We start from the raw sequence: 115,343 nt of genomic DNA, 5'->3' as shown, positions 1-115,343 counted from the left end.
AACTGCACTTGCTGCGGCGCCGGTCTGGATGTGCTGGGCGGGGGCAGGGTGATCGTGCAGATCTGTTCCTATTGCGGGGCCGAACTGGATGCACAGAACAACTACCGGACTCTACGCCAGTTCAAGGATCAGAAACGCCCGGAAACCCCGCTTTCGATTGGGATGAGCGGGTCGTTGTATGGTGCCGAGTTCACCATAATTGGTCTGATCGAACATGCCGAGCGCTGGGGCGGACGGGTCTACCAATGGATAGACCATCAGCTCTATTCGCCAACTCACGGCTATGCCTGGCTGACGCTTGAGGCGGGGCATCTGGTGTTTTCCAGACGCTATCGCGGATCGGCCTGGATGTCGGAGCGGTGGGTTGAGACAGCGGAATCCCCTCCCTCTGTGACGACCGAGGATGGGCGCTTTGTGTATTACGAGACCACCACAAGCGCGGTCACCTATGTTGAGGGTGAATTCACCTGGCCGCCGTCACTGGGGGAAAAGACAACCACGATTTCGGCGATGTCTGATACGGCGATGCTGGGGTTTTCGACCACCGGGTCCGAGCGTGAGACCTATCGCTCGTTCTATGTTTCGAAACAGCAGGCCGAAGCAGCTTTTGGGGTTTCATTGAACCTGAACCCACATCGGGTGCATCCGCTGCAACCTTTCATCGAGGGCCCAAACTATAGATTTTTGCTGGTCGTATCATTCGTGTTTATGATCCTTTGTCTTATGATGGCGGTTTCCTTCTCTCAACGATCAGGAGAGAGGGCGATAGAGCGTCAGGTGCTAAAACGTGGCGACTTCCCGGCCGAGATTGCGATACCGCTTGAAGCCGACAGCCAACTGACGCGCGTTTCCTTCTCGGGCAATGTCAAAAACAGTTGGATCTATCTGGACATCGAGCTGCTTGATCCCGAAGGAGAGCCAGTATTCGAGGCGGGCCGAACGATCGAATATTACACCGGGCGCGACTCGGAAGGATCGTGGAGCGAAGGCAGCAAATTTGCGAGCCTGACGTTTCGACCAGATCGTACAGGCGATTACACACTTGTATTAGACGTGCCTGAGCAGGGGCTTTGGACCGGGTCGGGCGTAGGCCATGTACCGGGGCAGCCGTTCAGCCAGCTGCAAGTCAGTGTCAAAACCGGACTGTCCAGTGGTCTTTGGGCATTTGCGCTGGCCGGGGTTTTCGGAGCGCTGTTCCTGTTCCAGTTCGGGCGCAAATGGATTCATCAACGCGCCCGGTGGTCGGGAACTGATTGGGTAGATGAGGATTAAAGTGACAGCTTTCAGGATCATTTTCATCGTCATTTCGACCCTGGCCGTGGCTGCCACGGGTTATGTCTCGTGGCATGGGTATTGGGCCGAAAGCCGTGACTTGGACACTTCGGTTCGGGTCGGCAGCGGTGGCGGCGGGTACTATCGGTCAAATCGGATAAAATAGTGAGGTATCAATGGATTATATAGCAGCAATTCAGATTGCAGAAATCATCAGCACAATCTTCTACACCCTTCTGGGCGTGACGCTGATGTGGGTCGTGTGGAAGGTGATCGACTGGATGACGCCGTTCTCGGTTGTGCACGAGATCGAAAAGGATCAGAACATCGCGTTGGCGATCCTGATCGGGCTGCTATTTGTGGCGGTGTCCATCATCATCGCGGCCGTCATCCTGTCATGACCCAGCCCCGCGCGGTTGAGGCGCGCGCCGCGTGGTTGTTGCTGGCCACCTTTCTGGTGGCCGTCGCCGGGCTGATCTACGAGCTGATTGCCGCCACCTTGTCCAGTTATTTGCTGGGGGATTCCGTCCGCCAGTTTTCACTGGTAATTGGCATCTTTCTGTCGGCGATGGGAGTAGGTGCTTGGCTGTCGCGTTTTGTCTCGGATGCGTTTTCCGGTTTTGTCTGGGCGCAGATCCTTCTGGGCATCGTTGGCGGTTTTTTGGCGCCGGTGCTGTTTCTGAATTATGCGTGGTTGGGGCAGGTGGCCTTGCCGCTTTACGGCGCTTTGATTGCCATTGGCATCCTGTCCGGGATGGAGATCCCATTAATTGCCCGTGTGCTTGAACAGATCGGGGCGCTGAAGTTCCGATTTGAGAACGTGCTGAGCGTCGACTACATCGGAGCGCTGGTCGCCTCATTGGCTTTTCCACTATTGGTGATCCCGTATCTGGGGCTGATGTCCGCGAGTCTGGCTTTTGGCGGTCTAAACCTTGCCGTGGCTGGCCTGTCTCTGCTGGTGTTTCGGGAATGGGCTACGCGGGTCCAGGTGGCAGTCTGGGCGGTGGCCTTTGTGGCAACGCTGGGCGCACTGTGGCAGTCCGAACGGCTGGTCTCGGTCGCCGAGGCCGAACTGTTCGAAGATGATGTCATCCTGTCCGAGGCCACGTCCTATCAGCAGATCACCGTCACCCGGTACCGCGACCGGGTGCGCCTGTTTCTGGATCATTCGATCCAGTTCGATTCCCTTGACGAACACCGCTATCACGAGCCACTGGTGCATCCGGCCATGGCCCTTGCGCCGCGCGCGCGTGACATTCTGATCCTGGGGGGTGGAGACGGCATGGCCGCGCGCGAGGTGCTGCGCTATCCCGAGGTGCAGTCCGTGACGCTGGTGGATCTTGATCCGCGTGTGACGCAGTTGTTTCGCGACCATCCAGATCTGTCCAAGCTGAACGACAATGCTCTCAGCGACCCGCGCGTGACGGTTGTCAACGAAGATGCCTGGAGATTTCTGGAGCGGGAAACCCAGATTTACGACGTGGTGATCATTGATCTGCCAGACCCCAAATCCATCGCCTTGTCCCGGTTATACACCAAGCAATTCTACGGCTTGCTGGCCGAACGGCTAAGCGGACAGGGGGTCTTTGTCACTCAGGCTGGATCACCGTTCTTTGCCCGACAGGCCTTTTGGTCGGTGGCCGAAACGATCGAGGGCAGCCGCAATCCGCAAAGGCCCGGACGGGGACTGCAGGCGGTTCCCTATCACAGCTACGTGCCGAGCTTCGGCGAATGGGGGTTTGTTCTGGCTGCATTTGAACCATTGACCGACCGTAGAATCGAACTGCCGGATGGGTTGAGCTATCTCGACGATGATGTTTGGCGCGCGGCACAGATTTTTGGCGGTGATACCGACCGGATCGATGCCGAACCTAATACACTGCAATCGCACGCACTGATGGGATATTACTTAGACGGTTGGGACTACTGGTTCCGGTAAACCGCGGTTGACGCGCGTAATTTCAACTCGGGCAGGGCGCAGGTGCTTCTCAAGATATGCGACCGCTTTGTCCGGTTGCGTTGTGCCACACATGAAGATGTCGATGGCGGCATAATCATTTTCCGGCCAAGTGTGGATCGAGATATGGGATTCTGCCAGCAACAACACTCCGGTCACACCGCCATGCCCGCCAAATTTGTGGAACTTGCCCGACAGTATCGTTGCGCCAGCCTCCCGCGCCGCGCGGGTCAGTGCCTCTTCGATGCGCATTACGTCGGTTAGGTATAGGCTGCCGTAATGATCGACCAGAATATGCATTCCCGAGCCAGCCAGCGTGCCTGTGTCAGCGTTTTTGATTGCCGGTATGGTCATGATCCTGGTCCTTTCTACGATTTGATTTTTCGCAGATTCTTAGGGGTTTGTGCGCGGCAAGTACCTAGTTGGCTTCGCCCTTCAGGGCAATGGAAATGAAATTGAGGGACGCAAAGAGGACTCTTCGAATTTAATAGTTAAGAAAGAAGAACGTACTCAGGTTGAATTTTCTCTTGATCAAATGGGACGCAGCTTTCCACGATTATGCTCGACCTAAGGTCCAGACTTGCGTGTCATGGTTTTGGGGTGAAGGGCCGAGACGATAGGGTTTCACTGGACAGTAATTTGGAATTTTATCATTGTAAATCTTCCACCAAATGGAATAAATACAAGGTATGATCAAGCGCGGTGATAGAAAGTCAGTTGAAGACTCTCTCGAGAACCAGGCGGGCGTAGTCCTGCTTGGGCCGCGGCAAGTTGGGAAGACAACCCTCGCGCAGGATATCGCTGAAAGCCGTGACGCTGTCTATCTTGATATGGAGAGATCTGCTGATCGCCAGGTGCTCGAAGAGCCAGACCTCTATCTCGACGAGCAGGTTGGGCGCCTGGTGGTGATCGATGAAGTTCAGCTTATGCCGGGCCTGTTTAAGGCATTACGCGGTCAGATTGACCGACGACGAAGACAAGGGTATCGGACTGGGCAATTCCTGCTGCTGGGGTCGGCCTCGAACACGCTTCTGCACCAAAGCGCAGAATCCTTGGCTGGCCGGGTCAGCTATCACGAGCTGACGCCTTTCATTTTGTCGGAAACCGGAGTGGACTCGATCTCTGCGCTGTGGTTGCGGGGTGGGTTTCCAGATAGCTTCCTTGCCAAGAACGACAAAACCAGCCTGGCATGGCGCGAGGATTTCGTCCGCACCTATCTGGAACGCGATGTTCCGGCTTTTGGGTTGCGCATCCCGGCGGAAACATTGCGCCGGTTCTGGACGATGCTTGCCCATGAACAGGGCGGGCTACTCAACGCGGCAAAACTCGCGGGAAACCTTGGCGTATCGGGCCAGAGCGTTGCGCGCTATCTTGATTTGCTGGTCGACCTGATGCTGGTGCGCCGTTTGCAGCCATGGCATTCCAATGCCGGAAAACGTTTGGTCAAATCTCCCAAGGTTTATATTCGCGATTCCGGGCTGGCCCATGCACTTCTTGGGATCGAAACACCGGAAGACCTGCTTGGGCATCCGGTTGTCGGCGGCAGTTGGGAAGGGTTCTGCATCGAAAACCTGATCGCCGCGGCACCGCGCGGAACAGAAGCAAGCTTCTATCGCTCTTCAGCAGGGGCTGAGGTGGATTTGATGTTGAAACTTCCCCGCGGCGGCCTCTGGGCCATAGAGATCAAGCGGACGACATCAGCGAAGGTCACGCGTGGGTTTCACATCGCGACAGAAGAATTGGACGTCTCAGAGCGCATCCTTGTCTATGCCAACGACAAGGAAGTGCCGGGGCAGGGAGGTGTGCGAGCTATGCCTCTCATGAGCGCAATGAAACGGCTGGCGTCTGCATAGACGCAAGAGGGACCGCGCCATTGGCTCAACGTCATGCCCTAAATTCGAAGAAAACGCGGTCGTAGAAGCTATCGAATCCGACTGCTTGTAGTAGATTTCCCGAAGGAGTAGTCACGTTGACCGCCAGCCCGACAGGGACAGCTGGTTTACAGACGGTTGAAAGCTCTACAGAAAAACGCCTGTTTTGATTATTCCAAGCCTGCGCTTCTGCCGCGTCTCAACAAATTGAACCGAAAGCGGCGAGGGTCTCAAGCCGCTACTGAAAGGGAGCAGTATGGGCAGGATACGGGATTTTCAGCGCATCTGCCCCGGTTCGTGGCTATACAATAGTCAAGACACTCGTTAAGGGGCTGTCTTTACCCATGGATGATGCATTGATTGCAATACCGCACAATCCCATCTCCTGACCGATGAAAAGAACCACCGCTGTGAAACAAACCATTGCAAATGCGCTGGCTCGCAAGGGCTATGACACCTTAACCCAAGTTCAGCAGGCTGTAACCCGGCCCGAACTGGAGGGGAAGGATATGCTGGTTTCGGCCCAAACCGGATCGGGTAAAACCATCGGATTCGGTCTGGCGATTGCGCCGCGACTTCTGGGTGACGCTGAGACTTTCGAAACCTCGGGCGCACCGCTGGCACTTGTTGTAGCACCAACAAGGGAACTGGCGCTGCAGGTCAAGCGTGAACTGAGCTGGTTGTTCGCCGATGCGGGCGCGTTTCTGGCGTCCTGCGTGGGAGGCATGGATATTCGGGATGAACGTCGCGCGTTGGCGCGTGGCGCGCATATTGTTGTAGCTACTCCGGGACGGCTGCGGGATCATATCATGCGGGGCTCGATCGACCTGACGGCCATTCGCGCCGTGGTTCTTGATGAGGCCGACGAGATGTTGGATCTCGGGTTCCGAGAGGATCTGGAATTCATTCTGGATGAAACACCATCAGACCGTCAGACTTTGCTGTTTTCTGCCACTGTCCCACGTGCGATTGCCAATCTGGCGACACGGTATCAGCGCGATGCAGAACGTGTGAGCACCGTCAGCGAAAAGACGCAGCACGCCGATATTGATTATCGTGCTATGATGGTCGGCCCGCGCGACGGCGAGAATGCAATTATCAATGTGTTGCGCTATTATGAGGCGCCGAACGCCATCGTGTTCTGCAATACCCGCGCGATGGTGTCACGTCTGACCGCGCGCCTGTCAAACCGGGGCTTTTCGGTCGTCGCCCTATCCGGAGAATTGACCCAGAGCGAACGCTCGAACGCCTTGCAGGCCATGCGCGATGGGCGCGCCAGGGTCTGTGTGGCAACGGATGTTGCCGCCCGCGGTATTGATTTGCCTAACCTTGATTTGGTGGTCCATGCGGAACTGCCAAACAGCCATGAAACACTGCTGCACCGCTCGGGTCGAACAGGCCGGGCCGGACGCAAGGGCGTTAGCGCACTAGTGGTTGCACCCGCGTCGCGGAAAAAGGCGGAACGTATTCTGAAATTCGCCAAGCTGACCGCCGATTGGGGGACAGCCCCGTCAGCCGAAGAGGTGACCGAACGCGATCAGGTGAGGATGTTCGCATCAGATGACTGGCAAGCAGAGATCACGGAAAGTGAACGCGCAGCAGTTCAGAAAATGGTAGAAAGCTTTACCCCTGAGCAGATTGCAGCAGCTTACCTGCGGCAGTACAAGCTGCGTCATTCCGCGCCAGAAGAGTTGTCGACGGTCGATCAGCAAAGCCAGAAACCGCGCGCGGCCTTTGGCCCCAGCGTCTGGTTTTCGCTGTCCGAGGGGCGCAATCAAAATGCGTCGCCGCGTTATATGCTGCCGATGATCTGCAAGTCAGGCAATCTGACGAAGGATGACATTGGGGCCATCCGGATTGCCGATGATGTGACCTATTTCGAGATACGTGAGCCCAGCGTCGAAGGGTTTCTGACAGCCGTTGGGCCCGAGATGAAGATCGAAAAGGTCAAGAATCTCGTGCGTCTGGACACGGCACCGGACTTTGCTGAAACTGGCCGGACCAAGCCCATCGGAAAGCAAAGAGGCAAACCGATTACGAGCAAACGAGATACGACTCCGACCGAACGGAGCAGCACTGCAACTTATGGACGTCGCAAGCCTGAATCCGAGGGCCGGGCACCTTCCAGCCCTGCAGAACGTCCCACAAGGGCCGTCAAATCAGCCAAAGTAGAACGCCAGCGTGCTTCGAAAGACGAGGCAGATGCCTTGTTCAAACCGGTTGGTGCAAAGCCAAAGGCACGTAAGGGCGGTAAATCTGAAGCCAAAGGCGGCGATATCAAATCTGCCCGAACAGCATCAAAGGGTCCACCTCCACCCAAAGGTAAGTCAAGCAGCAAGAAGAACCGAGCGCGAGTCGCAGCGGCCAAATCTACAAAAGGTGGCGATTCTGTCCCGAAACGGCGGAAGACTTAGCCTGCATTCCATTCCGAACCTGGTTTTTTGGCTTTGGGCATTACCTTTAAGGGACAATGGAAGGCATGGGCGAAAGAAACCGCTCCATCACGACCAGGATCGGACTATCCCCCACAATGTACCTTTGGTTCACGGGTCGAGATTGTGTGAGAGGCTCACCATGGAGAGCCGACAAGCCTATCCAGTAGCTGTACCACGCGGGTAGCAGAGATGCTGGTGGAAACCATTAGGCAGAGGTTCTTTCGTATTCGTTTGATACTAGAAAGTTTAGCAAACTTCACATCAGAACGAGGAAAGCTTCGCGGACAGGTCGAAACCCATGTCTGTAATTGTCGAGAGGCAGATGTAACTGCCTCTCGACAAATTGAACCACAATGGCTGCCTATCTGTTGAGGAACTCCATTTCGTACTTATCCTCAACATCGGGCACTGGATGCTCAGCGTGAAGCGACGAGACAATACCATAGATCATGAATAACAAGATCACAGCGATTGGTAGCCCTGCGACGATGGACGCTGTCTGTAGCGCGCTCAACCCACCGGCCAGCATTAGGACACCGGCAACAACGCCTGCGGTAATACCCCAAAACACACGGAACTTGATTGGCGGATGCTCGTCACCCATCGACAGCATTGTGCACATCACCAGTGTCCCCGAGTCAGAAGACGTGACAAACCACGAAATCAGCAGAACCGTAATCAACACTGTGATCGGGTACACCAACCATGTGTAGCCAAATCCTTTGACCGTTTGGAATACGCCAGCGGCGTAGTCATTGTTGACCGCCTCGACGACACCTGCGTCGTAGAACAGATCAACCCCGGCTGCTGCGCCACCAAAGACACCCATCCAGAGCATCACGACTGAGGTTGGAATAAGAAGAACGCAATAGCAGAATTGCTTGATCGTCCGCCCCTTTGATACCCGCGCAATGAACAGTCCAACAAACGGGCACCATGCGATCCACCAGCCCCAGTAAAAGATCGTCCACCAGCTCTGCCATTGGTTTTCGGGCTCACCGTTGATCCAGAAACCCATGGGTATCACCGTCCAGAGGTAATCTCCAAATCCGGATATGGTTATGCCCAACAGGAATGCCGTGGGTCCCAGAATGATGAACAGGAGCAGCAGGCCAATACTTGCCATAACGTTGGCTTCAGACAAGATACGCACGCCTTTGCCAACACCCGATGCAGCAGAAGCCGTGCCAAGACAGGTGATGATTGCGACGAGGATCAACTGATTTGTCTGGGTGTTTGCCATCCAGCCAAGATCCTCAAGACCGGCGGCGATTGGTGTGACGCCCAACCCCAATGAGGTTGCGAGGCCAAAGATTGTACCAAATACGCCAATCAGATCGACGAGATGACCCCAGGGACCATAGATCCGTTCCTTCAGCACAGGATAAAGAGCGGTGCGCAAAGTCAGAGGAAGCCCATGGCGGTACGAGAAATATGCAAGGCAGAGGCCAACCAGCACATAAAGAGCCCAACCGTGGAAACCCCAGTGGAAATTCGTGATCGTTACTGCAGAAACCGCGGCGTCAACCGAACCTGGTTCAATTCCCGCCCGTTCAAGGAATGGGCTGCCCTGGATATGGAACATCGGCTCTGCAACGCCCCAATAGATCAGACCAGATCCCAAGCCCGCACTAAACAGCATGCAAATCCATGAAAACGTTGAAAAATCAGGCTCGTCATCATCCTTGCCCAGCTTCACGTGTCCGAACCGGCTGATCATAAGCCATATTACAAAAAACAGTGCCGCGTTAACGACCAGTACATAGAACCAGTCCAGGCTACCGATGATGAAGTTTTTACCTGTCGCAAAGATCGCACTTGAAGCTTCAACATCACGGATCGTGAAGAACACAAACCCCAATATCATCACCATCGAAGCGATACCCATCGTCGGATTCATACCTTTGAACAAGCCGCTCTTTGCTACAAGATTGTCAGGTTTCTGTGTTGATTGATCACTCATTTTGCACCTCTTAGACCTGTTGTTCCGGCTTACCGTGTTGAACCCGCAGCGCCCTGACGGGCGGAGGTTGCGAGCCAGGACTGGAACGCTTCTTCCAGGCGCCCGTGGTTGGTGGCCCACCACTCGGCGTCCGACAGAATGTAAAGATTGTCTTCATACGCCGGACCGTTCGGGATGCGCTCCAAAACGTCATCTGACAGGAGTGTCATCGAAGATTTTCGGGTTGGACCATTTGGCAGGTGCCCGACCATATCGGCCAGCGAATTTGAGCTGCTTGCAAAGCGAATAAAATCAATGGCCTCTTCTTTATTCTGGCTTCCTTTTGGAATGCCGAACAGATCCAGCTCAATCACACGGCCGTCCATGTTGACCGTAAAATCGGAACCATCTTCCTGGGCGGCCGTTGCACCGGTAGTGGCCCAAATCGATGACATAGCAATGTCGCCAGAGTTCAACAGGCGTACGGGTTCGCGCCCGGTTTCCCAGATTTGCAGGCCGGTTTTTATGTCGTCCATCTTTTTCAGCGCGCGCTCAACACCTTCTTCGGTTTCGAGCGTTGGATACACATCATCGCGGGCTACGCCGTCGGCCATAAGGGCCCATTCCATGATCACTGTCGGATCATTTCGGATGGCACGTGGCCCAGGATAGGTTTCTGTGTCGAAGAAATCCGAAATGGTTGATGGAGGCGTTTCTGCGAATTGAGAATTGTTATACGCATATGCGGTGCCCCATACGATGACTCCTACGCCACAATCATTCAGGGCACCTTCGACAAAATCCTCGCGAAATGGTGTACCATCGACGCCATCAGGCAGTTCTATGTCAGATATGTTTTCCAGCAAGCCCTCTTCGCAGGCGCGCAGTGAATCTGCTTGCGTAAGGTCGACCACATCCCAAATCACATTTGCGCTTTCGACCTGATCGCGGATTTCCGAGATGCCACCATTGTAATGTGCAACATGCACATCGGCGTTTTTGGCTTGCTCATAAGGGCGCACAAACCCAAGCATCTGACTTCGCATGTAAGGGCCGGTCCAGGATGTGAAGGTGATGGACGGCCCGGGCTCTGGGATTGTGGTTTCGCTCTCAGAGTTACTTTGCGCCATCGCATTACTCAAAGAGAGAGTAGAAAACAGCGCAGCTATCATTATCCGACAGCCCCTGACCGCCTTTAGCCTATAGTATATCATCAAATTCCTCCCTAGTCGCTTCTAATTTTGTATAAGCGCTTTGTTTGGGTCGTCCTCCTGGTCAATTCCCAGCACATTCAGCAAGAATACATCAAATTCACCCTGATGATCAGCAATAATCAAAAATTGCGAAAGCTAAATACGACTATTCCGCCAGACAGAGCGACAGATTTGGCAGAGCGACCAAGAAACAAGGCTTGCGGTTACAGGCTGTTTTCCAGAAGCCAGCGATACAGAGAAACCGGTTCCTGTTCATCGACCACAGTTAATTACGGACCTGATCTTGGGGCTATCTCACCTTCGACGAAAGAGCCTCAGGGGCGTGCGCGGGCGCTGGAATGACGACGCCCACGGGCGTAAAGTTGATGTTTTTTCTCAAAATCTTGATGTGTCATCGCAATAAATCTGACCGACAGATCGCCAAATTGAATGCACACACAGCGTTTCAAACACGCTCAACCGAAAGGGACCAAGAAATGAAAAAGGCACTGATTTCCTCCGTCACCGCGTTCGCCATTGTTCTGAGTGCTGGAATGTCCATGGCGCACCCGTTGGATGGCTACGACCACCAAACTTCCAAAGCGGCTGGCCCTGGCTTCCATTTGAACTCAGAACTATCGAGTTCCGACCCTTGTGATTCATGCACTGATGCATGGGGATGAACTTTAACAGCGGATGCTTTGGACTGCGTTTGAGACGATGAGCTTCCGCTTTCTTGCCCCAGCCTGCAATGTTAACCGATTTGCACATCCTGAGGTCGACCTAAGCGGTTCGAGCACTGCCCGGAGATTGGCCCGTCCAAGTCTTGTAGGCATTGCTAAACGCCGCTTGATCAGAATAACCAAGTGCAAAAGCAATCTCAGACAGACTTAGCTTGGGGTCATCAAGATACTGCTCTGCCAGCCTTGCACGGATGTCCTTTAGCAGTTGTTTGTAAGTTGTGCCTTCCTTGGCAAGTTTGCGCCCAAGTGTGCTGATGCTCATCCCCAGTGTCTTCGCGATATCATCTTGTGTTGGAGCGCTAAAAGACAGTCGCGACGTTATCTCGCTCTGCACCAAAGAACTTGTTTCACCTATTACTGGCGGTAAATCGTTCATCAACGTTTGCACATGTTTTTCAAGGTGCAGAAGCAATGCGGGATCCGTATCTTTGATCGGGATATCCATCACTGCTTTATCGAACAAGATACCGGGAACTCTTTGTTTCTGCTTGATATTGACTGACAATGCACTGGAGATTTGGGTCCGCTTTTCTTCGGTCAATTCATGCGGAAAGCGTAGTTCAAGGACTGGCAAGGGCGTCTCAGCCGCAATTTGAAGGCTGGTCAAAAAAGCAGACATTCGAAACTCATTGTGAGCTCCATCAGAACGCATCAGTTCAGCGATGGAATCTATCTCCAGAAACATGCCACGTTCTTCTTCATAGAAGGACAGTTTGGCAAAGCCCCGAGCCAAGCGAGCATAGTTCACTGCCTTCTCGATTGCCTCGCCAACGGTCGGAGAGTTCAAAACGACATAGCTGAGGAGTGTAGTCTTTCTGGGGTTGAAGGTTTTTCCCGCAGTGATCGCAAACAGGGGGTCTCGGGTCTCTTGCACTGCAAACTCCAAGAGGCGGAGCTCATTGCGAACATCAACAAAATCCGGCGGAGTTTTGTGACAATCAACGGGTAAGTTGGTCGATCTCAGAAGCGCAACAATATCTGAACCACGGTTTTCCAGAAGCCTGGCTAAGTGATGCACACCAAAACCTGGAACATTCCAAGATTGGCCGTCAGAACTCACCTTGTCCTCTTTCATGCTCATATGCCGCCCGAGACTGAAGTACCCTGCTAATCAGGGCGTTTTGTGTTTTAGGTAACAATACGCAGGGTCCAAAAGCCATGCCAAGAAATCGTTTAAGTGCTGCCACAAGGCAGGCAGTAGCGACCCAACACAGGGCAACCAAAGCCCACTCTTCCTTAGCTTAATCTCCTGCCGGCTGGTCCGACGAATAGGCGTAGCTCTATGCAGCTACGTTGGTCGACCTATCCGCGGCTTGGCAACTTGAAAGAAAATGCCAAAAAACTGAGCTCTTCTCACAATATCCAAAGCTGTCGCGTTCCTAGGTTTGAAATGTATCGGCAACTTAAGGAGATAAAGAATGGAACGTATTAACATCATCAAAAAGCTCATTGTTGCACCAACCCTGGTGATTGCCCTGTCCACCGGAATGGCCATGGCAGAGCCGGGCCACCACTCGGGTACTGGCGCCCATATCACTCAGACTGGGATGTCTCGGAACGCCACGCCTGAAACAACGGAATTCCCAACCGTTACCGGAAAAATTGTTAACCGAATAACAAACCTTTCCCCGTTGGAGGCGGCGCAAAATGTGGGAACATCCCAGGATTCTACGACTGTTACCGGGAAGATTGTTAACCTCATAGCAAACCTCTCGCCGCTTGAAACGACGCAGAATGTTGGAACATCCCACTGGATCGGAAGCAGCGACGGCGTTGCCGCCAACAATACAATAAACATCAATTCGGATGCCCAATTTATCGACCATGTGCCCACAGAAAACCAAGGCGGCATGGATTCCCCAGCTCCATAGTGTCACCGCGGGGCGTTTAGACAAGTTGAGGACCAACCTTCGCCCCGCATTACAGCCATTTGTTAGCCAGCAAAACCTAGGCATACTTTTTTGCTGTTTGGGGCTCACCGCACGAGGGACGACACATAGACCGGCGAAACTTCTGTAAAGGTTCGAAAAGAACTTCATCGATCAGCTTGGGCCTTGCGTATGTCCGCTCAAAAGTCCCAACTGCAAAAGGGCTCCGACCGGCCTTGCAATTTGATACAATTTATCTTGCCCCGACGCGCCTCCGGCGATGATCGTTGTCTCAACTTTACCTGATGGCGCGACAGAGGTTTCTAGAGGCTCGCAGAGCCTCATTCCTTGCGCCGAGCCGTTTCAACGCTTCATTGTAGGCCAACCAGTTCGTCATTTTGACTTCGTGGGGGTAAAGCTGCTCATACCACACAGCTATCACCTTGGATTCATGCAGTGAATTCCCAGACCAATTTGTGCGAAAAAGTAGGTAAATTGGTCAAACAGCAAAAAATCTCTGCAGTTGAAACCTTGCTTTATTGGTCGGAGTGAGAGGATTCGAACCTCCGGCCCCTGCCTCCCGAAGGAACGGGCCTGACTTTAACCCATTGTAATTATTGTAATGTACTATCATTTCACTGTTCCTTTGTTCACGTTTGTACCGATCTATATCCGGAAATGATCTGGATATCAGATTGCATCCGCCGCTCCTCTCTGGTGATCAGGGTGATGATGCCCATAGTTCTTCTCAAGCGTTTCGTGGGTCATACCCAGGAAGCCGCAGGCGTCCCACTTGGGCGCCCCCTTTTGCATTAGCCAGGTCGCACAGGTGTGCCGCAGAGTGTGTGGAACGACTTTTCGGTCCCCCTCGGTCTCCAAGTCTGCCGCCACAACGGCAGTCCTAAATGCGCGTTTGACGTTCTGCAGTGACTTGCCGCGATGGGTGACTACGAATTCGTCTACCGGAAACCGCCTTCGTCGGCATAGCAGGTGCTTCTTCAGACGCGCAGGCAGCCTAGAACTCGGGCGTTCCTTTTTCGTGCGGCGCCGTCCAACGGGGTTCCAGTAGATGATGTTGCTATGAAAATCGATATCAGACCAGCGCAAGGATAGGATCGCCTCCTTTCGCTGGCCGGTCAGCAATCCGATCCTAAGAAACAGAGTCAGGTGCTCAGTCTTTGACTCGGTCGGCACGCCATCCTCCAGAGGCGTATCGAAGCTCCGCGATACCCGGATTAGCCTTAGCGCTTCATCACATGTCAGGAATCGGATACGACCCTCGGGTTTCGGAGGTAGTCGGACCGTTATTTTGCGCGTGATTAGCTGATCTTCCTCGGCACGCCGGATAGCAGTGGAGAGCAAACTGAGCTCCCTTCGCAAGGTGCCGTCCTTCAGCCCCTTGTCTCGACGGCTCTTCCGGCGTTTCTGGCAGTATTCTTTAATGAGCACATCGTTGATATCGCCCACGGCATAGCCATCAAAAAACCTGATGATTGGCTTTGCTGCATTGGCTAAACGCTCCGGGTCAGTAACGTCGTCAAATCGCTTCGCCAGATAGTGCGAAACTGCGTCAGTCACATAGAATTCGTGTGGCTCGACCGCGCGATCCGGCCTGAAGCGCCTTAGCTTCCATTCTGCGAAGTAGAGTTCAGCCTGGTCGCGATCCCCAGTGCCAGTCGAGTGCTCACGGCTGCGTCCCCCTTCGGTCCAGTAGATGTACCAATTGCCATCGGCGAGGCGTTTTCGGTCGCGTGCAAGGCGGGGCGGGGTCGGTTTGCGGGGCATGCTTTCACCGTAAATTGATCGAGGTATCGTTCCCACGCACCATTGGGAATCTTGGGGTTTCGTCGGCCTGGGGCTGTATAAATATGATCCAGCATGTCTTCGCGGATTAGATAGCGAACGTTTGAAACGGGGATGCCCACTCGTTCAGCTAATTCCCTTGGTGTCTCGAGAATTTTTTGCAATTTCAACTCCTCAATGACTGCACACATATCGAGGCAAAATTTTCGTTTTGCGTTCAGATCGAAACAAAACTACGATAATGCTACCTAAAACGAACTAAATGCCTCTATGAGCGGTTACATTGAATAGAGATAACCATAATCGTGGTCAATGCAACCACAAAAAGGTACATCATGACTGTTCCTGACCTAGGGGTGCGCCTTGCGGCTGTCCGAACCGAGGCGCGTCTGTCACAAGAAGAAATGGCGCAACGACTTAGCATCAGTCGAAGTGCATATCAGTACTATGAACGTGGCCAACGCGACCTAACCGCCACCCTACTTCTGAAGGTTTATGAAGAATTCGATGTCGATCCGCTCTGGATGCTCGAAGGGGACACTGCTGAAGGCAAAAGCCGCCGACATTCGGAAATGGCGCATGCCTATCGTAAACTTGGAATCGCAGTTGAGCACAGAATAATTAATCGCGGCCTTGTTGTAGCACCCGAAAAGAAATGGGACGCTATAGATTTTCTTTTCAAAGAAGCTCTGAGCCCCGAAACGATTGAGGGCCTTAACCAAGTGCCCGATATAGCCAGAATTGACACCATCTTAAGGTTAGTCGCTTGATGTTAGAGAACGAAGTTTTGCGAAAAGCCGAGCAATTGAGGCCGCGCAAAGTGGGCGTGTTGGGCAAGGTAGATAGCATCCTAGAAGAGACCCAACTTGATGCACCGTACCAACCTGGAAGCTCCAACGGAGTTAGGCCGACTAGAGGTTGCCCGAATGCCACGGAATGTGAGGCCTGCGGAGGGATTGAGTATCTTTCTAGAGAGTTTTGTCGTTGCGGCCATTATTTACGTGGCCAACTAGAAGACGAGTACTTGTCATGGGTGCGTAGGCTGGAGCATGAGGTTGAAGAAATATCTACGGATTATTTGCAGAAGCAGAAGAAGTTGAAAAAAGGTTTGATGCTTACAATTCTTCTTCTCACCCCTCCGATAGCCGTTCAAGTTACCAGCCCAGATCTACTAGGGCTTTTCGCGTACCTTTGGATACTAGCCGGGCTTGTTGTTGTGTGTATTCTTGCGTTTATAGAAGCAAGACTTGCGCGCCCAACCAATGATGCTACTGAATTTCTGCAAAACTCCTCTCTCCAAGTCTATCTGGAACACAGAAATCTAATCTTGAACTCAAGTCCGGATGCTTCTGGATAGACTGGTTCCCTCAAAAGTATGATGGAAGCATGAGTTTTAGTTCTATCGATTTATTTGCAGACTGCTGCGGCCTTTCGCTCGGGCTTAGGATTTGCATTCCCTGGAACTTGTACTTCAACATTTGGTTGCAGCGCGTGTTTGTCCTGTTAGGATCATTGAAAATAAGAGATTTTTTCAGGCTAATATTCAGCGCCTCGACAGGCTCGTTGAGCCCGTTCCTGCCGTTTAGCGAGAGTCGGTCTTTCGCATATGCGGTAGGTCAAAAACCGCACATTCCGGACGTTCAAATTCCAGTGTCGGATGGCAAGGCTGCGGGACTTTGCTGCCCTACATGATGACCGATCAAACGTCTGCTTTTGCAGTGCTTTAGAAACATCGTGACACAATCGTTCAGTAATCAAGGGCACTGTGACCGCGGGGATTCACTCTTTAGACTCTTGATCTGACGCCTCGTCCGGCCAACCAGAAAGGAAAAACTGCCAGGTCGCGATGGTCCCAATCGCGCCAAACAGAATGGCCCAGAACAAGTTCCCGGTTACAAGCTCCAAGATCGCCCATCCAACGCTCAAGAGTGTGACGGCAACCCGCCGCCAGAGCGGAAGAAAGAAGGGTACGCGAAGTTCGAACATGTTCATCCGGGGATCACTCCAACGATGTGGAACACGCGATGTTAGACCTCTGGCATGATAGTTGCGCCGGTAAATGCAATCAACTAACGTCCTTCCCCACGGTTACATGTCTCAAGTTCTGTGCACACCATTGACCGTTGCGATTGTCGACGGTGCACGCAGCCAATATTTGATTCCTCGGCATCGTAGCGCACAGCTCCGGCAGCCACACCACGATGTCATTCGCTGTCACTTCACAACGTCTACCTTGCTTCTGTTTAGCGAAATAGCGATTGCAGCAATCAGCAAAACACCCAAGGCGACCTGGCTCCACGAAGGGGGTACGCCCGCGATTGTCAGCCCATTGCGGACGATTGTCAGGGTCAATGCCCCGATGATTGTTTTGACCACACTGCCATAGCCACCTGTCAGCGGCGTACCACCAAGCGCAACCGCAGCAATTGCGTCGAGCTCAATCATCAGACCCGCCTGGGGCGTCGCCGCTCCTGCCCTTGCCAGGTTGACGCAAGCCGCCAATCCCACCATCAGCCCTGCAGCGGCAAAGACCTTGATCTTGAACGTCGTGACATTGATGCCGACCAGGCGGAGAACCTTCTCGTTGCCTCCAACGGCTCGCAACTGTTGACCAAAAACAGTCCTCTCATAAAAGGCCCACATAAACAGCGCGACAATCGCCGCGAGGATGAAGATCGCGGGGAATTTGCCCATCGACAGAAGCCAAGGTGCTGCGACAGACGAGATGTTGGTGCCGCCTGACACGCTATCGTCCGTTATATAAATCGCCGTGCCGTCTGATGCGATAATCACAACGGCGCGCACGATGATCAGCATTGCCAATGTTGTCACAAATGATGGGATCTTGAGCAGTGAAATAATCAGGCCGTTGACCATGCCAACAAGGCCACCTGCGACAATTCCCAGGATCAAGCCCACATCCCCGAACCAGAGCATTCCAAGTGCACCCAGAAACGCCGAAAATGCCAGGCTTGACCCGATGGAGATATCAATTGAACCAGTTGTCACGATCATCAACTGCGCGAATGCCAGTAACATCAAGACAGGCGTTTGCTGCGCAATGAACGTCCAGTTGCGCATCGACATGAAGCGGTCGCCCGAGATCGCCCAGAACAACAAGATTACCAGAACAATGGCAATGAAAGGCACATAGTCTCGCAACATTTCGGCGCGTTTGGGCGTCAGGAATGGGCGGGAGGCGGTTGTTTCGGTCATGTCGTTCTCCTCATTCGCCGAGAGTTATGGCCTTCACGAGCCGGTCCGAGGTAATCTCGTCGCGTTTGAATTCGCGCGATGTGACCCCGTGATGGGTCACTACGATACGGTCAGCCAGGCGGCGCACCTGATCGAGATTGTGGCTTACCAAAAGGAATGACGTGCCCTGCTTGTCGCGCACATCCTCAACCAATCGCTCAACTTCCGCCGTTTCATTCGGTCCAAGTGCGGCGGTCGGTTCGTCAAGGATTACGATGTCGCTCCCCCAGGCAATTGCGCGCCCGATCGCGATACTTTGTTGTTGTCCTCCGGACATGGAGGAGATTGGTTGCGACAGATCCTGAACGGTGGTGACATTGAGCTGCGCGAGGGCTTCACGGGTTTTTTCGCGCATCTTTCGTTCATCCACAAAAATCCCCCATTTGCGGGGGATGCGCCCCAGAAACAGGTTGTAGGGCGCCGTCATATTGGGAACCAGTGCCAGATCCTGATAAACGACTTCGATCCCGCATTCCTGCATATGCGAAACACTGTGCTCAGCCCGGGATACTTCCTTGCCATTGATGATGATCTGTCCGCCGTCCGGAACATGGGCCCCAGCCACAACCTTCATCAACGTTGATTTTCCGGCACCATTTCCGCCCACGATCGCGACAACTTCACCGCGATGAAGATCAAAGGAGCCGTCACGCAATGCCTGGACACCACCAAATGACTTCGAAACGTGTTTCACCGAAAGAAGAGGTTGAGCCGTCTGGTCATTCATAGTGGGTTCTCCTTCATTCCTATCCGCTTGCTTCAGCAACAAGGGCTTCTGGCTCGGCTCTGGGAGAACCGAGATAGGTTTGTGCAAGTACGTCCAGAAAGGCCCCGCGCAGCACAGTATCTTCACTTTGCTGGCTCAGCTCGATGTCGACGGCATCGTAGATGCTTGGCAAAACCGTCGCTTTTACATGGGTCTTGATGTGTTCCAGAAACCTTTGACCGAACCCGGCATATTCATCTCCGATCACAACCAAATCCGGATTGACGAAGTTGATGCAGTTGGTGATGCCTTGCGCCAGATAGCGTGCAACCCTGTGCACCTCTTCGCTGGCAAGCCCGTCTTCCGCTGCGTATGCGTCAAGGACCTGAGAAAAATCAGCGTCTGAAGTCAATGTTGTACTGCTGACGTTCTCTGCGCGCTCCCGTATGGCACGCAGTAGCGCAATGCGCGACGTGAAGAGTTCCAGACAGCCTCTATTTCCACATTTGCACTGCTCGCCATCAACGCTGATGGACGTATGCCCCAATTCACCTGCAAGACCTTGCGCACCCCGGTGCACATGGCCATCCACGACAAGCGCCGAGCCGATCCCCTGACCGGCAGACACGTACAACATGACCTTGGCCCCCAGCGCCCGGCCATGATGGCGCCATTCAGTCAAGGCTGCTGCCTTGGCGTCGTGTGTGGAGTGAACAGGAATGTCAGGATAGCGGGAGCGCAGCTCGGGGATCAGATCGAAGCCCTGCCATTGAGGGCTTTCAGTCATGAGGATGACACGTTCATCGCGCTCCAGGAACGGGCCAGGAACAGCCACGCCAATGCCATCGACCTGTTTCAAATTGCCAATCTGGCGATCCAGTGTCTCGGAGATCTCCTTGAAAGTCTGCTTGGCGGACCCGTCCCGTGCGATGGGGAATTCACTGGTCTCCAGCAGGTCACCGCGCAGATTAAATGCAGCAATGGAAAAGCTACGGCGTTGCAATCTAAGACAGAGGATGTATCGCCCGGAACCAACAAAGCTGAGGTTGATCGATCGCCGACCACGCCCCCCACGAACAAGTCCCACTTCCTCAACGATGCCATTGTCAATAAGTGGTGCTATCGCACGTGTGACAGTCGCCTGATCCAATCCGGTGGCTACGCTGATTTCCTTGCGCGAGCATTCTCCCATGTCGTGCAAAGCTGCAAGGATGGCGCGCCTGTTGTGGCCTTGAATACCTTCGATCGACAAGCCTTTTTGAGCAAGTTTCATGTCCGAACCCCAATTTTTTCAATTTGGCTCAAACATAGCGAGTTTTGCTTGCAACCTGCAATCAACTCTCGGGTGCTACGCATCGACGCCCTCCTGAAACAGGATGTCGGCGAATGTAGCACTTTGTCGGATCCTCTCCGCGTTGGGCATGTCGGTCTTGGTGATCTTTTCCCGCGTCTCGACTTCACCTCTGCCGCCACGCTCGTGGCGTCGCTTCAAGCGCTGCTTCAGGAGTTCATCCGGCGTGTCTACAAAGATACGCAGGTCGAAATGCGATGCCGCTCGAATCCAAGGCGCTTCATTCATCAGAATGTAGTTGCCCTCGACTATGCAAAGGGCCTCGTTTCCTTCGATCCTGGCGCCTTCTGGGACCGGGTCATGTATGTGCCGGGAATATCGCGGCCACCAAAACGCATCTCCCCTGGACAAACGTTCCACCGCGTGGGCAAACGCGTTGCCATCAAACGTATCGATACGGCCTTTCACGCTTCTAAGCCCTTCGGCCTCAAGCTGGGCGTTTGTTTTGTGAAACCCGTCCATCGGGCAGTAGGCAGCGATGTGCCCGGCAGCGCGTAGATCCTCGGACAGCCGCTCGGACAGCGTAGACTTACCCGTCGCCGGAGGCCCTGCAATTGCTACAATGAGCGGCGGTTGACCTGCACTTATCCGCTTTTCAATTGCGCCCAGAAGGCTGGCATAGTCGGCGAGGTGCTCAGGCATCCATCCAACTCCGCGTACCCGCATGGGTGCATGACTTACCCGCGATCTGGTTGGCGATATTCAACGCATCTACAAATGACCCGGTCTCGAGATACGCGTGGCAGAAAGCGCCGTGATAAATGTCTCCTGCGCCCAAGCTATCGACAACGTCCACCTCCAAAGCGGGTATCTCGCCCCGTCGTCCCTGATCATGCCAGACGACCCCAGCGTGACCCCGTGTCATTGCCCAGCGTTGGATGTCCAGTTCCTCACACATATTGGCAAAGGCGCGCAGTCCCTCGGGACAAAACACGTCGCTGACAATTGGAATATCGGCCAGCTTTAGAAAATCCGGTGACCAGTCTTTCCAGCCGCCGCCATCCAAAATGATTGGCCCTTCAAACGCACGTAAGGCGTCAGCGTGCGCCGCAACAAAATGCCGTTCGTACTGGTCGATCTGAATCAACCCGTATCCTTCCGTCAGGATCAGACCTTCTTGAGAACGCACCTTTTCGCACTCATCCCCTGCGCCATTGACAATCATCCTGGCCCCAAGGCTCCGGGTTGAAACAACTGTCGAAAGAGGGATGCGATAGTCCGGGTCATTACTGATGTCGTGCACCGTAACGTTCCTGTCCTTCAGATCGGACGTCAGCATTGTCTTCATTGGGCCCGGCGCGCCCAGCGATGTGGCCAGCGCCGCCGTTCCACCAAGATGGGCGAACGTAACGGCAGCGTTCAAAGCAGACCCGCCCGGGATCACATCATTGCTCAAAGCCTTGGTCTTCCCGTCCGGACCCGGAAAATCCTCAACAAGCGCGGTGACATCCATCACCGAGCGGCCTATGAACAGCGCCCGGCTCACGCGGCCTTCCGGGATGGATCGAGCCCGCCATCAGCATACCGCTTTGCCATTTCTGCAACTGGGATCGGCTTGATTTTACGCCCGTGGCCCGCCACCCCGAACCTCTCGAACCTGTCACGGACCAGCGTTTCAAGCTCCGCCATCCCGGCCAAGATAAACGCCCGAGGATCGAAATTCGATGGGTTGTCCCGGGAGAAGCGCCGCATTGCGCCGGACATGGCCATGCGGCAATCGGTGTCGATGTTGATTTTTCGAACACCATGCCGGATCCCGCGTTCGATCTCTTCGACGGGGACGCCCCAGGTTTGTGGCATTTCACCGCCAGAGGCGTTTATCAAGTCCTGCAAACCCTGTGGCACAGAGCTCGACCCATGCATGACAAGATGGGTATTCGGCACGCGACGATGGATCGCCTCAATCTGGCTGATGGCCAGGATGTCGCCATCCGGTTCCCTTGTGAATTTATAAGCGCCATGAGACGTCCCACAGGCTATCGCTAGCGCATCGACCTTGGTTGTAGCAACAAACTCCGCTGCCTGATCGGGATCGGTCAATAGCTGATCGTGATCCAGTTTGCCCTCTGCCCCGGACCCGTCTTCTTCACCCGCCTCGCCGGTTTCAAGCGATCCAAGAACACCCAGCTCTCCTTCGATTGAGGCACCCGTCCAATGTGCGATCTGTGCAACGCGAGCCGTGATATCGACGTTGTGGGCATAGCTGGCGGGTGTCTTGCCGTCGCCCATCAGGGAGCCATCCATCATGGCCGAGGTGAACCCCGCAGCGATGGCGCTGACGCAGGCCTGCTCATCATGGCCGTGGTCCTGATGCAGACAGATTGGGTTGTCGGGATACATGGACGCCAGTGCGTTCACTATAGCGACGATCATCCGATCTCCGGCATAGGCCCTGCGAACATTCAAGCTGGCTTGCAGGATCACCGGTGCATCGCAGGCGCGCGCAGCGTTCATGATCGCAAGGCCCTGCTCCATATTGGAGATGTTGAACGCCGGCACACCAAATCCTTGATCCGCCGCATAATCAAGCAATTGTCTGAGGGTTATGAGGGGCATGGCGAGGCCTTTACTTGCGGAAGTTGAGATTGTGGAATTTCGCCGAGCCTTCCTGAACAAAGAGACCCCAGGCATCGGTATTGGAGATGTCATAGACCCTGAAGGATGCAACAACCTGCCCGGCCACAAAGCACTCGATGGCCGACCCGTTGCGCAGGATCTGGACCCGGTAACACCCATCCTCCGGTGTGAAGGCGAGCGGACGCTCGACCAATGGGCTGTCGATCTCCTGACGGACCTCAATGCCATGCCGCTCATTGAGCACCAGGCTGTCCCAAAGTGGATCCATCGCGGCAGGCCAGCGATCAAACAGGACGCGCTCCTTCATGGGCTCGATTGAAAGGCTGTAACCGCTGTCCAGATGATCGCCGCCTCGGGGTTCGATGAGAATACCCACAGCTTCGGTGGCGGGATCAGGTTCAATCACTACATCGAGCAACACGTCATCCCGGTTCGGACCGTCGATGAACGCGTATCCGTATGATCCTGTCGCATCACACCGAGGGTCTGCATCGCCGGTCCAGTCTCCCAACATGGGGCGCAGCTTGTGGGGCACGGTCTCTGCGTAACTCTGGTCCACGTTATCGGGCAATTTGCAGGTCAGCGTGCCGTCTGGCAGCGAGACAAGTTCGCGCGGGCTGCCCAGTTCTCCGCCCCAAACCCAGCTGCGCTTGGGGCCATGATGCTTGCGGAACGGTATCCATGCGAAACTCATGCGACGGTCGCCATCGCTGGCCGATTTGGCAGCGTAAAATCGACGCCCGTCAAGACTGTCGAGCTTGCGGCTTTCCCAAGGACCATCCGGGGATTTTGACACCCGATACACTGTTTGCATTCGTTCCGAGTAGCGGCTTTCAACCAGATACCACCAGTCGCCCAACTTGAAGATTTCCGGGCATTCCGGGCAATGCGTCAACATCGAGGACGCCAGCGGCGGGCCAACCTCCCAGCATTCCAGATCATCGGACGTGGCAACGGCAACACAGCCCCGGCGAAACTGCGGACCTTCCTTGAGGCGCGCTGAGATCAGCATCTTGAAGCACCCTGCCTCTTCGTCGCGGTAGACAAAGGGGTCGCGCCAATCGACGGTTTCGTACCAGCGGTGATCGGGGAAGATCATCGGGTTGGATCCGGATTTCTCCCAGGACTTGAGATCAGTCGATGTTGCCTTGCAAATTGACTGCGGTGAAGCAGATTGACGATTGTAACCTGTGTAGAAGAAGTGAAACACGCCCTTGTGCTCAATGACAGAGCCGGTCCAGATCCCATCGCCGTCGCACTCACCGTGCGCGCCGGGGCCAAAAGCGTCGGGCATCACCTCCCAGTTTACGAGGTCATCTGACCGAAGATAAGCGGTCGAGACGCGCGCCCGCTCAACATATTCCCACGCGCCCACAGGGGGTTGGGAAAAAAACAGATGCCACGTGCCATCGTGGTAGAATGGCATTGTATCACCAGCGGCAGCACCGCGCTCCGGAGCGTATCCGAAAAGTCTCATCTGCGGACCTCGAAAAGAGTTTGGTTTTTTAGTCCCCCGACCCATTGAACCGGGGGAGGGCTCGCTGCGTGCAAGGGGAGTTATTGCACGTAGTCTTGCCAGTTTGCCTGCCACGCGTCGATGAAACCGGGCAAATCAGCGTCGGGATTATGGACCTTGCTGAGGCTGCGAACGGTTTCCGGTGAAAGAATACATCCGTTCAGAAGACTGTTGGCATAGGTATCCACATTGTCGGCTGTTACCGGAATGAGGCCGACCCGCGGCTGGGTGTCTTCAATCGGGTGACCGTGCAAGTAGTCATAGAGTTGGATAAGGCCGAACCCGCCAACCATCCAATGGCCACCGATCGAGAAACTCAGTTTGCCATCCTTGATGAATTGAGCGACCTGCTCGTCAATGTCGGTGGTTATGATGGCGATGTCGTCACGCCCTGCCTGTTCCACCGCAAATTGACTGCCGAGACCGGCGACCGCGCCAAGCACGATGATCGCGTCAATCTCGCCGGGTCCGAAGCGGGCAATGAACTGCTCGGCATATTTCTGGCCATTCTCCCGGTTCAGACGATCCCAACTTTCAGCGATCACTTCGACCCCTGCCGCGTCCAATTCCGATTGAACTCCCGCCCAGATTTCTTCCGCAGAAGTCACACCTTTCTGGTTCCAGACCATCGCGACTTTCTTGTGTCCGAGATCTGCGGTGGCTTTGCCGATTGCCTGACCCCAAGTGTCATTGTTCTGGGTCACCTGCGCGATGAAATCCTCACCTTCATAGTCATCGTCATAGCTGGACACCACCAGTCGACCGACGGCAATACCAGGAATATCATTCTCTTCGAGAAGACGCGCGACCTGGATACCGGCCGGCGACGTCAGCGGGTTGAAGATCAGCCCGTCCGGGCCGCTTGCGATGATGGATTCAGCTTGCGCCGCGTGCTGTTCTTCCGAGTTCTGATCGTCAAACTCCTTCAGCTCGACACCCAGCGCTTCAGCGACGCAGCGTTCAAAACGATGGCGGTTGATAACCCAAGGGTTTGTTTCCGGCTGGCCAAGGTCAGCGATTACCAGATCGGTACGAGCTTCGCTTTGAGCCGTTGCCACGCTCGCAAGCGGCAACATGGCTGCTGTCACAAGCAAAGGCTTGAGCATCTTGTAGGTCATGATCTCCTCCCTGGAGAGTTTTTCGCGTTGATTGCGGAGAGGTAAACTCCTATTTAATGCGTACTGCAATTAAATGCAGTTTGCAAGTATATATCCAATCCGCTGAACCAACCCGGGAACTTTGAGGTTGCGAAGTGGCAAAAATCCAGGCTTTACGGCTCAAGCAGTCAAGGCATCAAGTTCCGCGCGAACCACGCGGTACGGCAGGACCCGGTGTCCTGACTCAGGTTCCGAGCGGTGTGGATGCCCTGGGCGTGGTCCTCGTAATAATCGGCGTAGTCGTTCACAAATCCGCGCAGATGTCGTCTGCACCTGTCAACGGCGACTGAAATCGGCCATTCGCTGCAACCTGAAGAACGAGCAGGTTGGGCTCGAAGCAGTCATTCGCTGCAACTTGCTTGAACGACTGCTACGCGGACTCTCCAGACATTGGCCTTTGGGCATGTTGCTGACGCAGCATCCGTTTGCATCTGCGGCACGTTCGATGTGGCAGCGCAGCGCAAATCACCGAAGCAGCCGCTCGACAGCGCGGATTTGGCTGAGACCGAAACTGTAGTTTCGCCGCAGCCTGGTCTGACAACTCAGACGCGGATGGGGTGGATGGCGCCTGCAGCCAACCGTCGCGCTTTGCGGCATACTGTAGAAGTCATCTTCTGACAGGAAAGGAACCCCACCATGGAAGTTACAACAGTTGGACTGGATCTTGGTAAGGACGTCTTCCAAGCTCACGGCATCACCGCAGACGGGGCGATTGTTTTCAATCGAACAATTCGACGCAAGCAGTTGCTTAAGTTCTTCGAGAAATTGCCGAGTTGCCTTGTCGGGAAAGAAGCCTGCGGGTCGGCCCATCACTGGGCGCGCGAGCTGACCGAAATTGGTCATGATGTGCGGCTCATGCCTGCGGCCTATGTCAAACCGTATGTCACGCGCCAGCCCGTGCCTGCGGCGAAGCCAAGCTAGCCCGTGCAGAACTTGGGGTCGAGTTTATAGTGGACGCGGCCTACGATTGATCTGTTGCGGGTTTCGGCTTCGCTCAATCGCACCGGCAACAACGTCAACCAGATTGCGCGGCGCTTGAACGAGGCGAGCGGTGTGCTGTAAGCGAAGTGCTGCGATTTTGTAGATTGGCGCACCTGTCATCAGATTGGGACCTTCTCAATCTGATGACAGGAGGTTCCGATGGTGGAACATTATGTACCCGCGCTGCGCAAGTGCTTTCTCGAAGACATGCGGACCGCGGGGCTCAATACCTGTCGATCAAGTATTCCGAGCGCCTTGACGAGGCGAAGGTCGGTGCCTCGGTCGGCAGTAGCGGGGACAGTTACGATAACGCCCTCTACAAGGCTGAGGTCATCGAACACGAAGGCCCGTGGAGTGGCAAGAAAGACGTGGAAATGGCAACCCTCAATTGGGTCAATTGGTGCAACGAAAAGCGCCTCTTCGGCCCGCTCGGGTATATCTCACCCGCACCAGCAGAAAGGAACTTCTACAACGCAGATTGCGCGGCTAAGATCGCCGTAGAATGACAAACTCAAACGTCTCCGGTAAACTCGGTCTGGTTCAGTAACCATAGAAGCCGGTAGTCGTTTAGAACTCTTTGGAGAGAGCCATGATCGTCTCGGTACGCTTGACACCATCGATTTTATAGATCTGCTCCAGCACGAGATTCAGACGCGGCTTTTCGATGGGATTGATGAGCAGCGCGAAGTCGTGGTCTCCTACGATTCTTAGACAACTTGCAACCTCTGGCATGGTCGCAAATTCGCGTGCTGCTGCTTCCCCCTTGCTGCGGATTTCCATGTTTATCAGTACAATTGCCCCTATGCCGCCTGTTTCAACGGTCGAAGGTTCCTTGATTGTGTAGCCAAGAATCTGCTGAGTTTGCTCCAGTCTTGAAAGCCTTGCCTGCACCGCAGTGCGCGAACGGCCAACCTTCCTCGAAAGATCGGTGACGGGCACACGCGAGTCCCTGCGCAGCGCTTCAAGTATTTGCTCGTCGATCTTATCACGCATTGATATCCAAGCCCGTCCCAAATTGCAGATTGCCTAGTGTATAGGCATATTGCCTATGATTTCAATCGATTTAACAATCGACAGGACGGGCCGTTTTGACTGACATCTTCGTTATGGACAACGCAACACTATTGAACTCGATTTCGTCCCGTGCGCGGGCTTTGGAAGCCTCCAAGATCCGCGAGGTTGCAGAGCTTGGCATGAAGCAAGACGGCGTGTTGCCGCTCTGGTTCGGTGAAGGCGCCTGGCCGACCAATTCACTGATTGTGGACGCTGCAATTGCCGCGCTCAAGGCTGGCAATCATATGTACCAGCCGAACAATGGCGCGATGGCGCTGCGGCAAGCGATTTGTGCTTATAGCAACGAACTTCTGGGCAGCCGTCTGAAACCGGCTCAGGTCACAGTCACCCCTTCCGGAATGCAAGGCCTCATGCTGACGGCTGAATTTCTTGTGACTCCCGGCGACCGGGTTATCGCAGTGGAGCCGGGCTGGCCCAATATCATCGGTGCTTTCAAGGCGACCGGTGCAGAGATTGCGAGCGTGGCAATCGTGCCGAAGGGCGGTCATTGGGCGCTCGACGTGGAAGAGCTGATCGCGGCGCTGACACCGGGCACCAAAGCGGTGGTGATTAACTCGCCCAACAACCCCACCGGCTGGACCATGTCGGCCGAGGAGCAGCGTCTGGTGTTGGAGCATTGCCGCCGGCACGGCATCTGGATCGTTGCCGATGACGTTTATTCCCGGCTCTACCGCCATGGGCGTCACGCGCCCTCATTCCTGTCGATTGCAGAGCCTGAGGATCAGCTGATCTCTGTGAACTCGTTTTCAAAATGCTGGTCGATGACCGGATGGCGGCTTGGCTGGATCGTGGCTCCCGCCGCGTTCGAGGGGAAGCTGGGTCAGTTGACCGAGTTCAACACGTCCTGCACAGCCGGCTTTGTCCAGGAGGCGGGTATTGCAGCCCTGCGCGGCGGCGAAGAGGAAATTGCCAGCCTGTTGAGCAAAATCCAGGCAGGGTATGAAATCACGGCAGAACGCCTCAACGCTTTTTCGCGGGTGGAGTTCATTGAGCCTGATGGTGCTTTCTACTGCTTCTTCCGAGTTGACGGGCTGACTGACAGCTTCGCTGCGGCTGGTGAAATCCTTGAGCAGACCAAGGTCGGGCTAGCGCCGGGCGTGGCGTTCGGTCCGCAGGGAGAAGGTTATTTGCGGCTCTGCTACGCGCAGCCGGCAGAAGTGCTGGAAGAGGCCTTCAAGCGGCTCGAGCCGTTCCTCTCGAAGTGATGCCTCAATATCGGGGAGGAAAGACATGACGTATCAACTCAGCCTTGAGGGTAAAACCGCGCTGATTACTGCCGCTGGGCAGGGTATCGGGCGTGCCAGCGCCGAGGCCTTTGCCCAGGCTGGCGCCTCGGTCATTGCCACAGACATCAATGAGACTTCGCTAGCTGAGCTCAATGCGATTGACGGCATTACCGCATGGAAACTGGATGCAACCGATCCCGAAGACATCAAGCGGGTACTGCCTGAAGCTGGTAGGCTGGATGTGCTGTTCAATTGCGCTGGATTTGTCCATACCGGCAGCATCCTGGATAGCACCGAGGAAGATTGGGACTTTGCCTTCGATCTGAATGCCAAGGCCATGTACCGCCTGTGTAAGGCAGTCCTTCCGGGCATGCTTGAACAGGGCAAGGGGTCGATCATCAACATGTCCTCGGTGGCATCCTCCTTGAAGGGCGTTCCAAACCGCTTTGTTTATTGCGCGTCCAAGGCAGCGGTCATCGGCATGACCAAGGCGATCGCTGCTGACTACGTAACCCAAGGCATCCGTTGCAATGCGATCTGCCCTGGCACCGTAGATAGCCCATCGCTGCACGACCGGTTGCGGGCCACGGGCGATTGCGAGGCGGCGCGGGAGCAATTCATCGCGCGCCAGCCTATGGGGCGCGTTGGCGATGCAGACGAAATTGCAGCGCTTGCAGTTTACCTTGCCTCGGATGCCAGCGGATTCACCACGGGCCAGGCCCATATCATCGACGGCGGCTGGGCCCTCTGAACGGAGACTATCATGAAACTTTTGCGTTATGGCCCGAAAGGGCACGAAAAACCCGGTATCGTCGACGCTGACGGTGTTGTCCGCGATCTGTCCGGCTTGGTGGATGACATTGCCGGTGAGGTTCTGACGGATCAAGGCCTGGCCGGCATTGCCGAAGCTGACCTGTCGTCGCTGCCTGCCGTTGAGGTCGACCGTTATGGGCCCTGCGTCGGCGGTGTTGGCAAGTTCATCTGTATTGGGCTCAATTACTCCGACCATGCCGAGGAAAGTGGGCTGGAGGTGCCGCCGGAGCCGGTGATCTTTGCCAAGGCGACTTCGGCAATTTGCGGTCCCAACGACACGGTAGAAATCCCCCGCGGCTCGAAGGCCACCGACTGGGAAGTTGAACTGGGCGTCGTAATTGGCAAAGAGGCAAAATATGTCGATGAGGCAGAAGCTCTCGAACATGTTGCGGGCTACTGCGTGATCAACGACATTTCCGAACGTGATTTCCAGAACAAGCGCGCAGGGCAGTGGACCAAGGGCAAATCTGCCGACACGTTCGGTCCTATTGGACCTTGGCTGGTGACCCGCGACGAGGTTTCTGACCCGCAGAATCTGCCGATGTATCTGGAAGTGAACGGAGAGCGCCGCCAGGACGGAAGCACGAACACAATGGTGTTCGGGGTGGCTCACATCGTCTCTTACCTGTCACAGTTCATGAGCCTGCAGCCAGGCGACATCATCTCCACCGGCACACCTCCGGGTGTGGGCATGGGGATCAAGCCTGAGCCCGTATACCTTAAGGCGGGCGACAAGATGGAACTCGGCATCGAAGGCCTGGGCGTGCAGCGCCAGGACGTTGTGCAGTGCTGACCTTCTCCCCGGCGCCAGGCCGTTCACCCCATTGGCGCTGTTCCTGGGCCAGCTATATTGGTTGCCCGGTCCATCTTTTCCCGAGGCCTACATCCATATCGGTCTCAAAAGGCAAGCCCAGTGAATGAAGGCTGCCTGTAGCCGTGATTTTCATCAGGAGGACAAAGTGATGGAAAACCAAGTTGCAATCGTAACCGGCGGTGCGCAGGGAATAGGCCTGGCTGCGGCTCGGCTTCTGATCGAAAAAGGTGCGAAGGTCGTCAGCTGGGACATTGATGCAAGCAACGGGGACGCAATGGCTGCTCTGGGCGGCAATGCTTTCGCGGTGGACTGCGATATCACCGATCTGTCTTCGGTGGAAGCGGCCTACAAGCGTACTTGCGAGGCAGCGGGAATTCCTTCGATTTTGATCAACAGTGCTGGGATCGCAGGTCCCAACGAACCGCTGGACACCTACGATCCCGAAGCTTGGCGCAAGATCATCGACATTAACCTGAACGGCACATTCTATGTGAACCGCGTCTGCGTTCCTGGAATGCGAGAGCAAGGCTATGGACGCATCCTGAATGTCGCGTCCATCGCAGGCAAAGACGGCAATCCTAATGCTTCCGCCTATTCGGCTTCCAAGGCCGCGGTGATCGGCTTGACTAAGTCCTTGGGCAAGGAACTGGCTGGCTACGATATTGCAGTAAACTGCGTGACGCCGGCTGCGGCCCGGACCCGGATTTTCGACCAGATGAGCCAGGAGCACATTGACTATATGCTTTCCAAAATCCCTCGTGGCCGGTTCCTGGAAGTCGAAGAGGCCGCGAAGATGATCGTTTGGGCGGTTTCACCTGAAAACTCCTTCACCACTGGAGCTGTATTCGATCTGTCTGGCGGCCGGGCCACCTACTAACTCTTGTAAATTAAGTCACTTGGAGGAAAACCCATGACAGATAATGACAAAAAAGCCGCTCTCACCGAACGCCTTGCAAAATGCTACAGCGGTGCAGTTTATGACGCCCTGCGCGAGAGAGGGATAGACAATACTGTTCTGCCCAAAGACATCCGGCCGATTGACGATACTCATGTTCTTGCTGGTCCCGTTTTCACAATTTCAGGAACACCAAAACCTGGGATTAGTGCTGATGATGCTCTGCTGGCTTGGACGGGTTTCCTTTCAACAGCGCCGTCTGGCCATGTCGTAGTTTGCAATGGCCACACTGACGACATCGCGATGATGGGGGAACTGTCTGCCGAGACGCTCCAGATGCGCGGTGTGCGCGGATATGTGACCAATGGCGGGTGTCGGGACAGCAATTTCATTCGTAACATCGGTTTCCCCGTTTTCCATCGCTTCTACACCGCCCGCGATGTGGTGGGCGCATGGTCGGTCGACAAAATGGAAGTCCCTGTGCAGATCGGTGACGTTGTCGTTAAGCCCGGGGATTTTCTGATTGCCGACATTGATGGGGCCATCCTTATCCCAGGTGAAATCGCAGAAGAGATCGTGGTTGAGGTCGAGGAAGTGATGAACACCGAGAACAAGGTCCGCTCGGCTATCCGTAGCGGGACGGATCCGAAAGAAGCCTACCTGACCTACGGGCGCTTCTGAGCGGTCAAACTGGCGTAACAGCACTTGGAGATACGAATATGCATATCGGTTTGCCTGACCAGGGCTGTTTTGTTTTGCGGGTCTGGAATCCAGCGGTTTCAGGGCCTTCGGTTTGCCACTTGCGCGACGGATGCATTGTCGATGTGACCTCGCGTGAAGTGGCAACAGTACGCGACCTGCTTGAGCAGGACGATCCGGCGGGCTGGATCAAGTCTGCCTCAGGCGAAGCAGTTTGCACGCTGGGCGAGCTCGAGGAGAGTTCCGTCGAACGGCCTGATCCTAAATTACCCTATTTTCTGGCGCCCTGCGATCTGCAGCCAGTTAAAGCATGTGGCGTGACCTTTGTATCCTCAATGTTGGAGCGGGTGATTGAAGAGCAGGCACTCGGTGATCCTACCAAGGCCAAGGTGATCCGCGGGCGCTGCGAGACTATTTTAGGCGATAGCCTGACCGGGATTGTTCCCGGGTCAGACCAAGCAATTCAATTGAAGAACGCGCTTCTCGCCGAGGAAGCCTGGTCGCAATACCTTGAAGTCGGAATTGGCCCGGATGCAGAAGTTTTCTCCAAGGCTCAAGCGCTGTCTTCGGTTGGCTGGGGTGCAAGCGTCGGCCTGCATCCAATGTCGCGCTGGAATAACCCGGAACCGGAGGTGGTTCTGGCGATAAACAGCCGGGGTGAGGTCAAGGGTGCCACGCTCGGCAACGACGTGAACCTTCGCGATGTCGAAGGCCGCTCGGCGCTGCTGCTTGGAAAGGCAAAAGACAACAATGCTGCCAGCTCGGTAGGACCTGCCATTCGCCTCTTTGATGGAACCTATTCGATCGCGGATGTGCGTAAAGCGGAACTTGATTTGCGGGTTACCGGGGAGGATGGCTTTGTGATGGACGGTCACAGCACAATGGCCGAGATCAGCCGCGACCCGCTTGACCTGGTTGGGCAGGCTTATGGTGCGCACCACCAGTATCCCGATGGTTTCATGCTGATGATGGGAACCCTTTTCGCTCCAACCCAGGACCGTGATCACCCCGGGGGTGGTTTCACGCACAAAATGGGCGACGTCGTGACCATTTCAAACTCTGATCTGGGTGCTTTGGTCAATACCGTGCGCCTTTCTACCGAATGCCCGCCCTGGGACTTCGCAGCCTCGCATCTGATGCGCAATTTGGCCCGCCGTGGCCTGCTCTGAACGGAGACACTCATGCTAAACGGAAAACATCTGATTGCCGGCGAATGGCTAGGCAGCGCCAGCACTTTTTCATCACAGCCTGCTCACGGCTCCGCCCATAACTTTGCTGTCGGAACGGTGGATCTTGTCGGACGTGCCTGTGAGGCGGCTGAAGAGGCTTTCTGGTCCTATGGCTACTCTGGCGTGGAAAAACGTGCGGCGTTCCTGCACCGGATTGCGGATGAAATTGACGCCCTTGGAGATGAAATCACTGAGATCGGAAGCCAGGAGACAGGTTTGCCCGAGGCTCGCTTGACCGGTGAGCGCGGTCGGACTGTCGGCCAGCTGCGCTTGTTCGCAGAGCATATCCTGAAAGGCGATTATCTGGACCGTCGCCATGACAGCGCCTTGCCTGACCGGCAGCCGCTGCCGCGGCCTGAGCTGTATATGGTTCAGCGGCCCATTGGCCCGGTTGCGGTCTTTGGTGCTTCGAATTTTCCACTGGCCTTCTCGACCGCAGGGGGTGACACCGCAGCAGCATTGGCCGCAGGCTGCCCTGTAGTGGTCAAAGGCCACTCAGCGCACCCGGGAACGGGGGAGCTGGTGGCTCAAGCCATCGACAAGGCCGTGAAGGCGATGGATCTGCACCCTGGCGTGTTCAACCTGATCCAAGGAGGCAAGCGGAACGTAGGAGCTGCGCTGGTTCAGCATCCATTGGTTAGGGCGGTTGGCTTTACCGGTTCGCTGGGTGGCGGGCGGGCCCTGTTCGATCTGTGCGCATCCCGCGAAGAGCCTATCCCGTTCTTTGGCGAACTTGGCTCAGTCAATCCGATGTTCCTGCTGCCACGATCTCTCTCCTCCCGTGCTGAGGCAATGGGCGAGGGCTGGTCCGGCTCCTTGACTATGGGAGCCGGCCAGTTCTGCACCAATCCAGGGATTGCCGTCGTGCAGTCGGGCGCAGATGCCGAACGTTTTGTTGCGGCAGCTACCAAGGCATTGGAGCAGGTTGGCGCGCAGACAATGCTGACTGACGGGATCGCCGCAGCCTATCGCGATGGGCGCGACCGGATCCGCGCCAATTCCAGCGTGCAGGGAATCCTCACCACCACCTGCGTCCTGCGCAATGCAACGCCGTACCTTTTCCGCGTCACTGCGCGTGAGTGGTTGGCAAATGATGCGTTGGCCGAGGAAGTCTTCGGTCCGCTGGGCCTGGTTGTCGAAGCAGAAGATGCGGCCGAAATGACTGCTGTTGCGAAGGGACTTAAAGGGCAGCTGACCTGCACCGTCCATATGAGTGAAGACGACACTGCCCAGGCGCAGGCCTTGATGCCAATCCTTGAGCGCAAGGCGGGGCGAGTTTTGGTCAACGGCTTTCCGACCGGCGTCGAAGTATCTGACACGATGGTCCATGGCGGCCCCTATCCGGCCTCGACAAATTTTGGTGCGACCTCGGTGGGTACTCTGTCGATCCGACGTTTCCTTCGGCCTGTATGCTTCCAAAACATGCCAGAGGCACTGCTGCCTCAAGATCTGAAATGAACGTCCAAGGATAATATTATGGCTAAAATGTACAAAGGCATCTGGCCGGTTGCCCCGACCCCTTTTCATGACGATGGAACACTCGACCTTGAGGGTATGAAGCGCGTGCTCGACTTCATGATCGATGCGGGCGTCGATGGCATCTGCATCCTTGCGAATTACTCCGAGCAGTTTGTGCTGTCTGATGAAGAGCGCGAAGTGCTGACTCGATTGTCGCTGGAACATGTGGCGCACCGGGTGCCGGTGATCGTGACTGTCAGCCACTTCGCAACCCAGATTGCGGTGGAGCGCGCGCGTCTCGCGAAATCGCTTGGCGCCAGCATGGTGATGCTGATGCCCCCCTATCACGGGACAACGCTGCGGGGGACGCCGGAGCAAATTTTTCAGCAGTTTGAAGCGGTCGGCGAGGTGGGCATCCCGATCATGGTGCAGGATGCGCCGATGGCCGGCAATGATCTGACTGTGCCGCTTCTGGTCAGGATGGCCCGCGAAATCGAGATGGTGAAGCTCTTTAAGATCGAGTGCATTCCGGCAACCGGTAAGCTGCGCGAGCTTATTGCTGCAGGCGGTGACGCGATTCAAGGCCCCTTCGACGGTGAAGAAGGTATCACATTGATGGCCGACTTGGATGCCGGAGCTACTGGCACCATGACCTCTGCCACAATTCCCGACAAGATCAAGCCCATTCTGGCTTTGCACGCCGAAGGCAACCGCGAAGGTGCATCCGAAGTCTACCGTCAGGTGCTGCCGGTGATCAACTTCGAAAACCGCCAGTGCCTTTGGCGCGCCTCAAAGGCCGCGATGATGGAGGGGGGGTGATCAATTCCGACTGCTGCCGCCACCCGATTGCACCGTTGCATCCTGAGACCCTTGCGGGGCTCTTGGATATTCTTCGGCCGATTGATCCGCTCGTCCTGTCCTGGGGCAAGTGAAGTAAGACTGGGCGGTTGCATCGTTGAACCAAAAACATAGGCCGCAACTGCCCCGCTCGGCCAACTATGGCATGATGAGAACAGTTCTTGGATTGGTGCCTTGCGGGAGGAGCCGGTGATTTTCACGTTCGCGACATAGGCCGCTCCCACATTCTTCTCAACCCAACGAGACCGTATACTGCACTTGGTCGAAATCAATACGATAGAACGCGACATACTTTAACGATGTGAGCTAACGCTATCAGTCAGGATCAATTCTGTCGGGACGAGAGTGAGTTTAGTTGGCGCTGTCGGATCCGAGATACGGCTTAGCAGATGTTGAATGACAACTCTCCCCATCTCTTGCAGATCAATGCTTGTCGTACTCAGCGGCGGATTGGTGTGTTGCAACTCATCGATCCCCTCGTTCGCGATCAACGAGAAATCTTCTCCGATTTTTTTTCCCAACCTCTGCAAACCGGCTTTCAGTCCAAGGGTGACGATAGCATTATATCCGATGGCAGCAGTCGGCGGATCTTCGACATCCAGAATTCTCGCCGCTGCTTCGTATCCCTGAGCACGAACAGGGCGGCATTCGAAAACAAGCGCACGATCGAACTCTTGACCCGCTTCGTCAAATGCTTGCCTGATGCCTTTCATGCGACGGTTAAATGGGGAAATATTGACTGTGCCGCCAACAGCGGCAATGCGTCTGTGACCAAGGTTAAGCAGATGTTTTGCCGCCGTGTAACCCGCAAGTGTCTCATCAGCCACGACTGAATCGATGGGATAGCCACTGATCTCTCGCGAGACACACACTATTGGGGGGCTGAATTTCTTCATCTCTTCCAGGTCGGTCGCCTGAGTTCCAATCGCAGGAACCAGGACGATGCCATCTGCATTGTACTCAGACATTTTCCTGATGAATTCGGATTGTCTCTCCACTTTTTCATCCGTATTGCACAGGAAGACCGTTTTTCCTACTTTGGCAAGTTCACCTTCAATCGCTCCCAGAATCTCGCTGAAGGACGGGTCGGACACGTTGTTAAGCACGATACCCACCGTGTCGGTCTTTGACTTCCTCAATCCTGCCGCGGAACGCTGATAGACATAGCCAGATTCGCGCAGCGCTTCTTTGACCCTGGCGCGCGTCTGGTCCGAGATTCGGCTGTTTTCCTTCATCGCCAAAGAAACAGTTGCAGTGGAAAGTCCTAACTGTTTTGCGATTTGACTAAGGGTCGGCTTCTGCATTCTTATTATTTTTCCTATGGTTATGGTTGCCTAGGGTAGTAATTTCCAACGTTCTTTCGGGCAAGTTGCCCATGAGAAGTCAGAGTTAATCGATTTAATTTGATTTGTAAAAGTTAATCGATTAACTTGAAGCGGCACCGACGGAAAGCAGTTTACGCATTCCGGAGCGCAAGCGCAGTTTCAACGGGAGGAAAACTATGAAACTCGGAAAATATGCATTCGGCATAATCTCGGGTCTGGCGTTGTCAGGCCTACTTGCAACAACAGCCCTCGCCGACACGGTCAGGCTGAAATTGGCCGGGACCTATCCAGTCAACCACTTCGGCCATGAGATTGTCGAAAACATGATCAAAGAGATTGAAGACGCAGACGTAGGCGTGAAAATCTCCTATTTCCCGGCCTCACAGTTGGGATCCGGCGAAGAACTGATCGAGGATGCCATTCGCGGCAATATCGACCTTGTACAAGCGTTCATCTACGCTCAGGCCGATCCTCGGCTGGAAGTCATGAACCTGCCAGGGTTGGTGACGACTTTTGACGAATTGAAAGCGGTCTACGGCAACCCGGACTCCAAGTTTAACCAGATCCTGGCCGGGATCATGGACGACCTGGGGCTGGTCTATCTTGCCAATACCGGCGAAGGGTTGGTCGGTATTGTCGCGAACGAAAAACCTACCGATTATGCCGGTTTCGGTGATAAGGGCGTGAACATCCGCGTCTGGAGTTCAGAGGTCGCCAAAAAGACCACCGAAAGCCTCGGGTATCGGACGACAACGATGAACTGGGCGGAGGTTCTGCCAGCGCTTCAATCTGGCGTCATCGACGGAGCGATCTGCTGTACGCCGGAATGGGCCTATTCGACCTTCGCGGCCGCCGGCGTGGGGAAATACTTTATTCCCGTGAACACGGCTATCGAAGCGTCATCATTCTATGCCAGTGGCAAGTCCTGGGAGAAGTTGAACCAGGAACAGCGCGACGTTATCCGGGCTGCCGCCGAGAGAGCCGCCAACGTTGCGATCAACACATCCTGGGACCGCAATCAAGGCTTCGTCGAAAAGCTGAAGGAAGCTGGCTGGGAAATTCTTGAGTACAGCCCTGAAGAGCGCGCTGCGATGGTTGCCCACATCCAGGAAAACGTCTGGCCGGAACTGGCGGACGTGGTTGGGCAGGACCTTATCGACGAGCTGACCGCCAAGTAACCAAGATTTTCTTTGGTTGCTCATTAATTGGGGATGCCGTGATTGTCTGGCATCCCCCTCTTAACGGGGAGTGAACTTTCGATGGTACTATTTGAAGATGCATTGCCACCCGGTCTGAGCCGGTTCGTTCGGCTGATGGTTTGGATCAAGTCGGTCCTGGTGAGCGTCGCTCTACCGATACTGCCGATCACATTCTTTTTCGTTGTGCTGTTTCGCTATGTTCTGGAACGCGATCTTTTTGCCTACGAAGAATGGCTCATGCCGATCTGCTTCTGGATCTTCTTCTTGGGCAGTGCGCTTGGCACTTACTACGACAAGCAGATCAATGCTGATCTTCTTGATACAGTCACCGAAAATTCAACACTGCTGTGGCTTCGCAAGCTCGTGATCCAGATCATCGAGTTGTCGATAACGCTGGTACTTGTTTACTGGGCCTGGCTGATGATTGCGGATGAGATCGCGGCATATCCTGGATGGAAAACCACCATCGCCCTGAAGATTCCGTTTATTGTTCCACGCTTTGGAATTTTCGTGGGGTTCGTGTTCATGGCGTTCTACAGCGCCTTGTCGATCTTCCTGATGCTGCGCGTGGGCCCCGATCGATATGCCGAGGCCATGGAGAATGCGCGACGGGCAGAGCCCGATGAGGAGGAGGTTGTGACATGGTAATCCTCATCGCCATAATCCTTATCTGCGTTCTGCTGGCAATCGGCGTCTCGGTTCCATTGGCCTTTGGCGGTGTGCTGATCCTTCTGGCCTATACCGGAGGGTACGATGTCTCTGGGTTCTTCGCGACGGGCCACTGGAAGATGAATTCAGTTATCCTGCTGGCCATTCCTCTTTTCATCATGGCTGGCGATATTATGCAGCGGGGCAAAATTGCAAAACCGATCGTTGAGATTGCCGAGCTCATGTTCGGCCATCTCCGCGGCGGGCTAAGTGCTGCCTCGGTCGTGGCCAGTGCGATGTTCGGCGCAATCTCGGGCAGTGGTGCGGCCACATTGACTTGCATCGGTTCGATCATCATGCCGCATCTGCGCAAGGCACGGTATCCCGCAGGCATTTCCGGCGCATTGGTGATCTGTGCAAGCCCCTTAGGCCTATTGATCCCGCCAAGCGGCGCGCAGTTGCTCTATGCCTGGGTCGGTCAGTTGAACGTTCTTGAATGTTTCCTCGCAACGGTCGTACCAGGGCTGATCCTTACGACCCTGTTGATCATCGTGAATTTCGTGATCCTTCGGAAGGATACCGAAATTCAGGTTACCGAAGTTCCGGACCGTTTCTTCCGTGCACTTGCTGGTAAAACAGCCATCGCAACACCGGCGATCCTGATGCCACTGATCATTCTGGGCGGCATTTATGGTGGCATCATGACGCCCACCGAAGCCGCTGGCGTCGCCGTAATTTATGCCATTCCGGTGGGCTTCTTCGTCTACCGCGGCCTGACACTCAAAACCTTCTATGAAAGTATGAAACACTCGGCGATCACGATCGGCGTGGTCATGGTCATGATCTTCACAGTCTTAATCGCCAGCCGCTTCCTGATTTTCGAAGATATTCCCGGTCTCGCCGAGGATCTGATCTATTCCATTTCAGATAACCCAATAATGATTTTCCTGATGCTCAATCTGGTCATGCTTCTGATTGGTATGCTGATGGACGATATCAGCGGAATCATCCTGAGCGCATCGCTTCTGCTACCCATCGCTGTTGGAGCTGGAATGGATCCAATCCACTTTGCCGCAGTTCTTGGTGTTAATCTTGGCATGGGCAACATCACGCCGCCAACGGCACCGCTTCTGTATCTCGGATCGCAAGTGACAGACGTGCCGGTCCGACAACTGATCTGGCCGACACTGATTTTCATCGTGTTTGCTTGGCTGCCAACTTTGCTGATCACCACATTTATCCCTGGGATCGCTCTTTGGTTGCCGAACATGTTCTTCGGCTCCTAGCAACACGAAAACACCAGCCAGAATAGAAAGAAGTTGGTATGCAAAACTCTGTTCCTTCAAACCGGGCGACGGTTGTCGTGGCTGAAATTCTGGCTCCGAAAGCCAATTTTGATTTCGCTGCCCACGCTCATATCACGGACAAGTCGTGATGGCGGACGCGCTCATAATCGGCGGTGGGCTGATTGGCATCACAACGGCCCACCGATTGGCCAAACGCGGCTGCTCGGTCGTGCTGGTGGAGGCCAACGAGGATGTCGGTCTTGGTGCCAACTTTGCAAACGGTGCGATGCTGGTGCCTTCACAAACTATGCCATGGAATTCGCCAGGGATATTGTCCACGCTTTTGAGGTCAATCGTGACACAAAATTCCGCAGTGCGGATCAAGCCGAAAGCTATCCCGTCCCTGTTCAAATGGGGCCTGCAATTTCTCAAGAACTCAAAGCCGCATCTGCACGAACTCCATACGCGCCGATTGCTCGAACTGGCGCTCTTTTCCATGGATGTCTTTGAGGAATACTACAAAGGATACGCAGACCAATTCGAACCCAAAAAATGTGGCACCATCAAAATCTACCGCGACCAACCAGGTCTGGAAGCCCAGATCAGATCCAATCGTCACCTCAGTGAGGTTGGGCTAGATTGGGAGGCACTAACGCCTGATCAAACTGTTGAGGCTGAGCCGCACCTTCAAGCGCTGGCCCCGCAGCTGGCAGGCGGAATTCGTTTTTCCGCTGATGTGGTGGCGGAATCGCGAAAATTCTGTCAAATCCTCCGCGATGACCTCGTCGCTTCCGGTCAGATAATACATGTTAGTTGCCAAGCCAATGAACTGCTGATGTCAGGCGAAAAGGTCATCGGCGCGCGTACAACAATCGGAGATATTCGGGCGAAGAATACCATTCTGGCCCTTGGGGCCAATACAAGAAAATTGGCTGCAAACGACGCAAGATCAATCTTGGTGCGCCCCGTGAAAGGGTACTCGGTCACATACGATACAACCGGCGTCAACGACCTGCCTTCGTATCCCGTTATCGACGAAGGGATGCATGTCGGGATTGTTCCAATAAATGGCAAATTGCGCGCTGTTGGAATTGCCGAGTTCGCCGGGCATGACGACACTCTAAGCCCCAAAATAATCCGGCAACTCGATCGCCTGACCAAATCCGTTTACCCCAACCTTGCGCAGACGCTTGACGGCTGCAAGCGCGAGCCGTGGACTGGATTCCGCCCGATGAGTGCTGACGGTTTGCCCTATATCGGCGAAGCATCCAGCAAGGGGCTTTGGGTCAATACCGGGCACGGCCATCTGGGTTGGACCCTCGCCACCGGGTCGGCAGAGTTGCTTGCTGACCTCATCATGGGCAAGCCAACAGCCTTGGACGCATCCAGCTATGCAGTAACTCGATCACACTAGACAGAAGATAAACCTAATGGAAGACAAGGTCATGAAAATAAAAGATATTCGCCTCACACGGCTCTTTTCCAAGTTCAAGACGCCCTATGTCTGGGCCATGGGCAAGAATCTTGGTCAAACAACAATCCTGATTGAGGTCGAAACGGATGCGGGCGTCGTCGGCTACGGCGAAACCGCCCCGACGATGACGTCCCCAGAGGCGATCCATGCGCTCTTACTAACCGCTAAAACGGTCCTGATAGGGCAGCCCATCACTCAGATCACCGATTTGATGAAACAGCTCTTTACGCAAAATTTTGGACATCACTATGCCAGCCAATCTCATCCAAGAATAGGCAATTTTGCGTTTGCAGGTGTTGAATTGGCCCTTTGGGATGCACTTGGCAAATCGTTGGATCTGCCGGTTCATGCCCTGTTGGGTGGGAAGATCCATGACACGGTGAGTTTCATGGGGTTTGTCCAGGGAGACAGTACGGAAGAGGTTGCAGCACATGCCGGTCAGTTGGCGTCGGACGGCTTTGAAGTGATTTACCTCAAGGCCGGATACACCAACGATAAAGATATGGCCAATGTCGAAGCTGTCAGAAAGGCAATTGGCAACAAGCGACTTCGGATCGACCCGAATGAGGCCTGGGACTTGATGGAGGCCCAGGTGATGATCAATAAGCTCGCCAAGTATGATCTCGAGATGGTTGAACAGCCGGTGTCGGCGATTGCCGGCGTTCCGGCATTGAAGGCATTGAAACAATCCTGCTCAGTCCCAATTGCCGCCGACCAGTCCGTGTACACACTAGAGGAGGCTCACTCGATGTGCTCCAGCGGTGCGGCAAGCCTGCTGACTGTGGGTCTGCACGAAACTGGAGGTATTCTTGGGTTCCGCCGCGTCGCTGCGATAGCTCAGGTATTCGACATCAACGTGTGTATTCACGGTGTTTGGGAGACCGGAATTACCACCTGCGCCTCGATACAAGCTGCGTCGGGTGTTCCGAATTTGGATGATGGCAATCAGATCATGTGGCAGCTCCTGCAAGAGGACATCGTCGAAAGCCCGGATCTGACGCCAAATGCCGGGAAAATTCCGGTCATGTCCGCCCCTGGCCTTGGATTTACCCTGAACGAGGACGCCGTTGGTCGGGCCGCAGAAGCCTACGACAAGAAGAATGGTTTGGAGGTAACATGATAGCATTGCAAGACAATTCACCTGCGGTCGTATCGCCCGGCATTTATCCAATGCTCTATGCGTTCTTTGACGATCGCGGTGTATTGCGCCAGGATCCGTTTCGGCGTCAGGTGGATGCGGCTTTGGGCACCCAGGCTGCCGGAGTTGCGATTCTGGGGTTGGGTACGGAGGTCTCGAAGCTCTCATTCGATGAGCGCGTCGAGGTCCTTGAAGTCGTCGCGAAGCGCATTGATGGACGCAAGCCGCTCTTAGCGACCGTCTATGGCGATACGATCACCGAGCAGATTGAGTTTTCGAAGCGAGCAATTCAAAGCGGTGCGTCGGCGCTGATGCTCCAGCCTCCCTCGCAGAAAATGGACGATGCAAAGCTGGCGGGCTTCTTCTCCGAGATTATCTCGGCGGTCGATTGCCCGATTGGGGTCCAGAATGCGCCGGAGTTCCTTGGCTTCGGACTAAGCAACCAGAGCTTGATCGCGCTTGCGAATGACCACAAAAATTTCACCATCGCGAAACTGGAATGCAACGCCGTCGATCTTGAGTCTGTTGCGTCAGAGCTCGGGGATAGCGTGATGCTTTTCAATGGCCGCTGCGGACTGGAATTACCTGACAACCTGCGCGCGGGTGCCAGTGGGCTGATCCCGGCGATTGATACGGTAGATAAGACCAGCGAAATTTTCGCTGAATTCACTGCTGGGACCGAAGAGCGGGCCGATAAGCTATATGCCGATCTATTGCCGGTTCTCTGCTTTATCATGCAGGGAATTCCACATTTCCTGACCTATGGAAAGATGCTGGCCGCAGCGCGTTTGGGAATTGAGCTTGGCGGCAGTCGAGAACCCTCATTGCCAGCGACTGATTTCGGCGCAGCATGCATCCACCGGTTCTCGAAACACTTGGGACCGTTGAATTGAGATATTCCGCAACATCACCAGCCATGAACAATGGCCCAAACACCAAAAGAAGAAAGTCATGAAAAATACTGCGCTACACATTTCGATTTCGTTCCGTGCCCGGCTGAGGAGGCTTTTCTAATGACCGTCGTAAACCTATCGCTAAGTGAGATACATGATCTCGCACTAGAAGCATTCACCCAAAATGGATGCGACCCTCAAAACGCCGGGGCCCTGACCCGGACGGTTGTTGCTGCTGAGCGAGACGGGTCTCATTCCCACGGCTTGTTCAGGGTGCCCGGATATGTGGCATCCCTACGTAGTGGGAAGGTCAACGGCGCCGCCGATCCGCAGATTTCCAACAAATCACCTGTAATTGTTAACGCGAATGGCGACGATGGGTATGCCCCCTTGGCAATCGAGCGAGGTATTCCAGCGCTGGCGAAAGCAGCGAGTGAGTTCGGTATCGCAGCAATGACTCTTACCCACACGCATCATTTTGCCGCCCTTTGGCCAGAAGTTGAGGCATTGGCCGAACAAAATTTGGCAGGGATGGCTTGTGTAAGTTATATGCCAAATGTCGCACCACATGGTTCAAACAAGCCTTTATTTGGTACCAATCCGCTCGCTTTTGCCTGGCCACGGAAAAACAAACCACCATTTGTATTCGACATGGCAACTTCCGCAATGGCCGGCGGCGATGTAGCAATTGCCGCAAGAGATGGCCATTCGGTCCCCCTTGGAACCGGATTGGATGAAAATGGCAATGAAACCACCGATCCGGCAGCAATCTTGAAAGGCGTTTTGCTTCCCTTCGGAGGGCACAAGGGTTCTGCTATTGCAACGATGGTTGAACTCTTGGCGGCTGGTGCGACCGGTGAACGGTTTAGCTATGAAGCGCAAGATGCCGACAACGGTGATGGTGGCCCTCCCCGTGGGGGAGAGTTTTTCCTGGCATTTTCGCCATCACTACTGGCCGGTGAAGGTTGGGAGGGCCATTGCGAAGAGTTTTTCGAAAAATACGAGGCAATTCCGGGATCTCGTCTGCCGGGCGCAAGGCGCCACAACAACCGCAATGATACAACCAACCGTGCCATAGATGCGAAACTTGTCGCCACCATTCAAGAGCTTTGTAGTCGTCCCGATTCGTGAATCAGGCACAAGATCGCCATTTGGTTGCCTGAGTTGTCTTTTGGAGGGTGTCGCATTTGATCGCGTTTACCCGCCCGATACGCAAGTATCGGGCACGCGTCCGCCCACCCGGGCGAACGCCCAGCACTGTAAGCGATACTTGAACTGCGACTCCTATTGGCGTTGAAGGTGATTGACGAATTGGAAGTTAATCGATTAACTTATGAGCATTAAGCGTTCCAGAACATGGGATTCGGCATTGCCCACATCAGCGTTGAAACTGGCCGGTTCCACGAACTGGGTGCCAAATGGGCACCCATGCCATAAAGGAAAAGAATGCCATGAGGTACTCAGGGCTAAGAGTCATTAGAGAGGCCTTGAATGGCCAAAAAGGTTGGAAGCCTGCTTGGCGCAATCCGGAACCCAAACCCAATTACGACATCATTGTCATTGGCGGCGGAGGCCACGGGTTGGCGACTGCACATTACCTAGCGACGAAATATGGTGAGAAAAGCATCGCAGTGGTCGAAAAAGGCTGGATTGGGTCCGGCAATGCCGGGCGTAACACGACAATTGTGCGTGGTGACTACACTTTGCCTCCAAATACCCGCTTCTACGATCACAGTGTTGGCCTGTGGGAAAAGATGGAGCGGGAGTTGAACTTCAATGTCATGCACTCACAGCGTGGCTTGTTGTTCGTGCACCACAACGACTCAGAGAGGGACGACCACTATCGCAAAACCAACATCATGCGGATGCAAGGCACAGATGGCGAGATTTTGGGGCCTGAGCAGGTGCGCAAGATGTACCCCTCGATGAATTTCGACGGACGTTTCCCTATCACGGGTGCCTATCTTCACCGGCGCGGTGGCACCGCCCGCCATGACGCTGTGGTCTGGGGATATGCGCGGTCGGCCGACAGGCGCGGAGTAGATATCCTTCAGAATTGCGAAGTTATGGGGTTCCGGATTGAGCAAGGTAAGGTCCTGGGGATTGAGACAACCCGCGGGTTCATCGGCGCAAGGAAGGTTGGTGTCTCGGTAGCTGGAAATACCAGCCGAGTGATGGACATGGCGGGCATTCGTACCCCAATCGAAAGCCATGTTCTTCAGGCTTTCGTGTCTGAAGGGCTCAAGCCCATCATTCCCGGCCAAGTCAATTATGGCGCAGGTCACTTCTATATTTCGCAGTCGGACAAAGGCGGCCTGGTTATGGGAGGCGACCTGGATCAGTACAATTCCTGCGCCCAGCGGGGCAACCTGCCGGTCTTTGAATCGGTGATTGAAGCCGCTGTGACCTTGTTCCCAATGCTGTCGCGCGCTCGTCTTTTGCGGGCATGGGGCGGTTTGCAGGATATGTCCATGGATGGCCATGCGGTGATCGACGAAACGCCGATCAAGGGTCTCTATTTGAACGGCGGCTGGTGCTACGGCGGATTCAAAGCAACACCCGCAGCCGGCGAATGCTTTGCTCATCTTCTAAGCACAGAACAGCCGCATGAACTTGCCAAGCCCTATCGTCTTGACCGGTTCCGGACCGGCTACCTGCTTGATGAAAAGGGCCAAGGCCCGAACCCGAACCGGCAGTAAGGAGCGGTCAAATGATTATCAATCACCCTCTTTTGGGGCCGCGTGACCGGCAGGAATTCACCTATCTCGGCGATGCTTGCCTGATTGACCGTCCCGACTGGCAGGCCGGGAACGCGATGGATCAGTTTTACGAATACGTCTACCTGCGTGATGATCCAGCCGGGGAGCACCGCGAGCTTTGGTATCACGAGCATGGCGACCGCTCGTGGCTAGTCGTAACACGCAACACGGTGACGCATGAAATCACTAATGTCGAACTGGCCAGCGATGTGGCCCGCAAGCAGGGGCGCAGCAAATGACCCAATCCAACCGTTTGAATGGCGGCCTGATCAACCGCGGAAAGCCACTGAACTTCAATTTCGATGGGCGTGCCTATCTGGGGTATGAGGGCGACACGCTGGCGTCTGCCCTGATGGCCAATGGCGTGCGTTTCCTGGGTCGATCGTTCAAGTATCACCGTCCGCGTGGTATTTTCACCGCTGGCTCCGAGGAGCCAAACGCGCTGGTCGAATTGCGCAGTGGAGCCCGGCAGGAACCAAACACACGCGCTACAGTAGCGGAGCTGTACGAAGGGCTGGTTGCTTGCTCACAGAATTACAAGGGCAGCTTACGTTACGACCTGCTTGCCCTGAACGATTTGTTCTCGGATATTCTGAGCGCCGGTTTCTATTACAAGACGTTCATGTGGCCGGCGGCTTTCTGGGAGAAAGTCTATGAACCCATCATCCGCTCAGCTGCAGGCCTTGGTCGCCTGTCTGGGGAAGATGACCCGGATGAATATGAAAAGGGCTTCCTCCATTGCGATCTGCTGGTGATTGGGGGTGGGCCCGCTGGCCTGATGGCGGCACTGACCGCGGGCCGTGCAAGCGCAAACGTCATCCTCGCGGATGAAGATAGCCGTTTTGGCGGGCGCCTGAACGTCGAACAGGAAGATGTCGACGGAAAGCCTGCGGTCGAATGGGTTGAGCAGACTGTGGCCGAGCTAACCGCGATGGACAATGTGCGCCTGATGCCGCGAAGCACGGCGATGGGGGCCTTTGACCACGGGGTTTACGGTGTGGTTGAGAGGGTGCAGGACCATCTGCAAACCCCTGTGGCAGGGAAGCCGCGGCAGACATTGTGGCGGGTTTATTCAAAGCGCGCGATCCTTTGTGCCGGGGCAACCGAGCGTCCAATTGCTTTCCCGGACAACGACCGTCCGGGGGTGATGCTGGCAGGATCGATGCGGGCCTATGCCAACCGCTGGGCTGCAACCCCCGCGCGGAAGGTGGCGGTCTTCACCAACAATGATGATGGCCATCGCACTGCGGTAGACCTGATGGCAAAAGGTGTTGATGTCACAGCCATCGTCGATGCCCGGCTGGATGCGCCGACACTGACGGATGTGCGGCTGATCAGTGGCGCGCATGTTATCGGCACCAAGGGGCGGCATGGCCTGAGCAGCATCCGGGTCCGTCAAGCGGATGGCCACGAGGAAACGCTAGCCTGTGGCGCCTTGGGCGTGTCTGGCGGCTGGAATCCCAACGTCCACCTGACCTGCCACCAGGGCGGCCGTCCTGTCTGGATTGAGAGTATTGCAGCTTTCGTTCCCGGCCGGAACATCCCAGTTGGCATGTCGGTGGCGGGTGCGGCCAAAGGCCTGTTTTCGACTGAAGACGCATTGCGCAGCGGGGCGGAAGAAGCTGTGGCTGCCCTGGAAAGCCTGGGTATCGCCGCCAGCGCATTGAAGCTGCCGCGCGCCGATAACGGCGCCTATAACCTCCAGCCACTTTACCATGTGCCCCATGGCAAGGGCCGGGCTTGGCTGGACCAGCAGAACGACGTGACCGTCAAGGACGTTAAGCTGGCACATCAGGAGAACTACCGATCGGTCGAGCATCTCAAACGCTACACTACTCTCGGCATGGCCACTGACCAGGGCAAAACTGCTAACGTCAATGCTTTGGCAATAATGGCCGAGCTGACCGGCAAATCGATCCCCGAAACGGGAACGACGATTTTCCGGCCGCCCTATACACCGGTTGCACTGGGCACAATCGGCGGGCGCACGGTGGGCAAACACTTCCACCCGACGCGCGAAACCCCGACTGACAAATGGGCCAGGGAACACAATGCGCCCTTTGACACTGCTGGCGACTGGATGCGGGCGCGTTGGTTTCCGCAGCCGGGCGAGACCCATTGGCGCCAGTCCGCTGACCGAGAGGCCTGTAACGTGCGCAAGAATGTGGGCATCTGCGATGTGACCACACTGGGAAAAATCGACGTTCAGGGCGCGGATGCCGCGTCATTCCTGAACAGGGTCTATGCCAATGGTTTTGCCAAGCTGGCAGTGGGTAAGGTGCGCTATGGCATCATGCTGCGCGAAGATGGCGCCTGTTACGATGACGGCACCGCTGCACGGTTGGCGGAAGAACACTTCGTCATCACGACCACTACAGCCAATGCCGGGGCGGTTCTGAGAAACATGGAATTCGCCCGTCAATGCCTGTGGCCGGACATGGACGTGCAGCTGATCTCAACCACCGAGGCCTGGGCGCAGTTTGCTGTTGCCGGACCGAAATCGCGCGAGCTGCTGCAGCGGATTGTGGACTCTGAGTTCGATATCTCAAACGAGGCATTCCCGTTCATGGCCTGCGGTTCCGTGACGCTGTGCGGCGGCCTGAGGGCACGTCTGTTTCGGATCTCATTCTCGGGTGAACTGGCCTATGAATTGGCTGTTCCCACCCGTTATGGAGATGCGCTGTGGCGCCGAATGCTAGAGTTGGGGCAAGATCTTGGAGTAGCTCCCTATGGTCTTGAAGCGCTCGACATCATGCGCATTGAAAAAGGCCACCCGACGGGTCGCGAACTCGACGGCAGGGCCACCGCACTGATGCTGGGTATGGGGCGCATGGTGTCCCGCAAAAAAGACAGCATCGGCAGCACAATGGACCAGCGGGAGGGGGTGACTGATCCCAATGGATTGCGCCTTGTCGGTCTGAAGCCCGTGAACCAAAGCGAAGTGATAACCGCCGGTTCCCAGTTGGTGAATGAAACTGCGCCTGTTCATATCGACAGCGAACAGGGGCATGTGACATCAGCCTGTATCTCGCCACATCTGGGGCACTCCATCGGAATGGCCTTTCTCAAAGGCGGTGATCAGCGCATGGGCGAGATTATCCGCGTAGTCGATCCCGTGCGGGGAACCGATGTAAAGGCTCAGGTCATTCCCACACATTTCTTTGACCCGGAAGGAGGGCGCCTGCGTGCTTGATCTTCAATCCATCACCCCGCTTTGGGGAGAAACGCCGCGTGTCGACCGATTCAATGGGCTGACAATCACTGAGGTTCCGAACCGGGCGCTTGCCTCGCTTGCATTGCGTAGGGGGCGCGAAGACGAAGGCCGGAAAGCGGCCGAGGCCATGCTGGGATTAGCTTTGCCTGCGGTCGGGAAGCACGCCGCAGCGGGCTCATACGCGGCTAGCTGGTTTGCGCAGGATCAGTGGCTGATCTCCGCAGAAATCCCGGAGCATGAACTTATGTCCTACCAACTCGCGGATGCCGTGGAGGGCCTAGCCTCGGTAACAGAGCAAACAGACGGCTGGTGCCGTTTTGATCTGGAGGGTGCGTGCCGGGGTGTGTTTGAACGTTTGAGCGGCGTCAATCTGGCTGCGATGGAGCCCGGGAGCGCCACACGCGCGCTGCTGGAGCACCTTAGCTGTGTGATCATCTGCTTTGAAACTGCCAGCCACTACGCGGTTCTTGGCCCGCGCTCTTACGCGCGCTCTCTGCACCATGCTTTGGAGACTGCCGCCCGTTCGGCCCTTTGAAATATCGGCTTACTTTCTGAACTAACCCGCCGCTACTGCGACCGCGGCGGAACCACGTACAGGAGACTTCCCATGACAACTGCTTGATCTTTTGGCCCTAGGTACCAAAGCTTAGGGTTAACCACGCAGTTGTCCAGTTTCGGCTTCGTCCGCGACTTGTGAATTCCACGTGTGATTCTCGCTGCAGCCTGTATGAATGACCGTTGCTTCCGCTGCATAGCGGCACCGAACTTGTTGCTCACTTGGCATTCCTGACGCTGCGAGTGCAAGCAGCGAGAAAATCCAAGGAACAGGTTGGGCTCGCACCGGACTTTCTCTGCGACGGGCCCGAATTGGTCGAATGAGCCCATTCCCGACTTTACCGGTCCAACAGAGCGCTGCATACGCATTCAGCTGGTCGTAGTCCGAAAGCGGACTTGAAAGTTCTGCACCAAGTGCGGAAAGCGAAAAATTCGCTGCAGGTGCGAGATCAAATCGCGTTGTGAAACAAAGCAGACGTCATGTCTAGCGACTTCCGCTGGAAATCTTAGATTACTCAAGTACATTCCAGTCAAATGCACGCTGAGATTGAATTTACGCATAGAGAACGAGGTAATTGAATGGGGGACAGCCAAATCCAAGACGAGAGTATTCGGATCGCGCATCTAACCATGTTGCAAGGCGTCATTACGAGAATGGGGGCAAACTCGTTTACCCTCAAAGCTCTTGCTGCGACGTTTGGGAGCGCGGCGGTTGCAGTCATGGCCACCGTGGAGACGCCTTCGCCATATTATGCGGTTGCAGCCATAGTGCCGATGATCATTTTTTGGCTGATGGATGCGCAGTATTTACGCCTCGAGCGAGCTTATCGAAAGCTATACGACCACGTGCGAAGAGGGGAAGAAATCGAAGCCTATAGCCTCGAAGCAACACCGTTCATGCAGGATACATCTTCAGTTCTTCGGCTGGCGCTTTCGTGGTCCGTGAGCTGGTTTTATTTGGCGATTTTTCTGTCGCTGGGCGCGGTCGCATCATTGATTTTTTGTGGGGTATAAATGGCTAGTATTTTCGGGGCTATACCCGCTCAAACCGCCAAGCGGCGGGTTTTCTTTTCCTTCCATTATCAGAACGACATCTGGCGAGTGAACCAGGTGCGAAACTCATGGCGCTACAACCATGAGAACACGCGCGAGTCAGAGGGGTTCTACGATGGAAGCATTTGGGAGAACTCTCGTCGAACAGGGCCAGATTCTCTTAAGAGCTTGATCCGAGAGGGAATCAAAAACACATCAGTGACTTGCGTTCTTGTTGGGGCGGCAACTTATGAGAGAAGGTGGGTTCGTTACGAAATCGCCAGATCAGTAATCAAAGGGAACGGGTTGTTGGCCGTTAGGATTCATCTCATGGGCAACCAGCAAGGATACGCTTCTCAAGCGGGGCCTAATCCGCTTGATTACATGGGGGTGTACAATACGGGCAACGCAATACGCTTGGCCGAGAGGATGAACGGGAAATGGGTGAAGTATGAGGACTATACTCAGGCGGTAGATCTTCCCGCAACTTGGATCAAGCCACACGACAACACTGTAATCAAGCTTTCTCGTTATGCCGGATTGTATTGCTATAGGACGAATGGTGGTGGCGCGAATTTTGCATCTTGGGTGAGGCAGGCAGCCGCTGACGTGGGTAGATAGATATGATCAGTCAATCTACTATTCGCACTTATGCCAGTCGTGCTGGTTCTCAAAGGTCAGATTTTGTTGTGAATCGAGCCGTGCGAGAAGGAAAGCAAACTGCTTTTCTCTCACATAGTCATCGGGATGCAGAGCTGGCGAAAGGGTTGCAAGGCTTTTTACAGTCGCAGGGGTGGCTCGTTTACATCGATTGGGAAGACAGATCGATGCCATCGCGCCCTAACCGCGAGACCGCGCAAAAGATCAAGGAACGCATCAAGCGGCTTGATTGGTTTTTGTATCTGGCGACGGCCAATTCATCTTCAAGTCGATGGTGCCCGTGGGAGATCGGATACGCAGATGGGGTTAAGCATATAGACAAGATTGTGATTGTGCCGACGCGAGATAGCTCGGGGCGCAATCACGGCAACGAATATCTCGAATTATATCGTCACGTAGAATCTGCGAGGGAAGGCGGATACGGGCTTTTCAGGCCAGACAATCGTGGCGTGTTGCTAAACAAGGTTACTAGTTAAGCACACCTGACAGTCCGCTCTAATACATTGAACAGCTTGCAATCTCGGAGACTAGGTCCAGACGCGTCGCCTCCACACTCGGTGCCACCGATCTCCATTCGGAATATCTGCACAGTGCATGAACGGCAGGAATACCGTGTGTACACAGCATCCTGTTTTCTGGTCGAAGGTCAGTTATGGGCCGTTGACCGCGTTAGACGTCCCCTGCATCATTTGAAAAACAACAGGCGCAGAGATGACCAAGAGTATAACTCAAGATGACAGGGAACTTCTTTTGGTGGAGTACCAACCTCTTAGGGAGGAAGTTAATCGAACCGTTGACCGAATGACGGCTAATGAACTTGCCTGCTCTGCGTTTGTATTTTCGATCATACTGTTTCAATTTTCTACGGACAATGTAACGTCTATACCAAACTGGATCGTGGTTCCGTTTGGAGCATCCTTGGCGATTGTCGTAGCGTTCGTGGGGTACGAACGTTCCAAGGTGTTTAGGCGCCATATGGACCAAGTTGAAAATTACCTGGCGGACATAGAACGAGCGCTCAGCGGTCAGTTCGGCTGGACCAATCATTATCGAGACGTCATACAGCCGTCTGATGCAAGACAGACCGGTTCTCGCCGAGTGCTATGGCACATTCTACGGTTCGTAGCACTGGCAAATTTTGTTTTCCAGAGTGCCGCACTTCTTAATCCGGTGGCCTAGCCTCCAAAACTTTCAGGATAGTTTTCTACAACAATGAATGACTGCTGTGCAGAATGCAATCGCAGCATTCGACCGCGCCGCTCTACGTCGGTTACGGGCCGCACGGAGCTATGCAAAGTCTACTTTTGCACCGTTGCTGCCATTGGTGATGATCAGTGCCGCCACCGCAGCGAAGGTCTGCTTGGTGGCCTTCCTGCCAAGTAGCCTGTGGCACGGCGATCGAGGGTCATCGGTCTGGATGCACGTTCTTAACGGGATTGGGCGGCAGTTTTATTGGGATTCAGGCGTCAATTCACTGAGAATACGCAGTTGAGCGCTAGGCTAGAACAACTTGGCCTATTTTGATCATTTTCGCATCGACCCCAAGTTCTGGTATCAAGTAGCCGTTTTTGGTCCTGAACACATTCCGCAAATACTGATTTCCGTCAGTGTCCATAAACAGACACCGTAAGTTGTAGCAATCGCCCCAAACCCCTGCAATTGCAACTAGTGGAATGCCTATCGGTAGCGAGTCGACTCTTTCAAATTCTCTGTAGTCAATCCCGCAGGCGCAGGATTGGCGGAAGCTCATGGTGAAGCGTTCGTGATGAGTGGGCATCGTCATTCCTTCAGATCAAAGATGGAAGCCGTAGTCTTGGTCTCGTTCAAGCAGCCCATGATTCAGCTCTCTTGCAGCAGAGTTTCGGCGGCTCTCGCTAGCTTCAAACTCGTCTGCAAGTTCTCTTCCAGCGTGGTGTAGTTCTGTTCTTCGGTCAGCAAGTCGGCCAATGTAGCTACGGACTTGAGATGTGATTTCATCAGCAGCTCGATGCACTGCGTTAAGCCATTTAGCCTGGCCTCGATCCCGGTCGTCGAGCGTTCTTCCAAATTGCGCAATTCCGAGGCGGAGGTCTCGCAAGCCGTCACCAACTGCTCGACGCACGCGAGCAAATCTCGCTCCAAGGCTGTCAGGGATTGGTCCATCTAGTTTGGCTCCACTCTGATGCAAGAAACCAATCGGCTCGCCACCGAACAGGTGCGCATGCTTGATGTTTCTGGCGGCAGGATCAAATAAGTCGCTCCCTCGTGAAGTACCGCCTGGATGCCCAACCTCTCTAGCTGCGTCGAGGCGGCTATCGTTGAGAGTTTCCAGCTCCACAGAAAAGTCAGTCCTAAGGTTGCTGCGATCAACACCATACAGGCCGTTATCACCGCCCAAGGTGAGATCTGAATCAGGAATTTGATCTTGTCGATGTGACTCTGCCAGGTCGTCCCGCTCCAATCCAAAAACGTGCGGGTATCGGCTTCGATTGTATTCCGCGCGAGTGTTACACATGCTTGAATATCGCTCCTGAAGCTCTGCAATTGAGAATCCATCAAGGCGGCGTGCTCTTTTCGGATCTTGTCCAAGTCCGCGTTCAATTTCTCGCTCAGCCGGGTCGGCTTGCCAGTCGTCATGGAAAATCTCTCCTTTCAATCGCCAGCGTTCGCCTGTGTCGGGGTCTTTGGCCGTGATGTAATTTTTGCTTACGCGGGGGATATCGAAACCTGCGTCGGTCAGGGCATCGACCATGCTTGCGCGGTCGGTGATGGTGCCGATGCTGATCTGGTCTAAGATCCATTCGTGGAGTTCTTCGCGGCCCTGTGCCCTAGTTGGGGCCTCAACGGTGGCTTGAACCTCCTGTGTGCGTTCCAGATCCATCGGATCGGCCCAGTCGTGCGTCTTGTTCATTAAGTCGCGCAGACTGTCATAGGCTGTCCGATAGCCAGGTGGTGCGATGTTGAGGCTTTTACCGGTTGTCAGCTCCAAACGCGGTGTACAGAAATGCAGCTCAACTCGGTCTTCGTGGCTGTGCCGGACCCAGAGCAAGTCGAATTGCTCACTGTCCATACCAGCGAATGCCAGTGCCTCGAAGGCGTTCATGACTTCGACCTGCTGGGCTACGGTGGGTGCGTCCTCGCTGGCAAAGCTGATGACGCCCGCGCGGTAGGTCCACTGATTGCGACTGGCGTCGATCAGGGCCTCGGTGCGGGTGGAATCGCCGCGCAGCACTTCAGGCAAAGGATCGCGTATGACCGTCATGGGCTGGCCATCAGCATCGCGGATTAGATCGCGATTGGAGTCATAGGCCAAGACCTCACGCGTGACGAGATAGCCAACTGGACCAGCACCCGCGCCTTTGCCATTGGGAAAGAACTTGATCAGCATTGTCGTGCCTCATCAAGGATCTTGGTAAGCTGGCGTTCAATCACAACCAGTTGTCGGGCGACGGCCAGCGTATCCATGTCAACCCGACCAATCAGAAGCGCCCGATTCACAACCCGCGCAACCTGGTTGAGGTTACCGCCAATGCGCCCTAGTGCCAGGACCAGAGCGGGGTCGACGCGAGGCGCAGGCTTGCGACGACGTGCTTCCGTCAGACCCAAGGCTTCGCGCAAGAGGGTCGCGGCAGACACTCCGGCAGCTTCGGCTTTGGCGCGAAGCTCAGCCTTCTCAGCAACGCTACATCGAAAGACGAAGGTCTCGGTGAGCGGCGCTTTGGCGGGCGGCGTGCCTCCGCCGGTGGGGTTCGAAGGGGAGGCTTGCCACCCCTCGCAAGGTCCCGTGTCAGCAGCGCCAGCGTATGACATGGGTCGCCTTGCTCTTTGCTCAGACCGCATGGCACAGTTCCTGCTTCGATGGTGCAAACAGGGTCCAGCCTTCGGTGATGAGCCAGCTGCGCAACACGGGCCACTCGTTCTTGTTCGTTGGAGGGAACCTGCCGGGGAGCCAGTAGCCGCGCTCGTTGTTTTCGATGGCTTCAGGAAGTACCCGGTCGATCCAAGCACCAAACATTCGTTCGGTGAACTGCTCCCATTGGCGGCAGCCGAAAGATTGGCGCGAGACGAATTCGGGTTGCGCACTGCCCACGCGCGCCGAGTCGGATGGCCCACCATTCGGCAGATCCGGCTCAAGCGCGAGGTTTTGTTCTATGGATTGTTCTTTCTTTATATAGGAAAGATCACCCATGCGCCCTTTGTCTCTCACGGGCGAACCCTTTCGCCCTTCTGAAAGGCTCATCGGTGCATCCTTTTTCCTCCGGCGAAACGGGATGATTTTTGTTGGGGAGCGAAGGTCGTATTCTGTGTGATTGCCTGCGCCACGCCCTTCAGTTCGAAACAGCCAACCGAACTCGACAAGCTGTTTGAGGCAGCGTTTGATGGTTGCTAGCGACATTCCGACCAGGAACTCATCAAGCGTTTTTAGTGAGGGATTGAGTTGGCCGGTCCTGTCGTTGGCGAACTGTACCGAAAGCGCTGAGGCAACTACCTTAGTTGACGAGTTGAGGTCAGCGCATTGCAGAACGGCCTTGAGCCATTCAAAGCGATTGAGCCTAGACATATGCGCCTCCCGCGATTGCGGACCGGCTGCGAATTTGGTATTCTGTTCGTGCGGATAAATTTGCATTACCGTTGAGGTGGGTGGCCGCCCCCTCAGCGGTTTTTCTTTCACTTTTCTTCGGAAACCAGACCCTGAAAACAGAATAATCCGGACAAAATCCGGGTATGCTGCGGTGGCGGCGCAGTTCATTCGTATTTAACTGATTGATTTTATTGGTCGGAGTGAGAGGATTCGAACCTCCGACCCCTGCCTCCCGAAGACAGTGCTCTACCAGGCTGAGCTACACTCCGACCGTGGCGGGTGATTTATACCTGAGGGTTTGGATGTGCAAGAGGATTTCTGGGTCTGGTTTGTGATTAGTAACAGGCTTTGGACAGGCTCTAAATCCCTGTGATTAGCCCCATGTCAGATCAGGCGGTCAGTGCGATAAAGTCGGATTTTTGTGCCGCCGTGATCCACTACCGGCCCTGCCGGAAGCAAAGGAAGGCGTGTGGCATGGGCCAGGGATGGGGTGCTTGTTACGATGCCAACGCGCCAGCCTTTGAAGCGTGACATCAGAACCTTGCCGAAACTCCCATACAAGGATCGCAGACGTTTTTCATCGCCTATCCGGGCGCCATAAGGGGGGTTTACGATCACTAACCCCTCAGCACCTTGCGGGGGCTTCAGATCGCTGACGGAGTGGCAATGAAATGTTGTATTGGTCGAAACACCGGCTTGTTCCGCATTGGCTTTTGCGGCCTCGATCGCGCCTGCATTCCTGTCGGAGCCGAAGAACTGAACCTCGGGGGCAGGGGAGGGTGACCCGGCGCGCATGTCGGACCAGATGTCGGGATCAAAACTCCTTAGGCTTTCGAATGCAAAATTACGCGTGCGACCGGGAAGCAGGCCCAATGAGATCTCGGCAGCCTCGATGACGAAAGTGCCCGACCCGCACATGGGATCCAGCACCGGTTCGGTCCCGTGATAGCCACATTCGCGCAGGAACATGGCCGCCATTGTCTCGCGCATGGGGGCCTTGGCGACGGAAGTCTTGTGACCTCGCTTGTGCAGGGGATCTCCGGAGGTGTCGATCGAGAATGTGCAGATGTCTTTCTCAATCCGCAAAAGCACGCGCAGGGCTGCATCTGTCGAGATTGGAGTCCCCAGTGTCTCGGCCAGCGCTCGTTCGATCCTTTGGCGCGCGGCACCCGCATGATAGATGCGCGATTTGCGGCTTGTCGCCTCGACTTTTACCGGCACTTCCGGGCGCAGGAAATCTGACCACGGAAATTTTCTGGCGCGTTTGTCCAGTTGTGCAAGATGGACAGCGGGAAAGCTGCCAATCCGAACCAGAACTTTATTTGCGCCCCGAAGGCAAAGGTTGGCACGCCAGACTTCGGGCCACCCGCCCCGACAAACCACGCCACCAGCAATGACCTTGGCATCGGCGAATCCCTGTTCGGTGGCCTCGGCATGCAGCGGCGCCTCTAGTCCGGGCGTTGCTACCAGAAAAATTTCCAGATCGTTCGTTTGTTCCATCAAGGGTGCTTACACCGGACATGATCGGGGCGCGACAGGCAATTTCAGCGAAAGTGATACAAGAAAGTGAATACCGTGAGGGAATTTTGACGGTTACAGGTTTGCTTTTGGTATCATCCCCGCGTAAAGGGGCCACAATCAGAGGGACGGCCGCGGATTTCAGTCGCAATTCGACGCTTTTGCGACGACTGCTTGGAATTCTCGCGTTATTGTCTGACACTAGATAGGTGTTGGCTCAGCCGGCACAGGTAAAGAGGCTTGGAAGACCGTAGCGACATGCAAACTTTCAAACTGAAAAAAGGGTTGGAGTTGCCGGTGCAAGGCGCACCGGAGCAAACCATCCATCCGGGTCCAGAATTCAAGACTGTTGGGGTTTTGGGGGGCGATTACCTTGGCTTGAAACCGCGAATGCTGGTTCAGGAGGGGGATGACGTTCAACGTGGCACTCCGTTATTCTGTCACAAGGACGCACCCGAGGCGATGATGGTCGCCCCGCTAAGTGGTAAGATCGTTGCCATCAACCGTGGTGCGCGCCGGGTTTTGCAGAGCGTTGTGATTGAGGTTGCGGATGCCAACGACACGGGTATCGATTTCTCGGGTGTTGGTGATGCGGACAGCACCGAGGGTGTCACCGCCAAGCTATGCGCCGCGGGGTTGTGGACCGCTTTCCGTACGCGTCCCTATTCCAAGATGCCAGTTCCGGGCACCAAGCCAGCAGCGATTTTCGTCACCGCCATGGATAGCGAGCCACTGGCCGGAGATGCAGAACTCATCATCAATGACGCGGGCAAAGCATTTGCGGATGGTCTGGTAGCCGTATCCAAGCTGTCCGAGGGCAAAACCTATTTGTGCCAGCAGGACGGTGCTTCGGTTCCGGGTAGCGATCTGCCAGACGTTGAGGCGGCGGCATTCTCTGGTCCGCATCCTGCGGGTTTGGCCGGAACCCACATCCATTTCCTCGAACCGCTTGCGGGCGAAAAGCAGGTCTGGACCATCGGGTATCAGGATGTCATCGCGATTGGCCGCCTGATGCAGACGGGCCATCTGGACCCTAATCTGGTGATCGCCCTGACTGGCCCGGGTGCCCGTCAGCCGCGCCTGATCCGTACGGTGATGGGAGCGTCGACCGAAGACCTCACCCGGGATGAGATTGATGTGGACGGCACGGTACGGATCATTTCGGGCTCGATCCTATCTGGTCAGCATGCGGATGGCCCAACGGCTTTTCTGGGGCGTTTTGCAAGGCAGATGACCATCATCCGTGAGGACCACGACCAGATTCCGATGGGTTGGATCCGCCCGATGCCTTCGAAATTTGCGGTTCAGCCGGTGCTGGGTTCTGCTTTCGCCAAAAAGCTGTACGCGCTCAGTTCGAATCTGAATGGGGGGCGCCGCGCCATGGTGCCCACGGGTACGTTCGAAGAGCTGATGCCGCAGGACTATCTGCCGACGCAACTGCTGCGGGCACTACTGGTGATGGACACCGATACTGCGCAAGCTCTGGGCGCGCTAGAGCTGGACGAAGAGGATCTGGGCCTTGTCGGCTTTGCCTGTCCGGCAAAATATGAATACGGGCTGGCGCTGCGCGACTGCCTGAACAAGATTGAAAAGGAGGGCTGATCCAAATGGGTTTGCGCAGCTTCTTCGATCGGATCGAGCCGAACTTTACCAAGGGCGGCAAGTACGAAAAGTATTTCCCCATCTACGAGATGGTCGAAAGCTTTATCTACACTCCGAAAACCGTGACCTCAGTGGCCCCGCATGCGCGGTCTTACGTGGATATGAAGCGGATCATGACCTATGTCGTGATCGCGACCATTCCCTGTATCCTTTGGGGGATGTGGAACACCGGCTATCAGGCCAACTCGGCCATCGCCAGCCTCGGGCCGGACTCTGCCACCGGTTGGCGCATCGCTCTGCTCCAGATGTTTGGTCTCTCGCTGGACCCCAGCAGTGTCTTTGCAAATGTGATGCACGGGTTGATGTATTTTCTGCCTATCTACATCGTCACACTGGTCGCAGGCGGTATATTCGAGGTCATCTTTGCCACCGTGCGCCGCCATGAGGTGAACGAAGGTTTCCTTGTAACATCAATGCTTTATACACTGATTATGCCGGCCACTACACCCTTGTGGCAGGTGGCTTTGGGCATCATCTTCGGTGTGGTGATCGGCAAAGAGGTATTTGGCGGCACTGGCAAGAACTTCCTTAACCCCGCGCTGGTTGGTCGTGCGTTCCTGTACTTCGCTTATCCTGCGCAGATGTCGGGTGACTCGGTCTGGACCCCGGTTGACGGGTTCTCGGGTGCAACCGCGCTGGCGGTGTCAGCGGCCGAGGGCGTACAGGCTCTTGCTGCCGAAGGGATCACATGGTCCAGCGCTTTTTACGGCACCATTCAGGGCAGCTTTGGCGAGACCTCGACCTTGGCCTGCTTGATCGGTATGGCCTTCCTGCTGATGACCAAGATTGCCAATTACCGCCTGATCGTTGGCTGTCTGGCCGGGACCATCGGATTTACTCTGCTGCTGAACCTGATCGGGTCGGATACCAACCCGATGTTCGCGATGCCGTGGTATTGGCATGTGGTTCTGGGTGGGTATGCATTTGGCCTGGCCTTCATGGTGACCGAACCGGTTTCCGCCAGCCACACCAACCTGGGCCGCTATATCTATGGCGCTTTGATCGGTGTGATGGTTGTGATGATACGCGTGATCAATCCGGCCTTCCCCGAAGGCATGATGCTGGCCATCCTGTTCGGCAATGTCTTTGCACCGCTGATCGACTATTTCGTCGTGCAGGCCAATATCAAACGGAGGGCGCGTCGCCATGTCTGATCCGCAACCTCAAGAACCCAAGGGCGCATTGGCTCGCTTTCTGGCCGCCTCGCCGGATTCGGTTGGCAAGACGATCTTCGTCGCCGTTGCCGTCTGTCTTGTTGCCTCGATGGTGGTCTCCGCTGCTGCGGTCAGCCTGCGCCCGGTGCAAGAAGCCAACGCGCTGAAGGACAAACAGGTTAACGTTTTGCAGGTGGCTGGTGTCTTCGAGCCGGGCATAGACGTGACCGAAGCCTTCGCTGCGTTCGAGCCGCATGTGCTCGAGCTTGCCACCGGCGAATTTGTCGACGATCAGTTCGATCCGGCAACCTTTGATGACCAGGCCGCAGCAAGTGATCCTGAACTCAGCGTAGCATTGGACACTGACCCGGCGGGTATTGGTCGTCAGGCCAAGTACCGAGTGATCTATCTGTTGCGCGATGATGCGGGCGATTTAGACAAAGTGATCCTGCCGCTGCATGGTTATGGCCTGTGGTCGACGCTCTATGGTTTTATCGCTCTAGAAAATAACGGCAACGACATCTATGGCCTGCAGTTCTATCAGCATGGTGAGACCCCCGGCCTTGGCGCCGAGGTGGACAACCCGCGATGGAAAGGTCTGTGGAATGGCAAGAAATTGCGCGACGATGCAGGCGAGCTGCAGATTACCGTCGCCAAGTCGCAACCCGCCGCCGGTCCCGATTTCTATGTCGACGCGCTTGCTGGGGCCACTCTGACCTCGGTTGGTGTCGATAACCTGGTGAAATTCTGGATGGGTGACGCGGGCTACGCCCGGTTCCTGGCCAAACTGCAAGCAGGAGAGTTTTGATGTCTCAGACCAAGAAAGAGATGCTGGTCGACCCGCTTGTCGACAATAACCCGATCACGCTGCAGGTCCTGGGCATCTGTTCCGCGCTGGCCGTGACTTCTTCGTTGCAGGTGGCCTTTGTAATGGCGCTGGCTGTGACCTTCGTGACCGCCTTCTCGTCGATGTTCATTTCGATGCTGCGCAACCAGATACCCGGCTCAATCCGGATCATCGTTCAGATGGTGATCATCGCGTCGCTGGTGATCCTGGTGGATCAGGTTCTCAAGGCCTATGCCTTCCAGATTTCGAAAACCCTGTCGGTTTTCGTCGGGCTGATCATCACAAACTGTATCGTGATGGGCCGTGCCGAGGCATTTGCGATGAAGAACCCCCCGATCGCATCTTTTATCGACGGTGTTGGCAACGGCATGGGCTATGGGCTGATCCTGTTGCTAGTCGGCTTTATCCGCGAGCTGTTGGGGGCCGGGTCGCTGTTCGGTGTCACCATCTTGCAGACCGTAAACAATGGCGGCTGGTACGTACCTAACGGTATGCTGCTGTTGCCGCCTTCGGCGTTCTTCATCATCGGCCTGATCATCTGGGCCTTCCGTACATGGAAGCCGAACCAGGTCGAAGAACGTGAATACAAAATCCAGCAGGTAGAGGCACACTGATGGAAGGGCTTATCTCACTGGCCGTAAAGGCCATCTTTGTCGAAAACCTTGCGCTCAGCTTTTTTCTTGGCATGTGTACCTTCATCGCCGTGTCCAAGAAAATCTCGACCGCGCTGGGTCTGGGGATCTCGGTCATGGTCGTGCAGGCGATCACCGTTCCCGCCAACAACCTGCTGCTGACCTATCTGTTGAAGCCCGGCGCATTGGCCTGGGCTGGGTTCCCAGATGTGGACCTGACCTTCCTTGGCCTGATCTCGTATATCGGTGTGATCGCGGCCATGGTTCAGATCCTTGAGATGGTCTTGGACAAGTATTTCCCACCGCTCTACAACGCGCTGGGGATTTTCCTGCCTTTGATCACGGTGAACTGTGCCATCCTGGGTGGATCGCTGTTCATGGTCGAGCGGGATTATAACTTTGCAGAGGCGACGACCTATGGTCTGTCTTCGGGCTTTGGCTGGGCGCTGGCGATAACTGCAATGGCGGGCGTGCGCGAAAAGCTGAAATACTCGGACATTCCCGACGGCCTTCAAGGTCTGGGGATCACCTTTATCACCGCGGGACTGATGGCGATGGCCTTCATGTCCTTCTCGGGCGTGAAACTGTAAGGAGGCGGCAATGGAAACCTTTAGCCTTGGCGTCATTCTTTTCACGCTGATCGTATTGGCGCTTGTCGCCCTTATCATGGCTGCACGGTCCCGGCTGGTGTCGACAGGCAATGTCAACATCACCATCAATGGTGAGAAAACTGTGTCCGTGCCCGCTGGCGGCAAATTGCTGCAAACGTTGGCGGCCGAGAAACTATTCGTGCCATCGGCCTGTGGCGGCGGCGGGACCTGCGCACAATGCCGCGTACGCGTCCATTCCGGCGGTGGCTCGATCCTGCCGACCGAAGAAAGCCATATCACCAAACGCGAGGCCGCTTGTGGCGATCGTCTGTCTTGTCAGGTTGCTGTTAAACAAGACATGGATATCGAGGTCCCCGAAGAAGTCTTTGGCGTCAAGAAATGGGAATGCACGGTTCGGTCGAACGAAAACGTTGCCACATTTATCAAAGCGCTGACGCTGGACCTGCCCGAAGGCGAGGATGTGAATTTCCGCGCTGGTGGCTATATCCAGATCGAAGCCCCCGCCCATGCGCTGAAATACACTGATTTCGATGTCGAGGAAGAATATCGCGAAGATTGGGATCGCTTCAATCTGTGGCAGTACGACTCGGTCGTTGCCGAACCCATCGAACGCGCCTATTCCATGGCCAACTATCCGGATGAAAAGGGCATGATCATGCTGAACGTCCGGGTTGCCTCACCGCCTCCGGGTTCCGAAGGGATACCGGCGGGCCAGATGTCGTCGTATATCTTCAACCTGAAACCGGGTGACAAGGTAACGATCTCGGGTCCATTCGGTGAATTCTTCGCCCGCGAGACCGGAAGAGAGATGGTGTTCATCGGTGGCGGTGCTGGTATGGCGCCCATGCGCAGCCATATTTTCGACCAGCTCAAACGGCTTGAGAATCGCGACCGCAAGATCACCTTCTGGTACGGTGCCCGGTCCAAGAAAGAGATGTTCTTTGTCGAGGATTTCGACAGCCTCGCGGAAGAGTTCGACAATTTCGAATGGCATGTCGCCCTGTCGGATGCCCAGCCCGAGGATGACTGGAAAGGCTATACCGGCTTTATCCATAACGTGCTGTTCGACGAATACCTCAAGAACCACCCGGCACCCGAGGATTGCGAGTTCTACATGTGCGGACCGCCGATCATGAACCAGTCGGTCATCAACATGCTGCTGGATCTGGGTGTGGACCGCGAAGATATCATGCTCGACGATTTCGGCGGGTAATCAGTTATCCGGCGCCCTGTGGCGCCGGTTTCATTTTAGGTCCTTTGGTTCGATTACAGGCGCAGGTCGCTTGCCTCGCGTGGCAGGCAGGATTTGATGTCGAAGACTACGCTGTTTTCTTTGCCATAGGCTCGAAACTGCAAAGGATCGAGTGCACGATATTCCGCATGCGCGACGGCCAGGACGACCCCGTCATAGAGCCCTGGCTCAGGTTGGTCGATCAGGTCCAGGTCGTATTCTTCTTGCGCAGCTTTGGGGTCGGCATGAGGGTCGTGGACATCGACGCTGATGCCATAGCTTTGCAATTCTTCGATAATGTCGACGACACGGGTGTTGCGCAGGTCGGGGCAGTTTTCCTTGAACGTCAGGCCCATCACCAGAACACGGGCGGCGCCAACATTGATACCGCAACGGGTCATACGTTTGACCAGTTGCGACACTACATAGCTGCCCATCCTGTCATTCAGGCGCCGCCCTGCAAGGATGATCTGCGGGTGATGGCCCACGGCCTCGGCCTTGTGCGTCAGGTAGTAAGGATCCACGCCGATGCAATGCCCGCCGACCAGACCGGGGCGGAAGGGCAGGAAGTTCCACTTGGTTCCGGCTGCGCGCAGCACAGCCTCGGTATCGATGCCCATGCGACCGAAGATCATCGCCAACTCGTTCACCAGAGCGATATTCAGGTCGCGCTGGGTGTTTTCGATCACCTTCGCGGCCTCAGCCACGCGGATGCTTTCGGTCTTGTAGGTTCCAGCGGTGATGATCCGGGCATAGAGCGCGTCAACTAGATCAGCGACCTGCGGGGTTGAACCAGCGGTGACTTTGCAGATGTCCGCGATACGGTGGGTCTTGTCACCGGGGTTGATCCGCTCGGGGCTGTAGCCTGCAAAGAAATCCGTGTTGAAAGTCAGGCCCGAGGCGCGTTCCAGCACCGGAACGCAATCTTCTTCGGTTGCGCCGGGATAGACGGTGGATTCGTAGATCACCAAATCACCGGGTTTCAATATGTGGCCAACTGTTTCTGACGCGGCCAGAAGGGGAGCTAAATCAGGCTGCTTACCTGCGGTGATCGGCGTGGGGACGGTTACGACATAGGTATCGCAATCGGCAATCTCCGAGGGGTTGGTTGTGAATTTCAGGCCGCCCGCCGCGCTCAGGTCATGTGGCTCAACCTCATGCGTTGCATCTACACCAGCGCGTAGTGCCTCAACCCGCGCCGCATTGATGTCAAATCCGATCACCTTGCCAATTTTGCCGAAGGCCACGGCCAGGGGCAGGCCGACATAACCCAGCCCGATCACAGCAATCTTTCGGGAATTGGGGTCGGTTTCAAGCATATGCGTCACTTACCATGATAGTCGCGGAACCATTCGACAAACTGGGCGATTCCATCTTTGAAATTTGTCTGCGGACGATAGCCGGTCAGCTTTTGCAGCAGATCACTATTCGCCCAAGTGGCAGGAACATCACCCATCTGCATAGGCATGTAATTGCGGATGGCTTTCTTGCCGATAGCTTCCTCAATGGCTTCGATAAAATCCATCAGCCGCACTTTGTCGCCATTGCCGATATTCACCACGCGCCAGGGCGCCGCCGGCGACAGGCTGTCACCTTCTTCAATCTCATCTGCGCTGTCAGGCCGCACCGGAGGGACGTCGATCAGCAGTCGGATACCGCGGACAAGGTCTTCGACATTGGTGAAATCCCGATACATGTCGCCGTGGTTATAGATATCGATCGGGCGGTCATCCAGGATGGCGTCCACAAATTTGTAGAGCGCAAGATCGGGTCGCCCCCAGGTTCCATACACGGTGAAGAACCGAAACATGGTCGTGGGCAGGTTCCACAAATGAGCATAGGAATGGCCCATCGCCTCGTTTGCCTTTTTGGTTGCGGCGTAAATCGTCAGCGGTGTGTCGGCCTTTTCGACCTCAGTAAAGGGCATGACCTCGTTGGCGCCATAAACCGAGGATGTCGAAGCCATCAGAAGGTGGTCTACCTTATGCTCGCGCGCGATTTCCATGACGTTGAACGTGCCGACCACGTTGGAATTGATATAGCTGCGCGGGTCCTCAAGGCTATAGCGGACACCAGCCTGCGCCGCGAGATGCACGATCACTTCGGGCTGGAACTCCTCAGCGACCTTTGCAAGCTGGTCGTAGTTTTCCAAAAGATCCTCGGTTGCGGAAAACCCAGGGGATTGCAAGAGCATCTGATGGCGGCGCTGCTTGAGCGAGACGTCGTAATAATCCGTCATCCCATCGTAGCCGTGAACCTGAAACCCCTCGGCCAGTAGTAGTTTTGCCAGGTGAAAACCGATGAACCCTGCTGTGCCTGTGACTAATACGCGCTTCATTTAACCCTCGACGCAAACCAAAACCGTTTGAAACATCAGGGATACTTTCAGCCCCTCAAGGTCAAGGGGATTTTCCCACAAACCGCGCCATTGGGGCAATCCGGAACCCTAATTCACTTGCGGATTGTTGTTGCCCGCCAGTCAGGGTAGGAAATTGCGATGGTGTGGGATTGGATCAAAACCAGATGGAAAAAACCTCAGGCGGCACAGAATTCAGTTTCTGACATCGCGCCTGACCAGAGGTTTTATGCCGTTGGGGATATCCACGGGCGATTGGATCTGTTGCAGACTTTGCTGGCAAGGCTGGATCCAGATTGCCCCACAATCTTTGTCGGGGACTACATTGATCGTGGCAATTACAGCGCCCAGGTGCTGCACCAGTTACGGCACCTTAGCCGGGTCCGAGGCAATGATTTCATTTGCCTGCTGGGTAATCACGAGGAGATGCTGTTGCGGTTCACCGATGACCCAAAACGGGTCGGCAGGCTTTGGCTGCAAAACGGTGGCCTACAAACGCTCGCCTCATTTGGAATTACCGGTGTGGATGAAGACACGGTTGGTGCGGATGCTGTCTCGGTGGCTGACAGATTGCGACGCGCAATGGGCGATGATTTGCTGTCTTGGCTGCACGACCGTCCCCTGACCTGGACCAGCGGAAACGTTACCGTGGTGCACGCAGGTCTGGACCCGGGCAAGGCTTTGGACGACCAAACACGCCAGGTTTGCCTGTGGGGCCACCCAAATTTTTCACGGCAAATGCGCGAAGATGGTCAGTGGGTTGTCCATGGTCATACGATCACGTCAGAGCCCCGCGCTGAGAATGGTGTTGTTTCGATCGACACCGGCGCCTTCTTCAGTGGCAGGCTGACCGCCACTAATGTTCGCGCCGGCGAGGTCCGGTTCATCGCAACCGACGAGCAGCCGGAATAGCTGTCAACCGACGATCATCTGCTTCATGCGAAGGGCTTCATACTCCAGCTCTTTGAGGCGGAAATGCACGACATCACCGATCGTGATCACGCCACGAAGATGGCCATCGCTGAGGACGGGCATGTGGCGAAAGCGCCCCTCCGTCATGGTTTTCAGCACATCGTTCAACAGATCCTCGGGCGCGCAGGTCTGTACGCTGCGGGTCATCAGATCTTCGACAGATTGGGGCAGGGTCTGGCCCGGAGTATCGGCCATACGGCGCACAATATCACGCTCGGACAGGATACCCTGAAGCGTACCATTCTGATCTGTCACCACCACAGCGCCGATCCGCTTTTCCTTGAGGATATTCACCACCGAATGAATTGTGTCTTTCGGGCGCACGGAAAAAACCGCGTCCCCTTTGCCAACAAGCAGCTTTTCGACTGTTGTCTGTGTATGAGAAAGGTTCGATTCAACCGACTGGCTATGCGAGGCAGCCGCGGCCTTGTCGCCGCGTGTCGGTGGCTGGTAAGAGCTTGGGGCCATGGGCAATCTCCTCTTGCTTTGCTTTTCACCTTACCGCAGCCATATGACCTGTATAGGGTACAAATGCCCAAACCGGGGAAAACTGCCAAAAACCAAGGAAATCCGGCCCGTTGTCCAACTTTTATCTGACCCCCCCTGTTGCCGCGCTGATATTTTTTGCGGTTGTCGTTTGTGGCCATAATTTTCGCATGACCTGGAAACAGCAGGCTCCAGGATGGCAGAAGAAAGCATGGCTGTTCGGGGTTCCCGCCGGAATCGGTTTGTTGGCGCTAGGCTTCCTGCCGCTGAAAGCCTGATGCAGGTTTGACTCTGATTGGGGCCGCTGTCATACGCCGGGCACGCTTTTCCTCAGGAGGGACCCACATGCGTTTCTTGCCAGTCCTGGCTGTCGCCACACTTATTTCCGGCTGCTTGTTCGACAAAGAGCCCGAGGTGGTACGCCTGTCAGGCGAAACGATGGGGACGACCTTCAACATCACGGCCATCGGTGTCGATGTTGATGAAGAAGCGCTGGCGGGTGCGGTCGAACAGACACTGGCCGAAGTTAACGCAAAGATGTCGAACTGGGACCCAAATTCCGAGGTTTCGACATTTTCGGACTCGGGCAGCACTGAACCTGTAGCCATTTCGGATGAATTTGCGCTGGTGCTTGATGCCGCGAATGATGTGCACGAGAAATCCAGGGGTACATTCGACGTGACTCTCGGCCCGCTGATTGAGCTTTGGGGCTTTGGTCCGCGCAAACCGGAAGATCCGGTGCCCGCAGATGCTGACATCCAGGCGGCTTTGGGCAAGGTCGGACAGGCCAGATTGCTGCAACTGGATCGCGATGCCGGAACTTTGGCGAAGGCCGATGCCGGAGTCGGAATTAACCTGTCCGCCATTGCCAAGGGGTATGGTATCGACGCCGTGGCCGAAACGCTGCGCACGGCTGGGATTGAGGACTATATGGTCGAGATCGGCGGCGATCTGGTCACAAGAGGCGATAACGACAAGGGTGAGACTTGGCGGATCGGGATCGAAAAACCCCAGGCCGATGCGCAGAATCTGCAGTTGATCGTACAGCTTGACGATCTGGGCATGGCGACCTCGGGCGACTACAAGAATTTCTTTGAACAAGATGGTGTGCGGTATTCGCATATCATTGACCCAACTACTGGCCGCCCGATCACGCATCGGACCACTTCAGTCACGGTACTGGCCGAAAATGCTATGATGGCAGATGCTTGGGCGACAGCGATGTTGGCCTTGGGTCAGGAAAAGGGTTTGAAACTTGCCGAGACGCATAAACTTGCCGTGTATTTCATCTCGCGGGATGTGACAGGCGGTGAGGATGCCTATATCACGGTACACAGCACAGCGTTCAAAGAGGCGTTGGGCACCAACTGACGGGTTGAGCTGAGATGAGCACTTTTATTCTGGCCTTCATTCTGCTGCTGATCATCATGGTTGGCATGTCGCTGGGTGTAATGTTGATGGGTAAGACCATCAAGGGCAGCTGCGGTGGCCTGAATGCGATCTCGGGTGCGGATAAATGTGTGGTCTGCCAAAAGGACGTGGACCCTAACAGCCCCTTGCGCGACAAGCTTCAGTGCAAACGCGCCCAAAAGATGCTTGAGCAGATGGAACGGCAGGCCTAATAACTTAGCGCTTCGTTTGGCGGTTGGAATTGGCTAAGCAGGTCCCTGAATAACGGGGGCGCAGATTTGGCCAAAGCAAGAAACATCCTGTTCATCATGTTCGACCAGCTGCGCTGGGACTATCTGAGCTGTTACGGACATCCGCATCTGCACACCCCCAACATAGACCGCCTGGCAGCGCGTGGTGTGCGGTTCGACAGGGCCTATATCCAGTCTCCTATTTGCGGTTCCTCCCGTATGTCGACCTATACCGGGCGCTATGTGCATTCGCATGGGGCTTCTTGGAATGGAATCCCGCTGAAAGTGGGTGAGATGACCATGGGTGATCATCTGCGCAAGGCTGGGATGGACTGTTGGCTGGTGGGCAAGACCCATATGCGTGCGGATGCCGAGGGATTGGCGCGATTGGGGCTGGAGCCGGACAGTCTGATCGGTGCTCGTGTGGCCGAATGCGGGTTCGACGTGTTCGAGCGTGATGACGGAATGCTGCCCGAAGGGCCGGATGGGTATTATGACCCGGACGGGGCCAAGGAATACAACAAATACCTATCGGCCAAAGGATATGACAGCGACAACCCCTGGCATGACTTCGCCAATTCAGGTCTCGACGCTGAGGGCAATGTTCTGTCGGGCTGGTTTCTCAAGAACTCTTCCCAGCCGGCGAATATTGCCGAGGAAGACAGCGAAACGCCCTATCTGACCGGGCGCGGGATCGAATTCATGGAAACCCATGACGGCCCCTGGTGTTGCCACCTGAGCTTTATCAAACCGCATTGGCCCTATGTGGTGCCAGAACCCTATGCCTCAATGTACGGACCGGAACATATCCTGCCCGTGGTCCGGTCTGAGGCGGAACGCCGGAATGCCCATCCGGTGCTCCGGGCATTCATGGACACCAAGGTTGGCGAGGCGTTCTCGCGGCAGGATGTGCGCGACGCCGTGATCCCCGCTTATATGGGTCTGATCAAGCAGGCCGACGACCAGATGGGCCGGCTGTTCGCATGGCTGGAAAAGACGGGTCGGATGGAGGACACGATGATCGTGTTAACCTCGGACCACGGGGATTTTCTGGGCGATCACTGGATGGGTGAGAAGACCTTTTTCCAGGACGCATCGGTCAAGGTGCCGTTGATCATCTATGACCCATCCCCCGAGGCTGAGGCGACCCGTGGCACTGTGAGCGACGCGCTGGTCGAGTCCATCGACCTCGCCCCAACATTCTTGGACATAGCCGGAGGCGAAGCGTCGGGTCACATTCTGGAAGGTCACTCCTTGTTGCCGATCTTGCGTGGCCATCAGGTCGAGACACCTCGGGATGTGGTAGTCAGTGAGTATGACTATTCCGCCTCGCCCATGGCGGAAAAGCTGAATGCCTCGGTTCGGGATGCAGTGATGTTCATGGTGGCCAACAAGAATTGGAAGCTGATCCATTGCGAAGGCGGGCATCGGCCACTGCTGTTCGATCTTGAAAACGACCCGAATGAACTAACCGACCTTGGCAACAGTGCTGAACACGCGGATATCATCGCCAAGATGTATGACCATCTGTTCACTTGGGCGCGTCGCCCGTCGCAGCGCACAACACGTTCCGAACAGCAACTGATCGAAATGCGCACCAATAGTCGGGGCAGAGGGGTGGTTATTGGAGTCTATGACGAAAACGACGCGCCACTGGATTTGACCGTGAAATACAGAGGCCGCAAAGCGCGCCCCTATCTGGACCATACCGGCAAGGAATAGCCTTTGTAACATGAATTCTGACCTGATCAGGGCAAAAGGCGGTTCACCCTGCGCGGGGCAGGCGATACAAGACCAACCAAGAGCAGCAAACCCGGAGAGCCGAAATGACCGCCCCGAAACCCGTCGTCCTGTGTATTCTTGATGGCTGGGGCCTGTCCGAGGACACCGAGGCCAATGCGCCTTACCTTGCCGACACGCCAACATTTGATGCGATCATGGCCAAGGGCCCACACGCCAAGCTGATCACCCATGGTCCGGACGTTGGTCTGCCAAGTGGTCAGATGGGCAATTCCGAAGTCGGTCACACAAATATTGGGGCTGGCCGCGTTGTTGCGATGGATTTGGGCCAGATTGATCTGGCGATTGAGGACGGTTCTTTCTTTGCCAACTCCGCGCTGCAGAACTTTATCGGTAGGGTAAAGGCTGCAGGTGGCACAGCACATCTGTTGGGGGTGGTCTCGGACGGGGGAGTGCATGGCCACCTGAACCATATCATTGCTGCGGCAAAGGCGATAACGGATGCTGGTGTGCCCGTTGCCTTGCACGCGGTTACGGATGGCCGGGATGTGGCCCCGAAATCAGCGCCGACCTATATCACAGAGCTTGAGGAACGCTTGCCCGACGGCGCCCGTGTTGCCTCGGTCTGCGGGCGCTATTTTGCCATGGACCGCGACAACCGATGGGAACGTGTCAGCGAAGCCTATGGTGCAATGATCAAAGGGCAGGGGCGCAGCGCTGTTTCGGCGCGCAATGCCGTGGATCAGGCCTATCAGCAGTCGGAAACGGACGAATTTATCGTCCCGACAGTTCTCACCGGGTATGACGGCATATCAGACGGAGACGGTTTCTTCTGCCTCAACTTTCGCGCCGACCGGGCTCGTGAAATCCTGCGGGCGATTGGCGAACCCGGCTTTGACGATTTCGACACCGGCCCGCGCCCGCAGCTTTCAGCCCTGCTGGGCATGGTCGAATACTCCGACGGGCACAGCGCCTATATGACCACGGTGTTCCCCAAGCGCGAAATCGTGAATACCCTGGGTGAATGGGTGGCGAAACATGGGCTCAGCCAATTCCGTCTCGCCGAGACCGAGAAGTACCCGCATGTGACCTTCTTCCTCAATGGCGGCAAGGAAGTGCCTGAGGCGAACGAAGACCGCTTTATGCCTAAATCACCCAAAGTGGCGACCTACGACCTACAACCCGAGATGTCATCGGCCGAAGTAACCGCAAAATTCGTCGAAGCCATCGGGGCGGGCTATGATCTGATCATAACCAATTATGCCAATCCGGATATGGTTGGGCATACCGGCGATCTGCAGGCGGCAATCCGCGCCTGCGAGGCTGTGGATCAAGGGCTGGCGCAAGTGGTTGCCGCGTTGGAAAACGCAGGCGGCGCAATGATCATTACCGCCGATCACGGAAATTGCGAGATGATGGTCGACCCCGAAACCGGCGGGCCGCATACGGCCCATACGCTGAACCCCGTGCCCGTCGCCTTGGTAGGGGGACCCGCTGGGGCATCCCTGCACGATGGGCGCCTGTCTGATCTGGCACCCACATTGCTGGACCTGATGGGGCTGGATCAGCCCCCTGAAATGACTGGAAAGAGCCTGCTTTCATGACGCTTCGTGCGCTGCTTCTGGCGATCTTCTTTGCATCCAGGGCGGTTGCCCAGACCGACCCCGCGACCGCCGCATTGAATGCAGCGCAGATGCTTGAGCAGGCATCAGTATCGTTGACCGAGGCCGAAAGCGCCCGCGACCGGGTCCGTGCCCTGACCGAAACCATACAGGCGTATGAGGCGGGTCTGTCGGCCATGCGCGATGGCCTACGACGGGCGGCAACACGCGAAGCCCAGCTAACAGCCGAATTGCGCAGTCGGGAAAAGGATGTGGCACAGCTGTTGGGCGTATTGCAAACGATCGAAACCACGGCGCCTCCGGTTCTGATGCTACACCCGTCAGGGCCGTTGGGCTCGGCCCGGGCCGGTATGATGCTGTCCGAAGTTACGCCGGGCCTGAACGCAAAAGCGCAGTCTCTTGCGCGTGATCTTCAGGAAGTGCGCACGCTGCGATTGCTGCAGCAAAGCGCCTCGGAAACCTTGGTCGAGGGCTTGACCGGCGTTCAGAATGCCCGCACCCAGCTCAGCACCGCCATCGCAGACCGAACGGATTTGCCGCGGCGCTTTGTCGAGGACCCGATCCGCACAGCTATCCTGATCTCATCGACTGAAACGCTTGACGGTTTTGCCAGCGGGCTTTCCCAGATCTCCGAAGGGCAAATCGCCGAAACGGATGCGGATATATCAAGTATCAAGGGTCAGATTGCGCTGCCGACGCAGGGCATCATCCTGCACCGGGCAAATGAAACCGATGCGGCCGGTGTCAAACGCCCTGGTATCGTATTGGGCACCCGACCGCGCGCAATAGTCACCTCGCCAACGGCGGCCACGATACGGTATCGCGGGCCACTACTGGAGTTGGGGAATCTGGTGATCCTCGAGCCGCAACCGGGGCTTCTATTTGTCTTTTCCGGGCTACAAGAGGTCTACGGAGAAGCCGGTCAGGTGATTCCCCGGGGGACGCCAGTCGGATTGATGCCTGCAGAATCGAAGGAAATCGGCGCAATTTTGTCAACAAGCGGTGATGGCACTGGAACTGACCGATCAGAAACGCTCTATATAGAGGTAAGACAGGATAACAGCCCCGTGGACCCGGAATCGTGGTTTCGGACCGACAAGGATGGATAAACGAGTATGAAGAAATTTGTGATGGCCGGTTTGGCTGGAACTATAGCAGGCCTGATTGTAACGACGCAGATCGCCGGTCCGTTGCTTGCCCAAGAAGCCGAAAACAAGGCCAGTGTCTATGAACAGCTGGATCTGTTTGGCGATATTTTCGAACGCATCCGCGCGCAATATGTCGAAGAGGTTGAGCCCGAAGACCTGATTGAGGCGGCCATTGACGGTATGCTGACCTCGCTGGATCCGCATTCCAGCTATCTGTCCCCGGATGATGCCGAACAGATGCGGGTCCAGACCCGTGGCGAGTTTGGCGGTCTGGGTATCGAAGTCACGCAGGAAGAGGGCTTTGTCAAAGTTGTCTCGCCGATCGATGATACGCCTGCGGATGAGGCCGGGATCGAAGCCGGAGATTTCATCACCCATGTCGATGGCGAAAGCATACTGGGCCTGACCCTGGACAAGGCGGTCGATCTGATGCGCGGGCCGGTGGGCTCGGAAATCGTGATCACCGTTGTCCGCGAGGGTGAACAGGAACCTTTTGACGTGCCTATCATCCGCGACACGATCAAACTGACGGCAGTACGCGCGCGCACCGAAGGGACCAGTGTGGTTCTGCGTGTGACCACCTTTAACGACCAAACCTATCCCAACTTGCAGGAAGGCCTGGCCGAGCAGATCGAAGAGGCCGGAGGGATCGACAAGGTGAATGGTGTCGTTCTGGACCTGCGCAACAATCCCGGTGGTCTGCTGACACAGGCAATCAAGGTTTCGGACGCATTCTTAAACGAGGGTGAGATCGTATCAACCCGTGGCCGCGATCCAAGCGATGGTGAGCGTTTCAACGCAACTGTGGGTGATCTGGCAGAAGGAAAGCCGATTGTGGTGCTGATCAATGGCGGGTCCGCCTCAGCATCCGAGATTGTAGCCGGCGCGCTGCAGGATCATCGCCGCGCAATCGTTGTGGGAACCAAAAGTTTCGGCAAAGGCTCGGTCCAGACTGTCATGCCACTGCGGAGCGATGGCGCGATGCGTTTGACCACGTCGCGCTACTACACGCCGTCGGGCCGGTCTATTCAGGCGCTTGGTGTCAGCCCCGACATCATCGTTGAACAGCCCCGCCCAGCCCCGGAGACCGAGGAAGAAGAGGCCAATGGGAACACCCGTTCCGAGGCTGATCTGCGTGGCAGTCTGAACAATGACAGCCTGAGCGAGGATGAAATCCGCCAGATCGAAGAAGATAGGGCCAAGGCCGAAGCCACCGCCGAATTGCGGGAAGAGGATTACCAGCTGGCCTATGCCATCGACATCCTCAAGGGGCTGTCAGCCTTCAACCCGGACGGGCCATCGCAATAAAGAAACCGGGCCGCCTAACAGGCGGCCCTTTTCCTGATGGGGCCGCTGCCGATCGAGATAGGGTGGCTGTTTAGAGCCCGATGCCACCTATGTTGTCTCCCAACCAACGTCCGCTCTGTGAAAAGCTAGTCAGAAAAACACATCTTGTTTCCATCCAGGTCTCGAACATATGCAGAGAACTTTGGCCCGCGTTGGTTGGGGGCTCCCTCACAATCACCCCCGAGATCTGTGGCTAAAGCGTGCAGCCTTCTGACTTCTGCGTGGCCACCAACGCAAAATCCAACCATCGTTCCATTACCGTAAGTGGCCGGCAACGTGTCGAAGGGCTTGGCCACGGCGAAGGCAAAATCCTTTCCAAGCCAGTAAGTCATTCTTTCTGAAGGCGACATGCTTTGGAGACCCGATTGCGAAAACAGTGTGTCGTAGAAGGTTCTTGCAGCTGCCATGTCATTCGTTCCGACAACAAAGTAATTCATTTTCATCGATTTAGCTCCTGCAAGTGAGTGGCCTGCGTCAGGCATTGGTTTCAGTGATCCAAGCTATATCGACTAATGTGCCATTTTATGTCTTATTTGATTCATGGCACGGGCTAATACACACAACAGACTGAGGCGATTGGAATTGCTTGCGGTTCAACTCAAGCAAGATGCCCATTGTACGGTTAGAGACTTGGCGCAACAGCATGGTGTCAGTATGCGCACGATAGCCCGCGACCTTGTGCTTATGCGGGACCAAGGCATGCAGATAGACGCTGATCGCGGTCGTGGAGGAGGTGTGCGCCTCGACCGCAACTGGGGCGTTGGTCGCATGAACCTGACATACGCTGAGGCGGTCGATCTGCTAATCAGCATTGCTGTCGCAGAGCAGATGAAATCATCAATGTTGCTTGCGAACTTGGCTTCGGTAAGGCGGCAGCTTGTGGCCTCGTTTTCACCCGAGAAACGCAACAAGGTGAACCAGCTCAAGTCCCGTATTCTCATAGGCGTCACGGCTTCGACTTATGTTCAAGCCAGCGCGAGCGCCCCACCAAAAAGGATTGTGCAAGCGGTTCATCAGGCTTTCGTCGATCAAAAGGTCTTGGAACTGCGATATCAAAGAGAAGACGGTGTCATTTCCAACCGGCAAATTGAGCCTCAGTATCTCTTGTTGAAGTATCCCATTTGGTACGTCGTTGCGATCGACCGTCTGAGAAACCAACCAAGGACGTTTCGGTGCGACCGGATGCTTGGGGCCTCAATGGGCGAAACGCGCTTCAAGCTCCTGCCGAAAGAAAAATTTCAACCCTCATTGGTAATTGATGATTCTTCGATGTGATCGGGTCATGGCCAACCGTATGCGGACAATGACGCCTGAATTATAGGCACGCACTTCCTCCGCCCTTCTACCGCCTACTGAGACCGGCGAAAGACTCGTTTTAGCATATCAAGCTCTGCTCGCATCAGGTCCAGTTCGGCGCGCAGGTCATCGGCGGCGGCGTTTCCTGCAATGATCGAGAACCCGCCCAGTTTAAGCCCTGAAACGGAATCTGAGATTACAAAACTGTGGACCCCGTCAGACAGGGCCACATCAGGCACCTGTACACGAAGCTCCCATCCGGTGTCGGCTGGTGACAGGTGAACCTCATCCAGCGCGTCACCACGGTAGGACACGCTGATCTCGGGCTGCGTATCGGTCTGCAGGTGGCCCATCCAGGTACCATTTTCCAGGCCCAGAGATGTGAGTATCAGATCGGTCATGGCAGGGTTCTCATAAATCGGCGCGATGGTGACGACAGACGGTCAGGTCCTGCAACACTATCCGGTTCATCCAAGGATTATCCAGAATGATATCCAGCCAGACTTTGTCCATGCGGCGTTCATTCAGTGGTAAATGTGCAAGATCAAAATCCACGCTGTTTGAAGGACCAGTGGGATCAAGTTTGCGCAGAACCTGTTCGGCGTTTGGGCCGTGTCGAATATTGAGCCGCGCGAACAATTCCTGTGGGCGTTCGGCCTCAATATGGCAATCGACTCGGATCAGATGCTGCCGCGTCAGCCCTTGCACAGCCTCTTGTGGAAGCTCAATAGAGAGAGAAAGAAATGATCCCTCGAACCCAAACACCTCGACCGCCAAGCTGAACGGTGACAGATCATGCTTGCGCGTGTTCCTGATCTGGCGCGTGCTGATTTCCTGGCGCGGACAGTCGTGAAACAGCGTTGCCTCATCGTTGATACGTGCCTTACGCGGGGCCGAGGCGACACCGGGGCGGGGCTGAGGATAGCGCCACAGCTCGGGCCTCCAGCTCCAGTCGGTGCCCAACGGTTTCGGGAAATGGGTTGATCCTGCCACAGGCCGTGTAAGGCGGCTGTTGGCCTGAAGGATCAGCGCATCCAGCTCGGATCGCAAGCGACGTGCATCATCACGCTGCAGCCGCAATTCAGAAAGCACAGCCTCGGGCGCTGCCAGGGCGTCCCGCTGCCAGCGCGTCAGTGCTTTGCGGTGAATATAGCGATCCAGTAGCTTGCCCATGATCCCAATCTATTGCTCCACACATCTTTTGTCGGATATCCACCCGAGGATAAAGCCGATTTGCATCATAGCGTCGGTAAATTACCGAAAATGTGAACACGCTTTTGGCTAGGCAGCAAAGTTGTGACCTGTTACGAAGGGCGCCGTTCTTGCAATCAACCCGGTCAGTGCGTACCGTCTGACACCTGATTGCAGTGGACCATCCGTTACAACCCTATAGCAATATTTCCGAGGCAAAGACGGGGCATGGAACCCACTCTATTCGCATTCATCTGGAAGCATTCCAAGAAACAGCAACTGGTTTTGTTGCTGCTGACATTGTTTTCTTTTCCCTTCCTCTATGCATCATTGGAGCTGCCCAAGCAGATCATTAACGATGCGATTGGTGCACCAGGCAGCTCGGTAACTTTCTTAGGAGTTACGGTGACGCAGGTGCAGTATTTGTTGATTCTGTGTCTGGCCTTTCTGGCGACCGTAATCGCCAGCGGTCTGATGAAAATGCGGATCAACACGATGAAAGGTGTGTTGGCCGAACGCATGTTACGCCGACTGAGGTACACGCTGATCCACCGAACTCTGCGGTTCCCGAAATCCTATTTTGCCACCACCAGTCAGGGCGAGTTGGTGTCGATGATCACGTCCGAGGCTGAACCGATGGGCGGCCTGATGGGGGATGCGATCGCACAACCCGTATTCCAGTTTGGTCAGATGATGACCATTGTGACGTTTCTGTTCATGCAAAGCGTGTGGTTTGGTCTTGCAAGTATTGCGCTGATCCCGCTGCAGGCTTGGTTGATTCCAAAATTGCAGCGCCAGATCAACCTGTTGAACAAAGACCGAATTCAAGAAGTTAGGCGCTTGAGCTCAGAAATCGGCGAAAGCGCAGCCGGGATCAGTGATCTGCGCACCAACGGAGGCTGGCGGCACAGATTGGCCCAGTTCAGCCATCGTTTGGGAACTTTGTTCGAGATCCGATTCAAGATCTATAACAAAAAGTTCTTCATGAAGTTTCTCAACAATCTGATCACTCAGATGACCCCGTTTCTGTTTTATTCGGTGGGCGGATACCTGGCGATCACGGGCGAGGTAACAGTGGGCGCGCTGGTGGCGGCACTGGGAGCATATAAGGATCTTAGCGGACCTTGGAAGGATCTGCTGACCTATTACAATCAGGTTCAGGACATGTCGTTGCGGTGGGAAATCGTGACCGAACGCTTCGCACCCGACAACATGGTGCCCGAAGAGCTGTTCGAGGGCGAGCCTGATTCCATTCCGCATCTGACTGGCGAGATCAAGCTGCAGAATATTACCGTTCGGGATAACGATGGGAAAACTGTTCTCGAGGATATAGACCTCGTCATACCCAAAGGGGCCCGCGTGGCCATCAAATCCTCGAATGCGGCCGAAAGAGGGGCATTGGCTCAGCTGCTGACCCGCGAATTGCTGCCGGTTCAGGGCGACGTCACGATTGCCGGACATGACATCCAATCTTTGCACCAATCCGTCATCGCGGCGCGGATCGGATATGCCTATTCTCGACCATATCTGTTTGATGGGTCGATTGGGGACAACTTGATGATGCCCCTGAAAACACGCCCTCAGCATGAAACCGACGCCGCCAGGGCCCCTAGCCGCCGCCAGATCGAGGCCGCGCGAGCGGGGAACTCGGTGGATTCGCTGTCAGATGAATGGATTGATCCCGGTCTGGCCGGGCTCAACAACACTGACGACATCCAGGATTGGTGGTTCAAGCTGGTCGAGGCGATGGGAACGGATGAATTCATGTTCCGCCGCACCCTGCGCAGCCAGTTGAATCCGGATCAGCATCCCGAATTTGTGCAAAATATCATCGACCTCCGTGGCCCCATCCATGACAAGTTGGTGGAAAAAGATCTGGACCGCTTTGTCTACCGGTTCGATCCGGACAGGTTCAACCCAACTGTGCCTTTGGGCGGCAACCTTCTTTATGCAGCACCGTCGCAGGAAATCTCGCCGGACATTCTGGCCGGCGATAATCGGTTCATGCAAATGCTGCGTACACATGAGCTTGATGACGACGCGCTGAGTATCTCAAGCGCTGTTCTGGAAACGCTGAGCCATGCTTTTGGGCGGGACGGAACCGACCATCCGCTGTTCCTGCGCCTGGGCTTGAGCAAGGAAATGTTCCACCGGCTGCTGGCAATCGAAGACAAGCGCAAGGCAAAAGGCGTGGACGAGCTGTCGCAGCGCGAACACGCCTTTCTTCTGACCGTTCCGTTCCTGCTGACCGCCGAACAGATTGGCCCTGATTTCCCGGATGAATACAAACAGAAGATTCTGAAAATCCGCACTGAACAGGGCGAGAGGCTACGCGGAAGCCTGCAAGAGATATTTGTACCGGTCACACCGGACACATACATCGCGCGCATGACGGTTATGGAAAATGCGCTTTTCGGGCGGGTATCTGTGACGGCGGGAGCTCATGCTGACGAGATAGAGGATGTGGTTGCCGAAGTGATCAATGCCGCAGGTCTGCGCAGACAGGCAGCGGCCATCGTCTATGATCTGTCCGCAGGGCTGGGTGGGAACAATCTGACAACCGTCTTTCAGGAACGAATTGCCTTCTCGCGCGCCGGGATTAAACGGCCGGATTTGCTGATCCTGGATAAAGCGTTGGCCAGCCATGACTCTGAGAGCCGTTTACGCACCCGGTTGAAACTGCGCGAACTGCTGCCCGATTCCATCATGATTTTCATGGAGGACAGTTTCGCCCATCCCGAGGCCTATGATCTGTTTGTTGAAATCAAGGATGGCCGCATTGACGGTGTCTCGAAAACGCAGCTCGAACAAGAATCCGGCACCACCGCTGACCTCAGCCGCAAGCTGAAGATTATCTCATCAACTCCGCTTTTTGCCAATATCGACGGTCGCAACCAGAGATTGCTGGCGTTTTCGGCGCAGTGGTATGATGCTGCCGCTGGTCAGGTCATTTTCTCTCGTGGGCAGGCGCCGGATGCGGCCTATCTGTGCATTTCGGGTCATGCGAAGCTGATGTGGCACGAAGAAGACGGTTCGACCCGGTCCATATCTGTCATTGAACCCGGGCGCCTGATCGGTGACCTGTCTGTTATCACCGGTGAGACCAGGCAGTTGGATCTTGTGGCAGGCGAAAACTGTTCATTTCTGCGGATTGGTGCAGTGGAACTGCGCGCGGTGATCGAAAGCGATGCAAGCGTTGCGGTTCAGTTGCTTGAAACAGTTGCCGGATACCTGACAACCATTTCGGAAAAGATCAACGCCACCAAAGCATCGACCTTGTTCTTCGATGATGAGGACCAGACCGAAAGTTCCCACCAGAATGTCTGAAATCCGCGCGCCCTCTTACGCCCCGCATGAGCATCTGGTCGCCGACGCACGCGACAAACCACAGCTGTGGCGTCTGCTGGCCGGCCTGGCAACAATTGTGGTCGTTGCAACCGTCTTCAATCTGATCCTGTTTGCAGTCGTAACCGTGGCCGGACCGCAGGAATGGGCCAGCGGGTTGATGAACGGCTCGACCCCGATCTCGATGGTGATCCTGCTGTCAAGCTTTGGGTTTGTCACATTTGGTGTGTGGACCGCAGCGCGACAGTTTCAGAAGCGGTCCCTGGGTTCTATTTTAGGGACTCGGGGCAAAGCGGCCAGACAGTTCTGGCTTGTGCTGCGCGCCCTGATGGTGCTTGGCGTGGTTATCGTAACCGTGCCGCACCTCATTATGGGCGCGCCGCTTGTTCAAAACCTGTCCTTTTCGGTTTGGCTGGTATTCCTGCCTCTGTCGCTATTGGCTGTGTTTGTCCAAATCAGTGCGGAGGAGCTGCTTTTCCGCGGATATATGCAGCAAAGCCTGGCTGCGCGATTCCGTTCTCCGATCATCTGGATGGGGGTACCGTCGCTTCTATTCGCGGTGGGGCACTATTCGCCCGATGCGGCGGGCGGCAATGCAGAGTTGCTGGTGCTGTGGACTGGTCTGTTTGGACTTTTGGCTGCGGATTTGACCGCGCGGGCGGGAACCCTGGGCCCGGCCATAGCGCTGCATTTTTTCAACAATGTCATAGCGCTCTTGTTTGTCTCGCTCCCTGACACCCTCAGCGGTCTTGCCTTATTTGTACTGCCCTTTGATATGACCGATACTCTGACATTGCGGCAATGGTTATATGTGGATTTTGCCGTGATGATTGTCAGCTGGTTTATCGCGCGCCTTGCGCTCAGGCGCTGATTGCAATTCTTTCCGTAGCGTCTTATGTGACGTCAACGCCGTACTAGCAAGGTTCCGACATGAACTGGATCACAAACTACGTCCGTCCCCGGATTAATTCGATCTTCTCACGCCGGGAAGTCCCGGAAAACCTTTGGCACAAGTGTGACGAATGCGGCACGATGCTGTTCCACCGCGAATTGGCGGAAAACCAGAATGTCTGCACCCAATGTGATCATCATATGGCGATCACTCCGCGCGACCGGTTCGGGCACCTGTTTGACGGTGGTATATTTACCGAGGTCGATGTTCCCGCTCCCAAAGATGATCCGCTACAGTTCCGGGACCAGAAGAGATACCCCGACCGGATGAAAGCAGCGCAGAAGAAAACTGGCGAGCAAGAGGCGATGCTGGTCGCCAAAGGTGATATCGGACGTACGCCGGTCGTGGCAGCGGCCCAGGATTTCTCGTTCATGGGCGGCTCGATGGGTATGTATGTCGGCAATGCCATCATTGCGGCCGCGCAAGAGGCAGTTAAGTTGAAACGCCCGCTGATCCTGTTCTCGGCAGCGGGTGGCGCGCGAATGCAGGAAGGCATCCTGAGCTTGATGCAGATGCCGCGAACCACCGTGGCGGTTGAGATGCTGAAAGAGGCAAAACTGCCCTATATCGTTGTACTCACCCATCCTACCACCGGAGGCGTGACCGCTTCTTATGCGATGCTGGGCGACGTCCATATCTCGGAACCCAATGCGCTAATCTGCTTTGCAGGCCCGCGCGTGATCGAACAGACCATTCGGGAAAAGCTGCCCGAAGGATTTCAGCGCGCAGAATACTTGCTGGACCACGGAATGCTGGACCGGGTAACGAAGCGTACCGAAATGCGTGACGAATTGATCACGATTACCCGCATGCTGATGAATCAGCCTCCTGCGGTCAAAGGTGATTTGCCCGCGCCCACCCCCGAAGCCCCAGAGAAAGACGCGGATCAGGAATGACTTCGCCATCGTCAGACGTCATCCTTGATCGGATGATGGCGCTGCATCCCAAGATCATTGACCTGACGCTGGATCGGGTGTGGCGTCTGCTTGCCGCGCTGGAAAGCCCTCAGACCAAATTGCCTCCGGTCGTTCATATCGCAGGGACAAATGGCAAGGGGTCTACGCAGGCTATGATCCGCGCCGGTATGGAAGGGGCGGGAAAAACGGTTCACGCCTATACCTCTCCGCATCTTGCCCGGTTTCACGAGCGTATTCGGCTGGCAGGTGAGTTGATTTCGGAAGCCGAACTGACAAACGTCCTTGATGAGTGCTATGCCGTCAATGGTGGTGAGAACATCACCTATTTCGAGATTACGACCTGTGCGGCCCTCCTGGCCTTTGCCCGCAAACAGGCTGATTATACCTTGCTTGAGGTCGGCCTTGGCGGGCGCCTGGATGCAACAAACGTGGTGCACGAACCCGCCGTGACGGTTATCACGCCGGTTTCCATCGACCATGAACAGTTTCTAGGCGACACGTTGGGCAAGATCGCTGCCGAAAAAGCCGGGATCATCAAGCCGGGCGTCCCTTGTATCGTCGGCCCACAGCAGGACGAAGCGCTTGAGGTCATCGAATATACAGCGGCCCGTCTGGGTGCCCCATTGCTGGTACACGGTCAGCACTGGCATGTGACCGAGGAAAACGGACGTCTTGTGTATCAGGACGAAATCGGGCTGCGGGATCTGCCGCTGCCCAACTTGCTTGGCGCACATCAAATTCAGAATGCGGGTGCGGCAATAGCGGTATTGCGCCATCTCGAACTTGGTGATCAGGCCTATGAGGCCGCCGTTACCAAGGCCGAGTGGCCAGCACGGATGCAGCGTCTGAAATCCGGCCCGCTTGTTGAACAGGCCGCACAGGCCGAGCTGTGGCTGGATGGTGGGCACAATGCCGCCGCGGGAATTGCGCTTGCTGAAGTGCTGAGAAAATTACCGCAATCTCCGACACATTTGATCTGCGGAATGCTCAACACCAAAGATGTCGCTGGCTATCTTGCACCGCTTGCCACGCAGGCTCAAAGCCTGACCGCAGTGTCGATACCGGGTGAGGCCGCGACGCTTAGCGCTGAAGATACGGCGCAGGCTGCTGACCAGGTTGGCATGAAAGCCGACACTGCAGAGAGTGTATCCGCGGCCCTGCAGAAAATCACAGACCAAGACCCTCAGGCCCGTATCCTGATTTGCGGATCACTCTATTTGGCGGGCAACATCCTACGGGAAAACGGATAGGTCTTCACCTGGCGGAGGTACCTTGGGGAAGGCGCGCAAAACGTGACGGGGCAGCGCCCCTATGCCCCCCAATCTTCGGCTTGCATCTCGCGCAGTCGCGAGGCAGTGCGTTCGAACTCGAACGTCCCTTCACCCTCGACATACAACATCTCGGGCTCTGCGGCCGCCGAACAGATCAGGCGAACCCGCGCCTCATACAAGGCGTCAATCAAAGTCACAAAGCGCTTGGCCTCATTGAAATTATTCCGGGACAGGCGCGGGATGTCCTCCAGAACCAGAACTTTGACTGCCTCGGCAACGGCCAGATAATCTGCAGGGCCCAGCATCCGTCCGCACAGGTCATAAAAGCTTGCTCGGGCTATCCCGTTCCGAAAGGCCGGCAATTCGACAGCACGGCCATTTACCTGCAACATCAGCGGTTCCGCCGCACCGCCCGCGAGATCGTTCCAGACGGATCGGATATTCTGTCGAGCCTCGGGGCCGATCGGCGTGAAATAGACTGGCGCACCTTCAAGACGGTTCTGTCGGTAATCAGTAGGCGAGACCAGTTCCCATATCTGAAGCTGTTCCTTGATATGCGCGATGAATGGCAAAAAGAGCTGGCGGTTCAAGCCGTTCTTGTACAATTCGTCCGGGTGCCGGTTGGATGTGGTGATGACCACGACCCCGCCAGCATGCAAAAGATCAAACAGCCGCCCGACGATCATCGCATCGGTGATATCGGTGATCTGCATCTCGTCAAATGCCAGCAGTTTTACGGATTTGACAACCGAGTCCGCGACCGGTGCAAGCGCATCCTCAACTCCGTCCTTACGAGCTTTGTGCATTCCCGCGTGGATTTCCTGCATGAAAGCATGAAAATGGACGCGACGGGCAGGGATGTCGCCAAGCGCGTCGACAAACATATCCATCAACATCGACTTGCCACGACCAACTCCGCCCCACAGATAAAGTCCCTGGGGCGGCGGGGGTGTCTTGCGAAAGAAACCACGCTTGACCGGGGTAGCCAAGGCCGCGCGAATGCGTTCGAAATGCGGAAGGACAGCCTCTTGCGCATCGTCCCGCGTCAAAGTGCCATCGGCGATGCGTGTCTCGTAAAGCGATATCAAATCTGACATATCCCGAGGGATACCTTCACCTCTGGGCGTTGAAAAGCAGGCATTTTGAAGATGCATCAATTTTACTTATCCGCAACGTCAAAACTCCTGAATTGACCACGGTACAAATTTGGCTACCGTCGCGGCTCGGACATTCGAGGATCCTATGCCACAGCACGCACGCCTGCTAAATCCGATCTTGATCGTCGGCTGTATAATTATCGCCGTCAGTTTTGCCGTGCGGGCATCCTTTGGCGTATTCCAGATCCCCATTGCGACTGAATTCGGCTGGCTGCGCACCGATTTTTCGATGGCGATTGCGATCCAGAACCTCGCTTGGGGAATTGGACAACCCATTTTTGCCGCCATCGCCGAGAAGGTGGGGGATCGCCGTGCGATTGTGCTCGGGGCATTGACCTATGCATCGGGCATGGTGTTGTCGGCGTGGTCCGTTACCCCGTTCGAGCATCAGATGTACGCCTGGCTTGTGGGCTTTGGGATTGCCGGCACGGGGTTTGGTGTCGTGCTTGCCGTAGTTGGACGGGCGTCCTCTGATCATAACCGCTCTATGTCTCTGGCCGTCGTGACAGCGGCAGGAAGCTTTGGCCAGGTTTTGGGTGCTCCAACGGCGGAATGGCTTTTGTCTTTTATGCCCTGGCAACAGGTTTTCATCGTGTTTGCCGTTGCCATCCTGGCACTGGTCATGACTCTGCCCTTCATGCGCGCCCCCCACGCCGCAACCAAAGCCGAAATCGAAGAGAGCATGGGCCAGATTCTGGGTAAGGCCTTCCGGGACCCGTCTTATACCCTGATTTTCCTGGGATTTTTCAGCTGTGGTTATCAGCTTGGCTTTATCACAGCGCATTTTCCCGCTTTCGTTACCGAAATGTGCGGCCCGATTCAGCCGGGTGGAATACTGCATTCCATTGGTATAACGACAACTTCCGCATTAGGGGCTGTGTCGATTTCATTGATCGGGTTGGCCAATATCGGAGGGACATTGCTGGCGGGGTGGGCCGGAATGCACTTTCCCAAGAAATACCTTCTGGCCTCCATTTATGCCGCCCGCACGCTTACAGCGGCGGCTTTCATAATCCTGCCGATCACGCCAATCACGGTCGTTGTATTCTCATTGGTCATGGGTTCGCTCTGGCTGGCAACGGTTCCACTGACCTCGGGGCTCGTCGCACATTTGTATGGGTTGCGCTACATGGGTACGCTTTACGGCATCATCTTCTTCAGCCATCAGGTCGGCAGTTTTCTTGGCGTCTGGCTTGGCGGCCGCATGTATGACCAGTACGGAGATTACACCTTTGTCTGGTGGATCGGCGTGGCCATCGGCGCCTTCAGCGCCATCGTTCACCTTCCCATCCGCGAGAACCGGCCGCTACCCGTCGCAGCCTAATCTAGCGGGCCTCTTCGCGGGTCAAAAGCCCCTCTGCCACCAACCGGTCGGCCCATCCTTGCGGGCCCTCAAAATGATGCGTTTGCCAGCCTCGCGCCTGCGCCGTTTCGATATTGTCGATCCGGTCGTCGGTGAACAACAACGCCTCAGGCGCCAGACCACAATCGGCTTCGACCATCTCGTAAATCGGGACATGCGGTTTCACAGTCTGCATGCGACCTGAAACATACAGCCGGTCAAACTCGGTGAGGAATGGATAGACCGTGGTTGCATACTCAAAATTCTGCACCCCGAAATTTGTGAGCGCAAAGACCGAGATGCCTTTGGCGCGCAGCGCACGTTGCAGTCGTACCGAGTGGGGAATTTCGGGCGTGGCCAATTCGATCCACTTGTCGTGCCACATCCGGATTTCATCCCGCCATTGGGGATATTTATCAGCCCAGCCATAGATAGTGTCAGTGAAATGTTGCCCCTGATCAACCAGATCGTTCATTCCATGCAGGTCAACCTCGGCAAACATGGCCCGGCGACGGTCTTCACCAATAACCGCGTCGTAGTACCGTTCTGGCTGCCATTCTATCAGGACATTCCCGATGTCGAAAACCACCGCTTCTATTGGCATGAACAATCCTTCTTAGAATCTCTGCTGGGGCTGACTGAATCAATCCTTGCTGCGCTTTTCAAGACAGGAACTGCAGCGCGCAGCGCTGCCCGGCCCAACCGGAGGGGACGCATCTCTGATGCGTCTGTGACGGGCGGGAGGGTCACGCCCTTAGTGCCGCCCGCAATTCCCGTTCCAACGCATCCAAAAACCGGGACCTATCGGCCTTGCCAAAAGGCTTGCCACCGCCCCCGGCGCCCAGAGGGTTTGCCGAACGCAGGTCTGCCATCAGGTCGCGCATCGCCAGTTGCTGACCAATATTGGCGGCGGTAAAGGCCTCGCCGTTGTGACGTAATACACGCGCACCTGCTTCAACACATTTCGCGGCTAAAGGAATGTCTGAGGTCACAACCACGTCCCCTGTACCACAACGCTCTGCGATCCATTTATCGGCCTCATCCGCACCTGCGGACACGATCACAACCTGTACCAGAGGATTGGCCGAAGGCCTCAGGCCACCGTTCGAAACCAGAGCCATCGGAATCTTATGTCGGGTCGCTACACGCTCGGCCTCGGCCTTCACTGGACAGGCATCTGCGTCTATGTACAGGGTTGTCACGCTTTCTTTGCCTGTTTCTCGGCAGGCTTCTTCTTGACCTTGAATTCCTCGGGGATGGGCATCCGGTTGAACGCATCCAGACCAGCGATCTTATAAGCCTCGGCCAAGGTCGGGTAGTTGAATGTGTTTTGAACGAAATAATCCACTGTGCCTTTCAGGTTCAATACAGCCTGTGCGATATGGATCAGCTCAGTCGCGCCTTCGCCTACGATCTGCACACCAAGAACCCGGCGGGTTTTCAGCGAAAACAGCATCTTCAACATGCCATGTTCCAACCCCATGATATGCCCGCGAGAAGTTTCGCGGAATCGCGCGACGCCGACCTCGTAAGGGATATCGCGCTCCTGTAGCTCCTCTTCGGACATGCCGCAGGTGGATATCTCGGGCACCGAATAGATGCCGTAAGGGTACCAGGGGCTTTCCGGAAGGGTCGGGGTCTCCAACGCATGACATGCCGCCACGCGCCCCTGCTGCAGCGAGGTTGATGCCAGCGAGGGATGTCCGATTACATCTCCGGTCGCATAGATATGCGGTACCGCTGTCTGATAGGTCTTGCGATCGACCTCAATCCGGTTGCGGTGATCGGTTGTCAGCCCGACCGCATCCAGATTCAAGGCCGAGGTCGCGCCCATCCGCCCGGCGGCAAACAGCAACATCTCGGCCCGGACATGCCGTCCATTCTCGAGCGTCACTTCTACGTGGCTACCTCCATCTTCGATCTTTTCAACGGCAGAGCCCAGCCGCAAATCCACGCCGTTTTCGCGGATTTGGTGGGTAAAGTCGTGGATCAGCCGGCTGTCGATGAAATCCAGAAACGTCTCGCGGGGTTCAATCAGGGTGACACGTACATCAAGCGCGGAAAACATCGTGGCATATTCCACACCGATTACACCGGCCCCGATCACGCATAGCGAGCGCGGTATCTCGGCCATCTCCAGAAAATCATCGCCATCGACGATGGTCTTCCCGTTGAAGGGCACATAATCGGGACGATAGGTCTTGGTTCCGGTGGCAATCAGGAACTTTGCGGCGGACAGACGTGTGGTTTCGCCTGCGTCGGTTGCAACCTCAATCTCGTGGGGACCGACAAATCTTGCCAGACCATTTAAGGTTTCCACGTGGTTCCGATTGAACTGATGTTCCAGCACATCGACCTCATGGTCCAGCGTCATGTGCAGCCGAGCCTTGAGGTCTTCGGCCCGGATCTGATCCTTTACCCGGTACGAGCGCCCGTAAAAGCTGCGCTCGCGCCAGCCAGACAGGTTCAGCACTGTCTCGCGGAGGGTTTTTGACGGGATGGTCCCGGTATGGACCGAGACCCCACCCAATCGATCCTTGCGGTCGATAACCAGCACCCGGCGTTTCAACTTGCCTGCCTGAATCGCCGCCGAACGACCGGAAGGGCCGGACCCGACAATGATCAGGTCATAGTCGTATTTGCTCATGCCTCAGTCTCCATACAGTGCTTCGGCGTGGAAAGTGATGTGGTCTTCCATGAAGGTCGACACAAAGAAGTAAGAATGGTCATAGCCGGGCTGCAGACGGAAAACTGCCTGTTGGCGACGTTCGGCTATCGCCTGGGCCAGCGCCTCGGGGCGCAACAGGTCGATGAACTGGTCATTGTCGCCGGTGTCGATCAGGACAGGGCCGTCGAAACCGGTGTTCTTCATCATCAGCGATGCGTCGTGCTTGGCCCATTGGGCCACGTCGTCGCCCAGATATGCCTTCAGTTGTTTGCGGCCCCAATCGGCGCTTGTTGGGTTTGAAATCGGTGCAAATGCCGAAACCGATCGGAACCGACCCGGTAGGTTCATTGCCAATGTCAGGGCGCCATGGCCGCCCATGGAATGGCCGGTAATGGCCTGGCGGTCTGCGTCGATTGCAAAGGTTTCAACCAGCAGAGCGGGCAATTCCTCAGCCACATAGTCCCACATGTTGAAGTGCGGTGCCCAGGGTGATTGCGTGGCATTCACATAAAACCCCGCGCCCTGGCCCAGATCGTAGTCCTCGTGATCGGCAACGCCTTCGCCGCGCGGGGATGTGTCAGGGAAAACAAGGGCGATACCCTGTTCCGCGGCCCAGGCCTGCGCCCCGGCCTTGGTCATGGCGTTTTCATGGGTACAGGTCAGACCAGACAGATACCATAGAACCGGAACCGGGCCGTCCTTTGCCTCGGCGGGCAGGAACAGTCCAAAAGTCATGTCGCATTGGCAGGCAGCCGAGGCGTGGCGGTAGACGCCCTGGACGCCTCCGAAACAAGCGTTTTCCGAAAGGGTTTCCATTTGGTTCCGTCCTTACGTTAGGTTCGCGCCATGGCTATCGTTACTCGGTCCGTGCGTAAAGTCTGTGTTCCTGCGGCCAGCGAGTATTTTCCCTATCTGTGGCTTAGAATGTTCCGGCTATGGCAATCACCAGCGGCAGTGTCAGGATGCTGACCACGGTAGACAAGAGAATTGCGGCCGAAGCCCGATGGGGTGCGACCCCGTAATAGGCCGCCAGCATATAGACATTCCCCGCGACCGGCAGTGCTGCCGCTGCAATGGCAACCGAAGCCGAGAAGCCTTCCGCCGGGATCAGCCAGATTACGAAGACAGCAACGCAGAGCGGATGAATGATCAGCTTGCAAAAACTCAGCCAGGCAGCGATCTGAACACGCTCGGCGGATTTGCTGGCGAGCGATGCCCCTATCGCAAACAAGGCTCCCGGAGTGGCTGCCCCGCCCAGGATTGTCAGAAAATCGTTCAGTGGAACTGGCACGGGAATTTGGAAGGCTGACCACAAAAGCCCCGCTGAAATAGATACGATCATCGGGTTTTTGATCAAACCGAGGCCAATCAACCGAAATGTTGCCGGCGTCAGCCGCCCATCGCGTCCGGCATTGATCAAAATCACGATCAGCGAGGAAAACACCACAAGGTCGACAGTCAATACCAGCATGACCGGGCCGATTGCTGCTTCGGTGAACAAAAGCGCAAGCATCGGCAGCCCCAGAAAGCCCACATTGCCGATCGCAGCGCATTGGGCCTCGACGGCAGAGGTTGGTATGTCAAGGCCGCGCATCCACGCGATCAGACTGGCCACAGCATAAACCGTAAGCGTTCCCAGCAGATAGCCCGCGACCAATCTGCCGTCGAATATCTCGGCAAAGGGCAGGGTGGCGGCAAAGCGGAACAACATTGCCGAAAGTGCGAAATAGAACACGAATTTCGTCAGATAGGCCGTGGCTTCTTCCGAGAAGAACCGACTGCGCCCAGCCCAATACCCCAGGCCGATAATCGCAAAGAACGGCAGCGTACGCAGAAAAATATCAGCCATGGCCAGAGTGTTAGCACGGTTTTCTCTGGCGGCAACCCCTGGCCAATCAGGCCCCGCCGAACGAACTTCGCGGACTGACCTAACGGAAAAATTACCATAATCCCGCCTGCCCATGGCCGAAATCCTATGCGAATCGTTGTATCTGAACTGATCAGTTTATAGATTCGACGAATCCACCCCTGAAGGAGAGCGCATGTCCGAAGCAACTGCCATTTTGCGAACAGGCCGAAAATTTGATCAGGTCCTGCAAGGAGCCCGATCGGTGTTCATGGCAGATGGTTTCGAAGGAGCTAGTGTAGATGACATTGCGCGCGCGGCGGGTGTTTCCAAGGCGACTTTGTACAGCTATTTCCCGGATAAGCGTCTTCTTTTCATGGAGGTCGCTCAGAACGAATGCTGCCGTATGGCTGAGAATGTCGTTTCGATGGTTGACGATACAAAACCCGCACGCGAAGTGCTGACCATCGCTGCGACCCAGCTGGCCGCATTTCTGGTGTCGGATTTTGCGCAGCAGGTGTTCCGCATCTGCGTGGCCGAGCAAGATCGGTTCCCCGAACTTGGCCGCGCCTTCTATGAGGCGGGGCCGCAAAATGGCACCCGGCAACTTGCAGAATATCTGCAAAAAGCGGTGAATAAGGGCGAATTGGTTATCGAGGACCTTCAATTTGCCGCTGAACAGTTTTCGGAATTGTGCAAGGTCCGCCTTTGGCCCCGATCCACATTCGGCATTCAAAGCAGTTTTTCAGAGGCTGAGATTGAAGAGGTCGCGCTGCAGGCTGTCGACATGTTCATGGCCCGTTACAGCGCCTGACATTTGGGTCGGATCGACTCGATTCAAGACATGGATGTGGAGGTCGATCCCTGAAGCCCGCGGCATTTAGGATTGATGGCATTCAAGAGTTCGGACGCTCCTGCCCGGTGGCTTCGCCACTGCTTGGCTCTAATCGCCAAAGAACCGAAATCAGTTAGAAAACAGGCTCGACCAGGCAAATCATAACGCTGTACCTGCCCTCTTTTTTACTTCCTGATCGCTGGGCGGTGAACTCAGTTGACAATGGATTTTGTATTTTGGATACATTGGGCAGGGATTTCGCGGCGGTGACAGTCATCAAAGATTGTTCTGACTAGAAATTAGAACAACGCGAAAATCTGAAGAAAAAACATTTCTGGGAGAAACTCATGAAACTTAGATTGATGGCCGCAACTGCAGCGATTGCGTTGTCCAGTGCTGCGGCCCAAGCAAATACTTTGGTATATTGCTCGGAAGGATCACCCGAAGGCTTTGACCCGGCGCTATTTACCGCAGGGACAACCTTTGATGCCTCGTCACACCCGATTTACAACCGTCTGCTCGAGTTTGAGACCGGTACTACCAATGTTATCCCCGGTCTGGCGGAAAGCGTTGAGGCCAGCGATGATGGTCTGGAATATACCTTCAAATTGCGTCAGGGCGTCAAATTCCATTCGAATGACGAATTCACGCCGACGCGTGATTTCAATGCTGATGACGTGATCTTCTCGTTCATGCGCCAGAAGGATGAAGGCCATGCCTATAATCAGGTATCTGGTGGTACCTGGGAATATTTCCAGGGCATGGGTATGCCGGACCTGGTCGAGTCGATTGAAAAAGTCGACGACTACACAGTGAAGTTCACCCTGTCCAAGCCTGAAGCGCCTTTTGTGGCCAACATGGCGATGGACTTCGCCTCGATCCTGTCTGCGGAATATGCGGATGCGATGATGGCCGCGGGTACGCCTGAGAATCTGAACACAGCACCGATCGGGACTGGTCCGTTCTCGTTTGTAGCCTACCAGAAAGACGCGGTGATCCGCTATGCGCAGAATGCCGACTACTGGAAGGCCCCTGCGGATGTGGAGAACCTGATCTTCGCTATCACGCCGGATGCATCGGTTCGCTATCAAAAGCTGAAAGCGGGCGAATGTCATATCATGCCTTATCCGAACCCGGCCGACATTCAGGCGATGCAGGACGATGCAGATATCAACATGTTGGAGCAGGAAGGTCTGAACGTCGGCTACCTCGCCTACAACACCACCATGGCACCGTTCGACAATCCGAAGGTCCGCAAGGCGCTGAACATGGCGATCGACAAGAATGCGATCATCGACGTCGTGTTCCAGGGCTCGGGCCAAGTTGCCAAGAACCCGATCCCGCCAACCATGTGGGGCTATAACGACGCCATCACCGATGACGCGTATGATCCCGAAGCGGCCAAGGCGATGCTGGAAGCCGAAGGCGTATCCGACCTGTCGATGAAGGTTTGGGCTATGCCGGTACAGCGTCCCTATAACCCGAATGCACGCCGTATGGCCGAGCTGATCCAAGCGGATTTTGCCAAGGTTGGTGTCGACGTCGAAATCGTGTCCTATGAATGGGGTGAATACCTGTCGCGTTCGAAAGATCTGGACCGTGACGGAGCCGTTCTGCTGGGTTGGACCGGTGACAATGGCGATCCAGACAACTTCTTGGCGGTTCTGCTGGGTTGTGACGGACGCGAAGCCTCGAACCGGGCGCAGTGGTGCCACGAGCCCTTCGAAGAGCTGATCCTCAAGGCCAAGCAGTCCACCGATCAGGCCGAACGCACCAAGCTGTACGAAGACGCTCAGGTGGTATTCAAAGAGCAGGCGCCTTGGGCAACGATCGCACACTCGGTGGTCTTTATGCCGATGCGCAACGAAGTGCAGGGCTATAAAGTGCACCCGCTGGGCGGCCACATCTTCTACGGTGTGAGCGTCGAATAATTCATCACTTACCGACCGGAGCCGCCCGCGTGGCGGCTCCGGTTTCTTATTGGAGGTCGGCCCTGATGCCGAATTTGTCCGAGTACCGTCAACTGGCAAAGGACATGTCAGTTGATGCCGTGGCCCTTGTGCCCGGCCCGAATTTCACCCGCGCATTGGGAAAACCTTTCATGAGCCACGAACGGCCCTTTGTGGTCGTGGTCCCCGGCGAAGGTTCTCCTGCGGCCATCGTTCCCAACCTTGAGCTCGGCAGTTGGGACCTGGTTGGATTTGAAGGCGCCGTTTTCGACTGGTTCGACCAGACCGGGTATGATGACGCCTTTGCAGCCCTCGCCAAGCATATGCCGCTGACATCGCTGGCTGTGGAAGGGCAGGTGATGCGAGTCTTTGTGTCGAAGGCGTTTACCAACGCGTTACCGGACCTGCAGATTGTCGATGCCGAGCGTGAAATTTCTGGCTTGCGCATTATCAAGACAGAAGACGATATCGCAGCGCTTCAAGCCGCGATCGACATCTCTGAACGCGCGTTAGAGCGCGTGATTGCGGATGTGCGCGTCGGTCAGACCGAATTGCAGATTGAACAGGCCTTGATTCAGGCACTGTTTGCGGAAGGCGCCGCCTCGCTGGCATTTTCGCCGATTGTTGCCGCCGGGGACAACTCGGCGCGGCCCCATGGCAAGGCGCGGGCGGATTACCAGATCAAACCGGGCGATGCGCTTTTGTTTGATTTCGGAGCCCGCAAACATGGGTTTGCCGCCGACATCACCCGGACATTCTTTGTCGAAGAGGTCTCGGACGAGGGCAGGGCGGTCTATGACACCGTTCTGCGCGCCAATCTGGCAGGATTCAAAGCCTGCCGTCCCGGTGTCACGGCGCATGATATCGACGATGCCGTGATCGGCGTGCTCGAAGCGTCACCCTATGCCGATCGGATCCGCACCAAAACGGGCCACGGTCTGGGCCGCGACGTTCACGAAGCGCCGTATATCATGCGTGGAAACGACCAGGAAATCCTGCCGGGCATGGTTTGGACAAACGAGCCGGGCCTTTACGCGCTGGACAATTTCGGCGTGCGCATAGAAGATGACGTGCTTGTTACAGGGGATGGCTGTCGGTCGCTGACCCACTTTCCCAAAGATCTCACAATCATAGGTCGCTGATGTTTGGCTACTTTCTTTCTCGTCTCGGTATGTTCATTCCGACATTTCTGGGTGTAACGCTTATCTCCTTCATGTTCATTCGGGTTTTGCCCGGTGATCCGATCATCGTCATGGCCGGTGAACGCGGAATGTCCGAGGAACGCTATCAGGAAATGGTGGTCAAACTGGGCTTCGACAAGCCGGTCCTCCAACAATATTGGGACTATCTGACCGGCGTTATGCAGGGCGATCTGGGCGAAAGCTTTGTCACCAAGAAACCGGTTTGGGACGAGTTCTTTGCCCTGTTCCCAGCGACGCTGGAGTTGTCAATCTGCGCGATGATCTTCGCGGTGGCCCTTGGGTTGCCCGCCGGTGTCATTGCCGCAGTCAACCGGGGCAAATTCTTTGACCGGGCGCTGATGTCTTCGGCGCTGGTTGGGTATTCAATGCCGATCTTCTGGTGGGCGCTGCTGCTGATCATCGTGTTCTCGGGCAATCTGGGCTGGACGCCTGTTTCGGGCCGGATCGACCTTCTGTATTACTTCCCCAGCGTGACCGGCTTTATGCTGATCGACAGTCTTTTGTCGGGGCAACCCGGGGCATTCACGTCGGCTGTTCGGCATTTGATTCTGCCAACGATAGTTCTGGGGACGATCCCGCTGGCTGTCATTGCGCGTCAGACGCGCTCGGCGATGCTTGAGGTTCTGGGCGAGGACTACATTCGTACCGCGCGGGCAAAAGGCCTGTCACCCACTCGGATCAACGGGCTGCATGCTCTGCGTAATGCGTTGATCCCCGTGATTACGGTGATCGGCCTGTCGGTTGGAACTTTGCTGGCTGGTGCAATTCTGACCGAGACGATCTTTAGCTGGCCGGGTATCGGCAAGTGGATGGTCGACAGCATCTTCCGGCGCGATTACCCGGTGGTGCAGGGCGGTCTTCTGATGATCGCCGTGATCGTGATGCTGGTGAATCTACTGGTCGATGTCCTTTATGGCATCATCAATCCAAAAATCCGGAGGCGGTGATGGCTGAACTATCTGCAAACGCACCCAAAACCGAAGACCGCCCAAGCGCCTTGCGCGAATTCTGGTTTTATTTCAGTGAAAACCGCGGCGCGGTGATTGGCCTGTGGGTATTCGCGGCCTTTGTCTTTTGCGCTGCCTTCGCACCTTTGCTGGCCCCCTACGATCCAACCGAACAGTTCCGCGAGCATATCCTGCAACCTCCGGCATGGCAGGAAGGCGGCAGTTGGGCCTTCCCGCTGGGAACTGATCCGCTGGGCCGGGATATGCTGTCGCGGCTGATTATGGGATCTCGCTATTCCTTCTTTGTCGGGATCGTCGTGGTTTGTGTGGCCGTGTCAGGCGGTGTGGTTCTTGGCCTGCTTTCCGGGTTTGCACCCAAATGGGTCGATACGATGATCATGCGCGTGATGGATATTATCTTGTCCTTTCCGTCGCTGCTGCTGGCACTGGTTCTGGTCGCCATTCTGGGCCCGTCTCTGACCAATGCAATGATCGCCATCGCCATTGTGTTTCAACCACATTACGTGCGCCTCACCCGCGCCTCGGTTCTGGCCGAACGGCAAAAGGATTATGTGACCTCGGCTCGTGTGGCCGGTGCAAGCAAGGCACGCCTGATGTTCAAAACCGTGCTGCCGAACTGTCTGGCGCCGATCATTGTCCAAGCGGCGCTGTCCTTCTCGACCGCGATTCTGGATGCTGCGGCACTTGGCTTTCTGGGCATGGGGGCGCAGCCGCCAACGCCCGAATGGGGCACGATGCTGGCCGAAGCGCGCGAATTCATTCTGCGCGCCTGGTGGGTGGTAACTTTCCCGGGCCTGGCCATTCTGGTCACGGTGCTGGCAATCAACCTGATGGGCGACGGTCTGCGCGACGCGCTGGACCCCAAGCTGAAACGGAGCTGACGACATGAGCCTGTTGGAAATCCGAAATCTTTCGGTCGAGTTTGCTACTGCGTCGGGTGAGTTCCGCGCTGTGGATGGCGTTGATCTGTCTGTCAACAAGGGCGAGTTGATGGCCATTGTCGGGGAAAGCGGCTCGGGGAAATCCGTGTCAATGCTGGCGCTGATGGGGTTGCTGCCATGGACGGCGACGATCACGGCAGATGAAATGAGCTTTGAGGGTCGCGACCTGACCAAAATCTCGGCACGGGATCGGCGCAAGATCATCGGCAAAGATATTGCCATGATCTTTCAAGAGCCGATGTCTTCGCTAAACCCCTGTTTCACGGTCGGTTTCCAGATCAAAGAAGCACTGCGTATCCATCTTGGGCTCAACCGCAAAGACCGTCATCAGCGCGCGATTGAGCTGTTTGACCTGGTGGGTATCCCGGCACCCGAGAGCCGTCTGAATACGTTTCCTCACCAGATGTCGGGCGGCATGAATCAGCGGGTCATGATCGCGATGGCGATTGCCTGCACCCCGAAACTTCTGATCGCGGACGAACCCACTACCGCGCTTGATGTAACAATTCAGGCGCAGATTCTGGATCTGTTGGTCCGATTGCGCGATGAGCAGGGGATGGGCCTTGTTCTGATTACCCATGACATGGGTGTTGTGGCAGAAACCGCCGAGCGGGTTCAGGTCCAATATGCCGGTCAAAAGGTCGAGGAACAGCCGGTACGCGATCTGTTCCGCACACCGCGCCATCCTTATACCTCAGCTTTGCTGAACGCTTTGCCTGAACGGGCAACTTCGAAATTGCTGCCGACGATTCCAGGTGTTGTTCCTGGTCAATTTGACCGTCCCAAAGGTTGCTTGTTCAGCCCGCGATGCCAATTCGCCGATGACTTGTGCCGGAACACACCACCCGCTCCGCATGGAGCAGATTTCGGCAAGGCCCGCTGTCACCACGTCAAGGAAATCACCGCTGGAGAATTGGCATGACCGCCCCGATCGTTCAGGCAAACGCGTTGGCCCGGCACTATGAGGTCAAAGGGGGATTGCTGTCGAAATCGGCAACGGTCAAAGCCCTTTCCGGTGTGGATTTTGCCCTAGAGCCTGGTAAGACGCTGGCCATTGTAGGAGAGTCCGGGTGCGGTAAATCCACCCTCGCTCGCGTCGTAACGATGATTGAAGAGCCCACTTCGGGAACACTGACCATCGACGGCGTCGAAATCACCCCGTCAAAATGGGCTGAGATGCGCGAAAACGTGCAGATCGTGTTTCAAGATCCTTATGGTTCGCTTAATCCGCGACAACGGATCGGTCAGATCCTGCAGGAACCTCTGATCATCAACCGGCCCGATATGACCGCTGCGGAACGGGAAACTCGCGCACGCGAAATGATTGATCTTGTCGGTCTGCGCCCCGAGCATTATGATCGCTACCCCCACATGTTTTCGGGTGGCCAACGGCAGCGGATTGCGATTGCCCGAGCCCTGATGCTGAACCCCAAGGTTCTGGTTTTGGATGAGCCGGTATCGGCGCTGGATGTTTCGATCCAGTCTCAAATCCTGAACCTGCTGGTTGAACTGCAAGAGCGTCTGAACCTGGCCTACCTGTTCATCTCGCATGACCTGTCTGTGGTGAAGCATTTCGCTGATGACGTAATTGTCATGTATCTGGGACGCGCAGTCGAGAAAGCTCCGAAAGAACAGTTGTTCGCGGCGCCCCGGCATCCTTATTCCAAAGCGTTGTTGTCGACGACACCGCGTGCCGACCCCGAGGCGCGTAAGGAACGGATCAAGCTGGAAGGTGAGTTGCCCTCACCGATGAATATCCCCAAGGGATGTGCCTTTGCTCAGCGATGCTGGCTGGCAACTGACGAATGCCGTGCGGCACCACCCGATCTGCAAGGAACAACCCATCAGGCTGCATGCCTGCATCCGCTGGGTTAGGTTAGCTCTCGGAACTGCGCGTTGCGGTGACCATCGCAAGCAAATGGTCTTTTGTACGCCCAATATGTTGGGTCAACAGCGCGCAGGCTTCCTCAACTTGCCCATTCTCGGCCAGCGTCAGCAGTTGGCGATGGTCCTTTTTCGCGGGCTCGCGTTGTTCCATAACGCTCAGGTGCATACGGACATAGCGATCGGACTGTAGATTGATCCGTTGTAGTATATCATTGGTGATCCCACGGTCTGCTGCAGCGTAAAGCGCATTGTGGTATTCGTAGTTCAAACCACCCCACCGCCCGACATCATAGGCTTCGTAGGACGTTTCCATTTCGTCCAGAAACCTTTCGCATTCGGAAAAATTTGCCTCGGTCATCTGTGGAATTGCACGCCTGAACAGATCGACCTCCAACATTATCCGGAGGTCAAATATCTCACCGATTTCTGACAGCGAATGTCTTGTCACCGCAGCGCCGCGATTGTTGGTCAGCTGCACAAGACCCTCTGCATCAAGCCGTTTTAACGCTTCTCGTATGGGCATGCGTGACACGTCATAGTCTTCTGCCAGGGCTTCTTGACGGATGGCTTCACCTTCTGCCATCTCTCCGCTTAGAATCCGCTCGCGCAGGTCATTTGTGATGACATCGGGCAAACTTTGCCTGGGAATTGCGCGGGTTCTTGGCATTGTTACAGTCTCTGCTGGTGTAATTTTGTATCCAAAATACAAAATAGACACCGGTTTTCCAAGAGCCTTGCATTCACTAATGAATATAAAGTGTTGATTGATTTCAAGCCGCCTCGGCTGCCACAGTAAAAATGGTCACGTTCTATAAGGATTAAACATGAAAGAGGATCGTATGGATAATCCGCGCTTTTTGCCAAAAGGCGCAATTTCCGTGGACGTTTCCTATGACGGGCCGCCCAAGGCCTTCTATTTTCTGCTTTTACCCAACACGACGATGCTGGCTTTCAGTGCCGCGATTGAGCCTCTGCGCATATCAAATCAACTTTCCAGAAAGCAGCTGTTCGAGTGGTACGTGCTCTCCACCGACGGAGAACCCGTGACCTGTTCCAACGGCATACGTGTTCAGGCGGATCACTCGGTTCATGACCTGGAGAAGGGAGCGTTTGTCTTTGTGTGTTCCGGAACGCAACCGATGAGGTCTTTCAACACAAATGTCCTGAACTGGATTCGGCGACAAAAGGCGCATGGATGTGAGTTCGGTGGGATTTGTACCGGTGCATTTGCTTTAGCAAAGGCGGGCGTGATCGGAACCAGAAACTTTACCGTCCATTGGGAAAACCGGCCTGGCTTTTGTGAGAACTTCCCGACAATGGAGCCGACCCAGAACCTCTATGAAATTGACGGGAAACTTAGAACATGCGGGGGCGGGCACGCCAGCACTGACATGATGCTTGAAGTTATCGAGGAATTGTTTGGAAACGCCTTGGCGAACAACGTTTCGGAAATGTGCCTGCACAGAAGGCTGGGAGAAGGCGGCAGCAAACAGGTATCGCCGGTTTCGGCGCTTTTGGGCACGCGAAATGCCAAATTGATCGAAGCGGTGCAAATCATGCGCGAGAATATTGAAACTCAGCTTAGCCTCGAGGCAATAGCGGATCAGGCGTCCCTGTCCCGGCGGCATATGGAGCGGCTGTTCAGGCAGCACACTAACATGTCGCCGGGACGGTTCTACAATGAACTCAGGCTGGACCGCGCTTTTGCCCTGTTGAATGAAACAAACCTGAGCGTTTCTGAGATAGCCTTTGCATCCGGGTTTTCCAGTACGGATAGGCTTTCTGTGCATTTCCGGAACCGATTCAGAATATCACCGCATAATTTCCGGCGATCCTGGTCCGAGGAAACCCACCCAGAATGACTGGATGAGCACCACTTGATAGGTCCCAGGGACTACCCCTGTATGACGTTCTGACGTTGAACCCCCAGACCTTCGATCCCCAGTTCCATCTTGTCACCAGGTTTGAGGTAAACCTGCGGATTTTGCCCCAGACCCACACCGGGGGGTGTCCCGGTCGAGATCACGTCGCCGGGTTGCAGTGACATGAACTGCGACAGGTGCGAGATCACCGCTGTGACACTGAAATGCATCGTTCTGGTCGAGCCATCCTGATACCGATGCCCGTTCACCTCAAGATACATTGGCAGGTCTTGGGGATCAGGGATTTCGTCCCGTGTTACCAGCCAGGGACCGATTGGGCCGAACGTATCTGCGGATTTACCTTTGACCCACTGACCTGAACGGTGCAGTTGAAAATCCCGTTCTGACAGGTCATTGATCACACAATATCCTGCCACATGGGCCAGTGCTTCATCCTCCGAGATGTATTTTGCTTCTTTTCCGATGACGACGCCCAGTTCCACCTCCCAGTCGGTCTTGACTGACCCGCGGGGGATTTCAACCGTGTCATCGGGGCCTATGATGGCGGATGTCGCTTTGAAAAAGACCACCGGCTCAGCAGGTAGGTCCATGCCGCTTTCGGCCGCGTGATCGGCAAAGTTTAAACCGATGCAGATGAACTTTCCGACACGTCCAACACAGGCGCCGATACGGCTGTCGGCATCGACGGGTGGCATGGTTTCAAGATCCAGCGCGCGCAGCCGTGCTAGGGTTTCATCGCTAAGCGCTTCCCCAGCAATGTCGGCGACGACCCCCGACAGGTCCCGGATAGTGCCGTCTTTATCAACGATGCCCGGCTTTTCCGCGCCTGCTGGGCCGTATCGTAGCAATTTCATTTCACATTCCTCATTTGCTTCAGATCGTCCAGCCGCCATCAATGGCAAAGGGCTGTCCGGTTGTGTATTTGCTGGCATCGCTGGCCAGATAGAGCGCAAGTTCCGCGATCTCATCTGCGGTTCCGATGCGGCCCATGGGTTGCCGCGCAATAAAATCAGTCATTGCTTTCTCGTAATCCCCAGTTGCGCGCAACCGGTCGTGCAAGCTGGGGCTATCGACAGTGCCGGGGCAGATCGCATTGCACCGGATGCCTTGTGTGACGAAATCGGCTGCGATCGATTTCGTCAGTCCGATTACGGCGGCTTTCGAGGCGCAGTATGCAAACCTGTTTGGAACGCCCTTCAACGAAGAGGCGACCGAAGACATGTTGATGATAGACCCGCCACCATGTTCCAGCATGGTTGGCAGGGCACATTGGATCAGCCGGTACATCGATTTGACGTTCAGCTCAAAACTGAAAACCCAGTCACGTTCATCACATTCCAGAATGGACCCGCCAGCCACATATCCTGCGCAGTTGAACAAAACATCCAACGGGGGCGTGTCCGCGACGAAGGCCTGCACTGCCGCCGCATCGGTTACGTCAAGTTTTACCGACGTAACGCCTTGGATATTTTGCAACTCTGCCAGAGAGGTATCATTGATGTCGCTGGCAAAAACCTGTGCACCTTCGGCGGCGAACAATTCGGCTGTTGCACGCCCGATGCCCTGTCCCGCGGCGGTGATCAGAGCAGTTTTTCCAGCCAGACGGCCAAGGTTTTCGGATGATATCATATCTATTTCACTCTCCTTCTAAAATCCAAGCTTCGGGGAACCACGACGGCAAAATCCGATCGGCATACAGCCTCGGAAAGATCAATCTAGTCCCTGAGGTCATAGGCTTGGGCAGCATTACCGCCCCGTATCGCCTGATGCTCGTGTGGTGCCAGACCGGTTAACAGCGTATCGGTCGCCTCAAGCCATCTTTCATAACTGCTGTTTAATGTGCAAACCGGCCAGTCGCTGCCCCAGATCAGGCGATAGGGCCCGAATGTGTTCAGCAGGTGATCCACATAGGGCTTCAAATCTTCTACCGTCCAATTCGCCCCGGCCTCGGTCACCAACCCGGAAAGTTTGCACCAGGCATTTGTATTTCGGGCCAATGTCGACATGTCTTCTTGCCAGTCCTCCATGACTCCCTCCCGGATCAGGGGCTTGGCACCGTGATCAATTACCGTGCGCATATGTGGGTGCCGTTCCAGCAGCTGTTGAAGCGGCCCCAGATGTCGCGGCAGGGTCAGCGCATCAAAGGTAAGGTTTGCCTGTTGCAGAGAGTCAAAAGCCGGTGTCAGCCCATCCCTGAGCATCCATAATGGGTCGGGAATGTCCTGAACCATGGGGCGCAAACCGACAAAAACCGGGTGGGCAGCCAGTCGTGCGATTTGTTCCGGTGCGTCGGCGGCCTCAAAATCAACCCATCCGACAACGCCTTTTATGAACGGGGCCTGCTCGGCGAGTGACAGCAGATACTCGGTCTCAGCAGCTGTCGGCGCAGCCTGTACTAAGACCGTACCGTCAATTCCCGCTCCTTTCAGCAATGGGGCCAGATCCGCGGGCGCGAAATCCGCGTAAATCGGCCCCAGATCCGGTGTCAGCCAGCCATAGTCTTCGCGCGCCAATGTCCAAAAATGCTGATGGGCGTCGATCTTCATCCAAGAACACCCTTTTTCAGGATGATGTTGCCATACAGCCGACGTTCGCCGGTTTGCACGATCGAAAAAGCTGTGGCCGCCCGGTCGTAAAAGGCGAAACGTTCAATGCCCTGTATCGTGGCCGGGTGGTCCGCTATTTCGCTGATAATGGTCTGAAAATCGGCGATGGCCTCAGGTATAGCATCCGGATCGCCAACAACCTGCATGGTCAGGGCCGGGTCAGGGACAAATGTGTCCAACGGCATGACAGACAAAATAGCTCTTAGGATTTCGCTGGCGCTTGACCCGTCGGCACGTATGCAGCCCGGCCCAGAGCTGGAGCCGGGGAAATTCGCATCCGCAATCACGATTTCATCACCATGCCCCATAGCGCGCAGGGTGTACAACAGGTCAGGCGACAGGATGGGATCAATATTACGCAGCATAGGCAGCCTCTCCGGGAAGGGGGGCGTCGGAACGGATCAATCCTTCCGAACACAGATCAGACCAAAGCGCAGCGGGGATTTGACGTTCGAGCAGGGCCGCATTGGCCTGCACCTCGGCAGCATTCACCGCGCCGGGGACAACGGTTTTGACGCAGGGATGGCCAAGGACAAATTGTAAGGCAGCAGCGATCAGTGGTGTATCATGGGCTGAGCAGACAGCCTCGATCTGGCGAACTCGGGCAAGGATGTCTTCGGGTGCATCAGCATAATTGTATTTCGCACCGGGAACAGCGCCGGTTGCCAGGATACCCGAGTTGTACGGCCCGCCAAGAATTATGCCCACGTCCCGCTTTTCGCAAAGGGGTAGAAAGCTGTCTAAAGCGTCTTGTTCCAAGAGGGTATAACGGCCTGCCAGAAGAAACCCGTCAAAGTCGCCCAAGCCCAATAATCTTTCGCAGACCTGCCATTCATTTACACCGGCTCCAATGGCGGCAATTTCACCGGCTTCACGAAGTTCGACCAGAGCTTTGTATCCGCCGCCATCGAACAGTTCCCGGATCTTGGCATCAGATGCCTCCTGACTGCCCTGACTGAACGCACAGACGTCATGCACAAGCAGGATATCGGCGCATGAGACACCCAACCGGTCGCGGCTGGCGTCGTAGGATCGCATGACCCCGTCATAGGTATAGTCGAAAACGATACGTTTCTGCGGCACATCAACAAAGGCTTCGGGTGTGACATGATGCGGTGCGCAATCCAGCAGCAGACGCCCGATCTTGGTCGAAAGTTGAATCTCTTCGCGTCCGAACCGGGCAATAGCCTGGCCAAATCGTTGCTCGGAGCGGCCCAACCCATATTGCGGTGCGGTGTCAAAAAATCGGATACCCAAATCAAAGGCTGCCTGCAGCGCAGCCTGCGCATCCTCGTCTGATACTTTGCGATAGAGATTCCCCAAAGGCGCGCCACCAAATCCCATCCGAGTCAGCGGAACGGGTCGCGCCGTGCGGCCATTTAGAAGCTCTGTTGCGGTAACTGTCATCCTGCCTCGCGTATTGGATGAGGGGAGTCCGTGAAAAGGTGGGACTGTTCCTGCTGCAAGCGTTGAATCCGAGGCATCAACTGCCCCAGATGACGTTGCATGGCGTCCTGTGCAGCTTTTTCATCTCTCTCAAGAACCGCGTTGAAAATGGCGCGGTGTTCGGCCAGCGTTTCCACCACCCGGCCCGGGGTAGGCAGCAGCAGCATTCGCGCTCTGGTCACTTGCAGTGAAACGGTTTGCGCGACGTCGCTTAACCTGTTGAATCCTGTGAATTTCATCAGCAGGCCGTGGAATTCTTCATCCGCCTCGTAAAAGCCGGGGACATCTTCATCTTCGATCAGCAGCTCTTGCAGACGCATGTTGCGGCCCAGTATCTTGCGCTGATCCTCGGTCAAATCGCGCGCGACTTTGGCGACCGTCGCAAGTTCAAGTGCTTCACGCAGGAACATACCCTCGCGAATTTCGGACATCGAGAAATAGGATACGCGCGTGCCGGATTGGGGCACGACATCCACCAGACCCTCGGAAGCAAGTCGGGCAATCGCCTCGGTCACGGGCGCACGCGAAACGCCAAGGCGTTCGCATATCGGCGCCTTCCTGAGGTTGTCGCCCGGCGCGAAGTCCAGCGACAGGATTGCATGCTTGATTGAGAGGTAAACGCGCTGAGACAAAGAGCCCTCAGACGTAGAAATATCGCGCAGGTGCAGAGCGTTTATGTCCTGTGGTTTATTCATATCTAGCGACCTAGCATACTAACATGTTAGTTGACAAGTGCGTGCCCGACGATTAGCAGTCGGGATCAGCAAACAGGAAAATGATGCAACCAGATCAGAAAATAAAGGCTTCTCAGCCCGCAGCGCGCGATACAGTCAGGTTGAACCCGGACGACAATATCGTCATTGCACTCCGAGATCTGAAGATCGGCACGCAGCCTTCCGGGCTGAATGTCCCGCTTCGGGATCAGGTTCTGCGTGGGCACAAGATTGCTATTACCCCAATTTCTGCCGGAAAAAACGTCATTCGCTATGGTCAGATCATTGGTCAGGCAAAGGCAGATATCGCAGCCGGAGATCACGTCCATGTCCACAATCTTGGTATGGGTGCCCATCAGCAGGACTATGCCCATGCGACCACAAATACCCCTTTGCCGCATATCGACGAAGAGCGGAGTTTTCTTGGGTATCACCGGTCCGATGGGAAGGTTGGCACGCGCAATTATATCGGAATTCTGACGACAGTGAATTGTTCGGGTTCAGTAGCCCGGTTCATCGCCGAAGCGGCCTCAAAAAGCGGGTTGCTTGATCCATATCCCAACGTGGACGGGGTGGTGCCCATCGTGCATGGCACGGGCTGCGGTATGTCGGCCAAGGATGACGGCTATGCTACGTTGATGCGCACCCTGGCCGGGTACGCCCAGCACCCGAACTTTGCCGGCATTCTGCTGATCGGGCTGGGATGTGAGGTCATGCAAGTGGCCAGTCTGGTTGATGGCCGCCCCATCCGCGAGGACGGTGCCTTGCGCTATATGACCATCCAAAACGAAGGCGGTACGCGCCGCACGATCGAGCGCGGGCTTGCCGAGCTGGAGGGGATCGCGCGGCTGGCCAATCAGGCGGTGCGCAAGCCCGCTCGGATCAGTGCGATTACGGTCGGGATGCAATGCGGAGGTTCGGATGGTTATTCCGGCATCACCGCCAATCCGGCGCTTGGATATGCCTCTGATCTGCTTGTGCGCCATGGCGGAACAACAATCCTATCGGAAACCTCTGAAATTTATGGCGCCGAGCATCTTTTGACCCGGCGCGCAGAAACGCCGGAAATCGGCGAAAAACTGATCGACCGTATTCATTGGTGGGAAGATTACACCAAGCGCAATGGCGGCGAGATGGACAACAATCCAAGCCCCGGAAACAAGCGCGGTGGACTGACGACCATTCTTGAAAAGTCTCTGGGTGCGGTGGCCAAGGGGGGCACGGCCCCGATGCGCGACGTCTACAGATTTGGCGAAATTATCGACAAAAAGGGCTTTGTCTTCATGGACAGTCCCGGGTTCGATCCTTGCTCAGTCACTGGTCAGGTGGCGGCCGGTGCCAATTTGATCGTGTTTACCACAGGCAGGGGGTCGGTCTCCGGATATCAACCCACGCCCTGCATCAAGCTGGCGACGAATTCGGAAATGTACGCCCGCATGTCCGAAGACATGGATCTGAATTGTGGCGACATCGTCACTGACGGGGTCAGCATCGAGGCCAAAGGCGAAGAGTTGTTCGAAATGTTGATCCGTGTCGCATCGGGCGAACAAACAAAAAGCGAAGAGCTTGGTTTTGGGGGTGTTGAATTCGTCCCCTGGCAAATCGGCGCTGTGATGTAGCCGCAGTTTCGCCCGAGGGAGGGGCAAAATGGCAGGAGAGATGGAAAAACTGGTCGAAATGACGGGGATTGAAAAGTATTTCCCCGGGGTGCACGCGCTGAAATCCGTGCAGTTCGATCTGTTTTCGGGCGAAGTCCACGCGCTTATGGGGGAAAACGGGGCGGGTAAGAGTACGTTGATGAAAATCCTGTCCGGGATCTATCAGCGCGATGGCGGCGACTTGGCCATTCAAGGCCAATCAGCCAGCCCCACCTCCCCGCGCGAAGCTCAGAATCTTGGCATCGGGATCATCCATCAGGAATTGAGCCTGATGAATGATCTGACCGTAGCGCAGAACATCTTTATCGGACGCGAGCCCCGGAAACGTTTTGGTCGCCTGGACGAGGCTGCGCTGAACGCTCAAACCGCCGAAATCTTCGGGGCGATGAACCTGAACCTTGATCCCAAAGCACTGGTCGGCGGGCTGACCATTGCCAAGCAGCAGATGGTCGAAATTGCCAAGGCGCTGTCCTATCGCTCCAAGGTTCTGGTCATGGACGAACCGACCGCAGCCCTGAACGACGCTGAGATTGCCGAGCTGTTCGTCATCATCCGCCGCCTGAGGGCCGAGGGGGTGGGGATTGTTTATATCAGCCACAAAATGGACGAGCTGAAACAAATCGCCGACCGTGTGACTGTCATGCGCGACGGTGAATATGTTGGCACTGTCGGTGCCAGTGACACGCCGATCAGCAAAATCATTGCGATGATGGTTGGGCGCGAAGTATCCGAAGACCCTCTGGATGTGCCGGACCTGAGCGATGCCGAGGTTTCTCTGGAAGTCGCAGGACTGACGCGGGGCACGGATCTGAAAGATGTCAGCTTTTCGGTCCGGAAGGGTGAAATCTTGGGCTTTGCTGGGCTGATGGGGGCAGGGCGGACCGAAGTTGCGCGGGCAATCTTTGGGGCTGACACTATTGATGGCGGTGAAATCCGGGTACATGGGCAGATCGTGCCCATCCGTTCCCCTGTGGATGCCGTGCGTGCCGGGATCGGGTACCTGTCCGAGGATCGCAAGCATTTCGGCCTCGCCACGGGAATGAACGTCCGCGACAATATCGCTCTGGCTTCGATGGATAGGTTTACCAGTGCCACCGGTGTTCTGAACGACGGCGAAATCAGCACTACGGCCAAAGGCTATATCGCCCAGCTTGGCATTCGCACACCCTCGGATGTGCAAGAGGTGCGCCTGTTGTCCGGCGGCAATCAGCAAAAGGTAGTCATCGCAAAATGGCTTTTGCGAGATTGCGACATCCTTATCTTTGACGAACCCACGCGCGGTATTGATGTCGGTGCAAAATCGGAAATCTACAAACTGCTCGAAGAACTGGCCGCGCAGGGAAAGACGATCATCGTGATCTCATCCGAATTGCCGGAAATCATGCGCCTCAGCCACCGCATCGCCGTCATGTGCGAAGGCCGGCTGACCGGAATTCTGCCCGGCGGAAACAACACCACTCAGGAAGACATCATGCATCTGGCCACCCAACGCACGGCGGCGATGCAGGTCACAGGGACAGCAACATGACCACAGCAACGGAAATAGACAAGAAAAAGCCCCTGGCGGGCCTGTCGGAAAGCGGCGCGTATCAAAAGCTGCTGGCCTTTGCCAGTCTCATCGCCTTGTTGATCGGCTTTTCGATCGCATCGCCGAACTTCATGCAAACCTCGAACATGATTGCCATTCTGCAGGCAACTTCGGTCAACGGCGTACTGGCCGTTGCCGCAACTCTGGTGATCATCACGGGCGGAATCGACCTGTCTGTTGGCACTTTGATGACCTTCTGTGCCGTGATTGCGGGCGTGGCCCTGACTTATCTCGGCATGCCCCTGCTTTTGGGTGTTGCTGCAGCCATTGGAGCGGGTGCGTTTTGTGGTCTGTGTTCGGGCACATTTGTGGCCAAAATGAAAATCCCGCCCTTCATCGCGACGCTGGGCATGATGCTGATCCTCAAGGGTCTATCGCTGGTTATCTCGGGCACACGACCGATCTATTTCAATGACACGCCTGGTTTCGATCAGATCTCGCGCGGGTCTCTGATCGGAGAAATCGTTCCCTCGGTGCCTATCCCGAACGGCGTGCTGATCTTGTTTTTGGTCGCGATTGCAGCATCCTATATCCTCAGCCGCACTGTTTTGGGCCGCTATACGTTCGCTTTGGGATCAAACGAAGAGGCGGTCCGCTTGTCGGGTGTCAACACCGACGCCTGGAAGATGCGAATCTACGCGCTGGCCGGGGGAATTTGCGGCATCGGCGGCATCCTGATCGCCTCGCGCCTGAACTCGGCACAACCCGCTTTGGGGCTGGGATACGAACTTGAGGCCATCGCGGCTGTGGTCATTGGCGGAACCTCTCTGTCCGGCGGGCGCGGCACGATCCTGGGAACGCTCATCGGCGCGCTTATCATGGCTGTCCTGACCAATGGGCTGCGCGTTCTGTCTGTCGCGCAGGAATGGCAGACCGTTGTCACTGGCGCGATCATCATTCTGGCCGTCTATGCCGACATGGCGCGGCGCAAAAAGACCGGGTGAACAATTTTTAGGACCAAAGAAGATAACGACCAACTGGAGGAGAATATCATGTTAACACGTCGTTTCGTTCTGGGGGCGCTCAGCGCAGCCACCCTCGCAGCTCCGGCCTCGATGGCCATGGCGGAAGAAATCTATATTCCGCTGGTATCCAAAGGGTTCCAGCACCAATTCTGGCAGGCGGTAAAGCAGGGCGCCGAACAGGCGGCCGAAGAGTTTGACGTCACAATCACATTCGAAGGACCGGACAACGAAACGATGGTTGACCGTCAGATCGACATGCTGGCCGCAGCACTGGCAAACAATCCAAAAGCCATCGGCTTTGCCGCACTCGACAGTCAGGCCGCCATTCCGTTGCTGAAGCAGGCAAATGACAAGGGTATCCCGATCATCGCTTTTGACAGCGGTGTCGACAGTGATATTCCTGTTTCTACTGCCACAACTGATAACCTAGCTGCAGCGGGGCTTGCCGCTGACAAGATGGCCGAAAAGATTGGTGGAAAAGGCAAAGTTGCAGTGGTAGCCCACGACCAGACCAGCCGCACTGGCATTGACCGCCGCGATGGATTTGTGAACCGCATTGCGGAAAAATACCCTGATATCGAGGTTGTCACCGTTCAGTACGGGCAGGGCGACCATCTGAAATCAACCGAGGTGACAAAAGCGATCCTCACTGCAAACCCCGATCTGGATGGTATTTTTGGCACCAATGAAGGCTCTGCCATTGGTGTCGTGAACGGGGTTCAGGAATTGGGCACCGAAGGCCTTGTCATCATTGGCTATGACAGCGGCAAAGCCCAAAAAGACGCGATCAAAAGTGGTCTGATGACCGGGGCAATCACCCAGAACCCGGTTGGTATCGGCTATGAAACGGTCAAGGCGGCCGTCGCGGCGATGAAAGGCGAAGAAGTCCCGGCCTTAATCGACACAGGCTTTTACTATTACGATGCTTCCAATATTGACGATCCGAAGATCGCGGCAGTTCTTTACGACTAAGAGCCTGACAGCTTAATACGGACCGGTTCGCCCGATCGGCGGGCCGGTATTTTTGTTTTACTGGGTTGCAACAATCATCTTTTCTGTTTGTGGCGTTTTCATGCTATCCTCTACGGGTTATTTTTTTGATGTTTATTGAAGGTTGAAATTCCGGTGAAAAAAAAGCCCAGCAACAAGACCTATGTCCTTCGTCCTCTGGAAAAATCCGATCTTGAGACAATTCTGCCCTGGTTTCAAAATGTAGAGGATTTAGCCAAATTCGAACGCGTGTCCCGCATCCCTCTTAATCTTGCACAGACAGAGGAAAGCTGGAGCGACATGTTCACCGGCTCAGCCATCGGCCGCAGGTGTTGGTTCGTTGTTGAGAATTCGGCGGGAAAACTGGTCGGCATGAGCGGCCTCGAGGGGATATCGCCGATCAATCGCGATGCTGTCGTTGCGATGTTCGTCGATCATTCGGTGCGCCGCCATGGAGTTGGTATCAGGGCGACGGCTTTGGTCGCCGATTTCGCCTTCCGACAACTGGGGCTGAACCGGCTGACTTCGTATTATAGGGCGGATAATGTCAGCAGCAGAGACCTGGTTGCCAGACTGGGGTGCCAGATCGAGGGGTCGATGCGTCAGGCCTGGTTTGCAGATGGTCAATTTCACGATATGGTTGTGGTCGGGTTGCTGAGCAGCGATTGGTTCGAAAACCGAAATTCACTGGCGAAAGAATTGGGCGGTGAAACCATCGTTAAGCTTGGCAATAATGCCTCGGATTGCTGGTGTTGGCCCCCGCAAGAGACTGGGTCGGACTAAGAGACGTTATTACCAATCATTTCAAATCTTTTTTTGTTATACAAAAGTTAGGGTTCGTTCAGAACTCAGGAATCGAGTACCGCCAGTGAATACAGTTAACCCGAATTCATCAATCACTCAGAAGCTGGGTGCAGTCTTATTTGCAGATGTCGTCGGCTATTCTCGCCTGATGAGTGAGAACGAACTCGACACCTACAACGCTTTGAAGACACTTCTATCGCAGATCGAAGCCGCATGCGCCCGTTATCAGGGGCGTGTTGTCGAAGTGCGCGGTGACGGCATCCTGGCCCTGTTTGAAACAGCGACCAGCGCGGTCGAATTTGGTGTTGAGCTGCACCAAATTTCTGCCCAGCACAACGATTCAGGATCAGATCAACAGCAAATCAAGTTTCGCGTTGGCATCCATCTTGGAGAGATCCTGATAGATGAGCGTGGAATTCATGGCGACAACGTCAACATTGCAGCGCGATTGCAAGAAATTGCGGAACCCGAGCGGGTCTATGTCAGCTCTGCGGTGTATGATCAGGTTTGTAACCGGTTGCGGTATGGGTACGAATTTCTTGGTCCGCAGCATCTGAAGAACATTCTTTCGCCGGTTTCAACCTACTGTGTCCGCAGCGAGGTTGCCGGTGCTACTTTGGCGGGCACTATGCGTCCCGACGCTATTGTCGATCTGTTGGAACGCCCGGACACTCCGTCGGTCGCTGTGCTACCGTTCAGCATCAGCGGTGGGGATGAGTCTGACGGCTGGATTGCCGATGGTCTGACCGACGACATCATTCTGAACCTTTCCAAATTCAGAAACCTTTTCGTCATCGCCCGAAACTCATCATTCTTCTTCAGGGCGCAGTCCATGCCACCGAAGGAAGCCGCAAGAAAGCTGAATGTCCGGTATATCGCCCGTGGCAGTGTGCGTCGCTCTTCCAGTCGAATCCGCATTACTGCGGAACTGGTCGATGCAAACACTGAACGCACGATTTGGGGTGAGCGGTTTGATCGAAACATTGACGATATATTTGATATTCTGGACGAGGTGACTGAATGTATCGTCGCGGCCACGGCCGTAATGATCGAATCCCATGAGCGCCAAGTTATGGTTCAGGCCGTTCCTTCAGATCTAGAGGCATATGGCTCTGTCCTGCAGGGGCAGCAGCACATCTTCAAATACACGCGCAACGACAACCGCAAGGCACAGAATTTCTATCAATCTGCGCTGGAACGGGACGGCAACTATGCCCGTGCCGCCGCCGCCTTGTCCCGAACGTTGAATCTGGATTGGCGATACTCGTGGACCGAAGATCCAGGCAGTGCTTTCGAGCAGGCACTGTCTTTGGCACAGCGGTCGATCGAATTGGACCCAACAGACGCACGGGGATTTGGCGAGCTGGGATTTGTCCATCTGTATCGCAAGGAACATAGTGCGGCGCTACAGTCTTACCAACGTGCTTTGGCTCTCAACCCCAATGATGCGGATATGCATTCGGATTTCGCCGATGCGCTTGCACATTCAGGGGAAAATGAGACTGCCATCACGCATCTGCAACAGGCCATGCGTCTGAACCCGTACTTTCCGGATCAGTATCTCTGGCACCTCGGCGGCGCCTATTACAATCTCAGGCGCTATGAAGATGTTATCGAAACCGTCAACAAGATGAACAATCCGACCGAGGGTCAACGGATGCTGGCCGCCAGCCATGCGCAGCTGGGCAACATGGATATGGCACGTATGATTGCTGAAAAGCACCGCGCCGCACACCCGAACTTTTCTTTGTCACGCTGGGCCAAGGTGCTGCCCGACCGTCTGGAAGACGACACGCAGCACTTTGTCGAAGGGCTGAAAAAAGCGGGATTTTAGAACGGAAAAAGGCGCGAGAACCCGCGCCTTCTTTGCTGACTTTGTCCGAAGATCAGTCGCCGCCGCGTACTTTGGCTCCGCTAACCTTGGCGCCACTGACCTTGGCTCCGCTGACTTTCGCGCCACTGACCTTGGCGCCACTTACCTTGGCACCGCTGACCTTTGCACCGCTGATAGCAGGGCTGTCAAAGCCGAAATAGAGGTCTAAAAGAACCTGTTCGAACTGGCCTGTCGTGACATCCATGCGCATGGTCTGATCGGACTTATCATAGCTCCAGAACTTGATACCGTCAGCGACCTGATAGTCCGCCGCCGCAACACCGCCGATCGAAGGATCCGTGGGCGCGCGCGAGGCCTGGTTTGGTGGCTCGCCCTTCTTGGCGACGTCTTGACCATTGCCGTGAACCAGGAAAATCACCGGCTCGGGCAGGTCGTAATAGGTGCCTTCATAGGCAAACCCGTAAATCTTGGCAAATTTTGCTTCGTCATTTCCTGAACTCGCGAGTTGCTCATCAAGATGTTTGTTGTTGCCTTTGCCTCTGCTTTTCTTTTTCGCAGGGTCGTAATCCAAATCGTCGATAACTCTGCCGTAAATCAACACTTCCGAAAAACTGAGCAAGGATTCCGCCATAAACTCATCTCCCAAATATGGGTTCATCACCCGAACCCCCTTCGATTAAATCCCGAGGATGACCGCATCGGTGTCTCCTCAAAAATCACCCCGCCTCTAAATGCCATAAATCTGCCGAAAAAAAAAGAATTTTGCTGTCATCAGTCTGGAACCTGCGTGCGGACGGAGTGTGCGTGACTGTCTTCATCGGGGTCCGGCAGCCGCGGACCGGCAGTTGCCACCCCTATATCACGCATCCGAAAGTTTCCTTCGATGATCCGCCGGAAGGCACCCCCGGTAATTTCCTGATCCACCGCCAGCATGGCCTTTTCGACACCGAAATAGCTGAGCATATCGGCGTCCAACATGCTCCAGGCGTCGGCCAGATAGGTGCCCAGGAAATCGCGCGCCTCAAGAAGTGCTACGCGGAATCCATCAGGGTTTTCGGCATATCGCTTGTCAAAAATACCCTGCATGACCGCGCTGTAATCGGGTGAATCCTCTAGCTGATCGGACAGATCTTCCTCGGCCTGTGTGATAAGGTCATGAACCAACAGGCGCTCATGATAGATGTCCACCAAAATGTCGAACATTGCACCTGTCAGTGGCTCGGAAAGTGCATGTTCACTGGACCATCCGGCAGCGAATTCCGATAGTGACCGGTTGTTTGCGGCCGTTCTAATCTGTGCATTTTCCGAAAGCTCGGCAAAGCGATTCAGCCGGTTGAAGCTGTAGAGATTGCCTTTGGTGTTTTCCAACAGCGCCTCTACCACCGAGCCAAAATGCAAAGAGGCCAGAAGCGCCACCATATCGGCGGCTGATTCATGGAACCCGTAATATTCACCCGAGACATCTCCGTCGGTGGGCATGCCCACGACGCTGTAAATGATTGAGTGGCCGATTTCATGTGCGACCACGTCGAAATTCAGGCTGTAGGGGCGATATTCGTCCCCGTGTTCGTGGGTGCCCCCGGTTTCAAGGAAACCCCAACCGATATGCGCATTGTCCAGGCTTGGCAGCAGCGACAGTTCCAGTCGGTCAAAATCGCGGGAGAAATGCCATGGGATTGGTCGGTC

Annotated in this window: 105 protein-coding genes, 1 tRNA gene and 4 pseudogenes (1 of these 110 running past the window's edge); 68 read left to right on the top strand and 42 right to left on the bottom strand. The window is 55.5% G+C overall.

Annotated features, from left to right (window positions below; all coding sequences use genetic code 11):
* The 4 genes in view from AC2FIC_RS06420 to AC2FIC_RS06405 are tightly spaced (at most 10 nt apart) and all read left to right on the top strand, a layout consistent with a single transcriptional unit that may run on beyond the window.
* A protein-coding gene (locus tag AC2FIC_RS06420) for a DUF4178 domain-containing protein (RefSeq protein WP_496691571.1) crosses the window boundary here: on the top strand, positions 1-1,272 show its 3' portion. Its footprint begins 30 nt before the window's first position; the window shows 1,272 of its 1,302 coding nt (coding positions 31-1,302); its start codon lies beyond the left edge, outside the window; its stop codon occupies positions 1,270-1,272.
* 1 nt (position 1,273) lies between these two features.
* Positions 1,274-1,438 carry a hypothetical protein gene (locus tag AC2FIC_RS06415; protein WP_496689284.1) on the top strand — a complete coding sequence of 55 codons (165 nt, stop codon included), beginning with the start codon at positions 1,274-1,276 and terminating at the stop codon, positions 1,436-1,438.
* A gap of 10 nt (positions 1,439-1,448) precedes the next feature.
* Complete coding sequence (locus AC2FIC_RS06410; protein ID WP_142636390.1) at positions 1,449-1,673, top strand: DUF350 domain-containing protein; 225 nt, start codon at positions 1,449-1,451, stop codon at positions 1,671-1,673.
* Positions 1,670-3,211 carry a polyamine aminopropyltransferase gene (locus AC2FIC_RS06405; protein WP_496691572.1) on the top strand — a complete coding sequence of 514 codons (1,542 nt, stop codon included), beginning with the start codon at positions 1,670-1,672 and terminating at the stop codon, positions 3,209-3,211. The genes AC2FIC_RS06410 and AC2FIC_RS06405 overlap by 4 nt, the downstream gene beginning before the upstream one ends.
* On the opposite strand, the gene speD is transcribed toward AC2FIC_RS06405, so the two are convergent.
* A complete protein-coding gene (gene speD / locus AC2FIC_RS06400; RefSeq protein ID WP_281995110.1) occupies positions 3,182-3,583 on the bottom strand; it encodes an adenosylmethionine decarboxylase in 402 nt (133 codons plus the stop codon). The genes AC2FIC_RS06405 and speD overlap by 30 nt on opposite strands.
* A gap of 335 nt (positions 3,584-3,918) precedes the next feature.
* Here speD and AC2FIC_RS06395 point away from each other — a divergent pair, with 335 nt between their 5' ends.
* Together AC2FIC_RS06395 and AC2FIC_RS06390 are read left to right on the top strand one after the other, a co-directional pair.
* Positions 3,919-5,082, top strand: coding sequence for an ATP-binding protein (locus AC2FIC_RS06395; RefSeq protein WP_496691573.1), 1,164 nt, complete (start codon positions 3,919-3,921; stop codon positions 5,080-5,082).
* A 410-nt stretch (positions 5,083-5,492) separates the two neighbouring features.
* Positions 5,493-7,514: a DEAD/DEAH box helicase gene (locus AC2FIC_RS06390; RefSeq protein WP_496691574.1), complete on the top strand. Its 2,022-nt coding sequence runs from the start codon at positions 5,493-5,495 to the stop codon at positions 7,512-7,514.
* A 382-nt stretch (positions 7,515-7,896) separates the two neighbouring features.
* On the opposite strand, the gene AC2FIC_RS06385 is transcribed toward AC2FIC_RS06390, so the two are convergent.
* From AC2FIC_RS06385 to AC2FIC_RS06375, 3 genes are all read right to left on the bottom strand, one after another.
* Positions 7,897-9,498 (bottom strand): BCCT family transporter, encoded by a 1,602-nt coding sequence (locus tag AC2FIC_RS06385; RefSeq protein WP_496691575.1) that lies wholly within the window; start codon positions 9,496-9,498, stop codon positions 7,897-7,899.
* Between the two features lie 29 nt (positions 9,499-9,527).
* Positions 9,528-10,607 carry an extracellular solute-binding protein gene (locus AC2FIC_RS06380; protein WP_185956670.1) on the bottom strand — a complete coding sequence of 360 codons (1,080 nt, stop codon included), beginning with the start codon at positions 10,605-10,607 and terminating at the stop codon, positions 9,528-9,530.
* 846 nt (positions 10,608-11,453) lie between these two features.
* Positions 11,454-12,488: an AraC family transcriptional regulator ligand-binding domain-containing protein gene (locus AC2FIC_RS06375; protein WP_496870051.1), complete on the bottom strand. Its 1,035-nt coding sequence runs from the start codon at positions 12,486-12,488 to the stop codon at positions 11,454-11,456.
* Between the two features lie 343 nt (positions 12,489-12,831).
* Between AC2FIC_RS06375 and AC2FIC_RS06370 the strand changes: the two genes are divergently transcribed.
* Entirely contained in the window at positions 12,832-13,284 is a 453-nt protein-coding gene (locus AC2FIC_RS06370) for a hypothetical protein (RefSeq protein WP_496691577.1), read from the top strand.
* A gap of 687 nt (positions 13,285-13,971) precedes the next feature.
* On the opposite strand, the gene AC2FIC_RS06365 is transcribed toward AC2FIC_RS06370, so the two are convergent.
* A complete protein-coding gene (locus tag AC2FIC_RS06365; RefSeq protein ID WP_496676957.1) occupies positions 13,972-15,066 on the bottom strand; it encodes a tyrosine-type recombinase/integrase in 1,095 nt (364 codons plus the stop codon).
* Between the two features lie 353 nt (positions 15,067-15,419).
* On the opposite strand from AC2FIC_RS06365, the gene AC2FIC_RS06360 reads away from it, so the two are divergent.
* Complete coding sequence (locus tag AC2FIC_RS06360) at positions 15,420-15,854, top strand: helix-turn-helix domain-containing protein (RefSeq protein WP_131726293.1); 435 nt, start codon at positions 15,420-15,422, stop codon at positions 15,852-15,854.
* Positions 15,854-16,441 carry a hypothetical protein gene (locus tag AC2FIC_RS06355; protein ID WP_058281576.1) on the top strand — a complete coding sequence of 196 codons (588 nt, stop codon included), beginning with the start codon at positions 15,854-15,856 and terminating at the stop codon, positions 16,439-16,441. Before AC2FIC_RS06360 ends, AC2FIC_RS06355 begins: the two co-directional genes overlap by 1 nt.
* Before the next feature lie 422 nt (positions 16,442-16,863).
* Here the strand turns inward: AC2FIC_RS06355 and AC2FIC_RS06350 are convergent, their stop codons facing one another.
* The 9 genes from AC2FIC_RS06350 to AC2FIC_RS06310 all read right to left on the bottom strand — a co-directional run bounded on the left by AC2FIC_RS06350 (position 16,864) and on the right by AC2FIC_RS06310 (position 25,607).
* On the bottom strand, positions 16,864-17,070 hold the full coding sequence (locus AC2FIC_RS06350) for a hypothetical protein (RefSeq protein WP_496676962.1): 207 nt from the start codon (positions 17,068-17,070) through the stop codon (positions 16,864-16,866).
* A gap of 228 nt (positions 17,071-17,298) precedes the next feature.
* Complete coding sequence (locus AC2FIC_RS06345; protein ID WP_299664546.1) at positions 17,299-18,300, bottom strand: ABC transporter permease; 1,002 nt, start codon at positions 18,298-18,300, stop codon at positions 17,299-17,301.
* Between the two features lie 10 nt (positions 18,301-18,310).
* Positions 18,311-19,066, bottom strand: coding sequence for an ATP-binding cassette domain-containing protein (locus AC2FIC_RS06340; protein WP_299664544.1), 756 nt, complete (start codon positions 19,064-19,066; stop codon positions 18,311-18,313).
* Between the two features lie 19 nt (positions 19,067-19,085).
* Entirely contained in the window at positions 19,086-20,318 is a 1,233-nt protein-coding gene (locus tag AC2FIC_RS06335) for an ROK family transcriptional regulator (protein ID WP_299664541.1), read from the bottom strand.
* 75 nt (positions 20,319-20,393) lie between these two features.
* Positions 20,394-21,038, bottom strand: a complete 645-nt coding sequence (locus tag AC2FIC_RS06330) for an AAA family ATPase (RefSeq protein WP_299664539.1) — start codon at positions 21,036-21,038, stop codon at positions 20,394-20,396.
* Positions 21,031-21,882 carry a PfkB family carbohydrate kinase gene (locus AC2FIC_RS06325; RefSeq protein WP_299664537.1) on the bottom strand — a complete coding sequence of 284 codons (852 nt, stop codon included), beginning with the start codon at positions 21,880-21,882 and terminating at the stop codon, positions 21,031-21,033. The genes AC2FIC_RS06330 and AC2FIC_RS06325 overlap by 8 nt, the downstream gene beginning before the upstream one ends.
* The gene (gene fba, locus AC2FIC_RS06320; RefSeq protein WP_496676969.1) at positions 21,879-22,952 is read right to left on the bottom strand and encodes a class II fructose-bisphosphate aldolase; all 1,074 of its coding nucleotides are present in this window, start codon (positions 22,950-22,952) and stop codon (positions 21,879-21,881) included. The genes AC2FIC_RS06325 and fba overlap by 4 nt, the downstream gene beginning before the upstream one ends.
* A gap of 10 nt (positions 22,953-22,962) precedes the next feature.
* Positions 22,963-24,450, bottom strand: a complete 1,488-nt coding sequence (locus AC2FIC_RS06315; protein WP_496676972.1) for a family 43 glycosylhydrolase — start codon at positions 24,448-24,450, stop codon at positions 22,963-22,965.
* Positions 24,451-24,530: 80 nt separating this feature from the next.
* Positions 24,531-25,607 carry a sugar ABC transporter substrate-binding protein gene (locus AC2FIC_RS06310; protein WP_299664530.1) on the bottom strand — a complete coding sequence of 359 codons (1,077 nt, stop codon included), beginning with the start codon at positions 25,605-25,607 and terminating at the stop codon, positions 24,531-24,533.
* A gap of 675 nt (positions 25,608-26,282) precedes the next feature.
* Between AC2FIC_RS06310 and AC2FIC_RS06305 the strand changes: the two are divergent.
* From AC2FIC_RS06305 to AC2FIC_RS06290, 4 genes and pseudogenes are all read left to right on the top strand, one after another.
* A pseudogene (locus AC2FIC_RS06305) lies at positions 26,283-26,537 on the top strand (IS110 family transposase); the annotation flags it as partial.
* Positions 26,531-26,617, top strand: a pseudogene (locus AC2FIC_RS06300) (RidA family protein); the annotation flags it as partial. The pseudogenes AC2FIC_RS06305 and AC2FIC_RS06300, both read left to right, overlap by 7 nt.
* Positions 26,618-26,621: 4 nt before the next feature.
* Positions 26,622-26,708, top strand: coding sequence for a plasmid mobilization relaxosome protein MobC (gene mobC, locus AC2FIC_RS06295; protein ID WP_367575553.1), 87 nt, complete (start codon positions 26,622-26,624; stop codon positions 26,706-26,708).
* A 125-nt stretch (positions 26,709-26,833) separates the two neighbouring features.
* Positions 26,834-27,133 (top strand): annotated as a pseudogene (locus AC2FIC_RS06290) (IS3 family transposase); the annotation flags it as partial.
* Positions 27,134-27,194: 61 nt separating this feature from the next.
* Here AC2FIC_RS06290 and AC2FIC_RS06285 read toward each other — a convergent pair.
* A complete protein-coding gene (locus AC2FIC_RS06285) occupies positions 27,195-27,620 on the bottom strand; it encodes an Lrp/AsnC family transcriptional regulator (protein WP_496676975.1) in 426 nt (141 codons plus the stop codon).
* Between the two features lie 113 nt (positions 27,621-27,733).
* On the opposite strand from AC2FIC_RS06285, the gene AC2FIC_RS06280 reads away from it, so the two are divergent.
* The 8 genes and pseudogenes from AC2FIC_RS06280 to AC2FIC_RS06245 all read left to right on the top strand — a co-directional run bounded on the left by AC2FIC_RS06280 (position 27,734) and on the right by AC2FIC_RS06245 (position 35,767).
* Positions 27,734-28,906, top strand: coding sequence for a pyridoxal phosphate-dependent aminotransferase (locus tag AC2FIC_RS06280; protein WP_496676978.1), 1,173 nt, complete (start codon positions 27,734-27,736; stop codon positions 28,904-28,906).
* Between the two features lie 25 nt (positions 28,907-28,931).
* Positions 28,932-29,678, top strand: a complete 747-nt coding sequence (locus AC2FIC_RS06275; RefSeq protein WP_496676981.1) for an SDR family oxidoreductase — start codon at positions 28,932-28,934, stop codon at positions 29,676-29,678.
* A 12-nt stretch (positions 29,679-29,690) separates the two neighbouring features.
* Positions 29,691-30,533, top strand: coding sequence for a fumarylacetoacetate hydrolase family protein (locus AC2FIC_RS06270; RefSeq protein ID WP_106607288.1), 843 nt, complete (start codon positions 29,691-29,693; stop codon positions 30,531-30,533).
* A 169-nt stretch (positions 30,534-30,702) separates the two neighbouring features.
* Positions 30,703-31,431, top strand: a complete 729-nt coding sequence (locus tag AC2FIC_RS06265) for an SDR family NAD(P)-dependent oxidoreductase (protein WP_106607586.1) — start codon at positions 30,703-30,705, stop codon at positions 31,429-31,431.
* Between the two features lie 33 nt (positions 31,432-31,464).
* The gene (locus tag AC2FIC_RS06260) at positions 31,465-32,130 is read left to right on the top strand and encodes an RraA family protein (RefSeq protein WP_106607287.1); all 666 of its coding nucleotides are present in this window, start codon (positions 31,465-31,467) and stop codon (positions 32,128-32,130) included.
* Positions 32,131-32,168: 38 nt separating this feature from the next.
* Entirely contained in the window at positions 32,169-33,317 is a 1,149-nt protein-coding gene (locus AC2FIC_RS06255; RefSeq protein WP_106607286.1) for a fumarylacetoacetate hydrolase family protein, read from the top strand.
* Positions 33,318-33,329: 12 nt separating this feature from the next.
* Positions 33,330-34,835 carry an aldehyde dehydrogenase (NADP(+)) gene (locus AC2FIC_RS06250; RefSeq protein ID WP_142638776.1) on the top strand — a complete coding sequence of 502 codons (1,506 nt, stop codon included), beginning with the start codon at positions 33,330-33,332 and terminating at the stop codon, positions 34,833-34,835.
* A gap of 18 nt (positions 34,836-34,853) precedes the next feature.
* Positions 34,854-35,767 (top strand): annotated as a pseudogene (locus AC2FIC_RS06245) (dihydrodipicolinate synthase family protein).
* Positions 35,768-35,986: 219 nt separating this feature from the next.
* On the opposite strand, the gene AC2FIC_RS06240 reads toward AC2FIC_RS06245, so the two are convergent.
* Entirely contained in the window at positions 35,987-36,997 is a 1,011-nt protein-coding gene (locus AC2FIC_RS06240) for a LacI family DNA-binding transcriptional regulator (RefSeq protein WP_106607283.1), read from the bottom strand.
* Positions 36,998-37,194: 197 nt separating this feature from the next.
* Between AC2FIC_RS06240 and dctP the strand changes: the two genes are divergently transcribed.
* The 14 genes from dctP (at position 37,195) to AC2FIC_RS06170 (ending at position 52,352) form a co-directional block, all read left to right on the top strand.
* On the top strand, positions 37,195-38,196 hold the full coding sequence (gene dctP / locus AC2FIC_RS06235; protein WP_496676989.1) for a TRAP transporter substrate-binding protein DctP: 1,002 nt from the start codon (positions 37,195-37,197) through the stop codon (positions 38,194-38,196).
* Between the two features lie 81 nt (positions 38,197-38,277).
* Positions 38,278-38,865: a TRAP transporter small permease gene (locus tag AC2FIC_RS06230; protein WP_496676992.1), complete on the top strand. Its 588-nt coding sequence runs from the start codon at positions 38,278-38,280 to the stop codon at positions 38,863-38,865.
* Entirely contained in the window at positions 38,859-40,151 is a 1,293-nt protein-coding gene (locus AC2FIC_RS06225; protein ID WP_496676995.1) for a TRAP transporter large permease, read from the top strand. The genes AC2FIC_RS06230 and AC2FIC_RS06225 overlap by 7 nt, the downstream gene beginning before the upstream one ends.
* A 148-nt stretch (positions 40,152-40,299) precedes the next feature.
* Positions 40,300-41,565 carry an FAD-dependent oxidoreductase gene (locus AC2FIC_RS06220; RefSeq protein ID WP_496676997.1) on the top strand — a complete coding sequence of 422 codons (1,266 nt, stop codon included), beginning with the start codon at positions 40,300-40,302 and terminating at the stop codon, positions 41,563-41,565.
* Between the two features lie 31 nt (positions 41,566-41,596).
* Positions 41,597-42,745 (top strand): mandelate racemase/muconate lactonizing enzyme family protein, encoded by a 1,149-nt coding sequence (locus tag AC2FIC_RS06215; protein WP_496677000.1) that lies wholly within the window; start codon positions 41,597-41,599, stop codon positions 42,743-42,745.
* Between the two features lie 5 nt (positions 42,746-42,750).
* Complete coding sequence (locus AC2FIC_RS06210; RefSeq protein WP_496677003.1) at positions 42,751-43,656, top strand: dihydrodipicolinate synthase family protein; 906 nt, start codon at positions 42,751-42,753, stop codon at positions 43,654-43,656.
* A gap of 30 nt (positions 43,657-43,686) precedes the next feature.
* Positions 43,687-44,787 (top strand): Ldh family oxidoreductase, encoded by a 1,101-nt coding sequence (locus AC2FIC_RS06205; protein WP_496677006.1) that lies wholly within the window; start codon positions 43,687-43,689, stop codon positions 44,785-44,787.
* A gap of 320 nt (positions 44,788-45,107) precedes the next feature.
* Positions 45,108-46,355: a sarcosine oxidase subunit beta family protein gene (locus AC2FIC_RS06200; protein WP_106607585.1), complete on the top strand. Its 1,248-nt coding sequence runs from the start codon at positions 45,108-45,110 to the stop codon at positions 46,353-46,355.
* An 11-nt stretch (positions 46,356-46,366) separates the two neighbouring features.
* The gene (locus tag AC2FIC_RS06195; RefSeq protein WP_106607275.1) at positions 46,367-46,654 is read left to right on the top strand and encodes a sarcosine oxidase subunit delta; all 288 of its coding nucleotides are present in this window, start codon (positions 46,367-46,369) and stop codon (positions 46,652-46,654) included.
* Positions 46,651-49,608, top strand: coding sequence for a sarcosine oxidase subunit alpha family protein (locus AC2FIC_RS06190; RefSeq protein ID WP_496677010.1), 2,958 nt, complete (start codon positions 46,651-46,653; stop codon positions 49,606-49,608). Before AC2FIC_RS06195 ends, AC2FIC_RS06190 begins: the two co-directional genes overlap by 4 nt.
* Positions 49,601-50,164, top strand: a complete 564-nt coding sequence (locus AC2FIC_RS06185; RefSeq protein ID WP_142638799.1) for a sarcosine oxidase subunit gamma — start codon at positions 49,601-49,603, stop codon at positions 50,162-50,164. Before AC2FIC_RS06190 ends, AC2FIC_RS06185 begins: the two co-directional genes overlap by 8 nt.
* Positions 50,165-50,763: 599 nt before the next feature.
* Entirely contained in the window at positions 50,764-51,198 is a 435-nt protein-coding gene (locus tag AC2FIC_RS06180; RefSeq protein ID WP_480600795.1) for a hypothetical protein, read from the top strand.
* The gene (locus AC2FIC_RS06175) at positions 51,199-51,837 is read left to right on the top strand and encodes a TIR domain-containing protein (protein WP_496677014.1); all 639 of its coding nucleotides are present in this window, start codon (positions 51,199-51,201) and stop codon (positions 51,835-51,837) included. It begins immediately after the preceding gene.
* A gap of 2 nt (positions 51,838-51,839) precedes the next feature.
* Complete coding sequence (locus tag AC2FIC_RS06170) at positions 51,840-52,352, top strand: toll/interleukin-1 receptor domain-containing protein (RefSeq protein WP_496677018.1); 513 nt, start codon at positions 51,840-51,842, stop codon at positions 52,350-52,352.
* A 1,316-nt stretch (positions 52,353-53,668) separates the two neighbouring features.
* On the opposite strand, the gene AC2FIC_RS06165 is transcribed toward AC2FIC_RS06170, so the two are convergent.
* The 5 genes from AC2FIC_RS06165 to AC2FIC_RS06145 all read right to left on the bottom strand — a co-directional run bounded on the left by AC2FIC_RS06165 (position 53,669) and on the right by AC2FIC_RS06145 (position 57,937).
* Positions 53,669-55,243, bottom strand: coding sequence for a relaxase family protein (locus AC2FIC_RS06165; RefSeq protein WP_496677021.1), 1,575 nt, complete (start codon positions 55,241-55,243; stop codon positions 53,669-53,671).
* A complete protein-coding gene (locus AC2FIC_RS06160; RefSeq protein ID WP_082643591.1) occupies positions 55,237-55,665 on the bottom strand; it encodes a plasmid mobilization protein in 429 nt (142 codons plus the stop codon). The genes AC2FIC_RS06165 and AC2FIC_RS06160 overlap by 7 nt, the downstream gene beginning before the upstream one ends.
* 19 nt (positions 55,666-55,684) lie before the next feature.
* The gene (locus AC2FIC_RS06155) at positions 55,685-56,605 is read right to left on the bottom strand and encodes a hypothetical protein (RefSeq protein WP_496677025.1); all 921 of its coding nucleotides are present in this window, start codon (positions 56,603-56,605) and stop codon (positions 55,685-55,687) included.
* Positions 56,606-56,629: 24 nt separating this feature from the next.
* Positions 56,630-56,706 (bottom strand) — tRNA-Pro (locus tag AC2FIC_RS06150).
* Between the two features lie 115 nt (positions 56,707-56,821).
* The gene (locus AC2FIC_RS06145; RefSeq protein WP_496677028.1) at positions 56,822-57,937 is read right to left on the bottom strand and encodes a THUMP domain-containing class I SAM-dependent RNA methyltransferase; all 1,116 of its coding nucleotides are present in this window, start codon (positions 57,935-57,937) and stop codon (positions 56,822-56,824) included.
* Between the two features lie 276 nt (positions 57,938-58,213).
* Here AC2FIC_RS06145 and AC2FIC_RS06140 point away from each other — a divergent pair, with 276 nt between their 5' ends.
* Genes AC2FIC_RS06140 through nqrF form a run of 6 tightly spaced genes read left to right on the top strand, consistent with a single transcriptional unit; the run spans position 58,214 to position 64,074 of the window.
* Positions 58,214-59,557: a Na(+)-translocating NADH-quinone reductase subunit A gene (locus AC2FIC_RS06140; protein WP_496691578.1), complete on the top strand. Its 1,344-nt coding sequence runs from the start codon at positions 58,214-58,216 to the stop codon at positions 59,555-59,557.
* Positions 59,558-59,562: 5 nt separating this feature from the next.
* On the top strand, positions 59,563-60,771 hold the full coding sequence (locus AC2FIC_RS06135) for an NADH:ubiquinone reductase (Na(+)-transporting) subunit B (RefSeq protein ID WP_271948924.1): 1,209 nt from the start codon (positions 59,563-59,565) through the stop codon (positions 60,769-60,771).
* Positions 60,764-61,579: a Na(+)-translocating NADH-quinone reductase subunit C gene (locus tag AC2FIC_RS06130; protein ID WP_496691579.1), complete on the top strand. Its 816-nt coding sequence runs from the start codon at positions 60,764-60,766 to the stop codon at positions 61,577-61,579. The genes AC2FIC_RS06135 and AC2FIC_RS06130 overlap by 8 nt, the downstream gene beginning before the upstream one ends.
* Positions 61,579-62,232: an NADH:ubiquinone reductase (Na(+)-transporting) subunit D gene (locus AC2FIC_RS06125; RefSeq protein WP_142636378.1), complete on the top strand. Its 654-nt coding sequence runs from the start codon at positions 61,579-61,581 to the stop codon at positions 62,230-62,232. Before AC2FIC_RS06130 ends, AC2FIC_RS06125 begins: the two co-directional genes overlap by 1 nt.
* Entirely contained in the window at positions 62,232-62,840 is a 609-nt protein-coding gene (nqrE, locus tag AC2FIC_RS06120) for an NADH:ubiquinone reductase (Na(+)-transporting) subunit E (protein WP_142636377.1), read from the top strand. Before AC2FIC_RS06125 ends, nqrE begins: the two co-directional genes overlap by 1 nt.
* Positions 62,841-62,850: 10 nt before the next feature.
* Positions 62,851-64,074, top strand: a complete 1,224-nt coding sequence (gene nqrF, locus AC2FIC_RS06115; RefSeq protein WP_282021772.1) for an NADH:ubiquinone reductase (Na(+)-transporting) subunit F — start codon at positions 62,851-62,853, stop codon at positions 64,072-64,074.
* 53 nt (positions 64,075-64,127) lie between these two features.
* On the opposite strand, the gene tviB is transcribed toward nqrF, so the two are convergent.
* Both tviB and AC2FIC_RS06105 read right to left on the bottom strand, forming a co-directional pair.
* Positions 64,128-65,411, bottom strand: coding sequence for a Vi polysaccharide biosynthesis UDP-N-acetylglucosamine C-6 dehydrogenase TviB (gene tviB / locus AC2FIC_RS06110; protein WP_496691580.1), 1,284 nt, complete (start codon positions 65,409-65,411; stop codon positions 64,128-64,130).
* Between the two features lie 5 nt (positions 65,412-65,416).
* Positions 65,417-66,430, bottom strand: a complete 1,014-nt coding sequence (locus tag AC2FIC_RS06105; RefSeq protein ID WP_271948911.1) for a GDP-mannose 4,6-dehydratase — start codon at positions 66,428-66,430, stop codon at positions 65,417-65,419.
* Positions 66,431-66,589: 159 nt separating this feature from the next.
* On the opposite strand from AC2FIC_RS06105, the gene AC2FIC_RS06100 reads away from it, so the two are divergent.
* Positions 66,590-67,360 carry a metallophosphoesterase family protein gene (locus AC2FIC_RS06100; protein ID WP_281972906.1) on the top strand — a complete coding sequence of 257 codons (771 nt, stop codon included), beginning with the start codon at positions 66,590-66,592 and terminating at the stop codon, positions 67,358-67,360.
* Positions 67,361-67,363: 3 nt separating this feature from the next.
* On the opposite strand, the gene AC2FIC_RS06095 is transcribed toward AC2FIC_RS06100, so the two are convergent.
* A complete protein-coding gene (locus AC2FIC_RS06095; protein WP_142636370.1) occupies positions 67,364-67,888 on the bottom strand; it encodes a CBS domain-containing protein in 525 nt (174 codons plus the stop codon).
* A gap of 363 nt (positions 67,889-68,251) precedes the next feature.
* On the opposite strand from AC2FIC_RS06095, the gene AC2FIC_RS06090 reads away from it, so the two are divergent.
* The 6 genes from AC2FIC_RS06090 to AC2FIC_RS06065 all read left to right on the top strand — a co-directional run bounded on the left by AC2FIC_RS06090 (position 68,252) and on the right by AC2FIC_RS06065 (position 75,364).
* Positions 68,252-69,277, top strand: coding sequence for an FAD:protein FMN transferase (locus AC2FIC_RS06090; RefSeq protein ID WP_496691581.1), 1,026 nt, complete (start codon positions 68,252-68,254; stop codon positions 69,275-69,277).
* A gap of 14 nt (positions 69,278-69,291) precedes the next feature.
* Positions 69,292-69,528, top strand: coding sequence for a (Na+)-NQR maturation NqrM (gene nqrM / locus AC2FIC_RS06085; RefSeq protein WP_271948901.1), 237 nt, complete (start codon positions 69,292-69,294; stop codon positions 69,526-69,528).
* Between the two features lie 66 nt (positions 69,529-69,594).
* On the top strand, positions 69,595-71,268 hold the full coding sequence (locus AC2FIC_RS06080; RefSeq protein WP_496691583.1) for a sulfatase-like hydrolase/transferase: 1,674 nt from the start codon (positions 69,595-69,597) through the stop codon (positions 71,266-71,268).
* Between the two features lie 104 nt (positions 71,269-71,372).
* Complete coding sequence (gpmI, locus tag AC2FIC_RS06075) at positions 71,373-72,890, top strand: 2,3-bisphosphoglycerate-independent phosphoglycerate mutase (protein ID WP_496691584.1); 1,518 nt, start codon at positions 71,373-71,375, stop codon at positions 72,888-72,890.
* On the top strand, positions 72,887-74,017 hold the full coding sequence (locus AC2FIC_RS06070; protein WP_281995101.1) for a murein hydrolase activator EnvC family protein: 1,131 nt from the start codon (positions 72,887-72,889) through the stop codon (positions 74,015-74,017). The genes gpmI and AC2FIC_RS06070 overlap by 4 nt, the downstream gene beginning before the upstream one ends.
* Before the next feature lie 6 nt (positions 74,018-74,023).
* On the top strand, positions 74,024-75,364 hold the full coding sequence (locus AC2FIC_RS06065; RefSeq protein WP_142636359.1) for a S41 family peptidase: 1,341 nt from the start codon (positions 74,024-74,026) through the stop codon (positions 75,362-75,364).
* 125 nt (positions 75,365-75,489) lie between these two features.
* On the opposite strand, the gene AC2FIC_RS06060 is transcribed toward AC2FIC_RS06065, so the two are convergent.
* Positions 75,490-75,846 (bottom strand): VOC family protein, encoded by a 357-nt coding sequence (locus tag AC2FIC_RS06060; RefSeq protein ID WP_496691585.1) that lies wholly within the window; start codon positions 75,844-75,846, stop codon positions 75,490-75,492.
* A 133-nt stretch (positions 75,847-75,979) separates the two neighbouring features.
* Between AC2FIC_RS06060 and AC2FIC_RS06055 the strand changes: the two genes are divergently transcribed.
* Complete coding sequence (locus tag AC2FIC_RS06055; protein WP_496691586.1) at positions 75,980-76,678, top strand: helix-turn-helix transcriptional regulator; 699 nt, start codon at positions 75,980-75,982, stop codon at positions 76,676-76,678.
* Positions 76,679-76,752: 74 nt separating this feature from the next.
* Here the strand turns inward: AC2FIC_RS06055 and AC2FIC_RS06050 are convergent, their stop codons facing one another.
* Positions 76,753-77,100 carry a hypothetical protein gene (locus AC2FIC_RS06050; protein WP_496691587.1) on the bottom strand — a complete coding sequence of 116 codons (348 nt, stop codon included), beginning with the start codon at positions 77,098-77,100 and terminating at the stop codon, positions 76,753-76,755.
* Between the two features lie 10 nt (positions 77,101-77,110).
* Positions 77,111-77,872 (bottom strand): DUF6478 family protein, encoded by a 762-nt coding sequence (locus AC2FIC_RS06045; protein ID WP_496691588.1) that lies wholly within the window; start codon positions 77,870-77,872, stop codon positions 77,111-77,113.
* Between the two features lie 246 nt (positions 77,873-78,118).
* On the opposite strand from AC2FIC_RS06045, the gene AC2FIC_RS06040 reads away from it, so the two are divergent.
* Genes AC2FIC_RS06040 through AC2FIC_RS06025 form a run of 4 tightly spaced genes read left to right on the top strand, consistent with a single transcriptional unit; the run spans position 78,119 to position 84,354 of the window.
* Positions 78,119-81,217, top strand: a complete 3,099-nt coding sequence (locus tag AC2FIC_RS06040) for an ABC transporter transmembrane domain-containing protein (RefSeq protein ID WP_496691589.1) — start codon at positions 78,119-78,121, stop codon at positions 81,215-81,217.
* Entirely contained in the window at positions 81,210-82,106 is an 897-nt protein-coding gene (locus tag AC2FIC_RS06035; protein ID WP_496691590.1) for a CPBP family intramembrane glutamic endopeptidase, read from the top strand. Before AC2FIC_RS06040 ends, AC2FIC_RS06035 begins: the two co-directional genes overlap by 8 nt.
* Positions 82,107-82,165: 59 nt before the next feature.
* The gene (gene accD / locus AC2FIC_RS06030) at positions 82,166-83,083 is read left to right on the top strand and encodes an acetyl-CoA carboxylase, carboxyltransferase subunit beta (protein ID WP_496689318.1); all 918 of its coding nucleotides are present in this window, start codon (positions 82,166-82,168) and stop codon (positions 83,081-83,083) included.
* Entirely contained in the window at positions 83,080-84,354 is a 1,275-nt protein-coding gene (locus AC2FIC_RS06025) for a bifunctional folylpolyglutamate synthase/dihydrofolate synthase (RefSeq protein WP_496691591.1), read from the top strand. Before accD ends, AC2FIC_RS06025 begins: the two co-directional genes overlap by 4 nt.
* 59 nt (positions 84,355-84,413) lie before the next feature.
* Here AC2FIC_RS06025 and zapE read toward each other — a convergent pair whose 3' ends face one another.
* A complete protein-coding gene (gene zapE, locus AC2FIC_RS06020) occupies positions 84,414-85,472 on the bottom strand; it encodes a cell division protein ZapE (protein ID WP_496691592.1) in 1,059 nt (352 codons plus the stop codon).
* Between the two features lie 145 nt (positions 85,473-85,617).
* Between zapE and AC2FIC_RS06015 the strand changes: the two genes are divergently transcribed.
* Positions 85,618-86,856, top strand: coding sequence for an MFS transporter (locus AC2FIC_RS06015; protein ID WP_496691593.1), 1,239 nt, complete (start codon positions 85,618-85,620; stop codon positions 86,854-86,856).
* Position 86,857: 1 nt separating this feature from the next.
* Here the strand turns inward: AC2FIC_RS06015 and AC2FIC_RS06010 are convergent, their stop codons facing one another.
* The 5 genes from AC2FIC_RS06010 to AC2FIC_RS05990 form a co-directional block, all read right to left on the bottom strand.
* Positions 86,858-87,478: an HAD family hydrolase gene (locus AC2FIC_RS06010; protein WP_496691594.1), complete on the bottom strand. Its 621-nt coding sequence runs from the start codon at positions 87,476-87,478 to the stop codon at positions 86,858-86,860.
* 142 nt (positions 87,479-87,620) lie between these two features.
* Entirely contained in the window at positions 87,621-88,076 is a 456-nt protein-coding gene (locus AC2FIC_RS06005; protein WP_281972917.1) for a YaiI/YqxD family protein, read from the bottom strand.
* Positions 88,073-89,521 carry a Si-specific NAD(P)(+) transhydrogenase gene (gene sthA, locus AC2FIC_RS06000; RefSeq protein ID WP_142636327.1) on the bottom strand — a complete coding sequence of 483 codons (1,449 nt, stop codon included), beginning with the start codon at positions 89,519-89,521 and terminating at the stop codon, positions 88,073-88,075. The genes AC2FIC_RS06005 and sthA overlap by 4 nt, the downstream gene beginning before the upstream one ends.
* 3 nt (positions 89,522-89,524) lie before the next feature.
* Positions 89,525-90,358 carry an S-formylglutathione hydrolase gene (gene fghA / locus AC2FIC_RS05995; protein WP_496691595.1) on the bottom strand — a complete coding sequence of 278 codons (834 nt, stop codon included), beginning with the start codon at positions 90,356-90,358 and terminating at the stop codon, positions 89,525-89,527.
* Positions 90,359-90,461: 103 nt separating this feature from the next.
* On the bottom strand, positions 90,462-91,391 hold the full coding sequence (locus AC2FIC_RS05990; protein ID WP_496691596.1) for an AEC family transporter: 930 nt from the start codon (positions 91,389-91,391) through the stop codon (positions 90,462-90,464).
* 193 nt (positions 91,392-91,584) lie between these two features.
* Between AC2FIC_RS05990 and AC2FIC_RS05985 the strand changes: the two genes are divergently transcribed.
* The 7 genes from AC2FIC_RS05985 to AC2FIC_RS05955 all read left to right on the top strand — a co-directional run bounded on the left by AC2FIC_RS05985 (position 91,585) and on the right by AC2FIC_RS05955 (position 99,158).
* A complete protein-coding gene (locus tag AC2FIC_RS05985; RefSeq protein ID WP_496691597.1) occupies positions 91,585-92,202 on the top strand; it encodes a TetR/AcrR family transcriptional regulator in 618 nt (205 codons plus the stop codon).
* 368 nt (positions 92,203-92,570) lie between these two features.
* Positions 92,571-94,154 carry an ABC transporter substrate-binding protein gene (locus tag AC2FIC_RS05980; protein WP_496691598.1) on the top strand — a complete coding sequence of 528 codons (1,584 nt, stop codon included), beginning with the start codon at positions 92,571-92,573 and terminating at the stop codon, positions 94,152-94,154.
* A gap of 65 nt (positions 94,155-94,219) precedes the next feature.
* Positions 94,220-95,314: a M24 family metallopeptidase gene (locus AC2FIC_RS05975; protein ID WP_496691599.1), complete on the top strand. Its 1,095-nt coding sequence runs from the start codon at positions 94,220-94,222 to the stop codon at positions 95,312-95,314.
* The gene (locus tag AC2FIC_RS05970) at positions 95,314-96,321 is read left to right on the top strand and encodes an ABC transporter permease subunit (RefSeq protein WP_142636316.1); all 1,008 of its coding nucleotides are present in this window, start codon (positions 95,314-95,316) and stop codon (positions 96,319-96,321) included. The genes AC2FIC_RS05975 and AC2FIC_RS05970 overlap by 1 nt, the downstream gene beginning before the upstream one ends.
* Positions 96,321-97,223 carry an ABC transporter permease subunit gene (locus AC2FIC_RS05965; protein WP_185956667.1) on the top strand — a complete coding sequence of 301 codons (903 nt, stop codon included), beginning with the start codon at positions 96,321-96,323 and terminating at the stop codon, positions 97,221-97,223. Before AC2FIC_RS05970 ends, AC2FIC_RS05965 begins: the two co-directional genes overlap by 1 nt.
* A 4-nt stretch (positions 97,224-97,227) precedes the next feature.
* Positions 97,228-98,205: an ABC transporter ATP-binding protein gene (locus tag AC2FIC_RS05960; protein ID WP_142636312.1), complete on the top strand. Its 978-nt coding sequence runs from the start codon at positions 97,228-97,230 to the stop codon at positions 98,203-98,205.
* Positions 98,202-99,158: an ABC transporter ATP-binding protein gene (locus tag AC2FIC_RS05955; RefSeq protein ID WP_496691600.1), complete on the top strand. Its 957-nt coding sequence runs from the start codon at positions 98,202-98,204 to the stop codon at positions 99,156-99,158. Before AC2FIC_RS05960 ends, AC2FIC_RS05955 begins: the two co-directional genes overlap by 4 nt.
* A gap of 1 nt (position 99,159) precedes the next feature.
* Here AC2FIC_RS05955 and AC2FIC_RS05950 read toward each other — a convergent pair whose 3' ends face one another.
* The gene (locus AC2FIC_RS05950; RefSeq protein ID WP_496691601.1) at positions 99,160-99,837 is read right to left on the bottom strand and encodes a GntR family transcriptional regulator; all 678 of its coding nucleotides are present in this window, start codon (positions 99,835-99,837) and stop codon (positions 99,160-99,162) included.
* Positions 99,838-99,994: 157 nt separating this feature from the next.
* Here AC2FIC_RS05950 and AC2FIC_RS05945 point away from each other — a divergent pair, with 157 nt between their 5' ends.
* The gene (locus AC2FIC_RS05945) at positions 99,995-101,032 is read left to right on the top strand and encodes a GlxA family transcriptional regulator (protein WP_246097212.1); all 1,038 of its coding nucleotides are present in this window, start codon (positions 99,995-99,997) and stop codon (positions 101,030-101,032) included.
* A gap of 32 nt (positions 101,033-101,064) precedes the next feature.
* Here AC2FIC_RS05945 and AC2FIC_RS05940 read toward each other — a convergent pair whose 3' ends face one another.
* From AC2FIC_RS05940 to AC2FIC_RS05915, 6 genes are all read right to left on the bottom strand, one after another.
* Positions 101,065-101,907 (bottom strand): fumarylacetoacetate hydrolase family protein, encoded by an 843-nt coding sequence (locus AC2FIC_RS05940; protein WP_496691602.1) that lies wholly within the window; start codon positions 101,905-101,907, stop codon positions 101,065-101,067.
* A gap of 19 nt (positions 101,908-101,926) precedes the next feature.
* A complete protein-coding gene (locus AC2FIC_RS05935) occupies positions 101,927-102,682 on the bottom strand; it encodes an SDR family oxidoreductase (RefSeq protein WP_496691603.1) in 756 nt (251 codons plus the stop codon).
* A gap of 86 nt (positions 102,683-102,768) precedes the next feature.
* Positions 102,769-103,599 (bottom strand): amidohydrolase family protein, encoded by an 831-nt coding sequence (locus AC2FIC_RS05930; protein WP_496691604.1) that lies wholly within the window; start codon positions 103,597-103,599, stop codon positions 102,769-102,771.
* Positions 103,596-104,024, bottom strand: a complete 429-nt coding sequence (locus AC2FIC_RS05925; protein WP_496691605.1) for an RbsD/FucU family protein — start codon at positions 104,022-104,024, stop codon at positions 103,596-103,598. The genes AC2FIC_RS05930 and AC2FIC_RS05925 overlap by 4 nt, the downstream gene beginning before the upstream one ends.
* A complete protein-coding gene (locus AC2FIC_RS05920) occupies positions 104,014-105,066 on the bottom strand; it encodes an aldo/keto reductase (protein ID WP_496691606.1) in 1,053 nt (350 codons plus the stop codon). The genes AC2FIC_RS05925 and AC2FIC_RS05920 overlap by 11 nt, the downstream gene beginning before the upstream one ends.
* Positions 105,063-105,800 carry a GntR family transcriptional regulator gene (locus AC2FIC_RS05915; protein WP_281995093.1) on the bottom strand — a complete coding sequence of 246 codons (738 nt, stop codon included), beginning with the start codon at positions 105,798-105,800 and terminating at the stop codon, positions 105,063-105,065. Before AC2FIC_RS05915 ends, AC2FIC_RS05920 begins: the two co-directional genes overlap by 4 nt.
* 83 nt (positions 105,801-105,883) lie before the next feature.
* Between AC2FIC_RS05915 and AC2FIC_RS05910 the strand changes: the two genes are divergently transcribed.
* The 6 genes from AC2FIC_RS05910 to AC2FIC_RS05885 all read left to right on the top strand — a co-directional run bounded on the left by AC2FIC_RS05910 (position 105,884) and on the right by AC2FIC_RS05885 (position 113,657).
* Positions 105,884-107,437, top strand: a complete 1,554-nt coding sequence (locus AC2FIC_RS05910; protein ID WP_496691634.1) for a UxaA family hydrolase — start codon at positions 105,884-105,886, stop codon at positions 107,435-107,437.
* Positions 107,438-107,465: 28 nt separating this feature from the next.
* Entirely contained in the window at positions 107,466-109,004 is a 1,539-nt protein-coding gene (locus tag AC2FIC_RS05905; RefSeq protein ID WP_496691607.1) for a sugar ABC transporter ATP-binding protein, read from the top strand.
* Positions 109,001-110,008 carry an ABC transporter permease gene (locus AC2FIC_RS05900; protein ID WP_496691608.1) on the top strand — a complete coding sequence of 336 codons (1,008 nt, stop codon included), beginning with the start codon at positions 109,001-109,003 and terminating at the stop codon, positions 110,006-110,008. Before AC2FIC_RS05905 ends, AC2FIC_RS05900 begins: the two co-directional genes overlap by 4 nt.
* A gap of 48 nt (positions 110,009-110,056) precedes the next feature.
* Entirely contained in the window at positions 110,057-111,001 is a 945-nt protein-coding gene (locus AC2FIC_RS05895; RefSeq protein ID WP_142636294.1) for an ABC transporter substrate-binding protein, read from the top strand.
* 153 nt (positions 111,002-111,154) lie between these two features.
* Positions 111,155-111,802, top strand: coding sequence for a GNAT family N-acetyltransferase (locus tag AC2FIC_RS05890; protein ID WP_246097210.1), 648 nt, complete (start codon positions 111,155-111,157; stop codon positions 111,800-111,802).
* 85 nt (positions 111,803-111,887) lie between these two features.
* Positions 111,888-113,657 (top strand): adenylate/guanylate cyclase domain-containing protein, encoded by a 1,770-nt coding sequence (locus tag AC2FIC_RS05885; protein ID WP_281286267.1) that lies wholly within the window; start codon positions 111,888-111,890, stop codon positions 113,655-113,657.
* A gap of 52 nt (positions 113,658-113,709) precedes the next feature.
* Here AC2FIC_RS05885 and AC2FIC_RS05880 read toward each other — a convergent pair whose 3' ends face one another.
* Together AC2FIC_RS05880 and AC2FIC_RS05875 are read right to left on the bottom strand one after the other, a co-directional pair.
* Positions 113,710-114,315, bottom strand: coding sequence for a hypothetical protein (locus tag AC2FIC_RS05880; RefSeq protein ID WP_496691609.1), 606 nt, complete (start codon positions 114,313-114,315; stop codon positions 113,710-113,712).
* 113 nt (positions 114,316-114,428) lie between these two features.
* Positions 114,429-115,343, bottom strand: a 915-nt coding sequence (locus AC2FIC_RS05875) for a gluzincin family metallopeptidase (protein ID WP_496870048.1), incomplete at its 5' end; no start/stop codon positions are given.

It is taken from the genome of Ruegeria sp. CDSC079 (assembly GCF_059610505.1).
Note: the sequence above shows the minus strand (reverse complement) of the source record. Positions and strands in the feature narration are given on the sequence as shown.

Bases quoted from the DNA above. Each gene is read 5' to 3' on its own strand.
- AC2FIC_RS06355 (WP_058281576.1), top strand. From the start codon at position 15,854: ATGTTAGAGAACGAAGTTTTGCGAAAAGCCGAGCAATTGAGGCCGCGC.
- AC2FIC_RS06380 (WP_185956670.1), bottom strand. From the start codon at position 10,607: ATGGCGCAAAGTAACTCTGAGAGCGAAACCACAATCCCAGAGCCCGGG.
- AC2FIC_RS06190 (WP_496677010.1), top strand. From the start codon at position 46,651: ATGACCCAATCCAACCGTTTGAATGGCGGCCTGATCAACCGCGGAAAG.
- AC2FIC_RS05935 (WP_496691603.1), bottom strand. From the start codon at position 102,682: ATGATATCATCCGAAAACCTTGGCCGTCTGGCTGGAAAAACTGCTCTG.
- accD (WP_496689318.1), top strand. From the start codon at position 82,166: ATGAACTGGATCACAAACTACGTCCGTCCCCGGATTAATTCGATCTTC.
- AC2FIC_RS06225 (WP_496676995.1), top strand. From the start codon at position 38,859: ATGGTAATCCTCATCGCCATAATCCTTATCTGCGTTCTGCTGGCAATC.
- AC2FIC_RS06060 (WP_496691585.1), bottom strand. From the start codon at position 75,846: ATGAAAATGAATTACTTTGTTGTCGGAACGAATGACATGGCAGCTGCA.
- AC2FIC_RS06145 (WP_496677028.1), bottom strand. From the start codon at position 57,937: ATGGAACAAACGAACGATCTGGAAATTTTTCTGGTAGCAACGCCCGGA.
- AC2FIC_RS05905 (WP_496691607.1), top strand. From the start codon at position 107,466: ATGGCAGGAGAGATGGAAAAACTGGTCGAAATGACGGGGATTGAAAAG.
- AC2FIC_RS06230 (WP_496676992.1), top strand. From the start codon at position 38,278: ATGGTACTATTTGAAGATGCATTGCCACCCGGTCTGAGCCGGTTCGTT.
- AC2FIC_RS06065 (WP_142636359.1), top strand. From the start codon at position 74,024: ATGAAGAAATTTGTGATGGCCGGTTTGGCTGGAACTATAGCAGGCCTG.
- nqrF (WP_282021772.1), top strand. From the start codon at position 62,851: ATGGAAACCTTTAGCCTTGGCGTCATTCTTTTCACGCTGATCGTATTG.
- AC2FIC_RS06155 (WP_496677025.1), bottom strand. From the start codon at position 56,605: ATGAACTGCGCCGCCACCGCAGCATACCCGGATTTTGTCCGGATTATT.
- nqrE (WP_142636377.1), top strand. From the start codon at position 62,232: ATGGAAGGGCTTATCTCACTGGCCGTAAAGGCCATCTTTGTCGAAAAC.
- sthA (WP_142636327.1), bottom strand. From the start codon at position 89,521: ATGAGCAAATACGACTATGACCTGATCATTGTCGGGTCCGGCCCTTCC.
- AC2FIC_RS06130 (WP_496691579.1), top strand. From the start codon at position 60,764: ATGTCTGATCCGCAACCTCAAGAACCCAAGGGCGCATTGGCTCGCTTT.
- AC2FIC_RS05950 (WP_496691601.1), bottom strand. From the start codon at position 99,837: ATGCCAAGAACCCGCGCAATTCCCAGGCAAAGTTTGCCCGATGTCATC.
- AC2FIC_RS06205 (WP_496677006.1), top strand. From the start codon at position 43,687: ATGGCCCAAACACCAAAAGAAGAAAGTCATGAAAAATACTGCGCTACA.
- gpmI (WP_496691584.1), top strand. From the start codon at position 71,373: ATGACCGCCCCGAAACCCGTCGTCCTGTGTATTCTTGATGGCTGGGGC.
- AC2FIC_RS06350 (WP_496676962.1), bottom strand. From the start codon at position 17,070: ATGTTCGAACTTCGCGTACCCTTCTTTCTTCCGCTCTGGCGGCGGGTT.
- AC2FIC_RS05915 (WP_281995093.1), bottom strand. From the start codon at position 105,800: ATGAATAAACCACAGGACATAAACGCTCTGCACCTGCGCGATATTTCT.
- AC2FIC_RS06395 (WP_496691573.1), top strand. From the start codon at position 3,919: ATGATCAAGCGCGGTGATAGAAAGTCAGTTGAAGACTCTCTCGAGAAC.
- AC2FIC_RS06015 (WP_496691593.1), top strand. From the start codon at position 85,618: ATGCCACAGCACGCACGCCTGCTAAATCCGATCTTGATCGTCGGCTGT.
- AC2FIC_RS06135 (WP_271948924.1), top strand. From the start codon at position 59,563: ATGGGTTTGCGCAGCTTCTTCGATCGGATCGAGCCGAACTTTACCAAG.
- AC2FIC_RS06095 (WP_142636370.1), bottom strand. From the start codon at position 67,888: ATGGCCCCAAGCTCTTACCAGCCACCGACACGCGGCGACAAGGCCGCG.
- AC2FIC_RS06405 (WP_496691572.1), top strand. From the start codon at position 1,670: ATGACCCAGCCCCGCGCGGTTGAGGCGCGCGCCGCGTGGTTGTTGCTG.
- AC2FIC_RS05970 (WP_142636316.1), top strand. From the start codon at position 95,314: ATGTTTGGCTACTTTCTTTCTCGTCTCGGTATGTTCATTCCGACATTT.
- AC2FIC_RS05945 (WP_246097212.1), top strand. From the start codon at position 99,995: ATGAAAGAGGATCGTATGGATAATCCGCGCTTTTTGCCAAAAGGCGCA.
- AC2FIC_RS06285 (WP_496676975.1), bottom strand. From the start codon at position 27,620: ATGCGTGATAAGATCGACGAGCAAATACTTGAAGCGCTGCGCAGGGAC.
- AC2FIC_RS06335 (WP_299664541.1), bottom strand. From the start codon at position 20,318: ATGAAACTTGCTCAAAAAGGCTTGTCGATCGAAGGTATTCAAGGCCAC.
- AC2FIC_RS06375 (WP_496870051.1), bottom strand. From the start codon at position 12,488: ATGAAAGAGGACAAGGTGAGTTCTGACGGCCAATCTTGGAATGTTCCA.
- AC2FIC_RS06275 (WP_496676981.1), top strand. From the start codon at position 28,932: ATGACGTATCAACTCAGCCTTGAGGGTAAAACCGCGCTGATTACTGCC.
- fghA (WP_496691595.1), bottom strand. From the start codon at position 90,358: ATGGAAACCCTTTCGGAAAACGCTTGTTTCGGAGGCGTCCAGGGCGTC.
- AC2FIC_RS06025 (WP_496691591.1), top strand. From the start codon at position 83,080: ATGACTTCGCCATCGTCAGACGTCATCCTTGATCGGATGATGGCGCTG.
- AC2FIC_RS06170 (WP_496677018.1), top strand. From the start codon at position 51,840: ATGATCAGTCAATCTACTATTCGCACTTATGCCAGTCGTGCTGGTTCT.
- AC2FIC_RS06365 (WP_496676957.1), bottom strand. From the start codon at position 15,066: ATGCCCCGCAAACCGACCCCGCCCCGCCTTGCACGCGACCGAAAACGC.
- AC2FIC_RS06010 (WP_496691594.1), bottom strand. From the start codon at position 87,478: ATGCCAATAGAAGCGGTGGTTTTCGACATCGGGAATGTCCTGATAGAA.
- AC2FIC_RS06410 (WP_142636390.1), top strand. From the start codon at position 1,449: ATGGATTATATAGCAGCAATTCAGATTGCAGAAATCATCAGCACAATC.
- AC2FIC_RS06180 (WP_480600795.1), top strand. From the start codon at position 50,764: ATGGGGGACAGCCAAATCCAAGACGAGAGTATTCGGATCGCGCATCTA.
- AC2FIC_RS05880 (WP_496691609.1), bottom strand. From the start codon at position 114,315: ATGAACCCATATTTGGGAGATGAGTTTATGGCGGAATCCTTGCTCAGT.
- AC2FIC_RS06090 (WP_496691581.1), top strand. From the start codon at position 68,252: ATGCGTTTCTTGCCAGTCCTGGCTGTCGCCACACTTATTTCCGGCTGC.
- AC2FIC_RS06200 (WP_106607585.1), top strand. From the start codon at position 45,108: ATGAGGTACTCAGGGCTAAGAGTCATTAGAGAGGCCTTGAATGGCCAA.
- AC2FIC_RS05940 (WP_496691602.1), bottom strand. From the start codon at position 101,907: ATGAAATTGCTACGATACGGCCCAGCAGGCGCGGAAAAGCCGGGCATC.
- AC2FIC_RS06070 (WP_281995101.1), top strand. From the start codon at position 72,887: ATGACGCTTCGTGCGCTGCTTCTGGCGATCTTCTTTGCATCCAGGGCG.
- AC2FIC_RS06345 (WP_299664546.1), bottom strand. From the start codon at position 18,300: ATGACCGAAACAACCGCCTCCCGCCCATTCCTGACGCCCAAACGCGCC.
- AC2FIC_RS05960 (WP_142636312.1), top strand. From the start codon at position 97,228: ATGAGCCTGTTGGAAATCCGAAATCTTTCGGTCGAGTTTGCTACTGCG.
- AC2FIC_RS06140 (WP_496691578.1), top strand. From the start codon at position 58,214: ATGCAAACTTTCAAACTGAAAAAAGGGTTGGAGTTGCCGGTGCAAGGC.
- AC2FIC_RS06260 (WP_106607287.1), top strand. From the start codon at position 31,465: ATGACAGATAATGACAAAAAAGCCGCTCTCACCGAACGCCTTGCAAAA.
- AC2FIC_RS06310 (WP_299664530.1), bottom strand. From the start codon at position 25,607: ATGACCTACAAGATGCTCAAGCCTTTGCTTGTGACAGCAGCCATGTTG.
- AC2FIC_RS06340 (WP_299664544.1), bottom strand. From the start codon at position 19,066: ATGAATGACCAGACGGCTCAACCTCTTCTTTCGGTGAAACACGTTTCG.
- AC2FIC_RS05990 (WP_496691596.1), bottom strand. From the start codon at position 91,391: ATGGCTGATATTTTTCTGCGTACGCTGCCGTTCTTTGCGATTATCGGC.
- AC2FIC_RS06215 (WP_496677000.1), top strand. From the start codon at position 41,597: ATGAAAATAAAAGATATTCGCCTCACACGGCTCTTTTCCAAGTTCAAG.
- tviB (WP_496691580.1), bottom strand. From the start codon at position 65,411: ATGCTTGAAACCGACCCCAATTCCCGAAAGATTGCTGTGATCGGGCTG.
- AC2FIC_RS06330 (WP_299664539.1), bottom strand. From the start codon at position 21,038: ATGCCTGAGCACCTCGCCGACTATGCCAGCCTTCTGGGCGCAATTGAA.
- AC2FIC_RS05920 (WP_496691606.1), bottom strand. From the start codon at position 105,066: ATGACAGTTACCGCAACAGAGCTTCTAAATGGCCGCACGGCGCGACCC.
- AC2FIC_RS06040 (WP_496691589.1), top strand. From the start codon at position 78,119: ATGGAACCCACTCTATTCGCATTCATCTGGAAGCATTCCAAGAAACAG.
- AC2FIC_RS06265 (WP_106607586.1), top strand. From the start codon at position 30,703: ATGGAAAACCAAGTTGCAATCGTAACCGGCGGTGCGCAGGGAATAGGC.
- AC2FIC_RS06255 (WP_106607286.1), top strand. From the start codon at position 32,169: ATGCATATCGGTTTGCCTGACCAGGGCTGTTTTGTTTTGCGGGTCTGG.
- AC2FIC_RS06370 (WP_496691577.1), top strand. From the start codon at position 12,832: ATGGAACGTATTAACATCATCAAAAAGCTCATTGTTGCACCAACCCTG.
- AC2FIC_RS05975 (WP_496691599.1), top strand. From the start codon at position 94,220: ATGCCGAATTTGTCCGAGTACCGTCAACTGGCAAAGGACATGTCAGTT.
- speD (WP_281995110.1), bottom strand. From the start codon at position 3,583: ATGACCATACCGGCAATCAAAAACGCTGACACAGGCACGCTGGCTGGC.
- AC2FIC_RS05980 (WP_496691598.1), top strand. From the start codon at position 92,571: ATGAAACTTAGATTGATGGCCGCAACTGCAGCGATTGCGTTGTCCAGT.
- fba (WP_496676969.1), bottom strand. From the start codon at position 22,952: ATGCCCCTCATAACCCTCAGACAATTGCTTGATTATGCGGCGGATCAA.
- AC2FIC_RS06360 (WP_131726293.1), top strand. From the start codon at position 15,420: ATGACTGTTCCTGACCTAGGGGTGCGCCTTGCGGCTGTCCGAACCGAG.
- AC2FIC_RS06125 (WP_142636378.1), top strand. From the start codon at position 61,579: ATGTCTCAGACCAAGAAAGAGATGCTGGTCGACCCGCTTGTCGACAAT.
- AC2FIC_RS06100 (WP_281972906.1), top strand. From the start codon at position 66,590: ATGGTGTGGGATTGGATCAAAACCAGATGGAAAAAACCTCAGGCGGCA.
- AC2FIC_RS05925 (WP_496691605.1), bottom strand. From the start codon at position 104,024: ATGCTGCGTAATATTGATCCCATCCTGTCGCCTGACCTGTTGTACACC.
- AC2FIC_RS06050 (WP_496691587.1), bottom strand. From the start codon at position 77,100: ATGACCGATCTGATACTCACATCTCTGGGCCTGGAAAATGGTACCTGG.
- AC2FIC_RS06250 (WP_142638776.1), top strand. From the start codon at position 33,330: ATGCTAAACGGAAAACATCTGATTGCCGGCGAATGGCTAGGCAGCGCC.
- AC2FIC_RS05895 (WP_142636294.1), top strand. From the start codon at position 110,057: ATGTTAACACGTCGTTTCGTTCTGGGGGCGCTCAGCGCAGCCACCCTC.
- AC2FIC_RS06175 (WP_496677014.1), top strand. From the start codon at position 51,199: ATGGCTAGTATTTTCGGGGCTATACCCGCTCAAACCGCCAAGCGGCGG.
- AC2FIC_RS05930 (WP_496691604.1), bottom strand. From the start codon at position 103,599: ATGAAGATCGACGCCCATCAGCATTTTTGGACATTGGCGCGCGAAGAC.
- AC2FIC_RS05965 (WP_185956667.1), top strand. From the start codon at position 96,321: ATGGCTGAACTATCTGCAAACGCACCCAAAACCGAAGACCGCCCAAGC.
- AC2FIC_RS06165 (WP_496677021.1), bottom strand. From the start codon at position 55,243: ATGCTGATCAAGTTCTTTCCCAATGGCAAAGGCGCGGGTGCTGGTCCA.
- AC2FIC_RS06390 (WP_496691574.1), top strand. From the start codon at position 5,493: ATGAAAAGAACCACCGCTGTGAAACAAACCATTGCAAATGCGCTGGCT.
- AC2FIC_RS05955 (WP_496691600.1), top strand. From the start codon at position 98,202: ATGACCGCCCCGATCGTTCAGGCAAACGCGTTGGCCCGGCACTATGAG.
- nqrM (WP_271948901.1), top strand. From the start codon at position 69,292: ATGAGCACTTTTATTCTGGCCTTCATTCTGCTGCTGATCATCATGGTT.
- AC2FIC_RS06240 (WP_106607283.1), bottom strand. From the start codon at position 36,997: ATGCAGAAGCCGACCCTTAGTCAAATCGCAAAACAGTTAGGACTTTCC.
- AC2FIC_RS06035 (WP_496691590.1), top strand. From the start codon at position 81,210: ATGTCTGAAATCCGCGCGCCCTCTTACGCCCCGCATGAGCATCTGGTC.
- dctP (WP_496676989.1), top strand. From the start codon at position 37,195: ATGAAACTCGGAAAATATGCATTCGGCATAATCTCGGGTCTGGCGTTG.
- AC2FIC_RS06045 (WP_496691588.1), bottom strand. From the start codon at position 77,872: ATGGGCAAGCTACTGGATCGCTATATTCACCGCAAAGCACTGACGCGC.
- AC2FIC_RS06105 (WP_271948911.1), bottom strand. From the start codon at position 66,430: ATGAAGCGCGTATTAGTCACAGGCACAGCAGGGTTCATCGGTTTTCAC.
- AC2FIC_RS06280 (WP_496676978.1), top strand. From the start codon at position 27,734: ATGGACAACGCAACACTATTGAACTCGATTTCGTCCCGTGCGCGGGCT.
- AC2FIC_RS06315 (WP_496676972.1), bottom strand. From the start codon at position 24,450: ATGAGACTTTTCGGATACGCTCCGGAGCGCGGTGCTGCCGCTGGTGAT.
- AC2FIC_RS06195 (WP_106607275.1), top strand. From the start codon at position 46,367: ATGATTATCAATCACCCTCTTTTGGGGCCGCGTGACCGGCAGGAATTC.
- AC2FIC_RS06385 (WP_496691575.1), bottom strand. From the start codon at position 9,498: ATGAGTGATCAATCAACACAGAAACCTGACAATCTTGTAGCAAAGAGC.
- AC2FIC_RS06220 (WP_496676997.1), top strand. From the start codon at position 40,300: ATGGCGGACGCGCTCATAATCGGCGGTGGGCTGATTGGCATCACAACG.
- AC2FIC_RS05910 (WP_496691634.1), top strand. From the start codon at position 105,884: ATGCAACCAGATCAGAAAATAAAGGCTTCTCAGCCCGCAGCGCGCGAT.
- AC2FIC_RS06160 (WP_082643591.1), bottom strand. From the start codon at position 55,665: ATGTCATACGCTGGCGCTGCTGACACGGGACCTTGCGAGGGGTGGCAA.
- AC2FIC_RS06270 (WP_106607288.1), top strand. From the start codon at position 29,691: ATGAAACTTTTGCGTTATGGCCCGAAAGGGCACGAAAAACCCGGTATC.
- AC2FIC_RS05900 (WP_496691608.1), top strand. From the start codon at position 109,001: ATGACCACAGCAACGGAAATAGACAAGAAAAAGCCCCTGGCGGGCCTG.
- zapE (WP_496691592.1), bottom strand. From the start codon at position 85,472: ATGTCAGATTTGATATCGCTTTACGAGACACGCATCGCCGATGGCACT.
- AC2FIC_RS05985 (WP_496691597.1), top strand. From the start codon at position 91,585: ATGTCCGAAGCAACTGCCATTTTGCGAACAGGCCGAAAATTTGATCAG.